A 112,976-nucleotide genomic window follows, 5' to 3' on the forward strand; every position below is an offset into this window, starting at 1 on the left:
AACCTGAAACTCCCAACCTAGCGGTGCGGTGCCGCGGGAATCCCACGCCTGAAGGCGTGGGAGGAGGTCAAATCTGCCGTCTTCCCAGCGCCTCGGAGCTTTCTGGCTGTTCGAAATCGCTTCCCAGTCTGTCTCTTCAATCAATCCAAGGCCGAATGTTGAAGGGGCGACCGGCCGACGACGCTAGTATGGAAGCACCGACCGGGGACGCAGGAATTTACGCCCGCGAGTCGTCGTATCTCGACCGATACGTCCAGCTCGGGGAGGCCGGCGACCGGATCATCTCGCTGTCGTTCCCCTCTCAGCCCGAGGACGATGTCAGCGAGAACCACGCCCTGCTTGACCGCATCGACGAGTATCTCCAGGGGGTCGAGGACGATTTCATGGATGTCACCGTCGGTCTCACTGTCCCGACGGACCAGCGCACAGTGCTCGAAGCCGTCCGAGAGATCCCCTACGGCGAGGACGCCACCGTTGCACAGGTCGCGCGGATGACGCCGGATCTGGACGACGACGACGAGGACGACCTTGCGCAGGTCCGGAAGGCACTGGCCGCGAACCCCGTGCCGCTGTTGATTCCGGACCATAGAGTCCGTGACGGACCGAGCGCCGCGCCGCCGCCCGTCGAGCAGAAACTCCGCGCTATCGAGGGCCTCTAGGCCCAGAGCCGGTCGACGCCCAGCCCCTCGTGGACAAGTAGTTCGAGGGCGTTGACGAGGTAGTGGGCGACGACGACGGCGAGTAAGCTGTTTGTCGCGATGAACAGGCCAGCGAGCGCCAACCCCAGCGTGCCGGTGACGACGATACCCACCCGGCCCTGTGCGCCGTGGCCCAGCGCGAAGGCGACAGAGGCGACGATAGCCATCGCCCACGCCGGCGCGTTGAGGCCGGCCACGGGGACGCCGATAGCCGCTGCCCGGAAGAGCAGTTCCTCGACGATAGCGATGACCGGCAAGACACCGCCCAGCAGGATGACCCAGCCGCCGGGCGAGTCCGGGGCGAGCAGTTCCCGTAGCGACTCATCGAAGGTGACGCCGAAGCCGTCTGCCAGCGCAGCGGCGCCCTCGTTCCCGACCCAGAAGCCGATTCCAGCGCCGATACCGATTGCCACTGCCGGCAACCCTGTCGAAAGTGCGTCACTGGTGACTCCAAACGCACTGGCGGGGATTTCGAAATAAAACGCGCCGGCGACTAGCAGCACGCCGAACAGCCCCTGTGTGAACGCGACGTTGGCAAGCAACGCCCCTGTCGAGACATCGCTCGGGGCGAGCGTGTCACGCATCTGTTGTCGCTGGGCCGCCGCCCGTTGCGTTTCGAACCGTGGGATGGTCGGGTCCCTGTCGGCCATTGAGACGCCGTCGACTGTGGATGAGACGCCGCCGTCGGACCGTACGGCTCCCTGCGAGAGCCGTGCGAGACCGAGAAGCGCGGTTAAAAGAAACCCCGTCAGGCCGACGAATGCGGCCCACTCGGGCATTTATTGGGGACTTGGACTGCCGCCCTGCCGGCCGACCTCGTGGTCGAGTGCCTTGCCCGTGATGGACTTGAGGCGGTCGACCAGCGAGTCCTTCTCGGCTTCGCCGGCGAGTGCGACCTCGAGGACTTCTGAGATGTGCGAGACGGGAATGATCTCGATCATGTCCTCGTACTCGTCCTCGATCATCACGTCCTGCGTGTTCGCCTCGGGGATGATGACCGTATCGAGGCCGGACTTGGCGGCCGCCTCGATCTTGTGCGTGACACCGCCGACCGGGAGTACGTCACCCCGGACCGACAGTGAGCCGGTCATGGCGAGGTTCTGCTTGATCGGAACGTCTTCTATCGCGGAGATAACCGCGGTAGCGACTGTGATAGAGGCGGAGTCGCCGTCGACGCCACCTTCACCGGCCTGGACGAACTGGATGTGAACGTCCTTCTCGGAGATGTCCTCGTCAGAAAACTTCTTGATGATCGCCGAGACGTTCTGGACAGCCTCTTCGGCCATCTCCTTGAGCTGTCCCGTGGCGATGACCTGACCGGGGCCCTGTGACGGGCTGACCTCGGCCATCACGGGGAGGACGATACCGCTGTCCTCACCCATGACGGCGAGCCCGTTGACGCGGCCGACCACGTCGCCCTGGTTGACGGTGAGCTCGTAGTCCTTGCGGCGCTCGATGTAGTTGTCCGCGAGCTGTTGCTCGATGGACCGGGAGCGGCGTTTGGCCTGTAGCACGTCCGCTCGCTCGGTGCGGTCGCGGTCCTCGGCGCGGGCGATGTCGCCGGCGACGCGGACCAGCCCACCGAGGTCACGGAACTTCAGGCTGAGGTGGCCTTTGCGGCCGGCGCGACGCCGGGCCTCCAGGATGAGTTCCTGGACGGCCTCCTCGGTGAAGTGCGGGAGCCGCCCGTCGTTCTCGACCTCCTGGGCGATGAACCGGGCGTACTTCCGTCGCATCTCGGGGTCGTCCTCGATGGTGTCGTCCATGTACACCTCGTACCCATACCCCTTGATACGGGAGCGCAGCGCGGGGTGCATGTTCTCCATCGCGTCGAGGTTCCCCGCCGCGATCATGATGAAGTCACAGGGAACGGGCTCGGTCTGGACCATCGCGCCCGAGGAGCGCTCGGACTGGCCTGTGATGGAGAACTCGCCCTCCTGGATGGCCGTCATCAGCTTCTGCTGGCTGCGGATGTCGAGCGTGTTGATCTCGTCGACGAACAGCACGCCCTTGTTGGCCTGGTGGATGGCACCGGGTTCGACGCGGTCGTGGCTCGGCGTCTCCATCCCGCCTGACTGGAACGGGTCGTGGCGAACGTCGCCCAGCAGTGCGCCGGCGTGAGCGCCCGTCGCGTCCTCGAACGGCGCAGTCTTCTGGTTGGCGTTGTTGACCAGCAGGTTCGGGATCATCGCGTCGCTACCGCGCGAACCGTAGCGGAACGCGAGATAGATGACACCGGCCGCGAGAATCCCCAGCAGGACTTGCTGGACGAGGATGAGGGCGTAGCCGATGACGATGGCGATGATGATCCACATGAGGAAGGTCCGCATCTGGTTTCGCTTGCGGGCCTCCTCCTTGTGGGCCTCGACGATCTGTTCCCCTTTGCCGCCGGGGACGGTGCGAACTTTCGGCTCGTTGCCGTCGTCGGGATTGTGATAGACGAGAACGTCCTGCAGCTCCTCCCGCGGAAGCAGTTGGGACATCGCTTTCGCCAGCATCGACTTCCCCGTCCCGGGGGAGCCGATCATCATGACGTGGCGGCGCTGTTTGGCCGCCTTCTTGATCACGTCACGGGCGTGGTCCTGCCCGATGACCTGGTCGACGAGTCGGTCTGGCACTTCGATGTCGGCGGTCGACTCGATTTCGAGACCGCCGAGGAGATTCTCCTCGTCTCCGTCCAGTTCGGACTCGCCGTCAACTTGGACATCGCTTCCGAGTGTCGTTTCGGACGTTTCTCCCTCGCCGCCCCATCGCTCCTCGGACGGGTCGGATGGCTCGTCGGCCGAGGGCTCAGAGGCGGGTTCGTCGGGGTCCTGTTTGGCCCCGTTGGTCGACGCCTCTTCCTCCCCAGCGTCGGATGCCTCCCGGTCAGGGTCGGGAGTCGCGTCGGTGTCGGTGTTGTCGCTCATACAAACGTTGCTAACATACTCACGGAAGGCCTGTCGACTGATATACTTTCTCCCCGTGTCGGTTGTTGCAACACCCCGGAAACCGCAGTACAGCGCCCGAATTGGGTGTGCTTGTATTCCGGCGGTACCGCGTCGTCGGGTTTATCAAACCACCACACCCACTGGGGAATATGCGTGGGTTCTACATCGGTCGCTTCCAGCCCTACCACAACGGCCATCACTCGATGGTCGAACGTATCGCCGATGAGGTGGACGAACTCGTCCTGGGCATCGGAAGCGCCGACGATTCACACACCACTCACGACCCCTTCACGGCCGGCGAGCGAATCATGATGATTACGAAGGCCGTCGCGGAGTACGACCTGACGACCTACGTCGTGCCCCTCGAAGACATCAACCGCAACGCCGTTTGGGTGAGCCACGTCGAAAGCATGTGTCCAGACTTCGATGTCGCCTACTCGAACAATCCGCTTGTCGTCCGCTTGTTCGAGGAGGCCGGTATCGAGGTCCGCCAGTCGCCGATGTTCGACCGCGACCGACTGGAGGGCAGCGAGATCCGCCAGCGGATGATCGACGACGAGTCCTGGCGTGACCGGGTCCCGGCATCTGTTGTGGAAGTCATCGAGGAGATCCACGGCATCAAGCGACTCCAGCACGTCTCAGACAGTGACTCGCTCGAACGATACACCGCCAGCGGCGAGTCCGTCACCGAATCCATCGATAACCTCGACGACTGATGATTACGCTCAGCTCTGATTTCGGATCACCGTATCCGGCGGCGATGAAGGGCGTCATCTGTCGGGCGACGGACGCGCGTATCGCGGATATCGCTCACGATTTCCCACGGCAGGACGTGCGGGCAGCGGCGTTCTGGCTCACGCAGACGCTCCCGTACTTTCCGCCGGCAGTCCACTGTGTCGTCGTCGACCCGGGCGTCGGAACCGACAGAGACGCCATCGTCGTCCGTGCGGGCGACCACGCGCTCGTGGGGCCTGACAACGGCGTCCTCCTGCCAGTCGCCCGCGAACTGGCTGAAACCGAGAACGACGCCCCGGACGCGTTCGAGGTGTTCACCTGGGCCTACGACGACCCGGCGAGTACGACGTTCCACGGGCGGGACGTGTTTGCGCCCGCCGCGGCGGCCGTCCACGACACCGGCGTCGATACCATTGAAACACGGCCCGAAATCGAGCCGACCGACGACTACGTCGACCTTCGGTTCCCGGCAGCCGCAGTCGAAGGTGACGGAGCGACCGGCGAGGTACTCGTCGTCGATGACTTCGGGAACGCCGTGACGAACATACCCGGTGCGGTACTTGCGGAGCGGTTCGGCGGGGTGGTCTCGGTCGACGGCGTTGAGGCTCCAGTCCGACGGGCCTACGCCGCCGTCGACCAGGGCCAGCGACTCGTCACTGTTGGCAGCCATGGGAACGTCGAACTCGCCGTCAACCGCGGCCGCGGCGACGAAGCGTTCGGTGTCAGTACCGGCGACACAGTTTCCGTATCACTGTGATGACGTGTAACTACGAAGGGTTTTAGGCTCGCCGAAAAATCGGTGCTGTTAAGTCTTTTAGGCCTGCCTAATCGACTGTATGCCACAGAGACGCGACTTGCTGAAGACGGTGGGGATCGCTGCGACGGGACTCCTTGCTGGCTGTCCAAGCCAGGGGTCGTCCGAACCGAACACGGCGTCAGCTGATACCGAAGCAGCGACAGAACAGGTAACGGGTGCGGAAACCGACGAGGGGGACGAAAGCGGCGTCTCGGTCGGGCCGATGACCGCTGTCGCGACTGAGTGGAACGTCTACCGGGCGCGGCTGTACGACGCCGTCGCGCTGGGCCGGGCCGGCGCACCCGGTGCCGGGGCGACTGTCGCCCAGAGCGTTTTCGCCCGCTTCGAGGGGGCGTCGGGCGAGTACGGAGCCCACGAACAGCTAGAAGCCACGTCCGAGTCGGCATACGAGGGGTTCGAGGACGCGCTCGGGTCCGTCCAGTCGTCGCTGTCCGAGGGCGACGTGTCCGGAGCCGCCTCGGCCGCAGACAAAGCGTCGGGCCACCTCCAGACAGCGCAGCAGGCCGCTGCCGGACAGCAGGCCACCAGAGTGCTGGACCTGCTCGTGCTGGGTAGTCGGGCGAGCAATGCCGCCATGGCCGGGACGCTGGGCGCTTTCGAAGCGGCCGCTACCATCGCGGAGGAGACGATGACCGCGTTCGAGGACGCGCTGGTGTACAGCAAAATAGAGACTGCGGACGCGGAGTCCTACGAAGCCTTCGAGAACGCACTGGCTGGCATCGGTTCCGCCGCGGGCAGTGAAGACGCGAGCGGTGTCACCGAACAGGCCCGCGCCGCGCTCGATGCGACTGTCACAGGTGCGTATGCGCTGGTCCAGCAAGAGGCGGTCGCTGGTGCAGGTCACCTCGCGACGATGCAGGCCCGCGGCTGGGACGCGGCCGCACTCGCGTCCGCCGGCGGTCCCGGGCAGGCGTACGCGCACACGGTCACGCTGAACAGCTACCGTGCCCGGGTTGCCGATGCGGACTGGCTCGCCGCCAACGACGCGGCCGATGCAGCGTCGACGGCCGTCGAGAACGTCTTCGCTCACTTCGAGGGAGCGAACGCGCACGACGCGCTGGAGGAGGCCGACGGCGAGGCCTACGAAGCCTTCGAGGGCGGACTGGAGGACCTTTCCAGTGCCATCGAGAACGGGAGCGCGGACGGCATCGACAGCGCCGTCGAAACGGTCGATACGAACCTCGTGACTGGTATCGAAGCGCTGGTCGGCGGCGAGGACGCCCGGGCGGCGCTGGAGTCCGCCTTCTTCCGTGCGCGCATTGCGGACGCTCGCGAACTGTATCGCCTCGGCGACGCCGACAGCGCGGCGACTATCGTCTCAGACGTGTTCGCCCGCTTCGAGGAGAACGAACTCGGCTTCCACGAGACGATGGAGCACGAGAGCGAGGACCTCTACCATCGCTTCGAAGAGGAACACCTCGTGGCACTCCAGTCGGCCTACGAGAACGACGACAGCGAAGCCGTGGCGACCCATCACGACGGGGTCCAGCAGGCCTTGCTTGACTTCGAAGCGGCCCTGTCGACGGCTGTCGCCAGCGGAGCGGAGGCGGACTACATGATCGGGCGGGCCTTCGACGCGGCCGGCCTCGCGGCGCTGTCGGAAACCGACCGCGCGGCGACCGTCATCCAGGATACCTTCGCCCACTTCGAGAGCGGCGCGGCGGGCTTCCACGAGGCGCTGGAAGAAACCGACGGGGAAATCTACGAGAGCTTCGAATCGACGCTTTCCGACGTTCGTGCTGCCGCTCAGGACGGTGGGGATGTCACCAGCGCGGCGACAGCGTTCAACGACGAGGCCATCGCGGCGGCGTATGCCATCGCCGGGAGCGCCGGCGGCAACGGGGAGGCCGCGACAGCCATCGTACAGGACGTCTTCGCGACCTTCGAGGAAGCACGGGTTCACGAGATGCTGGAGGAAGCGGACCACGACGCCTACGAGAACTTCGAGGCTGCGTTGAGCGACTACTCGCAAGGGCTGACGAACGGCGACGGCAACCCGACACGGATGGCGGATGCCACACGAACCGGGCAGTTCGCTGTCGTCGGCGCTGTCGACAGCGCCCCGAGCGGGTCCGGAGGCCACGGTAGCGAGGAGTCCGAGGAGACCGAGACGTCGCTGTCCGGCGGCCCGAACGTCGTCGAGGGCGTTCCCGACGACGCCGACCACGTCGTCGACATGGAAGCAGTGGCGTATGCGCCGGAAGAACTCACTGTCAGCGTCGGCGATAAAGTCGCCTGGGAACACGTCGGCGGCGAACCGCACTCGGTCACCGCTGTGGCGGACGAAATCCCGTCGGACGCGACCTACTGGGCCTCCGGCGGATTCGAGAGCGAGTCGGCCGCACGCGAGGGATGGGAGAACGGGGAAGGGGCAGTGCAGTCCGGCCAGAGTTACGTTCACACGTTCGAGACGGCTGGCGAGCACGGCTACGTCTGTATTCCGCACGAAGCCGCGGGGATGGTTGGCACCGTCATCGTCGAGGAGTAATCGACGCTCTACTTTTTGGCTCGCCTAGAAACCGATGGCTTTTTGTATTTTAGGGTAGCCTAAACAATTGTATGCCGGACGAACAGGCCACATCGAGACGGGATATCTGTCGCCGTAGCGAGTCGGGTACTGCCGTCCCTGTCGTCCGCGCAAACGCCGCCCTACAGGAGGTGAGAGTCAGGACGTGACCGGGTATTGACCTGTCAGTCTCGACCATCTTTCGCGGCGACGACCACCGTGGGCATAGCCCGTCGCCGCGCGCCACGAGTTTTTCGTGTCTGTCCCGTGGGCGTCTCGCCCCAAGGACGCCCCATTTCAGGTCCTTTGCTGTGGACCACACCGGAACTATCGGTCCGCCCAGCGGATGGTGTCTGGAGAGTACGAGAACCCATCTCACATCGTCTGTATCAGCACTTTTGTGATGACGCTCGGCCCGGATAGGTCCCGCCGCCAATCACTCCCGTTCATCATACCATTGACGACGATAGCGACGGCGAAGAAGTGATGCCGCCGTCATGCGAACGGTTCGGGGTAGGCGTTTTGAGTCCGCCGGCCCTGGCACTGGATATGAGCGACGAGGAACCAGCGGAGAACATCAGCGGCGGGACCGCTGGCGGCGGCCAGTCAGCCACGTTCGACCCGGAAACGGCTGGGACGCGGGCCGAAGCTATCGTGGACCGCCTCGGCGAAATGTACTGGACGAAGACCTACGGCGGCCGGGACGCCTTCGAGTGCCTGGTCCGGACGATTCTCAGCCAGAACACCTCCGACAAGGCGAGCCAGCCGGCCCACGACGAATTGATGGCGCGGTACGGGAGCGGCGGCGGGGCTGCGAGCGGTGGCGGCGCCGATGCTGACCTCGCCCGCGCGCTGGCCGACGCCGACCAGCCCGAACTCGCCGAGACAATCTCCTCAGCCGGGCTCTACAACCAGAAGTCCGAGCGCATCATCGCCCTCGCTCAGCGTATCTGCGAGGAGTACGGCGGCGAAGCGGGCTTCGACGAGTTCGTCCGCGACAGCGACCCCGAGAAGGTGCGGTCGACGCTGCTCGACATGAACGGCGTCGGCCCGAAGACCGCCGACTGCGTCCTGCTGTTCGCGGGCGGTCGCGGCGGTGTGTTCCCCGTCGATACACACGTCCACCGCATCGCCCGCCGGATGGGGCTGGCCCCGCCCGACGCCGACCACGAGACTGTCCGCGAGTATCTGGAACGCGACGTCCCTGGGGAGAAATGCGGCTTCGGACATACCGCGATGATTCAGTTCGGCCGGGAGTACTGTAGCGCCCGGAAGCCGGCCTGTTTGGACGACCCCGACGCCTGCCCGCTGGCGGGCCACTGCGACCAGGTCGGCGTGTATCCGGCCGCTGACGAGGTCACCGACCCATCGGAAACGGTCTAACGCTTCACAGTACCCTGCAATACTATCGTTGGGTGCTGATATCTGCACTCTCCTGTCAAAAATCGTACTGAATCACGTTTCAGGAAGTGCTTTAGTCCCCCGAAAGTGACAACGTCCGTATGTTCGGACCGGTATCCGACCGTGGGTTAGTGCGCCGGTACTACCTGTACCGTGCCACGATTTCGGTCGGATTCATAACTCCCATTTTCACCTTGTTTCTCCTGCGAACACTGACGTTCACACAGGTCGGTGTCCTCTCAGCGGTCTGTTCGGCGCTGTCAGTCGTCGGCGAGATACCAACAGGCTACGTCGGTGACAGGCTCGGGCGGCGTGCGAGCCTCCTTCTCAGCGTGCTGTTCACCGTTACCTCACTCGCAGGCTTCGTTCTCGCTTCGGGGTTTCTCTGGTACGGCTTCCTCTATGCGCTGTGGGCGCTGGCGCTGACGTTACGCTCGGGGAGTATGGATGCGTGGCTGTACGATACACTCTCTGAACGACTCGATAGCGGGCAGTTCAGCCATATCCGCGGCCGGGGTGACGCGATGCAGAACTGGACTGCGGCAGTCTCAATGGTTGTCGGTGGCCTGCTGTACGGGCTGGACCCGATCTATCCGTTCGTTGCTGCGGTCGGTTTCAATAGCCTCGGGTCCGTCGCACTGCTTTCATTGCCGAAGAACCGGCAGTACGCAGACCGGGGTGGTGACTCTGACTCCGGCGACCGTCTCGATCCGCTGGAAACCGTCGCCGTCATCCGCACGCATCTGGCTCGACCGCCGCTCCGAGCACTGATACTGTACATCGGACTGTTCTATGCCGTGTTGAGCGTTTCTCACACCTACGTCCAGCCGATGGCGGTCGAGACGCTGGGGCCGTACGTCGCCACTCTCGGCGTAGAGGTCCCCGCTGGTGGTCCGATCGCGGCGGCGCGAGCAGGTGAGGCCGGCGCGGCGCTCGCGCTCGGACTGGGTGTGCTGTACGCCGCCCTGACAGCAGTCTCGTCCGCTGGCGGCTACTACGCCGGCGCAATTGAGGCCCGTCTCGGCGTCCGCAAAGCCGTGATCGTCGTGCCAGCCCTGACGGCTGTCGCGCTCGTGGTACCGCTGTGGATTGCGCTGGTGGCACTACCGACGTTCGCGACAGTCCGAACCGCGAAGCCGCTGGTCCAGCCCATCGCAAACGGGTATATTAACGACCATGTCGAGGCGGTCGGGCGGGCGACGTTGCTCTCAGCGGTCTCGATGTCGTATATGGCTCTCCGGACGCCGCTGGCACTTGCTGCTGGGGTGGCGGCGGATGCAACCACGGCGACCACAGCAGTTGCGGCGCTTGGCGGCCTGTTTCTCGTCGCTGGCGGCGCAGTCTGGCTGTTCGGGGCGATTGCGCCTGAGGCAGTGACTGCGTCCGGTGACAGGGCCAGCAAATCGGCATCATAGAGCCGTCGGCAGTCGGCCGGGCGTTCCGACCGGGTCAGGAGTATCTCCCAGTCCCCTCCGAACGACAGCGGACTATCCCGACTACAACGCGGTTCGGTCAGTTTGTAGATTACGCCCGGTGGCCCCAGCGCTCGCCGTCCTCGGCGTAGCGGGCACTCACAATCCGGTTGAACTGGTCGTCGGACAGCGAGATGTCGGCCGCGCCGACGTTCTCGTCGAGCTGGTCGATGGTGCGGGCCCCGACGATGGGGACGCAGGTGATATCCGGCTGTTCGATGAGCCAGCGGAGCGCGACCTGGGCGGGGGTGGCGTCGAGTTCGTCCGCGACGGCGCGGAGTTCGTCGAGGACGTGCCAGCCGCGCTCCGAGAGGTAGAAGTCCTCGAAGCGGTCGGACAGCGAGCCGCGAGCGCCCGCCGGTCCCTCGAAGGCCGTCGGGTCGTCGTCGTCCGTGCGCTCGTACTTGCCTGTGAGGAAGCCGCCGGCCAGCGGCGAGTACGGACAGACAGCGATGTCCTGATCGGCACACACATCGAGGTAGTCTTTCACGTCATCGCGGTAGCCGGCGTGGAAGAGCGGCTGTGTCACCTCGAAGCGCTCGTAGTCCTCGACGTCGCTCTTCCAGAGGGCCTTGGTCAGTTGCCAGGCGGCCATCGTCGACGCGCCGAGGTGGTGGACCTTGCCCGCGCGGACGAGGTCGTCGAGCGTCGACAGCGTCTCCTCGATGTCGCTGTGCTCGTCCCAGCGGTGGATGTAGTAGAGGTCGAGATAGTCCGTGTCGAGTCGGTCCAGCGTCCCCTCGATCTGTGCGCGGATGTGCTTGCGGCCGAGACCAGAGTCGTTGGGGCCGGGCTCGCCGCGACCGTCGAAGGGGAAGTACACCTTCGAGGCGATGACAAAGTCCTCACGGTCGTAGTCGTCGAGCCACTCGCCGATGTATTCCTCGCTGGTCCCGTTGGGGTTACCGTAGACGTTGGCGGTGTCGATGAAGTTGATGCCCCGCTCCCACGCCGCGTCCAGCAGTTCGTGGGCCTCCTCGCGGTCGGTTTCGACGACGCCGCCGGTCTCCCGGCCGAAGCGCCAGGTGCCGAAACACAGCTGTGAAACCGTCGTTCCGGTCGAACCGAGTCTGGTGTATTCCATACCGGAGCCACGCGGGGCTACCCGAAAAAGGGGTTTGGTCGCGGCGAAGGCTGTCCGGTACCGGTCGGTAAGCCACGGTCGCGGAGGTATCGCGCCGCCGTGTTCGGTCAGGACAGACCGCCACGAGGCCTGGCAGCTGCGACGACCAGCCCGGTCACCAGGAGAAACGCCGTCAGCGAGAGGTTCGGCACGGTCAGGCCGAACACCCGGTACTGTATCTGCGCACAACTGACCGCCCCGATGCCGCAGGTCGTCTGGCTCACCTGCAGCCAGGAGTGGTAGGCCGCGATGGCGGCCCCCGGCACCGCCAGCGGCAGCGCCGTCCGGACGACACCGGGCCGGTTCTCGACGGCGGCGACGCCGAGGACGACCACCAGCGGATACATGAGGATTCGCTGATACCAGCAGAGCCGACAGGGGGTCAGCCCGAGGCCCAGCGAGAGATAGAGGCTGCCGGCCGTCGCAACGGTGGCGACGGTAGTCGCCGCGGCCAACAGGAACCGGGCTCGGTCGGAATCGGATCGAGAATCGCCCACAGGGAAGCCAGCGTTTGCTGGCGGAAAAAGCGTTCCGAGAGTCGCCCTCTTTCTCGGCTCCCGCTTGACCGGAGCGCCAGCGCTCGCTTTTTCAGGCCTGCCGCCGACAGCCAGCGTATGCCCGACGATTCGGACCCCGAGGCGAACCTCGAACAGTGGAAGTCCGCAATGCAGGAAGAGCACGCTGAGGCCATCGCAAACCCCGACCCCGACGAGTCCCACCAGATCGAGGGGGTGGCACAGGTCACATATCGGGTGACCTTCGACTACGACGCCGACGAGGGCGCGCTCGAACGGGCCAGCGCCGAGGAGGTCGACGATCTGACCGACCCCGAGCTGCTCTCCTGTACGTGTGGCGTTCGTGGGATGACGCCCGAGGAAGCCCGGGAGCACATGGCCGCCGCTGTCGAGCAGAAGTAAACAGGGACAGCAGGCCCTCTCAGTCGTGAATCGTCACGCCGTCCTGGTCGACCGAGATGTCGAGCAGGCTGGTGACCTCGTAATCGGTGTCGTCGAGCGCTGACTCGCCCTGCTTCCGGAAGACGACGACGATATCCGAGATGTCCGCCCCGATGTCGTCAAGCGCCTCGCAGATGGACGCCATCGTGCCGCCGGTCGAGAGCAAGTCGTCGACGATGAGCAGGTCGTCGCCCGCCTCGATGTCGTTGATGAACATCTCCGATTCTGAGTAACCGGTGGTCTTGTGCAGCGGGACCTCGTCGTCGAGGCCGTAGGAGCGCTTGCGGATGACCACGAGCGGAATGTCCGTCTGCAGCGAGAGTGCGGTCGCGATGTGAATACCCATCGCCTCCGGCGCGACGATCTTGTCCACGTCGAGGTCGGCCGCCCGCGTCACGCCGACGACGACCTCGCGGAGTAGTTCCGGCTCCAGCATCGGGACGCCGTTGCTGAGCGGGTGGACCAGGTAGGAGTATCCGTCCTTGTCGATGATCGGGGCTTCGTGCAGCGACTCGCGGAGCTTCTCCATGCCCCCGTTACCTGAAGCGGGACAATAAACCGTTCGAGGCTGGGCTGCGGTCTGTGCGTTACAGTATCATGTTGTGACTCGGACGGTCCACACAAACGACGAACCGAAAGCGACGGCGTCAGTCCGCCGTCGAGGCCGAACGGTCCTGTTTCGTCTCGAACGGGCTGTCCTCGATGATGTCGCGGGCGGTGTGTTCGCCGCTGATGAGACACATCGGCATCCCGATACCGGGGGTCGTGTAGGCCCCGGTGTAGTAGAGCCCCTCGAGGCCGGCGCGGTGGCCGGGGCGAAGCGGCCCGGTCTGGAACAGCGTGTGGGCCAGTCCGAGCGCCGTCCCCTGCGGGTCGCCGAAGCGCTCGGCGAATTCGCTCACGCAGGCCGACTCCTCGACGACGATGCGGTCGCGGAGGTCCACACCGGTCTGTTTGGCGAGGTCGTCTAGAACGAACTCCCGGTATTCCTTGCGGATGTCGGGGCCGTCGTTGAGCCCCGGCGCGATGGGGACGAGAACGACGACGGCGTGGTGGTCGTCCGGGGCGACCGTCTCGTCGGTCTTCGACGTAACCGACAGGTAGTAGGCGGGGTCGTCGGGCCACGCCGGGCGGTCGAATATCTGCTCGAAGTGGCCGTCCCAGTCCGTCGGCAGCACCAGCGAGTGATGCGCCAGCGGACCCACGTCGCCCTCAACACCGAGATACAACATGAATGCCGACGGCGCGTAGGTCTGGTCGTCCCAGTGGTCCGGGTCGTGGTCGCGGGCAGCGGGGTCAAGCAGATGCTGCTCGGTGTAGGCGGGGTTGGCGTTGCTGACCACGACATCGGAGGCGACGACGCCGTCCTCGGTGGTCAGTTCGAACGCCCCCGCCTCGCCGGCGATGTGCTGGACCTCGGTCCCGGTCTGGACGTCGACGCCGAGTTCGCGAGCCAGCGACCCGAGGCTGTCGACGACGCCGGCGATGCCGCCCTCCGGGTAGAACACGTTCATGTTCAGGTCGACGTGGCTCATGATGCTGTACAGCGCCGGGGTGTTGTGTGGCGCGCCGCCGAGAAACACCAGCGTGTATTCGAGCAGCTGCCGGAGCTTCGGGTGGTCGATGTAGCGGCCCACGTAGTCGTCCATCGAGCCGAACAGCCGCGCCCGCGGCGCAAGCGGGAGGAGGTCGGTGTCGACGTAGTCACGCAGTCGTTCGCGGCCCTCGTAGACGACCCGGTCCATCGCCAGGTCGTAGTTGCGCCCGGCCGTGTCGAGATAGTCAGCCAGTGCGTCGCCGGCCCCGTCCTCGTAGGATTCGAACACCTCGCGGGCGTTCTGGCGGTTCGGTTGCATCGTCACGCGGTCCCCGTCCTTCCAGAACACCCGGTACTGGGGGTCCAGTCGCTCCAGTTCGTAGTAGTCCGCGGGCTCGCGGTCGAAGTGGCCGAAGAAGCGCTCGAACACGTCGGGCATCAGGTACCACGACGGGCCGGTGTCGAACCGGAAGCCGTCCCGTTCGAGGACGCCCGCGTGGCCGCCGAGGCGGTCGTAGCGTTCGAGCAATTGCACGTCGGCCCCGGCGTCAGCGAGATAGCACGCAGCCGAGAGGCCGCCGAAGCCGCCACCGACGACGGTCACCGTCCGGTCGCTTGGGAGGCCATCACGCATAGCCGTTGCTAACGACTACGCCTGAAAAAGGGTTCCTCGGATTCCCAGCGCTTCACAACAGACAGCTCATGATTCAAACCAGCGGTCTGTTCCCAGTTCGCTGGAATCGCTTGCATCGTTTATTGTGAGTTTTTCCCTAGGCTCGCGATATGCCCACGACCAGCCTGGGGTCCGTCTGGCAGCGGCATCGGGACACCGACCGCCATCCGTCGCTCCTGCTTTCGCGGGCGAGCCTGCTGGTACTCGCCGTCACGTTCGGTCTCCTCGGCACCGTCGGCGTCAGGGTTCCGCTCCGGGCCCAGATGGTGGTGTATCTCGTCGGGATGGTCGCGCTCAATCTCCCCCACGGCGGGTACGAGCACTTCGAGAACCTCCGCCGCCGTCGCCCCTCGTTTCGCTGGCGCTACGTCGCGGTGTATCTGGCGGCTATCGGCGGGTTCGTCGGCCTGTTCCTCGTTGCGCCAGTCGCTGGCCTCGCGCTGGCGCTGACCGTCGCCATGGCGAAGGGCGGAATCGGCGGCCTACAGGTGCTGGAAGCCACGAGCGGGACCGAGCACCTCCAGACCCGGTTCCAGCGCGGTCTGGCGGCGACCGTCCGCGGCGGCGCGGTGATGCTCGTCCCCATCGTGTTCTGGCCGGAGACGTTCCACGCGTTCAGTTCGTTGATGGTCGGCCTCGTCGAACCCGGTGCCCTCTCGTCGTACGCAGGGTCATTCGACACAACCCGGCTCGTCATCGGGTCGGGGTACGGACTCGCTCTGACGACGCACATCCTGCTTGGCTACGCCCGCGGCGGCGGCCGCTCCTGGCTTGTCGATGCCGGAGAGTCGCTGCTGCTTGCGGTATACTTCGCGTTCGTTCCGGTCCTCGTCGCCGTCGGTCTGTACTTCCCGTTCTGGTACTCCGCCCGACAGGTGGCGCGGACGGCATCCGTGGAACAAGAGCCGGTCGGCGACGAGCGCTGGGACCTGCTCGGCGGCGCGGACGCCTCGACCGTTGCACTGCGCGCCTGGGTCGTCCTCGTCGTCGGGGCGCTGGCCACCTTCGGCGTCCTCGCCGCCGTCTACTGGGCGTTCCCGAACCCACTGGGGGCGAGCGACCTGCTCCCCGGCGCGGTGGCGTTTTGGAGCGTGTTCATCAGTATCGTCGCGCTCCCGCACATCGTCGTCGGGTCACTCCTCGACCGTGACCGGGGTATCTGGTACGTGCCGTGACGGCTCAGTATTCGGAGACAGCCACGGCGTCAGTCCACAGATGACTAGGTTTCTGTAGCTGGCGAACGCCTGCGTCGGTATGTCCGAGTTGCGCCCCGTCCCGGCGACTGACCGCGAAGCCTGTCAGCGGATGCTCCAGTACGCGTTTGCGCCCGAAACGGGCCCGGTGACGCCGGACCCCGATAGCGACTGGCCGCCGTCGCTGTTCGACCAGCGAGGCCTCTACGACGGTGACGGCCTTCGTGCGGTCTGCAAGCTCTACTATCTCGATACAACCGTTCGCGGCGAAGCGGCGACGGTCGGCGGCCTCGGCGCGGTTGCGACGCCGCCCGAACACCGCGGGCAGGGATACGCCGCCGACCTCTGTCGGCACGCCTTACACGAGTACCGCGAGGCCGATGTCGGGTTCGTCACCCTCTGGCCGTTCTCGACGCCGTTCTACCGCCGCCTGGGCTGGAGCACGGCGAACACATATCGCCGCTTCGATCTGCCGCCGTCGGCACTTCCAGACCACGACACCGCCGGACAAATGGTCCGCCTCGACGCCGACGACTGGGAGCGTCTCCGTCAGGTTGAGTCCGCTTCAGCCGCCGGGACGGCGCTCTCGCTCCGCCGCTCAGAAGCGTGGTGGCGCGAGCGGACGCTCGCCGACTGGGACGACGACGGCGTCCCGTACTGCTACGGTTACGAACGCAACGGTGACCTCCGTGGGTACGTCGTGTACACCGTCGCGGACGATGCCGACCGCACGCTCTCGGCCACACAGTTCGCGGCCGCCGACGAGGAGGCCCGCCGCGCGCTGTTCGCGTTCCTCGGGACCCACGGCGCACAGATAGAGCGCGTCACGCTCCAGTTGCCACCCGACGCCGACCTCCTCCATCGCGTCGACGACCCTGGCGCGGTCGACTGTACCGTCGAGCCCGGGCCGATGGTGCGGCTGACCGACATATCTCATCTTGAACGCCTCGACTGGCCCGATGGGGGCCTCGACTGCACGCTCTCGGTCAGCGACCCGCTGCTCGACCGCAATGACGGTCTGTTCGAACTGTCAGTGAGCGGCGGCACTGCGACAGTCGACCCGCGTCCAGCCAGCGATTCGGCGGCCGACGTGACCGTCGACATCGCGACCCTCTCCCAGCTAGCCGTCGGCACGCACGGCGTCGACGCCGCCGAGCGAGTGGCTGGCCTGGAGATACGCGACGACTCGGTTCGGGACCCGCTCGCTACCGTGTTCCAGTCCGAGCCGGTGTCTCTGGACGAGTTCTTCTGAGAGCGTTCCCCAAGACACCTCCTCCCAGTTGACGTTCACTGGCGAACTTGGGGGCGGAACCGCTAAGCGAACTCGCTGGGAAGGGGCCACTGAGTGTCACCACGATGCCACTAGACGAGATGCAGACAATCGGCGTCCTCGGCGGGATGAGTAGCGAGTCGACGCGGACCTACTATCGGCGTATCGACCGCAGAATCAACGACGCACTCGGCGGGCACAGTGCAGGCGATATCGTCATCCGGAGCGTCAACTTCGCCGCCATCGAGCAGTGTATCCGTGACCAGGCATGGGACAGCGCCGCGTCAATCCTCGTCGATGCGGCGCTGGACCTGGAGGCCGCCGGAGTCGACTTCGTGGTGATGGCGACGAACACGATGCACCGGGTCGCGCCCCAACTGGTCGAGGCACTCTCGGTGCCGTTCCTCCACATCGTCGACGTGGCGGCGGATGCAATCCGTGCTGCGGGCATCGAGACCGTCGGCGTTCTGGGGACGGACGCCGTGATGTCGGGGGCGTTCTACCACGACCGGTTCGCGTCACACGGCATCGAGACGGTCGTCCCCGACCCGAGCGCCCGTGAGGATGTCGACCGGATTATTTTCGATGAGCTGACCGCCGGCGAGGTGCGCCCCGACTCACGAGCGCGGTATCTCGACGTCATCAACGGGCTGGTGGAGGCGGGGGCACAAGGGATTGTCCTCGGCTGTACCGAAATCGAACTCCTCGTCGAACAGTCGGACTGCCCCGACACGCCGCTGTTCGACACGACGGCGCTGCACGTCGAGCGAGCCGTTGACCGAAGCCTGGCGGCCGTCGTGGACTGATTCCCTTGTAGACGGGCGGCACTCCGTGACTGGCCCTGTTCTCGTCACCCGGGTCTGGGACCGGCTCAGTCGGTGGTCGGGGTGTCGCCGTCGTTCGCTCGAATCCGAACCGTCGAGATACGGGTGCCGTCGACGCTTGTCACCTCGAACGCGTGTCCGGCCGCTTCGGCGGTATCACCGACTTCCGGCGCGCGGTCGAGATGACTCAGTACCAGCCCGCCGACGGTTTCGACTGCGTCGCTGTCGAGGTCGACACCGAGGGCCTCACTGACTGTCGACAGCGGGACGCCGCCGTCGGCGTCGTAGCTCCCGTCGCTTCGCTTGCGGATGGCGTGTTCGCGGCCGTCGACGTCGAACTCGTCGCGCAGGTCGCCGACGACGGCCTCGACCACGTCCTCGATGGTCGCGATGCCTTCGAGCGACCCCCATTCGTCGATGACCGCGGCCATCTGCCGCCGGTCTTGCCGGAACTGCAACAGGAGGTCGTTGATAGCGGTCGTCTCCGGGACGACCGGTATCTCGTGGGCGATATCGCCGGCAGTCGTGTTTTCGTTGCCTTCCTCGCCGGCCCGTAGCACGTCCTTGACGTCGATGAACCCGACGATCTGGTCGCTGTCGTCGGCATCGACCACCGGATAGCGGGTGTGTCCCTCGTCGAAAACGACTGCCCGGATATCCGACAGCGTGGCGTCGGCCGGCACGCTCACGACGTCGGGGCGCGGGACCATGACCTCCCGGACGACCGTATCGTCGAGGTCGAACACGCGCTCTATCATGTCGACCTCCGCCGCGTCGATGTTCCCCTCTTCGCCGGACCGAGCCAGCACCCGGCGTATCTCACGCTCGCCGAGCGTCTCGTCCGTTTCCGAGGCCGGCGGGACGCCGAGCAGTTGCGTAAAGGCGTTCGCCGAGCCGTTGAAGACGACGATACCAGGATAGAACAGGTAGTAAAACAGCTTCATCGGCGGTGCGAGCAACAGTGAGAGCCGCTCGGTCTGGGCAATCGCGAACGTCTTCGGTGCGAGTTCGCCGAAGACGACGTGGAGGAACGTGATGATTGTAAACCCAATCGCGAACGCCACGAGGTGGAGGAGGGTCTCCGGCAGTATCGGTGCCAGAACAGGTTCCAGCAGCGCCGCCACGGCGGGCTCACCGACCCACCCCAGCCCCAGCGAGGCGAGCGTAATCCCGAGCTGGGTCACCGCAAGGTAGTTGTCCAAGTCCGCCATCACTGCCTGGAGCGAGCCCGCACCGGCTTTCCCCTCGTCAGCGAGCTGTTCGACAGAGGTGCCGCGAACGCGAACGAAGGCGAACTCCGCGGCGACGAAAAAGCCGTTCAGTCCCACGAGTACCAGCGCCAAGACGAGCTGTGCCGCCGAGAGCGCGAGGTTTACCATCGCAGCCTCCGGACGGCGAGCGGCGGTGTGTTCATACACACCCATCTCTGTCACCGTACTAAAGTGCTGGAATGTCCGCGCCCGTACCGCCGTCGACTCTCTCAGCGGTACGCGGCGCGGACAGTGTCCGCGATGACACCGGGCTTCCGGTAGTGTTTGGTCACCGGGGGGACTTCCCGGTCGAGGTCGAGCATCTCGTAGACGGCGGTCATCGCCGACCGGACCGAGTACTCGACGGTGAACACCACGTCCCGCGGCTGTTCGGCGTACTGTCCGAGGAACGCCAGGTTGTTCGACCCGTCAGGAACGACTTCGGGTCGGTCACCGGGCTCCCGGGGCTGGAAGTGCGCCGTGATGAACGGCATCATCGCCGGGATGCAGGTCACGTCGTCGAGTAGCTCCGGGAGCCGTTCCTCACACTGCAGGTGGTAACACAGCTCTTGGAGGATCTCCCGGCCGGTACACTCGGACATCGGTTTCTCCACGTAGTTCCCCTCGCGGTCCGGGAACAGCGCGTAGCCCCAGAACACCTTCACGTCGTCCGGCTGGTTCGCGAAGTGGGGCTGTGCGGCGACGACTGTCGACAACAGCCAGTTCGACCCGAGGTAGGTGACGAGCCCGTTGCCCGGTTCCTCGTTCGTGAAGTCGACGATGTGGTCGAACAAGTCGGTGTTGTGCAGGGTGACGGTGAACGACTCCCACTTCGTCTCCGTGACGTTGTCCGCGAACACCGACGGGTTGCCGAACTGTGGGTTGTCCTCGGCGATGGACTTCCACAGCTCCCACGACGCCCCGGTTTCGTTCAGTTCGGGGGCCTCGTCCATCCCGCCGATGGACGAGCCGTCGGTCATCGACCCGTTTGTCACGAACACGAGGTCGGACGGCTCAACTGGGACCGACTCGGTGCCGCTGTCGGTTTCACAGTAGAGCCGCTCGACGGTGCGCCCTGTCCGCGACGGGACGATATCCATATCCGTCACTTCGTGGCCGTACTCGAAGGAGACGCCCCTGTCTTCGAGCCAGCGCCGGAGCGGGAGGATCATCGAGTCGTACTGGTTGTACTTCGTCCGGTCGATACCTTCCATGGTGTGCAGGCGCGGGAACTCGTGCAGGAACCGGTACATGTACCGCCGGACTTCGGCGACGCTGTGCCACGGCTGGAACGCGAAGATCGTCGCCCAGACGTACCAGAAGTTCGTCTCCAGGAACGACTCGTCGAACCACTCTTCGATGCGCGTGTCACCGAGTCGCGGTTCGGGCGTGAGGAGCAACCGAGCTATCGACTGTCGATGCTGGCTCGTCAGTCCGTACTCGCCCGCGTCGATCCGTTCGCCCTCGTGCATCAGCCGCGTTTTCGCGTACGAGGGGTGCGCTTCGTTGAACTCGTCCATCACGTCTTTGACCGACCGCGAGTCGTCTTCGAGCGACGGGATGGACTCGAAGAGGTCCCACGTACATTCGTACGCCGGATAGTTGAACATCCTGCCGCCCCGGATCAGGTAGGCCTCGTCCGGGTCGCCAGCGCCGTCCATCGCGCCACCGACGACGTCCAGCTTTTCGTAGACATGGATGTTTTCGCCGGGCATATTGCCGTCCCGTACGAGGAACGCCGCCCCAGCGAGGGAGGCAATACCGCCGCCGACGAAGTGTGCGTCGCGGTCAGTGACGTGTGGGTGCTGGTGGATGGTCATTTTGGGTCACCGTCATGTAGTACTACGCAACTCCCAGCCCTAACCGTTGCCAACATATGTACAGCAGTTTATAAGAGGGGACATCTCGCCGACATAGCCGCGCTCCGGGTAGCCCGCTGTCACTGTTCGGAGCTGGCAATCGTGTGGTCGATCAGCTGGTCCGTTCCACGTCGGAGACGCTCCGAGATCGCGGACGTGGTCGCGTCGAGTTCTGCCGAGAGTTCCGTCAGGTCTGCTCCGCGAGGGACGGCGAAATAGCCCAGTCGGTGGGCTGCCAGCAGCGCCTCTCGTTGCGGGGCGGTGAGTCCGTAGTCATCGCCGCCGTGTTCCGTCTCGCAGAGCCGATGCGGGCGGAACGTGACGCTGCTGGACTGACAGGCGTCCCGGAACGCTTCGAGGTCCGCTCTGTCGGCGAACTGCGTACTCACCTTCCACCCGTGTTCGGTCACGAGCGCACCCATCGGATACGTCTGCCGGTCGACGAGCTGGGTGTACATCTCGACGTAGTCCGTATCGAGGACGACCCGATAGCGGGACTCGACGATAGCCGAGTCCATGGCGACAAACTCCACGACGGACTCGTCGCCGAGCAACGCCGATTCGAGGGCATCCGGTTCGACGCCTGTCGCGGAGAACACGAGTGCCGGCTCCGCGGTCGTTCCGGAGACGACGGTGTCGACGATCAGCCGGGTGTCCAGTTCGGCAGCGACCGCACACAGCGGCATATCCGCGGACTGCAACTCGAACTCACAGATGACGCTCATATGTGTTGCTCGCCCGACCAAAATAAAGGCGTACTGGGGATTCCCACGCGCCGAAACCGACCGGCGAGGTCGGAGCCGCTCGACGAACATCCACAGGCGGAGCAGGCCGAGGCGGTTCACGCTGTCCCTGCAACGCGGATTGCGACTCCATCACTGCTCGTACTGGGACGCGTTGCGCGTTGTGGTGGATACACGCGGCGAAACGGTACAGGAAAACGCGTGTTCCGAACCGCTCCGAGCGTCAGTCTGTGCTCACGCTGTTGTCGATCAGCGGTCTCGGGATCGCTCGGTTTCGTCGACAGCGACGTCAAACTCCGACAGGAGCGCCTTGAGCTGCTCGGCCTGCCCGCTCAGCGATTTGATACTGTCGTTGATCTCCGACATCGAGGCCGCCTGCTCCTCTGCGGCGGCGGACACGCTCTGTACCTCATCGGCAGTGGATTCACTGAGGTCGGCGACTTCCTCGGTCATCGATACCGCTTCTTCAGTACTGGCGGCCTGATCGTCAGTGGTGTCGCTGATCCCCTGGACGCCGGCGTCCGTTTTGTCGGCGTACTCCGACACTTCTGTGAACGCTTCCATGACCTCTTCGACCGCACTGATGCCTGCTTCCATCGACTCCTCAGCGACTCTGGCCTCGTCGACAGTCGTCTCCGTCTGGGACTGGACATCGGTAATGAGTTGCTCTATTTCGGTCGCCGATACCTGCGTTTCCCCGGCGAGTTCCTTGACTTCGTCGGCCACGACGGCAAACCCTTCGCCGTCTTTGTCGGCACGAGCGGCTTCGATGTTCGCGTTCAGCGCGAGCATATTCGTCTGCTCGGCGATGTCGGCGATCAGCTCGACGATGGTGCTGATTTCCGCCATCTGCTCGTCTAACTGTTCGACGTTCTCGACAGTCGTGTCGATTGCCTCCTGTACTCTGCGTGAACTTTCGAGCGCGTCTCTGGCCGTGTCTTCGCCCTTTCGGGCGACGTCAGCGGTCTGATTCGAGTGCTCCGCAACCGAGTCAGCGGACGCAGCTACCTCTTCGATAGCTGCCGAAAGGTCAGTCATCTCTCCCGAGACTGTGTCCAGCATATCGCGTTGCTCGTCGGCGGCAGCCGCGATCTCCTGAACCGATTCGCTGACCTCGCCGCTCGCACGCTCGGCGTCAGTCGCCCCGACTTCGGCCTCCTCGCTGGCGGCTGTGACGGTCTCCGCGAACTCCTGAATGTCGACGATAGTGCGTTCCCACTGTGCGAGCATATCGTTGAACGACGACGCGATAGCCGCCATCGCCTCGTTGTCGGTCTCGCTTTCGGGGAGACGCCGGGTCAGGTCACCGTCCGCGCACGCTTCCATCACGTCACTGTATACCTCTGCTTGCTGTTCGAGTTCCGCCGCGAGCGTCTCAGCCTCTTCCTTTGCCTGCTCGGCGCGGGCTCGCTCTTCTTCCGCCTCCTCCTGGGCGTCTGTTGCTTGCTCACGGGCAGCCTCGGCTTCGTCGATTTTCGAGACGAGTGCGTCGCGCATGCTCCCGATAGACGTGAACAACTGACCGATTTCGTCCCGGCGAGAGCTCGAAACGTCGACATTGTACTCTCCCTGCTCGATGGCAGTAGCGGCCGCAGAGAGCTGTTGCACGGATGTCGCCGTGTTCCGTCCAATCGTTCCACCCACGACGACAACGCCACCGAGCGCGAGCAGGATGAACGCCAGGATATCGGTCCGAATCTGCTCGCTCAGCGCGAACGCGTTCGCCGCAGGCGTGTGCTTGATGACGACCCAGTTTGTGCCGGGGATGGTCGCGTACGCGGCGACGTGGTCGGTGTCAAGCACTGCGTCCTTCGCTGGCGTGTCGGTAAAGGTGCCCTGTTCGGTAGCCGTGCTGATCTCCGGGATGTCGGACTGTGACTGGTTCGGGATGTACGGCTGTCCGACGGCATCGGTGCCGGCGTCGGAGAACAACACCTCAGTCGAACTCGATGTCGGGCGGACCACCTGTGTGAACGTCCCGTCGATACCAGTGCTGAACTGCTTGCTCAGGTCGCTGGCGTCGTACTCGACTACGAGTACGTGTGTGAAGTCGGCGGCGACACTCATCGAACTGACCACTCGCTTGCCGTTCGCGTTCGTGTACGGGTTCGATGAAACTACTGTGTCGCGGCCGATAGACCGAGTCCGGTCGACCCACGGATGTGCGTCCGATGTGACACGCGTTCCGCGGAGCGTTTCGTCAGTACTCGCCACAATCCTTGCCTCCCCCGCTGTGCCGACAGTGGGGTCTGCAAGGTGGACGGCAGCGACGCGGTCGGACTGGAGCTCATCCGCGGCGAGCCGTTCCGTGTAGGCCTGCTGGTCTTCGCGCGTCGCGTTGAAACCGAGCAGCGGATTGTTTGACGCGACGAGCACCGGCCGTTCGTTGCGCTCAATCCACTCGTTCAACAGGCCGGACTCGGCGTTGACCTCCTGTACGAGCTGTTGTGCCGTGTCGTCTTCGAGTGTGGCAGTTGCGTTCCCCTGCACCCAGAACCCGCCGGCCGCGATGAGTACCACGATCACGAGCAACGCAACAGCGAACTTGACGAGGTACGACCGGACTGGCAGCAGCGCAACGGCTTTCACTCGCTCCAGCGCTGTCGTGTCCGAGGCCGCTGACGCTGTCGCGTCTGCTGATTCGTCGTCACCGTCGCCTGAATGTGCTGTAGATTCTTCCATACTGATTCAGATGAAGCCGTTGGCCGTGAGGTGGTCAACAACCGCCTGCTGGCTGCCGACCTCGGTTGCGTGACTGTTCAGCTCTTGCATCGTTTTCGCGTCCGGAATGGCGTCCGGCATCTTGTTCAGCGCCGACACCACGGCGTCCGTCGCGACGTCCTCGTGAACGACGCCGACCGGGTGGAAAAACGGCCAGAAGTTCCGGTCGTCATCGAGGTACACGATGTCTTCAACGGTTGTGAGCCACGCGCTGGTGCTGTACCCGAAGCTGAGATCGGCGTAGCCTTCGTCGACGGCCGTGCCAGCCGCCTGCGCCGACGCCGCCTCGATGAACTCCTGTTCTGCCTCCCAGCGCTCCACATGCTCGCCCTCAAACCCGTAGTATTCAAGCAAAGCATCGAAGCCGTCGCTACGAGTCCTGAATCCGTCGCCAAACGCCGGTCTAATGTCGTAGTTCCCGTCGTTGACGTAACCGGCGAGGTCACTGATTGTCTCGATACTGGTCCCTTCGATAGCGTCCTCGCGGATGAACACGGCCCATGTGTTCTGCCAGTCCGCGCGGTCGAGAATCCGTATCGGGTGTTCCGACTCCATCTCGGACTTCAGCGCTTCGTACTGCTCGTCAGGTGTCTCGAAGTCGGCTTCGTCGTGCTTGGGCGGGTGCGCAGCCCACAGTGACCCCATGTAATCGTAGTACGCGTGGATGTCGCCGGCCTGATACGCTTCGGCGTGTGCAGCGTTCCCGCCGAAGCCGGTTTCGTCCACAAGACTCACACCCGTGTTGTTGGCGAGCAATTCGTAGGCGATGTACCCGAGGTTCAACTGCTCTGTGTAGCCTTTCGAGCTGACAACGACTGACAGCGAGCCGTCGGTCGACCCGGCGGCTTCGCCCCCACTTTCGGCTGTACTTGATTCCGTCTCTCCGCCAGTCGAACAGCCGACCAGCGTGGCTGTTCCGCCAGTTGCGAGCATCCCGAGTAACCGTCGCCGGCTCCCAGTCCATGGCTCTCCTCTCTCATCTATCATTGCTCAACCTGAGCTAATGATAGTCAAAAAACCGTTGCCGAGAATATCAACATTGATAGCAAAACAATAAAACCGTGTACAATTTAGTCCCTAACTGTTGGGGATCTCCACAGAGGGACTCTCTGCAGGAGAGTCATCGCAGTCGCTGTCGTCCCAGATCCAGATCATGTCAGTTGCAACCGAACCACAGAGATACCCGTGGCAAACGGTCGTCAGCGACAGCTACCAGTTGGGGTAAGAGCCTCGGCACTCAAGACTCACAATCTATCCATAGTGAATGTGTTTACAGCGTCTATAGAGTCCACTCATCCCGTTACTGTTCGTCCAGCATCTGGATGCCGCGCTCCACAACCGCCTCGGTCACGAAAAGACTCGTCTCACGCTGGAGTGCTCGCATACGGGATGCCGCTTCGTCTCTGTCGAGCAATCCGCGACCATACCCGAGCGCGATAACGCCGATAGAACCGCGTACTTCGACGCCCGCGTCGGATGCTGTCTCTCGGGCGGCGAGATCGTCGGTTAGAAGAACAACGCCCCGCTCTATTGCGACCGCAATCGCGGCGCATTCTCCGGCGTCCAGTTCCTCAGTTCCGACTCGGCTTTCGTCGGCTTCGACGAGTTCGTACGAGAGGTCGACCACCCCGTCCGGAACACCACCGGCGTCGACCTCCTCGTAAACCGTCTCCGGGACAAGGCGCGTGTCAAACGTCGAGAGCAGTTCGAGTGAACCGCTTTCGGCGAGGTGAATGAGCGGTCCTGCGTCCGAAACGGCCGCAGGCGTCACGCGTTCAAGCCCCAGTCAACGTCTTCCTCGACGACCTCACGCTCTCGCTCCGCTCGCTCGACTTTCGTCCGCCCGACGTGCTCGATGGCTTCCTCGCGGTCGAGTTCCCCATCGAGGTACTGTGCGAGCACGAGGTCCTCCCACAGGTCTTCGAGCCCGCGTTCGAGTGCCCGCGCGAACACTTCGGACTCCGGAAGGCCGCGGGCCTCCGCGATTTCTCGAACACGGTCGGAAATTTCGGCGGCCATACTATACGTTTGCTCGGCACCGTTCATAAATCCGCGTCTGCCAGTCCGGCGCAGCCCTGACCGGGGCCTATGTCTACTGTGGCCACAACCAGACTGCCCCAGAGACAACTTCTACCGTCAAAAATAGCGGCCTCGGCACTCATAGGGCTCGTCACCACCGGGGAGTCACCCCGGTTCGGCCCCGTGAGTCGTCGTCATCGGCCGGCAGATGCTACCGCCGCTGGCGACAAGACGGTTACTCATCGTGGCCACATAGTGGAACAAACGCTAAACCAACGCGGGCCAACCAGTCGTATATGAACAGACGACGCTTTCTAGCACTTTCCGGGGTGGGTGTCGTCGGCGCAGTCGCTGGGTGCAGTAGCGAGGCGGACAGCGTCGAATCCGTCGACAGCCACCCGGCGGCCGCCGACCTCGACGCCCAGCCCCGCCGCGGCGAACTGGGCGGCCACGTCATCCTGGCGTTCGAAGACCCCTCCTGTCCTACGTGTCGCCGCTTCCACGAGAACACGCTGCCGGACATTCGGGAGAACATCGTGGACGCGGGCAAAGGCGCGTACGTCGTCCGGACCTACCCCGTGATCTATCCCTGGGGTGAGCCAGCGACGCAGGCGCTGGAATCGACGTTCGCCCGCGACAGCGAGGCGTACTGGTCGCTGTTCGATCACTACTTCGCCGAGCAGTCGTCGTTCGACCCGGACAACGTTCTGGCGCGGACGGCGACGTTTCTCACCGAGGAGACCGAGGTAGACGGCGAGGCGGTCGCAAGCGACGCCCGAAACCGTGCCCACGATGACGCCGTTCAGGCCGATATCCAGGCGGCCGAGGACGCCGGATTGGGTGAGACGACGCCGATTATCCTGCTGTTCGAGGACGGCGAGTTCGTGACGAAGGTCAACGGGAGCGTCAGCTACGAACTCATCGCGGAGGCGCTGGGAGAGCACGACGGATGAGCACCGCAGAGGGGCTCCGCCTGCCGACGACGCGCGGGGACTGGCGGCTCATGGGCCGGACGGTCAGGCTCGTGCTCACGCTGCCAGTCTACGCGGCAGTCGCCGTGATCGCCGCAATCGTCTCGCTGACCCTGTTTGTCGTCTCGTTGAACGTCCCGCTGGTGCTGGACCTCGTGGTCGGTGGGTCGCTCCCACTCGCCAGCCGACTGCGCGTGCTCGGGGAGCTGTACCCGTTCGTCGGTACGTCGTTCAACCCTGCACAGGGAATCCTGCTGGTCGTCGTCGCCGTCCTCACAGGCGTCGACATCGGGCTGGTGACCTACCACTTCCGCGAACATGGCCTCGACCTCCAGCAGGGCGGCGCGGGCGTCGCGGGTGTCGTCCTCGGAACGCTCGGCGCGGGCTGTGCGGCCTGTGGGTCGGCGGTCCTGCTGGGCCTGCTGTCACTACTCGGCGTCTCGACCTCGCTGCTGTTTCTGCCACTGGATGGGCTGGAATTCGCGCTGCTGGCGCTCGCGGTATTGACCCTCTCTATCTACTGGCTCGCCGAAGGGATGCGCGGCGGCGAAATAAACGGGTGTCCGGTGGATATCTGACTGTCTCGTTGGCAGGTCCTCGTTTCGCCCCGGTTACGGAGTTCCAACCGTTCAAGCGGGAGAAAACGTATAGTGTCGTCAGCCGAACACTCGTGTCGAGAAGGTATGCCCGAGACGGAGTCCCAGGTGACGGCCTCGATGGAGTCCCCCACCGAGTACGAGCACCTCCAGAAAAAGCGGAAAGAGACGGCCGGCACGGTCGAACTGGCCGAAATCGTCGACGTGTGGGTCGGCGAGAGCGAACTCGTCTGTCGGTTCCAGTTCGACTGGGCGACCGACCCGATACAGCGGCGGTACGACCTGAACAGCGACCGCGACATCGCCAAGGTCGAGCGCCTCTGTGAAGCCAACGGCCTGCAGTTCGAGCAGGCAAGTCATCTGGAGGGGTCGCTGGTCGAACTCGAATACACGGGGTCGCAGTGGCTGCCCCGGCCGGAAGCCGCCTACACTGACGGCGAGGGGTCGGCGGTCGAGACGTTCCGCGCGGAGGTACGGCTGCTGGTGCGTGAACTCGCCCAGTCGCCCGCGTTCCTCCGGCGGGGCATCGAGCGCGTCCGGGCGCTCTCGACGACGCAACTGATTATCGGTGTTATTCTCGTCAAGAAAGTTGCCATCATTGCCTTGCTGGCGCACCTCCTGCTGTAGAGTTCCAAACCGTTGGACGGCAGTGTTGGCTGGCGCGACTGGGATACGGGTACCCAATTCGTCTCAGTCACCCGTAGCGGAGCCGGGGCCGGCGGGCGTGTCCACGACGTCGGTCTCGGCGGTCTCGAACTGTGAGAGTTCGTCGTGGAGCGTGTCGGCGTCGTCGGCGAACCGCTCCACCGAGTCGACCATCCCGGCAACGGTCTGGCCCTGCTGATCGACCGTGGTGGCCATCTCACGGGCGTCAGTTGCGGTGTCACCGGCGATATCGTTGATGTCGTCGATTATCCGCACGACTTCCTGCGCGCTGGTCGCCTGCTGGTCGGTCGCCCGGTCGATCTCCTGAATGCCGCCGTTGACATCGACAGTGGCGTCGACCACGTCTTCAAGCGTCGTAATGGTCTCGGAGATAGTGTTGCTTCCGCGGTCGACAGCGTCTTCCATCGTCTCCATGGCGTCGACGGACGTCCCGACCTGGGACCGCAGCGAGCCGATGAGGTCCTCCACATCGGCGGTGGCGGCCTGTGTCTCGGTCGCAAGCTGTTTGATTTCGTCCGCGACGACGGCAAAGCCCGAGCCTGCCTGGCCGGCACGCGCAGCTTCGATGGAGGCGTTCAGCGCGAGCATGTTCGTCTCCTCGGCGATGCCGTCGATGACTTCGACGATCTCGGCCATGTCTTCGGCGATGTCGTCGAGTTGCTGGACCTCGCTCGCGGCGCTCGTCGAGTGGTGTCGGATCTCGTCGACGGCGCTCTGGGCTTCCGACGAGGACTGCTGTGCATCTCGGCCGAGGTCTGCGGCAGTGTTGCTCTGGTCGGCGATCTCGGCCACGGAGGAGGCCATTTCCTCGACGGTTGCCGAGAGGTCGCTGAGTTCGCTCGCCGCGTCGTCTAGCTGCTGGCGCTGGGTTTCTGCTCCGTCCGCGATGTCGGACGCGGTGTCGGCCACGGACTGCGTTTCGTCACGGACCTGCTGACCGTCAGTCAACACGGTTTCGCTCTCGGTTGCGATGTGTGTCGAGGTCGACTGGCCGCTGCCGATGGCAGTCTCGAGGGCAGCCAGCGTCTCGTTGATCGCGGTCCCGACGGCCGCCATGGCGTCACTGATGCTGTCGGTGTCGACGCGTGCGGTCAGGTCGCCGTCGGCCGCCTCGTCGAGCGTCGTCCGGTACTGGGTCGCTTTCAGTTCGAGGTGACTGCTCAGCGCCTCCATCTCACTGCGCTCGGACTCCGCGGTTTCACGGGCCGCTTCGGCTGCTTCGCGCGCTTCCTCGGCGCGTTCCTGGGCTTCGTTTGCCTCCTCGATGTTCCGGCCGAGCGAGGCCGCGGCCCGTTCGAGTTTCGTGTATGCGTCTCCGACCTCGTCGATCCGGTCGACACCGAAGTCGATGTCGTACTGGCCGTTGTCGACTGCCGTCGCCTTTCGGTTGATCTCGATTATCGCGCGGTACATCTCACAGTAGCCCAGAAACCCGGTCACGGCGACGACAAACCCGATGAACACCGCGGCGGCTGTCACGGAGGAAAACAGGACGATAGCCAGCGCCGGTGCGCCCACGATCGACATTGCTGCCAGCAGGAACACACGGACGCTGAACGTCCGACGGAGCGGCGTCGGCAGGTACGGCTCGATTGCCATCGGCACAGTACCGACCGCAAGCATGAGTCGGCCGAGCGGGCCCGTCGCATCATCTGCCGTCGTCATCGAAACCGCCTCGACATCGATTCCAAACAGACTACGGAACTGGACCTTTCGGGGTGCATGTGACACGTTCACTCCCGCCCCATGAAAAATCGCACCCCCGGAGTATCAGCGGTGAGTTTTGCAGTGTCAATTCGTTGTCGTAATTTCGACCACGTCGCGGTGGTCGAGTTCGGTGTCAGCACCGATCTGTCGCTCGGTGCGCACGTCGTGCGCGTGGAGGAACCCTTCGCCGATGTCGGTGTGCAGGAAGTACGCGAAGTCCTCGGCGGTCGACCCGTCGGGGAGGACGAAACAGTCCTGCAGGAAGGTGCCGTCCTCCTGTGGCTTGCGAGCGCCGGGGAACACCGCGATTGCGCCCAGTTCCTCGAACAGCGCGGTTTCCAGCGCCTGCTGGACGCCAGTGCCGCCGAACTCGGTAACGAACTCCCGGATCTGTTCCAGCCCCGCGGCCTTCTCCTCGGGCAGGTCCGCCGTCACGGTGAAATCTTCGTCGCCGGGCCGGTAGTCGAGTACGCCCTGCTCGTTGCCGTTTTTCAGCGCCTTCTCCGCGTGGGCCGAGACGGGGACGAACGTGAGGTGCTCGTACTCCGGGTCCTCGGTGATCGGTTCCCAGTTCGCCTGAGCCTCCGGGGTGTCCATCTTGTTCGCCGCGATGAGCATCGGCTTGGTCCGGATGCGGATCTCCCGAGCGAGTGCCTCTCTGTCTTCGTCGTCCCAGGTGTCGGGGTCGAGTTCCAGGTCCAGCGCGAGCACGACCTGTTTAATCTCGTCGGCGTTGATTTTGAACGCCGACATCTGCTCGGCGAGGTCGTCTTCGATGGCCTTGTCCTCGCCGTGATAGCCCGAGCGGTAGCGCTCGATACCCTTCTCTAAGATGTCGAGATACCACATATCCAGTTCGTCTTCGAGGAAGTCGATGTCCTCGCGCGGGTCGTGGTCCTCGGTGGGTTCACCCTCCAGATCAGTCTCACCGGTGAAGTCGACGACGTGGACGAGCACATCGGCCTCGTTGAGGTCCGTGAGGAACTGGTTTCCGAGCCCTTTCCCCTCGTGTGCGCCGGGGACGAGGCCGGCCACGTCGACGAGTTTCGTCGGGACGAACCGGACGCCCTCGGTACAGTAGCCGTGATTCGGGGTGCAGGTGTGATCGAATTCCGGGGCCGCGCAGTCGACGCGGACGTACGCCTCGCCCATCGACGGGTCGATTGTCGTGAACGGGTACGCGCCCTCGGGCACGTCGTTCATCGTCGCCGCATTGAAAAACGTGGACTTGCCGACAGAGGGCTTGCCGACGAGTCCGATCTTGTAGCTCATTGCACCGATGAAGCGGTTTCAGCGGCTTAAACGCTGTTACACGAGCTACGAGAGCGTGTGAGTCACACACGTACTGTGGGCTGCGAATGTGAGCCGGCGTTTACAATCGCCGCTCGTACACGTTGACGGGGTGTTCCTGTCCGCCGACCTCGGTCGTCCGCTCGCCGACCTTCTCGAAGTGTGCGCGGTAGAACGCGTTCCCGACCTCGTTCTCGGCCAGCACCTCGTCGCGGATTTTCCGCACGGAGAGCTCGTGCAAGTGCTGTTCCCCGCGATGCAGCAGCTTCGTCCCGATACCTTCCCCCCAGTAGTCCGGGTGGACGTACAGATCGAGGTCGCCGAAGCCGGTCGCGTCCGTCATCCCACAGCTCATGTACGCCACCACGTCGTCGTCGGCCGTCGAGACGAACAGGCCGACCTCTTCGAGTTCAATCATCTGCTCCAATAGCGGCGGCGCATACCCCTCTTTGAGGTGCTCTTCCACGGTTTCTGCTCCGAGGATGTCGTCGTACACGGTATGCCATGTGGTCCTGGCGATCCGCCGTATATCCGCGATGTCCACCGATTCGGCCGGCCGGATGGCTGTCTGGAACGACATATGTGAACATGCACCGCGGAACAATATAGAACTGTGGCCTGTTTGACAACGCGAGGAACTATTGCGTTCTGCGTCCCCTGAGATAATAGGGCAACTCTTATGTACACTTCTGTACGTTAGTGTTCAGTAATGGACTACAGTGAGGAGATTGCACCAGCGGTCCAATCAATTCTCGACGCGGCACGGGAGCGCGGTGGCGGCGGAGACCGGGTCTCGGTGACACCCCGGTCGCTGGCCGATGCCTTCGAAGCGGCCGAGAATGCCGGGCGGACGCCGGTCATCGCGGAGATCAAGCCTACGAGCCCGACCGCGGACGGTGAGCGGACCGACGACCCGGTCGACCTCGCTCGACAGATGGTTGCGGGCGGCGCAGCGGCGCTGTCCGTGCTGACCGAGCCGGACCACTTCGGCGGGTCGGCGGCGACGCTCGAACGGGTCCGCGACGCCGTCGACGTGCCCGTCCTGCGGAAAGACTTCGTCCTCCACGAGAGCCAGCTGGACGTCGTCGAAGCGGACGTCGTCCTGCTCATCGTCCGCTTTCTCGAAGCGGACGGGACCGACGACCTTGCTGATCTCCTCACGGCCGCGCGCGAGCGCGGTTTCCAGGTCCTCGTGGAGACCCACACCGCGGCAGAGGTCGAGAAAGCACTCGGCGCGGGCGCGGACATCATCGGCGTCAACAACCGCGACCTCGCGGAGCTGGAGGTCGACCTCGGAACGTTCGAAGCCGTCGCGCCCGAAGTCCCGGACGGCGTCACACTCATTGCGGAAAGCGGCATACAGACGCCGGACGACGTTACACGGATGCGCGACGCCGGTGCGGACGCGCTGCTGATCGGCTCGGCGATCATGGACCACGACGCGGCGACGGACGTGGAAGCGAACACGCGGCGACTAACAGATGCGGACACTGATGCGGTTGAAACGACGACTACAGACACATGAGTACTGACGACGCACACGACCCCAAGTTCGGCGAGTACGGTGGACAGTACGTGCCCGAGGCGCTGATGCCAGCTATCGAGGAGCTGACAGACGCCTACCAGCGGTACGTGCTCGAAAACGAGGACGGCTTCATGGACGAGTTCCGGGAGCGGCTGGCCGACTTCGGCGGCCGACCGACGCCGCTACAGTACGCGGACCAGCTCTCGGCCCGGTACGACACGGACGTGTATCTCAAGCGCGAGGATCTGCTGCATGGCGGCGCGCACAAGCTCAACAACGCGCTGGGCCAGGTGCTGCTGGCGAAGTACATGGGCAAGGAGCGCATCATCGCCGAGACGGGGGCCGGCCAGCACGGCACGGCGACGGCGATGGCGGCGGCCCATCTGGACATGCCCTGTGAGATCTACATGGGCGAGACTGACATCGCGCGCCAGCGCCCCAACGTGTTCCGGATGCGAATCAACGGGTCCGAAGTGAATCCGGTGACCGTCGGCCGCGGCACGCTGAAGGAGGCCATTTCCGAGACGATGCGGGACTGGGCGACCACCGTCGAGAACACCCACTACGTCATCGGGAGCATCGTCGGGCCGCACCCGTTCCCGAAGATGGTTCGGGACTTCCAGGCGGTAATCTCCGAGGAGGCCCGCGAGCAGGCCATCGAGAAGACCGGCGGGCTGCCCGATTCGGTCCTCGCCTGTGCCGGCGGCGGGTCGAACACGATGGGCACGTTTGCCCATTTCGTCGACGATGACGGGGAGCCACGCTCCCCGGAACAGTCGAGCGACGACGAGCCGCGAGACCGTGTCGACCTCTACGCCGTCGAGGCCGGCGGCTCCTCGCTCCAGGTCGACGAGGAGGAGGGCGTCGCGCCCAACTCCGCCACCCTCTCGACTGGCGACGAGGGCGTTCTTCACGGTGCGCGCACGAAGCTCCTGCAGGACTCGGACGGCCAGATCATGGAATCCCACTCCGTGTCCGCGGGGCTTGACTACGCCGGTGTCGGCCCGGAACTGGCCCACCTCGTCGACGAGGACCGCGTCATCCCCGTTAACGTCGACGATGATATCGCGCTGGAAGCGTTCCACCGGCTCTCCCAGGATGAGGGTATCATCCCGGCCCTGGAGACGGCCCACGCCTTCGGCTATCTCGAAGAGCACCACGACGAGGTCGGTGACACCGTCATCGTCAACGTCTCCGGCCGCGGCGACAAGGACCTCGAAACGGTCATCGAGGAGACGAGCAAGCGCGACCTCGACATCGCGCCGGACATGTCTATCTTCGAGCGGGTTGGCGGAGGTGGCCTCTGATGGGGCTCGAACGCGCCTTTGCCGACGAGCCCGCCTTCGTCCCGTACCTCGCGGCCGGCGATCCGAGCTACGAGGCCTCACTGGAGTACGTCGAGGCGCTGGCCCGCGGCGGGGCAGACGTCATCGAACTCGGCCTGCCGTTCTCCGAGCCAATCGCGGAGGGCAAGACCATCCAGAACGCTATCGTCCGCTCGCTGGAAGCCGGGATGACGCCCGACCGCTTCTTCGAGTTCGTCGAGGATCTCGACGTCGACGTGCCGCTGGTGTGTATGACATACTACAATCTCATCTATCAGTATGGTGAGGGAGATAGCGAGTCGCGAAGCGACTCGGAAAACGCGAGCGGTGAAACCGCGAGCCAGGGTCCCCGACCGTTCGTCGAGAAGGCCGCCGCGGTCGGCATCGAGGGCCTCGTCGTTCCGGACCTGCCCGCCGAGGAGGCTGCCCCGCTCCGCCAGGCCTGCGACGAGTTCGGTCTCGACCTGGTGTTCATCGTCGCGCCGACGACGAAAGGCGACCGACTCGAACGGATGCTCGAACAGGTGTCGGGCTACGTGTACGTCCAGGCGCGCCTGGGCGTCACCGGCGCGCGCGAGGACGTGGACGACGCCACCGAGGAATCGCTGGCCCGGCTCTCGGACTGGGACGTGCCCAAGGCCGTCGGGTTCGGCATCAAGACGGGCGACCACGCCGAGCGAATCGTTTCTGCCGGCGCTGACGGTGTTATCGTCGGCTCCGCGCTGGTCGATATCGTGGCCGAGGGTCACGAGAACGGCGACCCAGTCGACGAAGTGGCCGACCGGCTCGAAGCGAAGGCTCGTGAACTCAAAGACGGTGCGCTCCGGGGCGCGGCAGAACGACCGCAACCGGAACGCACATAATCGTACTTGCCACACTGTCTCATATCATGACTGCAGGAAAACGCGCACGACTCGAACGCATCGGGACAGACGACACATACGTCATCATCCCGATGGACCACGGCATCACAATGGGGGCCGTAAAGGGCCTCAAAGACATCGAATCGACTATCGACGCGGTCACTAGCGGCGGCGCGGACGCCGTCCTCACCCAGCGGGGTATCGCCGGGCGAGTCCACCCGAACAAGAACGACGCGGGCTACATCACGCATCTCAACGGCTCTACTACTATCGGCCCGGACGAACAGGACAAACGGGTGACCGGCACGGTCGAAGACGCCATCCGCGCCGGGGCCGACGCCGTCTCGTTCCACATCAACGTCGGCAGCCAGTACGAACCCGAACAGATCGAGGAACTCTCCGAACTGACGACTGAGGCCAGCCAGTACGGCCTGCCGGTGCTGGCGATGGCCTACGCCCGCGGCCCCGACATCGACTCCGAGAACGAGGACTACAACCAGTCCGTCGGCCACGCCGTCCGGCTGGCCGAGGAACTTGGCGCGGATATCGTCAAGACCGGCTACACCGGTTCCGCCGAGACCTTCCAGCACGTCGTCGAGTCCACGTCGCTGCCAGTGGTCATCGCCGGCGGCTCGAAAGGAACTGACGAAGACACCGTTCGTATGGTCCGGGGAACGATGGACGCCGGGGCGTCCGGCGTCTCGATGGGCCGCTCTATCTTCCAGCACGACGAACCGGAGAAAATCGCCCGTGCCGTCTCAGCCGTCGTCCACGACGACGCCACCACCGAGGAAGCGCTTCGCGAGGCCGGACTGGCCGTCGAGGCCTAGGGGCCAAATCAGGACAACTGGACACGGATACGGACCAATAGCCGTATTACGCAGTCTCGAACCACAGAACAGAGTGGGCTTTTCCCTCACCGGAGCCAGATCACGTTTCTCCCTTGCTTGTCTGGCATCCGACAGACCGACCCGGGTTCCGCCACGTTCAAGCCCCGCCGTTGCGGACGTGGGCGTATGACTCGAAGCGTCTGGCTCAAAGCCGACAGCGAGGTCGGCGATTGGGAGACACGGAAACGCCGGATAACCGCCGGTATCGAGGCCGGCGTCGACTGGGTACTGGTCGACGAGGAAGACGTCGACCGCGTCTCGGAACTCGGCGAGATTAACATCGCCGCGTTCACCAACGGCGACGTCCACGTCATGGAGGCCGAGGCGGAGGACTCAGAGGCCGATGCGACCATCGTCGGCAAAGACGGTGAGGGCGACGGCACGGTCGACCTCCCGTCTGATTTCTCCGGCTCCGCGGACCTCTCGACGCTCCGGCAGAACGGGGCCGCCCCCGACGGCGGCTACGTCCGCATCTTCGACGAGGACTACGAGGCCTTCGCCGAGGCGGTCGCCGCCGAAGCCGACTTCACTATCGTCATCGGCGAGAACTGGCAGATCATTCCGCTCGAAAACCTCATCGCCCGGGTCGGCGAGGAGACGGACCTCATCGCCGGTGTCCGGACCGCTGAGGACGCACGAACGGCCTACGAGACGCTGGAAATCGGGGCTGACGGCGTCCTGCTGGACACCGACGACCTCGACGAAATCCGCAAGACGGTGGAGGTCCGTGACGAGATGGGGCGGGAATCGCTCGACCTGGAGTACGCCGAGGTCACCGCCATTGAGCAGACCGGCTCCGCTGACCGCGTCTGCATCGACACGGGCAGCCTGATGGAACACGACGAAGGGATGCTCGTCGGCTCGATGGCCCGTGGGCTCTTTTTCGTCCACGCCGAGACGGCTGAATCCCCCTACGTCGCCAGCAGGCCGTTCCGCGTCAACGCTGGCGCGGTCCACGCCTACGTCCGGACCCCCGACGGCGGCACGAAGTACCTCTCGGAACTCCAGTCCGGCGACGAGGTACAGATCGTCGACGCAGACGGGCACACTCGCGAGGCCATCGTCGGCCGCGCGAAGATAGAGAAGCGTCCGATGTTCCGCGTGCAGGCCGAAACCGAGGACGGCGACCGCATCGAGACGCTGCTCCAGAACGCCGAGACCATCAAAGTCCACACCCGGGACGGGCGAACTGCCGTCACGAACCTCGAACCCGGTGACGAAATCCTCATCTACCACGAGGACACGGCGACGCACTTCGGCGAGCGGATCGAAGAAAGTATCATCGAGAAGTAAGCCGGCTTCGGCCCGGAACGGACCGCAAGCCGGAGGTTACTGCTGGTCCGCCTCGACCGGTTCCAGTTGCGTTGTACACCAGTGACAGAAATCGATGTCCTCGTCGAGTTCCTTGCCGCAGTTCGGACACGTCATACCGGCTTCGACCTCCTGTGTCTGGTTCTCGTTGACCGCGACCCAGTAGGCGTCGACGACGTTGAGCGTCGTGATCACGACCGAACCGATTGTCACCTCGGTGGGTCTGGACTGATACGACGACGAGATAGCCTCTAGGCTCAACTGGGTGACGGGGTCGATAGCGCCAGTGACGACGAACACCACCGACAGCATGAACAATAATCCGAGCCACAGCAGTCCCCGTCCCCACTTGCGGAGGTAGAAGTGTCCCAACCCAGGGAAGATGAACGCAAGCACCACGGCCAGTAACGGCCGCTTGCGTCCTGTGTCAGTCATACTCCGCGAATCCGTCTCGCATACCCCTATATCTTCCGAAGGATCACCGTCCGGAGGAAAACCCCGTGACCGGCGGCCACCGGTTCAGGTGTCGCTCTGTAGCTGTCCGACCAGCGTCCGGAGCGTCGCGAGGTCGTACTGCCCCGGCGCGGTTGCGTCAGCGGGGTCGACCGGTGCGTAGCCGATGCGGGAGCCATACACAGGGGCGACGGCTCTGGAGTGACGACCGGCTGCACCCATACACATCGTGGCGACCTGCTCGCCTCTGGCAGTCATTTCGCGGGTCGCCCCGAGCATCGCCAGTACGTCGTCCGGCGACTGGGCTGTGCTGGCCATTTTCCCCACGTCACCGTGAGCACAGGCCCGTTCGAGTCGACTCACGATGTTGTCGCGGTCCGGCGTCGACTCGAAGTTGTGCGTCGAGACGACGACAGACGCGCCGCGGTCGCGGGCAGCGTCGGCGACGCGGCCGGCATCGTGGTCGCCAGCCCCCGCAAGCGCCGCGAGTTCGAGGTCGACGGCCGTCACGGCGTCGTGTTCGAGCGCGGTTTCGAGCGCGTCGAGGCGGCCCGCGGTGTCGGCGGCCTCGCCACCCTCCCACGTCGGCCGGTTCGTGACGAGTATCGGGAGGTCGCCGTCGTAAGCGTCCAATTGTGCCAGCGGCTCGTCGGCGAAATCCATCCGTAGCTCCAGCCCGTCGGCGTCAGCGCGGGCGGCCGGCTCCACCCCGAGGTCGTCTGTGGCGGCGAGCAGGGTGAACGACTCGAAGTCCATAGGTCGGCTTCGACGGAGCCACACAAAAAGCCGCGCTTACTCGACCGGCTCGTGGGCGGCCCGGAAGCCGTCATCGGTCGTCGTGACGGAGTCGACCGCGTAGAACTGAATCCGTTGCTCCTGTTTCGTATTGACCGCGAAGTCGTACTGTTCGGCCTCGTAGCCCGGCTCTTTCCCGTCGGCACGCCGTTGCTCTACCCACGAGCGGTGGTCGGTGAGACGCTCCTGAGCGATGGTCCGAGAGCGTTCCGGGGCGGCCGCGACCCGGTCTTCGAGCGCCGACAGCAGGTCCGGGTCGCGGTCCACTCCGACCGAGTTCCGGCCAGCGACCATCGCCGCCAGCGTCGTCGTCCCGGTGCCGAGAAACGGGTCGAGTACGGTGTCACCGTACACCGAGAACATCGAGATGAGCCGGTATGGCACGGTCAGCGGGAAGGCACCCGAGCGGTCCCGGAGCCCGTCGTCGATGCCCTGCGTCTCGCCGGGCAGTTCCCAGAGGTCGGAGAACCACTCGTTGCGTTCCTCCCAGAAATAGGCGCTCTCGTAGCGACGGTCAGCGCCGGGTTCGAGGCGACGGCGCTCCCCGTTGCGGAACACGAGGATGTGCTCGTGTTCCAGGGTCGGATAGGCGTTCGGCGGCACCATCCCCGAGCCCATGAACTTCGCGCCGCTGTTGGTCGGTTTGCGCCACAGGATATCCGGCAGCGCGCGCAGGCCGTGGTCGGTCAGCCGGTTGGTTATTTCGGCGTGGTTGGGGTAGGAGCGGAAGCCGTCCTCCAGGGACCGCGTCGCGTCCCCGACGTTGATGCAGGCGATGCCGCCGGGAACCAGCACGCGTTTCAGCTCTGCCCAGACCGCATCGAGCACGTCGTGCATCAGTGTGAACGCTCGGTCACCGTCGCCGCGGTCCAGCGCCGCCCCGATGTCGGGGTCCAGGTCCGCGAAGATGTCGTCCCACATCTCGATCATCGGGTACGGAGGGGACGTGACCACCAATTCGACGCTGTCGTCGGGACACTCAAGCGTACGGGCGTCACCGGTTCGAACCCGGTGTGTCGTCTCCATACCGGTCCCAGCAGATGAGACGACTCTAGTCTTGCGGTTATCGGTCGGGGGAGTCGTTGATGTGTGTCGCTCTGTGGTGGCCGTGCCTTATTTTGAAATACCGTCCGAAAACAGCCAGAAAGCTCCCGACCCGCTTCGGTCCCCCGGCTCGTTGCGCTCCAGTAGGTGCTTACATCGCTGAGGTTCCCGGAGCGGGTCGGCCCCTTTCACTCCCACCCGTAGCTGATTGGCCATCTGACATCGGGTGGGACTGAAAGGGGCGGGCGGCTGAACGAAGGCGGACGAAGTAAGGACCGCAGTGAGCATGGCGAGCGAGGACCACAGCGAGTCCCCCGAGTTCAGCCGGCCGGGGCTTTCTGGCTGTTCAGACTGTCCGCTGCAGTAGCAAATACTCCGCTTGAAACATCAACCAAAAACTGATTCTCACAGCGATCCAACGCAAATACCGAGCTTACGCGACGGGGAGGTCCTGCTCGGCTTCCAGCAGTTCGTGGTAGCGGTTGCGGATGGTGACCTCGGAGATGTCGGCGACCTCGGAGACGGCAGCCTGGGTCGTCTTCTCGTTGGTCAGCAGGGCGGCCGCGTACACTGCGGCAGCGGCGAGGCCGACCGGGGACTTGCCGGAGTGGACGCCCTGTTCCTTGGCGTTCTGGAGGAGCTGGCGGGCGCGGTGTTCGGCCTCGTCAGACAGTTCCAGCGAGGAGGCAAACCGCGGGACGTAGCTCTCGGGGTCCGCGGGGCGGACTTCGAGCGAGAGTTCGCGGACGACGTAGCGGTAGGTCCGGGCGATTTCGCTCTTCTCGACGCGGGAGACCTCCGTAATCTCGTCGAGCGAGCGTGGGACGCCAGCCTGTCGGGCGGCGGCGTAGACGGAGGCCGTCGAGACGCCCTCGATGGAGCGGCCGGGGAGCAGGTCCTCGTCGAGCGCGCGGCGGTAGATGACGCTGGCCGTCTCGCGGACGTTTTCTGGCAGTCCGAGCGCGGAGGCCATCCGGTCGATTTCACCGAGGGCCTGCTTGAGGTTGCGCTCCTTGGAGTCGCGAGTGCGGAACCGCTCGTTCCACTTGCGGAGACGCTGCATCTTCTGGCGTTGTTTGCCAGAGAGGGAGTTGCCGTAGGCGTCCTTGTCGCGCCAGTCAATGTTCGTCGAGAGGCCCTTGTCGTGCATCATGTTCGTCGTCGGTGCGCCGACGCGGGACTTCTCGTCTTTCTCGCTGGAGTCGAATGCGCGCCACTCGGGGCCGCGGTCGATTTCGTCGGACTCGACGACGAGGCCACAGTCCTCACAGACCGTTTCGCCGTGTTCGTCGTCGATGACGAGCGAGCCACTGCACTCCGGGCACGCAGTGCTCTCCGATTCCGTCGACTCAGTCGTCTGTTCCTCGTGTTGCTGTCGCGTCCGTGTGTGTTCACTCATTGGTTGCGAAGGCGGGTGCTCACCGGGTGGGAGACATCACAGAACCCGGAGGCAGTCGGTAACACTGTATTCGAACGAAAGTCATTAAAACATTCCGGTATTGTCATGGAGACCACCGATACACGTCACGAAACCCACGTTTGTGCATTAGTCGCATGACCATTCATATAATAGCTGCCGGGTATTTTTGACTGATTTCCCACAACCCGGTTATAATCGTATACAACTGGTAGCGTCACCGCCGCCACGTCCCTCTCTACTCGAACGTCTCAACGACAGTGGGCAGACACCCTTCGCCAGGCTCGTAGTATGAATTGTGGTCCGCAACGGTTTCTGTTACATCGTGCTCGGTGTAGTTCTCGGGGGCGTCATCGGGACTCTGCACACCCGTTTCACCGACCGCTTCCGCCCACTCGGCAGCACTGAATGCAGTCCCCAGCACCGCGTCGTCGTCCTTGTGGAAGTTGTCGAAGGACGTGGTGGCGTACTCGATGGACTCGCCGTATGCCTCGTCGAGCTCAACGACGGATTCACCGATAGCGCCACCCAGTAACGTCACCGACTCGACTGCGTCTTCGCGTCCACGCTCGTGAAGCGACGCCATCGTTTCAACAGCCACCTTTGCGCCGAGCGAATGTCCGATTACCCGGACTGGAAGCCCACCGCTGTCGTTGTGGTCGGCAACCCACTGTGCGAGCTTCGGACCGTTCTGTTTGGCGATGGCGACACCCTCGCTCCAGCCGATGCCGTCGCCCTTATCGGCATCCCAGGTGAACCCCACGGTGAACTGGTCGTACTCGTTCTCTTCAAGCCCGATCTGGCAGGTGTAGGCGGCGTTTCTGGCATCCGTCTCTCCGAGACTCCAGCCGTGGACGAAGATGACGAGTTCCGTATCGTCGCTGGCCCGGGTCGACTCCCAATCCCCCACTGTTTCGTACTCTGTCTCTGTATACTCGGACTTCAGTTCAGCGTCGTCAGTGAACTGATCACGCGTCGAAACGAGTGGGAACTCCGCTGGAGCTGTGTACTCTCCGTCATCACCGCCGAACTTGCCGCCCCGTACAGCGCCACTCGTACCGAGTGCTGCTACCGATGCCACAGCACCGGTCGAGGCCTTGAGGAAACTGCGTCGCGTTTGCCTGCCCAGTTCGCTCGATTGTATGCTACGTTGAAACATAGCAGAACTGCGTAGTTTTCCGTATTATATAATATTAACTATTATAATTAACGTTGTTGGTAAAAGGGCCCTTATTTATAATATTAGTAAAGAAATACGCCGCTCTGGAGACTGGTAGCTACAGTAGCCACTGAAAATCAATGCACACCGGATCGCAGGACGGCAGTGTGATCAGTGTGGAAATCGTTTCAATTGTTACTCTAGAAGAGCAATCTCAGTAGAGTGCTGTTGTACTGTCCCGAGTATTACCAGCGCAATCCCAGTAGCGACGGAGTGCTATTTCGGGGCGCGTCAGAATGCGCTCAGTCGTTTGTTTCCGGTTCGATAGCGTCGGCGGACTGGGACTCCTCGACGGCCGTCGTCAGTGAGACGTTGAGCCAGGCCATCGATGCGACGCCGCCGATGATGGTGACGACGTTCTTGACCGCATGGTCGACGATAGCGACGCCGATAGCCGCGGCGACGCCGACCGGCGTCAGGGACGCGACGATGACGGTGAACGCACCCTCGTAGAGGCCGACACCGCCGGGCGTCAGCGGCAGGACCTTTGCGAGGTTCCCGACGCTGACCGCGAAGAAGCCAACGGCCACCAGCGACGGCGTCAGGCTGTATCCGAAGGCCGCGAAGACGATCAGGGCCGTTATCACGTCGAACGTCCAAATGAGGAGGCTTCCGATGCCGACACGGGTGAAGGCCGACCCGTCGGCAGCCACCGTCTGTACGTCGCCGACGAACCCTTCGATGACGCCGGCGACGTAGTCGGCGTAGGAGTCGCTGCTCAGCCGCCCGATGACCGCCCGGACGAAGTTCCGGTCGCTCCGGGCACTGGCGACGATAGCCACCACCGCCCCGATCGCCGCGAGGCCGACGCCGCTGGCCACGGCCACGGCAGTTCGCCCGCTGCTGGCCGCGTCGCCGCCGACGGTATCACCAGTCAGCGCGGTCAGCAACTGCTCGGCCGACCCCGTTACAGCCAGCCCGATCATGACGGCGCCGGCAAGCAGCGTGATCGTCAGCAGGTCGAACACGCGCTCGACGGCCAGCGACGCGAACCCGGAGGGGTACGGAATCGAACGCCGGGCCTTGATGACGTACGCCCGAACCGCATCACCGGCCCGCGCCGGAAACACGAGATTCCCGGTCTGGCTGATAAATATTGCACCCGTCAGGAAGCCCCACCGCTCCCGATACCCCATCGAGACGAGGATGTCCCGGTAGCGAATACCCCGGAGCGGCCACGAGACGGCATAGACGACGGCGCTCAGCGCGACGATTTCCGGCGCTGCGCCCGCCATCTCCGCGAGCACGCGGTCGGGGTCGAGATACTGCGTCATCAACAGGAGTGCGACGACGACCAGCATCGTCCCCGCGCCGAGCGACACCTCGCGTGTAATCCGGGGGCTAACCGACAGTTCCCAGAAGGTCCGGAGTATCTGACTGCCCATGCCAAACACGTCCCGGACGATGTCGACCTTCGAATCGCCCTTCGGCGTCCAGTCGACGGGGAACTCCTTCACCCGATAGCCGTTGCGCTGGGCCTTCACGAGCAGTTCCGTGTCCCAGAACCAGTGCTCGTCCTGAACGATGGGTAACAGCGTTTCCAGTGCCTGCCGGTCGAACGACTTGAACCCGCACTGATGGTCCTTAAGATCCGAGCGGAGGACCGTCCGAACGAGCGTGTTGTAGCCGAAGCTCGGAATCCCGCGCTTCGCGGGTCGATCGGCTCGGTTTTCGGGCATCCACCGTGACCCCGTCGCCACGTCGTAGCCGTCGACGCGGACGGCGTTGACCAGTTCTTCGAGATGCGACATATCCGTCGCCAGATCGGTATCGAAATACACCAGCGTCTCGCCGTCGGCCCGCTCGAAGGCGTACTCTAACGCGCCGCCACGGCCGAGGCGGTCGTCACTGTGGACGTGTCGGATCCGGCTGTCCTCGTTCGCGAGTCGCGTCGCGATTTCGGGTGTACGGTCCGAGCAGCCGTCCTCCGCGACGATGACTTCGTACGCGTCTTCGGGGAGAAACGAGGCGAGCGTCTCCAGCGTTATCGAGACCGTCTGCTCGATGGTGTCTGCCTCGTTGTAGGCAGGGAGAACAACGCTCACCTCGACCGCAGTCATACGCTCTTGGTCATCCCCGGAGTGAAAAGTACTTTCCGTTCGGTATGCTTTCGGGACCAAACCGGCTGTTAGTCAGCGCCTTCCTGCGACTGGGTGGTTGCGAACCGCTCGATTGACGCGACGTCGATATCTCCGACCGATTCGTAGGGTCTGTTTACCACCACATCGCCGGCGGTGCTCCGGCCGATACCGGGAATCTCGGTGAGTTCGTTCATCGACGCGCTGTTGAGGTCCAGCGGGTAGGGGACGCCGGTGACCGACCGGTAGCCGTGGTCGGTGACCGCGATGTCGACGACACTGCCGAGTTCGCGTTCGCCCGGAATGCCCACAAGGAGCGGGTAGGTCCCCAGCTGCCGGCCGAACGTCTTGCCGTCCTGATGGTACTCTAGATGGACATCGGGCAGCACCGTTCCCGGCGGCGCGACCCGCTGGAGCATCGGGTTATCGATGGTCTCACGGACCTCCTGTTTGTACTGCTTGAACAGTTGTTTGTGGTCCTTAGCGATTTCTGCGCCGGTGTCGGCCATGTCGGTCCCCTCGAAGGCCATCACCTGGCGGATGTTCACCCGCCGGAGCATCAGCCCCTCGTCGTAGACGCGCTGGAGGAACCGTTTGTTGTGCTCGAAGGTCTCCCGCGTCTCGCCTTTCAGCCCGTGGACGAGGTTGATGCCCGGCAGGAGCTTCGGGAGCCGGCGTGCGGCGTCGTCGCCGAAGTTGGGAGCAGTGTCTCTGTCCCCTCCCGGCCGCCAGCCGGCTACCTCGTTGACGATTTTCACCGCCTCGAAGCACTGGTCGGCGGTGACGTTGAGGTTGTTGTCGCTCATCACGTTCGGGTCGGCCGACTCCAGGCCGAACGCGGCGGTGTCGCCGGGCGTGTTGTGCTCGGCGATGATGCGGATGCCCTCGCGGGCTTTCTCCGGCCACTTGACGACCGTGATGGGGTTCATGTTGTCGAGGTGCAGCGTCTCCAGGTCCGGCGCGACCTCGCGGATGCCGCCGTAGAGCCGCCGCAGGGCGTCGGGATTGGGTGCCTCGCCGTCGCCGCCGTAGGCGAGGATGTCGGCCTGCCGCCCGAGTCGGAAGTGCTTCACGCCGCGGTCCGAGAGGGCGTCGACCTCGTCGACGACGCTCTCGGGCGGCCGGAAGTCCGGGTCGCCGTACATCGGTTCCGTGCAGAACGAGCAGCGGTACGGACAGCCCCGTGAGGTCTCCATCTCGCAGATGAGGTAGTCGGGGTGGTTCGGGTGCTGTTCGACGACGAACGCGCCGGCCCGGGCCCAGCGGGTCTCCTCCTCGACCGAGCGGTAGCGGTCGTTGAACCCCTCCAGCCCGGAGTCGACGAGGTCGTACACCGCGGCCTCCACGTCGGCCATCGCCAGGAAGTCGAAATCGAGGTCGTCGCGGGCCGTCTCGCTCGCGCCCTCGTTGGCCTCGCCGACGCCGAAGCGGACCGGGCCGCCCATCAGCGAGGTGCCGTCGGCCGTCCAGGCGAGTTCGCGCACTTCGTCGGGTTCCGCCGGCGTCCCGCCGACGTACTTGCCGGGGACGGTCATGCCGCCGACGTACACCATGAGGTCGGCGGCCTCCACGTCTCGCCAGACTGCGTTATCCTCCCGGAGTTCGTCGATAGTGTGATACGTTATCTGCTCGCGGGGGACGCCGGCGTCGACCAGCGCGCCGGCGGCGTACCGCGGGTACGTCGAGATGTACGGCGGCACCCCGAAGTGTGCGGGCTCGTCGACGTAGCCGTCGACGATGGTCACGTCGAGCGTCTCGGGGTCAGTCATACCCGCCGCTTGACGCTCGACACTCAAAACCGTGTCTGGTCAGCCGTGGCGACATACACGGCCAGGTGCGGGCTCAAGAAAACGTAGTCAGTACTATCGCTACCCCCGGTTGCAAATCACTTTCTCCCAGCCCGCGCCATGACCTCGTATGGAACGGGTCGAATTTACTGTCCGTGGCACGGACGCGAGCACGCTGCCCAGGGCGTTCCATGACATTGATGAGGAGAACCGCGAACTGTATGACGGCAACGGGTTCGTTGTGGCGGTTACGGAGAACCACTATCGCATGGAACTCACTGAGGTACAGGCGACGACCGTGCTGGAGCTAATAGATGAGACGACTTGCGAGGTGACGATCATCGCTGGCGGCGGCGGATACGGATTGACGGCCGATGCGGGTGGCCGTGAATCCGAGGAAGCTCGAAAGATCAGGCGGCGGCTCGAAACGTTCTGTGAGGATCGTGACCTCACTGTCGAACGGATGTAGGCCAGCAGCATTGCCGGAGGGGATGATGCAGTGACAGAATCACCCAGAGGTAGACGAACTCAGTCGTCGGCGACAGCGGACGACGCGACCGAATCAGCCTGCTCGGACCCGTCGTACCGTCCGCCGAACAGCGTTGTCGCAAACAGGAGCAACGGCGAGAGAAACGCGAAGAAGTAGTACGGGGCGTAGGCAAGCGTTCCAACCCCGAAGACCGCAGACATGTAGACGGCACCGGCGTGCCACGGGAAGAGTGCGCCGGTCGGGGTCCCGGCGGATTCGATAGCCTGCGAGAGATCGTCGCTTGTCAGGCCGTACTCGTCGTAGAGGTTCCGGAGCGTGAGCCCGGGCACGACGATGCTCATGTACTGCTGGGCCGAGAAGGCGTTGACAAAGATGGCCGAAATGCCGGTCCCGACGACTAGGCTGCGCTGGCCGCGGACAGCGGTTGCGAGGTGGTGTGCGAGCACAGCGAGGACACCGGTCCGTTCGAGGAGTCCGCCAAGACTGAGGGCCGCGACGACGACGGCAATCGTCCAGGCCGACCCTGAGATACCACCGCTTGCCAGTAGGTCGTTCACGAGGGCTGTCCCCGTCTCAGGGGCCGTCCCGTCGAGAAAGACGGTCCACGCGGCGGTGAACGACCGGCCCTGCACGAAGATGGTCGTGAAGGCCCCGGCGAAGACTCCGGCGACGAGCGTCGGGAGCGCCGGGATTCCGTACAGCGCCAGTCCGAAGGTGACAACGAGCGGGATAAGTACCAGCACTGAGAGGTCGTAGCTGCCAGCGAGTGCGCCCTGTATTTCGGCGACGCGCCCGTCCGGGATTTCACCGACAGTACGCAGCCCCAGCGCAGCGTAGAGCAGGACTGAGAGACCAAACGCCAGCACGGTCCCGTTGCGCATCGCCCGGATGTGGTCGTAGAGGTCGGTGTTCGTCACGGCGGCCGCGAGGTTCGTCGTATCCGAGAGGGGGGACTGTTTGTCGCCCGCGTAGGCACCCGAGAGGATGGCACCGGCAGTCATCGGTGTTGGCACGCCGAGACCGGAGCCGATGCCGATGAAGGCCACGCCAAGAGTGCCGGCTGTCGTCCACGACGACCCAATAGAAAAGGCGACGACCATCGCAAGCAGCGCCGTCGCCGGCAGGAACACGTCCGGCGTCAGTATCGAGAGGCCATAGTACATCAGCCCGGGGATAGTCCCCGCGCTGACCCACGTCGCGATGAGCCCGTAGATAACGAACAGAATGAGAATAGCCTGCAGTCCCATCAGCAGACTGTCCGCGAGCCCCTCGTAGAGGTCGTCCCACGAGTAGCCGAGCCAGTATTTCCCGACTGCGCCAGTCAGCACGATGCTCCAGAGCAACGGCCCGTGTGGGGCCAGCTTCAGATACCCGGACCCGATGCCGAGGAACAGAACGACACCGAGTACGGGGACCAACGCTTGGAGTACCCCGGGACGGCGCTCCGACGGGATGTCCTCGTACGTCAGCGGTTCGAGAGTGAGTGATGTCACGCTTACGCCGACCTAATAACTCATATGTATTAAAAAGAGCGATAATATCTCTGTAGTGCATATGAGAAAGTATCTCTTTCGAAGGCACTGTTATCAAGTACCACTATCACAGACGCAAAGCGGGACTAATGTGCACTTAGTATGCGTCCCTCCAGCGGCTCACGCTGGTTGGTGTGGACCGGGCTTAACGGGCTACTCAATGGGTTCTCGACGGTACTAGGGCATCTCGGCGCTGCTGACCCAGTACCGGCGGCGGCCGAACAGACGCAGTCTCAGTCGTCGGCGCTGACCGTTCGGTCGTCGGCCTGGGCGTGCCAGAGATCGGCGTAATCGCCGTCGGCCGCGAGCAGGTCAGCGTGGCTACCCCGTTCGACGATTTCCCCGTCGTCCATCACGACAATACGGTCCGCGTCCTGAATTGTCGAGAGGCGGTGGGCGATGACGAAGGCGGTCCGGTCCGCGACCAGTTGCTCGATGCTTTCCTGAATCCGGTCTTCCGTCTCCGTGTCCACGTCGCTGGTCGCCTCGTCGAAGATGATGATTTCGGGGTCGTTCAGCAGAGCGCGAGCGATGGCGACCCGCTGCCGCTGGCCGCCCGAGAGTTTGATGCCCCGCTCGCCGATCTGCGTGTCGTACCCATCCGGCAAGTCTTGAATGAATTCGTGGGCCTGTGCGGCCTTCGCCGCGTCGCGGACGCGGTCGCGTGCGGTCTCCCAGCCAACCTCTTCGGTCTCCTCGTCCAACTGTTCGGCGTCGAGTACCTCGCGGTCGCCGTAGGCGATGTTCTCGGCGACGGTCCCCGAGAACAGGTACGGCTGTTGTTCGACGATGGCGATTTCGCCCCTGAGGCTCTGGAGGCCGTACTCGCGCACGTCGACGCCATCCACCCGGACCGCACCAGCATCCACGTCGTGGAACCGCGGCACCAGTTTCAGCAAGGTCGATTTGCCGGCTCCGGTCGCCCCAGCAAGGCCGATTGTCGCGCCATCGGGCACGTCAAGCGACACGTCGCGGACGACCGGCGGTTCGTCACCGTAGCCGAACGTCACGTCGTCGAACTCGACCGACCCGTCGATGTTGTCGGGTTCGTACGGGTCTGCGGGGTCGGTGACTTCGGGGTCCTGACCCAGCAGCCCGAACACGCGCTCGGCGCTGGACTTGGCGAGCTGGTACTTGTTTGCGGAGCGCCCGATTCGGCGCATCGGCGAGTACAGCCGGCGGATATACAGGAAAAACAGGGCAAACGCCCCGGTCGACAGCGCCGCTTCGCTCTCGGGAGCCGTGATGAAGTCCATCCCGGCGACGTACAGAATCAGGACGAACGCGATACCAGTAAGCAGTCGCAGGCCGGCGAAAAAGGCCCGGCGGATACGCAGGGCGGCTACCTTCTGGTCGTGATACTCCTGGCTCTGGTCGGTCACCCGCTTGCGCTCGAAGTCGTAGCGGTCGAACGCTTTGATGACTGGCGCGCCGCTGAGGTTGTTCTCTAACCGGGTGTTGAGCCGGGACACTGTCTGGCGGATGGAGCGGTATTTCGGCTCGATCCAGGTGAGGAAGAAGCCGCTGGCGATGCCGATGAGTGGCACCGGGCCGAGCGCGATGAGCGCCAGTTTCGGAGAGTACCGATAGAGGATGACCGCGATACCGCCGACGGTCGCCACCACCCGAATCATCTGGCGGAACTCCGTGTTGAGGAACGATTCCAGCCGGTTGATGTCGCTGTTGAGTATCGACATCATCCCGCCGGTCTGGTGGTTCGCAAAGAAGGACAGCGAGAGGTGTTGCAGGTGGTCGTAGGTGTCGTTCCGGAGGTCCCGCTGTATCTTCTGGGCGCTCGACTGGAGGAGATATCTGGAGGCAAAGCGCGTCGCCGACCGAAGGAGATAGGCGATGGCTGCGATGGCGACCAGCCGCTGGAGGAACGCGATACGGGCGGCTTCGCCCGTGATTTGGCCGGGCGGCAACAGGCCGGCATCCGTCAGCAGCCCCGGCTCGCCGCTGCTGAGGACGACACGGTCGATGGCCGCGGCGACGATTATCGGCGGCACGAGGCGGGCGAACCGGGTACAGAACGCCGCCAGAATGCCGACGAGCAGACGGAGCCAGTAGGGGGTGGCGTAGCCGACGAGGTTGACCATCGGGTGGCCGTCGACGTTCTCGCGGACGCCCTCGAAGCCGCCCTGGTCGTCAGGCATAGACGCTAGTTGGTCCGGAAACTGATATATGCCGGGCTTCGACCCGGAGACGGTGACTTCACTGCGTCGTCAAACGTAGATACAGCCTTCACTGTCGGGACCCGAGACGGGCGGTCCGGCACCGTCGGCCAGCCGGCCCGCCGAAACCACGGCGGCCAGCGAGTCCAGCGCGTCGTGGTTCCCGAGGTAGGTGTCGCGGTGATCGCCGACCGTAACGCTACAGGCTTCGACCGCTGCGACGTTTGCCTCTCGGCGCTGCCGGGGGTCATCGACGTTCTTGTACCCCTCGCGGTAGCAGCCCAGCCAGCCGAACGTCGCCGCGGGGTACACCTCCGCGACCAGCGTGTCGGCATCCCAGCCCTGCATCGGCACGACGGCTGTCGTCTCGTCGTCTCGCAGTTTTCCGAGCACGTCCCGGACGCCGTAGAAGGTCATACTGCGCGTCCGATTCGTGTAGGGACACAGCGCGCCGCGTCGGAAGTCCGTCTCCCGGCGCAGGTCACGGCTGCCGGTCGCCATCTCGGCGGTGTGCCGACAGGCCTCTGAGAGTGACCCCGGGTCAGTCGGGCCGCTACCGCTCGCAAGCCAGTCGACGAAGCCGTCCCAGGTCCCCCCGCACTGCGCGTCAAGCAGCGCCTGTGGCAGACTGAACGGGAAATCCAGCCCGACAGCGCCCACATCATCGTCGGTGATGCGATCGAAAAGGCCAGCGTGAGCCGCTTCACGGTCCCGGCCCCATTCGTCCGTCCCGCGGTAGCACCGTTGAATCGTCAGCCCGTCTTCCGTCGGGATCGCCTCGGTGACCCAGAGCGCGTCGCCAGCGGTCGCTGCGCCGCTGAAATCCACCCCGAGGACGCGTTTACTCATACACCCGAGTACGCCGGTGACGGTATCAATGTTGGGACTGGCACGAACGGGGTGGCCCCTTCCCCGTCCGTAAGGGGTTTGTCCCCGACGGACCAACGGAATAGTATGCCAGCCACTATGGAGGTCGTCTGCACGGACGACAGCTGCGAACTCGACATGTTCGAGATGCACTACACGTACGATATGCCGGACGATGTCGAACTCGCGGCGTTCTCCTGCCCGTACTGTGGCGGGACGGACTGTCTCGACGAAGTGGAACTATGATGCGGGACATCGGCTCCTCGATCAGCGACGCGATCTTCGAGAACATCGGCCGGGCCGCCGGCCGGGTGCAGGAGAACAAGCCGCTGGCCTCGGACCTGCTGGAGTCGGACGACGCCTACCTCGTCGTCTTCGACGCGCCCGGCACGACGGCGTCGGACATTCAGGTCCGGTACGTCGACGACCGCGTGGAGGTCCGCATCGACCGCTTCCGTGACTTCTACGAGGGCTTCGAGATGCGCTACCCCGGCCGCGGGCTCGCGCTCGACGGAAGCGTCACCCTGCCGAGCGACGCCGCTGTCGACCCGGAGACGGCCCAGGCCACACTCAAGAGCAACGGCACGCTCCACGTCCGCGTCCCGAAGGCTGAGCCTGGGCACGACGAGGACGCGGCAACGGATGTGGGCGTTGAAACCGACGACAGCGGGACTGACGGGGGAACCGAAGCGGATGCAAATACCGATGTCGAAGGCGAAGCCGAATCAGCTGACGAGGGCGAAGACGACTCCTGATTGGAGCGTATACACTTTCTCACAGCGCATTCACTCGTCCCAGTCACGCGTCGGGTCGTCCAGCGCGGCGAACTCTTCGGAGCCGTCGAACCGCGTTGGGTCGACCCGGTCGGGCAAATGCTCGGAGAGCGGATTCGGGCGATTGAGAACGTCTGCGGCGAGATAGTCGCCCATCGCTGGCGCGCGCATGAGCCCGTGGCCCTGCCAGCCGGTCGCCACCCAGAGCCCGTCGGCGACCTGCCCGGCCAGCGGCGCGCCGTCTGGCGTCGCTGTACACAGACCAGACCAGGCTCGGTCACAAGCCGGCGAGAGCGCCGTTGACTGCTCGACACGGTCGAGGCTCCGAGTGACGAACTCGGCGTCAGCCTCCGGGTTCCACTCCGTCGGGTCGACCTCGTGTGCGCCGTCGCCGACCAGCAGCGCGTCGGCTTTCGGCCGCCAGTAGAACTCACGCGTCGCGTCGTAGAACGATGGCAACGCGGCGTCGACCGGCTCGGTCACGAGCGCCTGCGCCCGGTAAGCTTTCAGCGCAAGCGAGACGCCGATGTCGGCAACGAGTGGCTTCGTCTGTGGGCCGGCCGCGACCACTACCGCGTCGAACGTCCGCGTTTCGTCCGGCGTTTCGACGGTCGTCGGCGACGCGAGCGAGACCGGGGTTTCCGTTTCGATGGTCGAGCCCGCTTCGCGGGCTGTTTCGGCGAGCGTGGCTACCACAGCGTCCGGGTCGAGCACGCCGGCGTCGCTGGCGAGGCCGGCCACCTCGATGCCGCTCGTGTCCAGCGCCGGGTAGCGGTCGCCGAGTTCCGCCGGCGTGAGCGCTTCGACCGCGACGCCGTTTCGCTGCATCCCCGCGATCTGCTCGCGGACGGCCGCGGCGTCGCTCTCGTCTTGTGCGACCCAGACGTAGGGCTGGGGCTCGAACAGGTCCAGGTCGCGGTAGCGAGTGATCGCGTCCGCGGCGACGGCCGCGTCTACGTCGTCGGCGAAGGCGTCGTAGCAGAGGCCGGCGGCGCGGCCGCTCGCACCGCTGCCCAGTTCATCGCGTTCGAACACCGTGACCGACGCGCCGTGACGGCCCAGCGCCAGTGCGGTCGACAGACCGACGGCCCCGCCGCCGACGACGGCGACGTTCATTTACGAGAGGAAGGGGTCAAGCCCACGCGCCGGATAGCCGACAATTGTGTCGACGCCGATGTCGTGGAGTCGCTCGGTTCGCTCGGCGACTGTCTCGACGGAGCCGACGAGCGCGTAGTCGCGGATGGCCTGTTTGAGTACGTCTCTGGCCCGACCCGTCGCTCGGCTGTCCGTCGGCGCACCGTCAGGCAGCGCGTTCCGGACCGGACCGCGCCGGGCCGCGTAGTCGCCGACGGCGTCCAGCATCGCGTCCTCGCTGTTCGAGAGCACGAGCGGGGCGTAGACGGCAATCGATCCCTCGAAGCCGGCCGTCCGGAGCGTCCGCACGTCGCGGGCCGTCGTCCGGGAGAGGAGTTCGTACTGCGTGCCCCCGACCGCCAGCGCGAGGCGTTCGATGCCCTCGGTGCCGACCCAGGGGTCGCTGGCGTCGTCGACGGCCGCCCGCAACCGCGGTGCGACGGCCCGTTCGGCCTCGTCGTCCGAGAGATACGCGCTGTGGCCGGCGACCAGTACGTGTCCCGCACCGGCCGGCAGCGCGTCGAACCCGCTGTCGTCTCCCAGCGGATCGAAGCCGTCGGCCCGGACTGGCGTGGTGACGCGTACGTCGGCGGTCGACGCCAGTCGTTCGATAGTGTCTGTCTCCGGGACGTGAGACGCCCCCTCGTAATCGATTGCGAGCGTCTCGATGTCGAGCCCCGTCGCTCGGGACACGTCCACTTCTGTCGGCTTGAGCGCCACCGCGTCGATGCCGGCGGCCGCCAGTGTCGCACCGGTAAGCGTGGTCATCCAGTACGCGATCAACGTCTCGGGGTCGCAAAATCCTGTCGCTCTCGGCCCTACCACAACCCACTCTGTGTCACTCAGCTTCGTCGCGCACGCTCGGCGGGAGGTCGTCGTCCGGCTCCATGTAGCGGTCCGGTTCGGGCGGCATCCGCCAGTCGGTTGCGAGTTCGAGCAACTGGACGAGCATCCGCGCCGTCGCGCCCCAGACGGTGTAGCCGTCGACGTAGAAGAAGTGGAGCCGTATCTCGCCGTAGTGGGGATGGTCGCGGTGTTCGGACTCGTAGTTGTCCAGGTCCGTCAGCTCCGACACCGGCAGGGGGACGATCTCGGCGACTTCCTCGTCCGAGGGCAGATAGTCGCGGTCCGGGATCCGGCCGACGAACGGGCGCACGGAGTAGCGCGTGATGGTCCTGATGTCGTCCAGCCGGCCGACGACGTTGACTGCCAGCGGGTCGAGTCCGATCTCCTCGTTGGCCTCCCGGAGCGCCGTCCGCAGCAGGTCCTCGTCTTCGGGTTCGCGGCCGCCGCCGGGGAACGACATCTGCCCGGGGTGGTCAGACAGGTGGTCAGCGCGTTTCGTGAACAGTATCGCCTCGCCCTCGGGTCGCGTGACCACCGGGGCGATGACGGCGGCCTCCTGTGGCTCGTCGTCCACGACGACTGGCTCGTGGGCCGCGACCCGGTCGAACTGCATAGCACATCGTAGGTACCCGAGCGTCTTAATTCGGGTGGCTCACTCCTGCGAACTAGCCGATTTAATGGTGCAGAATACGGATGTCGGGCTCACACGTCGTCCAGACGGTCGCGGAGGCCGTCCATTTCAACGCTCTCCCAGGCTTCGATATCGTAGCTCACGTCGAGCAGTGTCTCGACGCGGTCCTCGTCGCTGTTCTTCACTGCCATTACCGCGTCTTCTCGGAAGCGGGACTTGACGGCCTCGATGACGGCGTCGCGCGCAAGGTCGCGGGACGGTACGTCCATGATGTGCGGGAGATCGGCCGCGCCGTCGGGCAGAGCCGGGAACGCGACGGGGCCGACTACCAGCAGCGTCTCGTCTGTATCGGCGGCGTGGTCGTCGACGGCGACGAGGTGATACGAGTCGATAGCGCCGTCGATGGCCGCCGCGACCGCGTCCGGGTCGGCGTCGACGCCCTGCTTGAAGGCGAGTTCGCCGCAGGCGTCGACGAGTTCCGCTCTGGTGAGCGAGCCGAAGAGGTCGACGACGCCAGCCAGCTCGTCCGGTTGCAGGTCCATACAGGTGACGCGGCACCGAGCGGCTTCAGCCTTTAGGCTCGGGCTGCGCTCGGCAGGCGACCGTCGAGGTGCAGCGACACCATCGCAACGAGGACGACGAGCAACGCGATTCCCATGCCGCGAAGCAGTGTCGGAAACGTGACGCCGGCATCAAGCAGTCGGCCGACGAGCGCGCTCCCGGGGGCCTGCATCACCATCATTCCCGCGCCGTAGGTGGCGTAGGCGCTCGCGCGGTGGCGGTCCGGGAGCGAGCCGAGCAGGTACGCGTCCACCGCCGGGAAGATGCTGTGGATGACGTAGCCGACGACGACGCTGAACGCGGCCAGCGACCAGAATCCGGTCAGTGACGGGAGCACCAGCACACAGCCGGTAAAGGCCGCCAGAATCGTCAGGAGATACGGAATCGACGGGAGACGGTCGGCCAGCCGACCGCTGACGTAGAAGGCCGGTACGCCGGCGCCGAACGCGAGCAACAGCAGCGTTCGACCTAACCCCGCGGACAGCCCAACGCTCGTGGCGTAGGTGACGTAGAAGTTGAACAGTCCGTTCCAGACCAGGCCCGCGACGCCGATGGTGGCGACGCTGGTGACGATGATGTGCCACTGGGCGCGCGCCGCGCCGAGGAGGTCGCGGTCTTCGCTCCCGGCGTCGGGGAGTTGCGAGCGTCTCGCAATGAGCGTGAACGCGATGGTCACCAGTCCCGCGGCGACCGCTATCCCCTGCAGCGCGGTCCGCCACGTTCCGACGATGAGTACGAACGAGATCAGCGCCGGCGCGCCGACGGCGGCGAGCTGGGAAGCGACCCCATGTTGCCCGAGGGCGCGGCCGGGCCGCTCCGGGTACAGTTCGCTGACCAGCGTGTTCGCCGCAGTCAGGTAGACGCCGCTGGCAAGCCCCATAGTGAACGCGCCGACGAGCAACAACGTCGGGTCGAACGCGAACGCGGTGAACGTCGTCCCGAGCGTCAACACGACACCGGAGCCGAAGATGACCTTCGCCCGCGATATCCGGGTCAGCAGGACGCCGGTGGGAAGCCTCGGGAGGGCGCTCCCGGCCCAGGCCATCGTTGCGAGCAGTCCGAGCGTCGCATCGGACGCACCCGTCGTCGCCCGGATCGGCTCGATAAGTGGTGCAAAGACGACTCTCGCGAGGTTGATGCAGAACACCATCCCCAACAGCGAGCCGAAGATACGGCGACGAGACACGACCGGTGATAGACCGGAAGCCATGAACAACGTTCCGGAACGCCGCCACGGGGTTTTTACACGCGGGTAGCACACTGGCAGGTATGGACTCAGTGAGGAAGGCCCTCCGGGCCGGCGACGTCGAGAAGGACAACTACGGACGGCTCTCCTGTACCAGCTGTGACGAGCCGCTCGCGACGGAGAACGACCCGGACGAGGTCGGGAAAGTGCGCGTCTGCCCCGAGTGCGACGGTAAGTGGAAGGAACTCAGCTAGCTACTCGAAGACGGCGTCGAACGCGTCCGCACCGAGCGGCTCGTACCGACCGGCATCGACGTTCTCCCGGGCGTGCTCGACCGAGCCCGTGCCGACCAGCGAGCAGGTCACGCCCGGCGCGCTGCGTGCGAAGTTGATGGCGCGCTGTGCGCTCGTCTCGCCCGAGAGCTTCGCCGCCACGTCGTCTGGGACCGCTGCGGCCAGCTTGCCCTGCATGATGGATGCGCTGGTGAACACGTCCAGCCCGGCCTCGTGAGCGAACCACAGCGCCGACTGCGCCCCCTCCGCGCCGTCGTGGGATTCGACGGTGAACGCGTCGGCCATCGAGACGTTGAACGGCAACTGAATCGCGCGGAGATGCGTCGCCGCGTTGCCGACCGTCTCTGCCGCGGCGCGTGCGCGCTCGACGACCTCGGGCAGCGAGAGATAGCTGTCGTGGGCAGCGGCCACGCGGAACGCCTCCCACGTCGCGACACCGTAGTGCTCGATGTCGCCGGCTGCAGCGCGCTCCTCCAGTCGCTCGAAGGTCGCCTCTAGCTGGTCGTACACCGCTTCACGGGACTTGGACTTCAGTTGTGTCTCCGGATTGTGGACGTAGTAGAGGTCGATGGTGTCCAGCCCCAGATTCGCGAGCGAGCGGTCGACCTGGTCGTCAATGTAGTCGGGCGCGATGCAATGCTGGCCCGCGACGAGGTCGTCGCGGTCCACGATGCCGGTGTCGAGGTACTCCGACCGGACGAACGCGCCGGGGTCCGCCGGGCGCTCTCCGTCGAACGGGATGAACCCTCCTTTCGTCGCAACGGCAATCGCATCGCGGTCCACCTCGGCGTCCGCGACGGCGTCGCCGACGACCCGCTCGGAGCGCTGGTGACGGTAGTTTATCGCCGTGTCGACGACGTTGATGCCGGATTCGAGTGCCGTCACGATAGCGTCGTGGTAACTCGCGTCCCGCTCGTCGGTCGGGTCGCCGAGGTACGTTCCGATGCCGATGCTGGAGACGACGCCGTCGCCGAACCGCCGGTAGAACGTGCGCGCGAACTCGTCGTGGTCGTCCCGGTACGCCCAGGTCGCCTCCCGTGTGGCCATACCGGGTGTTGGTCGGGCAGTGACAAAAGGACAGAGATTCACTGGAGTCGGCGACAGCGCAGGAGTCGCCTGTCACAGTTCGCCGCTCATCGCATCGAACACCCGCTCGCGGAAATCTTCCCGGGAAACGCCGTTACTGGGGCCGAGGCCGGCCATGTGCTCGACCGGGACCTTGCCGCCGCCCATCCGAGCGTGGCCGCCGCCCTCGGCCATCGGGATATCGTCGACGACGGCCTCTATCGCCCGGCCGATGTGGACCCGGTCGTCCCGCGAGCGCCCGGCGATGCGCATGGTCCCTTTCTTCTCGCCGACAACGACGACCGCTGAGACGCCCTCTAACGTCTCCAGTTCGTCCGCCGCCTGCGGAATCGCGTCCGTGTTCGACACCTCGCCCACATCACTGAACGCGTAGGGCGCTCGCACCTCTCGTTTCCCGATGGCTCGGGATTTCACGTCGAGGACTTCGGCGTCGACCTGCGGGTTCGCGATACGGTTGAGCAAATCGCTGTCCATCCCATCGTAGAGGAACGCAGCGGCCGCGAAGTCCTCGGACTCACACCCGTTTGTCAGCGACCGGGTATCTGACTGGATGCCGTACATCAGCCCCGTTGCCAGCGCACAGGGGATGGTTTCTGCCGGTGCCGCGTCGATATCGATACTCTCCCCCGTGTCGCTGAACTCGAACTCTAACTGATTGAAGTAGCTCGCGAAAATGGTCGCACAGGCCCCGTAGTCGGACCGGATGTCGGTGAACTCGTTGCCACTCCCGTTGCCGGGATGATGGTCGATGACGGCAACCGGCTCGACCTCCTCGGCCCCGGGGAAGCCGCGTGCCGTGTTGTGGTCGACGAGGACGACTGCCTCCCCGTTGATGTCGTTGACAGTCTCGATGTGGTCGAAGTCCAGATCCAACACCGTCTGGAAGGCCCGGTTCTCCGGACGGCGTATCTCCCCCGGGTACTGTAGCGACGCCGATGTCTCGGTGCCGGCGATGAGTTGGTTGACAGCCAGAGCAGAGGCCATCGCGTCTGGATCGGGATTCGGGTGCATCAACACCGTAATCCGGTCGTAGTGGGTCAACGTTCGACGCAGTCGTTCGCCGGGCGTTCGGTTGAGATACCGACGCAACCAGATGCCGGCACCGAGGAGGGCGAGAAGAACCACAGCGACACCAGCGACCAGCAGGGGGTTCTCGCTAGCGAACGCCGCGGCGGCGTCGATCTGGAGTCCGCCGGCGGCAACGCGTGTCATACCACGCTGTTCGCCAGCCTATCAGTAATAAAGTTCGCCCCCGATACAGCTAATTTTGCCGGTATTCCCGGACGGCGTCGCGGTACCCCTCCCGGAAGGTCGGGTACTCGAATTCGTAGCCCAGTTCCCGAAGCCGATTGTTCGAGCATCGCTTGCTCGTCTGGATACGGCGCTTCGCCGTCTCCGAGAGGCTGTCGTCGGCCAGTCGTTCCGCTGTCGTCTGTTTCGGCGGGAACGGGACGTCACACTGTTCGGCCAGCCAGTCGGCGAATGCCCACTTCTCGACGGGTTCGTCGTCGACGACCAGCACGACTTCCTCCCGGTGGTCTCCCGTCAGCAGGTGGCGCACGGCCCCGGCCGCGTCGGCCCGGTGGACCATGTTCAGGTAGCCGGCCGTCACCGGTCCCTCCAGGTACCGCTCCAGTCGGTAGCGGTCCGGGCCGTACAGGCCGGCGAAGCGAGCGACCGAGCCGTGGCCGCCGTGTTCCACGGGGCGCTCACGGGCTACGCGCTCTGCTTCGGCCAGTACCTCGGTCTTCTCGGTCTGTGGGTCCAGCCCCGTCTCTTCGTCGACCCACGCGCCGTCGTGGTCGCCGTAGACGCCGGTGCTGGAGGTGTACACCAGTCGCTCGGGCGGGTCCGCCCGCGACCAGAAGTGGTCGATAGCCGTCCGGAGTCCCTCAACGTACACTTCGCGGGCGGCCTCAGCTCCCCTGCCGCCGGAACTCGCGGCGAAGACGAGCCAGTCGGCGTCCGGCACCGCCGACAGCGACTCGGGGTCGGTCACGTCGGCGCGGACCGCTTCGAAGCCGGCGTCCTCTATAGCTGCGATGCCGTCGTCGGACCGGCGAACGCCCACGACCTCGTGGCTGCTCCGCAACTGCCGTCCGAGTTCCAAGCCGACGTAGCCACAGCCTAGAATGGCGACGCGTTCCGTCACCGCTTCTCCCCCTCGATGTAGCTGTGCAGGAGGGCGTACTCGGCCAGTGTCACCGGGTATCTACCCTCGATTTTCTGCTGGATCTCCTTCGGCTCCAGTTCGTCGTCGATGCCGGAGGCCAGCGATTCCACGTCCATTACGGCTGTCGTCATCCCCATCAGGAGGATGTCTTGCGCCTCGGCCTGCAGCGCGTCGGCGTCCGGCCGGTTCGGGTGGGTCGCCAGGACCGAGACCGCCTCATCGAGCGTTCGGTCGCCGATATCGCTGTCGGCGAACGCTGTCACTGTCGCTTGATCGAGATCGGTCTCGGCGACGATTTCCTCGATGCCGACTGTCTCGACTGTCTCGGCCAGCACAGTGCTGTAGGCCGCCAGTAACTCCTCGTGGGACTGCTCGCCCGCGTCCGGAAACTCGCCTCGAAGCATGGGTGTCGGTATGGCCCCGGGGTATTTCACTTCCGTTATGCGGCCCGGGGTCAGGTACCTGCGTGCGGCCACCCGCTCGATTCCTCCACGGCGGTCCCGCCCTTGTCACCGACCCCGCGCGGTTTGGGCGGTACCACGACGACAACGCCCGTATCGGCGCTGAACGAGACGCGGTCGGCGGTACCCAATCGCTCTGTCGATCCGTCGTCGTCCACGTCGAGCGTGACGTTGTGCCCGTCACGCGCATAGGTGGTCCGTGCGCCTGGCTCCCTCGGCGGGCCGTGACTCGCAGAGACGGCGAACCTGGCGTACTCGCCCTTGACGGTAACCCACCAGATGTTCGCCGTCGCGTACCAGGGGGTGACCGGCGGTGCCAGCGGGAGGCCAGCCGGCAGTTTGTCCGTTCCGAGACGCTTCTTCGCGAACTGCTGGACCTTCTGTTCCCCTGCGTTCGCCAGCGCTTTGCTCAGTTCGTCTTTCGCAACGGACCGTACCGCCGAGGCCGTCCCGTTTGTCGACTCCAGCGTCGGTCTGGTCGCTGGCGTGTCGACTGAGAGCAGCGTCAGGCGGAGACGGTCGCGTTCGACCCGCGTGAGGTTCAGCCGGGCACCGGCGACGTGGGCGACCCGTTCCTGCGCGGAGCCGTTGGTCAGCGCCAGCGCTCGGGCCGCCGGTGTGTCCCATGGCGACAGCGCTTCAGTGACAATGGCCTTGCTCTCGCCCTGTTCAGCTTCAGTGTGCTGGGAGACTGCCAGCCAGAGCGTCGTCGTCAGCTCCTCGTTGGCCGCTTCCACCTCCCGCTGGAGCGCATCACGTTCCGAAGCGAGCGTGGCGCTCGACTCGTCTTCGAGGGTTTCGTTCGCGGCTGCGAGTGCGTTCGCTGCCGTTGCAAGGCGCACCCTATCGCCACCCTCGAACGCACCGCCAACGACGGCGTCGGCGGCGTCGCCGTAGGGGACCGTGAACACGTTCGCGTTCCGCGCCACCAGCGGATGCTCGCTTCCGTCCAGCGCGCGATACCGACTCTCGTTCAGTTCGGCCAGCGTCAGATACGGCGTTTGCGTATCGACCCGCGTCCTGACGGGACCGGCCGGACCGACCGGGACCGGGCGTGACCGGGGGACGCGCGTCTCACGGGCCGTCAATCCTTTCCGGAGGGCACGCAGCGACCCCTCGGTGCGTTCCGTTAGCTGTGCGTCGACTCGCTTCCGGTTACTGTCCCGAACCGAGGCCTGCCTATCTAGCTCCGTCAACACTGCATTCAGATAGGTCAGCCGGGCCGCGGCGCGGGCCTTCTGGGCCGTACTGTCGTAGGTGTCCGGCACGGCCGCGAGGTCGGCACGGCGCTGTGCGACCCGCTCCCGAAGTTCCCGCGGGGGATTCGTCTCGAAGGTCCCTACACGTCCGCGCTCGACGGTGACGGTCGTGTTGCGGATTGGCTCCCGTAGAGCCATCAGGTCCCGATACACCCACTCGTGCAGTTCCGGTGGTCGGTCGGCCGTCACCGTCGCTTCCGTCCGGCCCAGGCTGTCGTCGACGACTCGCTCGGCGGTCTCGTCTCTCCCCCCGGCGTGGCCGACGAGCCTGTCCATCGCTTTCGGCTCCACATCGGCGAGGTTCGACCCGTTCAACGGGCTTGCGCTGGCGTCGTGTGCGGTCCGAATCGAGCGGTTCGGTGCCACTGAGCGGCCGTGATGGCGGCCGACGACGGCGACGGTCACGCGATAGCGCGCGGTGCTCGACACAGTCGTGCGCCGACGCACTGACCCGTTCTGCCAGACGGCGGTCCGCGTGTACTGTCGCTCGACGGTCCGGCTGAACGTCTCCAATCTGTGCCAGCCGTCCGGCGTCGCAACACCCCCGCTGGCGTTCCCGACCGCCTCAACGGATGTAGTCGTCCGGTCGGCGACTAGTGTCCACTCGCTGCCCGGCGAGGCCGGCTTCCCCGGCGGCCCCCCGCCCAGTCGGTGCTCGTCGACTTCCAGCGCTACCTCGACGGTGTACGCGTCTTCGAGCGTTTCGTTGAGCGCCGACGGCTCGGTGACGGACCGGAACGCGGTGTCGGCCGTCTCGTTGACGCCGATGGTCATCGAATCCCCCGGGCTCGGACTGGCCGTGGACTTCGGGCGCGGCGGCGTCTCGCTGACCGGTTTGTAGTCGGCCTGATCGAGCACGTCGCTGGAGACAGCGGAACCCCTGCTCCCCCGAACGACGTCTTCGATTCCCGTCATCGCTGTCGCCTCTGTCAGAGCACGACGACCGGCGGGGTCACTCCGCCCGAAGGTCGACCGCTGGACGCCGAGCAGTGCGCCGTTCGTCGCCAGCGAGACGTGCCGGTTCGCGACGACGTTCTCGACGCCTGCGCCGCCGTACTGGGCATATCCTCTCGCCCACGCCATCGGGTACAGCCGCGCTGTCATCCGCTGGCTCAGGCCCGGCTTGTCCAGACCGTTGTTCAACCGCGTCTGGTAGGTTGACACCTGGTCGTGGAGCATGAGCGCCTGGTTCGGAACGACGACGGTCGGCGAAACCCGCCGTGTCGAGACCACCGCTCCGTTGCGCCGAACCGTCAGAACGATATTCTCGACCGTCGCCCGCATCGCGGTCTCGTTCGGCCCGGCGCGTTCGACCGAGACGCGACGTTTCGCAGCCCGGAGGTCGCTCGCGTTAGAAACCGTCGGCAAACTGGCGGTCACGGTCACGTCACCGCTTCGGCCGGTGACGCGCTCCAGTCGGTCCGCAACCCGGAGATAGGCGCGGATTCTGAGCGAGTCCCGGAACGCCGTCGAGCCGTTCAGCACCCGGCCAGTGGGCGTATCGGCCGGCGTGACGACCGGGTTCGCGGCCGCCTGCCGGCCGGCCGTCGAGACGCCGTCCCGCACGGCGACCTGCGTCTCCGCCGTGGCCTGATTCAGCGCCCGCTCGACGGCTGTTTCGCTCGGGGCCGGCTCGCTAACGAACGTCGGGGCCAGCGTGAGGCTGCTTACCAGAAGGAGGACGCCGAGCAACGCGAACGGGATCCGGCCGCGGGTGTCGTCCCTCACGGAGACCACGTCCTGACAGTGACGCGGACACGGCTTAGTTGAACGGCGCTGGCGGCGTCCGCTGGCGAGTCGTACCGCGACCGCATGTCGGTCCGAAGCCGGGCGGCGAGCGCCGCGGTCAGGTCGCGGTTCATTTCTGTCGCCGACTGCTGCTCAACGGCAACGCTCGCCCCCGTCAGGTCGGCCATGCGCTCGTACCGCGCGGCCAGCAGCACGTCCGAGGGGTAGTCGCCACGGAGAGCGTACCGCGACTGTGTCGGCGGGAACAGCCCGTCGACGACGCTCCGAGCTACGACCGTCGCCACGCCGTCGTAGCCGCCTGTCTTTGCTGCTTCACGGGCCGGCTCCGAGACGGCCTCCATCCCGCTCGGAACTGTTACCGTCGCCGCCCGAACGTCCACGCTGTCAGGGGGCCGGTCGCCGACGCGGTACTCGCCGCTGACTGGCGCACTGGGATACGGTGCCCAGGTGACGCGGACGGACGTTCGATGCCCACGGCTGTGGAGTCTGTCACGCGTCGCCGCAGCGACTCGGGACTCGAAGTCCGTGCCGGCGCTCGATACCCGCTCGCCGTCCACGGTGACACCGCTCATCGCCGCCTCACCGAGCAGTTCCGCGACGGTCCCGTGGCTCGTCCGCTGCCGTCGCGTGGCGTGGTCGGGTGGCCTGTGGCGGTCGGACGGTGGGACGAGCAAATCGTACTCGACGCTCGTGGTGCTCGTCGCCAGCGCCGACGCTTGCTCGGCCGCAGGGTTTGGGGTTGCTACCGGCTTTTCCACCCCGACACCGCTCACGAGAGTCCCTGCGGCCGCACCGACGAGCAGAAGAAACACCGTCACGTCGGCGACGGCGCTCATGGCTCGGGTCATCGCCACACCCGAACGGTGAGCGTTCCCCGGCGGACTGCCCCCGGCCCGACCTGCACGCTCACTGTTCTGGTTTCGGTGTCGGCGCTGCTCGGTGGCTTCTGGCCACTGCTCCATCGCCCGCCAGCCGTCGCCGTGATGGTCGCGTTCCCGTGGTAATTCGCCGGCACTGCATCGAGCGCGGTGTCGAGCGCGCCGGGCTGAACGATGCCGGCCGACGAGAGCCGCTGTTCCACAGCATCGGCGGTCGGGGTGGCGATATTGCGGTCATCATCTAACGTTCCGAATGCTTCGTCTACTACGCCGGCGTACAGCGCCACGCCGAGCGTGACGGCGAAGACGGCGACGAGTGCGGCCAGCGGCTCCGTCGTCGCTCTATCCGACGATGGTGACATCGGTCCCTCCCCAGGCGACGTGCCTGACCGTCAGTCGGTCGGGGGCCGGTCGCCACCCGTCGTCACCGGCCCGAGTTTGGCGGGTGTCCCGACGGAAGGCGTCGGGCGAGTCGTACACCGCCTTCGGTCGCTCACCGTTCAACACAGCCTGTAGCCGGTCGGTCCGCGCCGGGACAGCCGCTCGGATCAGTCGTGCGGTGGCTGTCCCGCCGTCGTTGCGAAGGCGGAGGTCACGCCCGTTAAACCGCCACTCCGTAGCGACGACTCGTCGGTGTGCGACGGACCCGGGCGGGCTGGTGGTGACCTCATCGATAGTTGCGGCTGTCGCCGTCGCGTCCGGCGGTGCGGTCGTCGGCAGGCCGACGACGACGCCAAGAACGGCCACGCTCACCGTTCCCAGACCGACCCAGAGGTACAGCGTATCGACGTACGTCTCGAACATAGAACGGCCTGGCCGCGGCCTCCGATTTAAACACTCAGACCAGCAGCCCGGTAGCGACCACGGCGACGAGGAAGGTGGCCGTGGCCGACAGGAGCGCCAGACCGGTTCGGTAGCCGACGAGCGCCCGGTCGAGGCCCCGGTGCAGGCCCGTCGACAGCGCCGTCAACAGGACAGCCAGGACGAGAACGTACCAGCCGACGACCGGGCCCAGCAGCGCGCTCGAAATAGTGCTGAACTGCTCGCCGCCGCCCATCGACCCGGCCAGCGCAACCGTCGCACCGCCGATCAGCGGCCCGAACAGCGCGGCGGTGTTCGACAGCGTTTCGGTTATTTGCGAGAGGTCACGACGCGTCTCACGCTCGATGGTGCGGAGCGCATCCAGATGCTCACCCATCGTCGTCACGGACTCCCCTGCCGGTGGCCCGATTGTCGCGGCCGTATCCAGCAGCGTCGCCACCCGACGGGCCCGATGGCTCGGAACATCAGCGAGCGCGCCGCCGGGACCCAGAAACGCCCCCTCGACGCTGGTGCCGAGACGCTCCTGACGCGCGACGGCGGCTTCGATGACGGCGCTGGTCGGTTCGGGAGTCTCGTCGACAGCCTCGACGAGCGCGGCTTCGACTGACTGGCCGCGGTCCAGCCGTCGACCGACGGCAGACAGCGCGTCGGGGAGGCCCGCTTCGATGTCGGTGACGCGGTCCCGGACCTCGGCGACGGGTCGGTAGTAGCTGACGAGCGCGCTCCCGACGCCGGCCCCGAGTGCCCCGATAGGAGACGCCCACGCAGCGACGAGCGCGCCGGCAAGGAGCCACCCCCCGATTCCGGCGACGATGCCGACCACAACTGACGGGAGTGCCGATGCCGGCACGTCCGGGTGGCTTCGCGGGATTGTCGCCGGCGGGAACGCGACCGGTCGCCGGCCCAGGAGCCAGCAACAGGCGACCAACAGTGCGCCGGGCAAGACCACGACGTAGGTCCCGACCAGCACAGGGGCGGTCACTGGCACACCCGCGGCAGCGGCGGCGGGCAACAGCGACGCCATCGCCAGCGGTAGGAGCACACCGAACGCGTACAGGCCGGTCGCTGGGCCGCGGAGCGAGGCCGCGAAGGCCGCCATCTCGTCGCGCGTCCCGTCGAGGATGCATCGCCGCGCGCGTTCGAGGACCTCGGGCCGTTCCTCGGCTGGGGCCGCCGTCGCGTTCTCGACCAGTCCGACTGCGCGTTCGAGCGCCGGGAACCGGTCGCTCCAGGCCGCCGCGAACGTTCCCAGACCGCTCCGTGGCGTGCCCGCGGCTCGCTGTCGATGGTGTTGCAGCCGTGTGGCGAGCAGGCCGTTTCCGGCCCGTCCGGCGAACGCCGCCGCCCGCTCAGCACTGGGCCACAGCGTTGCGCCGAGCACCAGTGTCGTGACGAGCGACGGCGCGGTCCCCAGCGCTCGAATCCGCTTTGCTTCGGCGGCGAACGGCACGCCGTACCGTCCCAGCGCCGCGACGCTCAGGGACAGAGCGAGGAGTCCGAGGCTGACAGTCGTCGCCAGCAGTCCGGTCACCGTCACAGCGGCGAGCAGTGCGAGCAGGGAGCCACACACCGAAACGGCGTAGCTCGCCGTCAGCAGTGCTTCAGGCGGGGCCGAAACCGAGAGCAGCCGACACGCTCGCCGGTAGTCGTCTGGTACCTCGATAGTGTCAGGATAGGTCGCACCGACCGCGGTTGTGAGCGGTGCGGCTGGTGCCGTGCTCGCGCTGTCGCCGGAGTCGTCTGAACCGCTGGCGTGTCTCACGGCTGGGCCTCGTCTGTGGGCGGTTCGTTCCCGCGTGTCTCGACAGCCACTGACTCCTCGAATCGTTCGGTTCGCGCCTCGATAGTGTCGCGTACCTCAGCATAGGACTCGCCGGGTGCGGCGAGCGACTCCACCAGACGGCTGCTACCCCGCTCTAAGCGACCGGTGGCTGTCGCTGTCGGCCCATTGCGCTCATAGAGCATCTCGAAAGAAACGTCGTCGCCGTGGGAGACGATTTCCGCGACAGATGCGATGCCGCGGCCGTGCTCCGACGCGGGCGGAGCCAGCGTCACCACGAGGTCCGTCGCAGCGAACGACTGCACCGGGACGCTGAGGTCAGACACCAGCCGTTCCCGAACCGCTTTGGGGCCGTTGCCGTGAATCGTCCCGAGGACGGCCCCGTCGCCGCCACCGACACGCATCGCCTCGTAGAGAACGCTGGCCTCCTCGCCGCGGACCTCCCCAACGGCGAGCGCGCCCTCGCCGAGCCGGAGCGCGGTCCGCAGGGCTTCCGTGGCGTCGACCGACGGCCCCTCTCCGCTGGCGGTCCGAAGCGCCTGTACGTCCCGGCCGTCGGACTGCAGTGACGACGCCGGCAGTTCGGGCGTGTCCTCGATGAGTAGCGTCCGGACCTCGTGGGGGAGTTCCCAGAGCAACGCCCCGAGTGTCGTCGTCTTGCCCGCACCGCGGGGGCCGGCGACGAGGCAGGCCCCGCCGCGCTCCGCGGCGACGGAGAGCAGCCCGGCGACGGCTGTCGGCATCGTCCCGTTGTCGACGAAGTCGGCCAGTCGCCACACGTCGCTGTCGTGGGCGCGAAAGGCGAAGGCGAGGCCGTCGCTGACCGGTTCGCTCACGCCAGCGACGCGAATCTGTCGGTCAGCCACCGTCGCCGTTGCATCGAGCGTCGGGCTCGCTCGCGAGAACGCCCGGCCGCTCGACCGTCTGAACGTCGACGCCAGCGTGTTCGCGCCCGCCGGCGTCAGGCGGACATTCGTTCGCATCGTCTCGCCGTCACAACGCACTCGGAGCCGGGTATCACTCACTGGGGCTGTCGCGAACACGTCGGACACCCGCTGATCGGCGAAGATATCTTCCAGAATCCCGAGCCCGCCCGTGTGTTTCTCCAGCACGGCACCGACAGCGGTTGCCGTCGTACTGTCGCCGGCCACCGCGGTAGCTGCGTCGTACGGGTGACAGCCGCCGTCGGCGGCAGCGGTGGCGACTCGCTCGTACGCTTCGACGAGCGTCTCCATCGTGTCCGCGTCGAACCGCTGTTCGCGGGGCTCGATATGATACATCGGCAGGTGGTCGCTGCGCGTGTCGTATCGCCGAACGACGGCCTCTGTCGGGAGCGTCTGCTGGTCCCGAAGCGCTGCGTCCACTGGTGGCGCTGCCCCGACGCGGGTGTCGCTAATCGTTGGCCCAGTGTATGCAGTGAGCGCCTGCTCGCTGGTATCGAAGCTTTCTGTGGCGACCGCCAACCCGGTCTCCGCTGCCAGGTCAGCGACCGGCCCCGCTCGGCCGACTGCCTCCGCGGCGGCAGCGACGGGGTCCCGGCGAGCGCGGTCTGCGAGGCGGTCGTCCAGCGAGGCGACTCTGGTCGCGAACCGGCCAGCCGCGGTGAGTACCGCTGCCGCCCGGTCGACGTACACTCGCTCCTGTCCTGCTTGCTCCGTGACGACGGTATCGATACCGGTCGACGAGAGCGAATCGACGACCGTCGCCCGGCAGTCAGCCGACGCGGCGAGGTCACCACCGCCCGGACACTGGTCCGCCGTCACTACCAGCCGCTCACCCTCGATTGCCGTTTCACAGCGGCAGTCCGACGCCGATGACCCGAAGAGCCACTCACGCATGGCTCCCCCTCGCCGCGGCTTCGGACTTAAACCGATGGACCCGCAGCACCCGCTGGCCGTCCGACCGCGTCAAGACGAACACGAGTCGATGTGTACCGGGTTCGTCGAGCCGGTCGGTCGTCGCTGTCGTTCGGATCGGGATACCGACCAGCCGCTCGGTCTGTTTCCGAGACTCGACTGTCCATGTCACGACGCCGACACCAGCCCGCTCCGCGAACTGCAGGTGACTGACGCCGGCATTCGTGTAGGTCCGCGGGGGGAGTCGTATCTCCACCGCGCGCCGCGCGTCACCGTTCGCCGTCGCGTCGTCAGTCTCGACTAAAGTGGTCAATTCGGCCCCCAGTTCGTCCAGTTGACGCTCCATGGCACCACTGGCTGCGTCTGCTCGGGCCGTCGATAGCGCTGGCGCTGTTGCACCGACAAGTGCGGTCATGACCGCGACGGCGAGAACCAGCCGGTATATCACAGCAGCGCACGGATACGTCCGATAACGCCCGCGTCAGTGGTCTCGTCGTCGGGATCACCGCCGTCGGTGATGGCGGAGAAATCGGTCGGTTTCCCGGTCGTGGCGTTCGCTTCTGTGTGCTCGCCGCTATCCGACAAGCCTGGATGGCCTTGTACCGCCTCCGCCCGTAACTGGTCGGTCCCCGCCGCTGATGGGTCAGATGCCGACGGCGATGCCAGTTCCTCGTCGAGTCGGACTTCCAGTCGGTCGGTCGCCGCCAGCGCCGCGTCGGCGCGTTGCTCGACATCTTCGTTGACCGCGCGGATGTTCCCCACGTAGCCGCGGAGGGCCTGCGTGGCGGCTTCGAGCTCCGCCGTCCGCTCGTCGATGTCGTCGATACGCTGCTCGACGGTGGCCACGCGGCTCTCCAACTCAGCGAGTTCCGTCACCTCCGGGAACTCAGTCGTTCCGTCCGTGACCGCGCGTTCGACCGTGCGGAGCCGTTCGGCCAGCGTCTCGATATCTGTCATGCCCGGCCCTGGTCGCGTGCTGGTATTTGAACGCTCGGACGGGGGACTGCGGGAAGCGTACCGGCTGCTGCCAGCAAGTGCTCGTCCCGCCTCACCCGCCGAGGATGAACAGCGCGAGGACGACGGAAATGAGCAGGGTTGCCAGAATCAGTAGCGCGACGATTGTGACCGGGGAGAGCGCGTTGTCGTCGGAGCGGAGTGCGCGTAGAGACATTGTGGAGGCCATCCGACAGTGGATTTTCGTCCTGTACCACCGGGACTGGGCTGTTAATTCTATCGAACCAGTCACCTCGCCAAACTGTACGCTTTTTCAATCGGTTCGAGTTGAACGGGTTCTCGAACGCGCCATCAACTGACCCGGAGCCAGCAAACGTTTATTTCGGATGCCGTGGCCACGCCGTTCTATGGCCGATAGCGACCAGGTGAAAGCGGCACTCGCGGCACTAGCTGACGGGGAGGCCGACAACAGCGACGACGGAGGCGGGACGATGGGAATAGCCGACGGAGAGGGCGACTGTAGCGCAGGCCGGATTAGAACCCACGATACAGGCGGCAACGCCGACTATCGGACAGTCATTGAGCGAGCGACCCAGGCGACCGACGATTTAGACGAGGCGGTCGCCTTCGTCGAGACGTTCGGTGTCGGGCGACTCGAAGCGGCCGTCGCACAGGCCGAACACGAAGTGAGCGGGTTGGCCGACGAGGGCCGGGCGGCTCTGCGAGCGTTCCGGCGGTACCGGGACGCCGCGGCGGGGCCCAGCGATGGGTCGTAGCCACCGGGTCGACCACTCTCACTGCGGTCACGATACCCCTTTAGGTGGCGCTGGCTTACGGGTGGGCAAATGACACGGGTGATACACACCGGCGATACCCACGTCGGGTATCAGCAGTACAACGTCCCCGACCGACGGGACGACTTCCTCGATGCGTTCCGGCAGGTGGTCCGAGACGCCATCGCGGACGACGCCGACGCCGTCGTCCACGCCGGTGACCTGTTCCACGACCGCCGTCCGGCGCTGGCTGATATCATGGGCACGCTGACCGTTCTCGAAGAACTCTCCGAAGCCGATGTTCCGTTTCTCGCCGTCGTGGGTAACCATGAAGCCAAACGGGACGCCCAGTGGCTCGATTTGTACGAGTCGCTGGGCTTGGCGACGCGGCTCGACGACGAGCCGACGGTCGTCGGCGACACCGCCTTCTACGGCCTCGATTTCGTCCCGCGCTCGCAGCGCGACGACCTCGACTACGACTTCGCCGCCCACGACGCCGACAGCGCCGCGCTGGTCACTCACGGCCTGTTCCAGCCCTTCGACTACGGCGACTGGGACGCCGAAGAAATCCTGGCCGAGTCGTCGGTGACCTTCGACGCGATGTTGCTCGGCGACAACCACGACCCCGGCAAACAGCAGGTCGAGGACGCCTGGGTCACCTACTGCGGGTCGACCGAGCGCGCAAGTGCGAGCGAACGAGAGGACCGCGGCTACAATATCGTCACCTTCGACGATGAGGTCCGTATCACCCGCCGCGGCCTCGACACCCGCGAGTTCGTCTTCGTCGACGTTGACCTCGGCCCGGAAGAGGGTGTCGAACGGGTTCGGAGCCGCGTCGGCCAGCACGACCTGGAGGACGCCGTCGTCATTGTCTCTATCAGCGGCGACGGCGACCCAGTGACCCCAGCCAGCGTCGAATCGTTCGCGCTTGACCGAGGGGCGCTCGTGGCTCGCGTCACCGACCACCGGGAAATTACGGCCGAGGAGCAAGAAACGGATATCAGCTTCGCCGACCCCGACGACGCCGTCACCGAGCGCGTCCGCGACCTCGGACTGAGTGAGGCCGCCCACGACATCGACGAGACCATTCGCGCCTCGAAGGTCGCCGATGCGAGCGTCAAAGACGAGGTCGAACGGCACGTTCGTGAACTGCTCTCTAAGGGTTCAGACGCCCTCGCAGCCGACGCTGAGACGGCCGCGAGCGATGGAGCAGACGGCACAGATGCGGCCGCAAGCACGGACGAGGACGATACTGAAGACGGAGCGGCGGTGAACGAGGCCGACGGCACAGACGACGATGGCCAGGCGAGCGTCGAGGAGTTCCTGTAATGGAGGGTCGACAATGAAATTCGAACGCGTCAAACTATCCAACTTCAAGTGCTACGACGATGCTGACCTGCGACTGGACAACGGCGTGACCGTCATCCACGGGCTCAACGGGAGCGGGAAGTCCTCCCTGCTTGAGGCCTGTTTCTTCGCGCTGTACGGCTCGAAAGCGCTGGACGAAAACCTCGGTGACGTGGTCACCATCGGGGCCGACGACTGTACTGTCGAACTGTGGTTTTCCCACGCCGGCGGCGACTACCACCTCACGCGCCGGGTCCGCGCGACCGGAGCGCAGCCGACAACGGCGAAATGCGTTCTGGAGACGCCCGAAGGGAACTACGGAGGCGCGCGCGATGTGCGCCGACGCGTTACGGAACTCCTGCGGATGGACAGCGAGGCGTTCGTCAACTGCGCCTACGTCCGTCAGGGCGAGGTGAACAAACTCATCAACGCCTCCCCCGGCGACCGGCAGGATATGCTCGACGACCTCCTGCAACTCGGGAAACTGGAGGCGTACCGCGAGCGGGCCAGCGATGCCCGCGTCGGCGTCGGCCGCGTGCGCGATGACAAACAGGGGGCACTCTCACAACTCGACGAGCAGATTCAGGAGAAAGAGGAGAAAGAGCTTCACGAGCGCCTGAACAGTTTGGAAACGCAGGAATCCAATCTGCAGGACGAGATCGAGCACATCGAGGACCAGAAGGCCACCGCCGAGGAGACGCTCACCCAGGCCGAGTCCGTCCTCGAAGAGTACGAAGAGAAACGCGACGAACTGTCGACCCTCGAAGCCGACATCGAGGATCTGGAAGCGACTATCACCGAGACGGAGACGGAACGAACCGAGCTCAAAGAGCAGATCAGCGACCTGCAGGACCACCGGGAGTCGCTACGGGAGGAGCTCTCGGAAACGGTGGCCGAAACAGACCTCGACAGCGCAGAGCCGGACCCGGACACCGTCGACGCGCGACTCGACGAACTGCAGTCCCGCGACGACGACCTGCAGAGCCGAATCGAGGACCAGCGCGTGGACGCGAAGGAACACAGCAGCACCGCCGACGCGCTGGCCGAGAGCGCCACCGACCTCGAATCGCGGGCCGAGGACAAGCGCGAGGAGGCCGACGAACTGGAAGCCGATCTCGAAGCGGCGCGGGAGACCATCGCCGAGCGCCGCGAACAGATCAGCGACATCGATGACCAGACCGCTGACCTCGAAGCCGAGTTCGAGGATGGGCCGACCAGCCGCGAGGAGGCACAGTCGTACAAGGAATCCGTCGCCAGTGACCTCGAAGAGGCCCGGAAGCGGGTAACCGAACTGGAGACGAAGCTAAAGAACGAGCGGGAGTCACTCGAAGAAGCCGAGGCGCTGCTGGAGGCCGGCAAGTGCCCCGAATGCGGGCAGGACGTGGCCGAGTCGCCCCACGTCGACTCCATCGAGGACGACCGCGAGCGGATATCGGAGCTGGAGGCCACGCTTACCGACGCCCGCGAGGACGTCGAAGCCCTAGAGTCGAAACACGAGACGGCGAAAGCGCTGGTCGAGACTGCCGACGAGCTATCGACGCTCGAAAACAACCGCTCGAATATCGTCCAACTCGTCGAGGAGAAGGAGAACGGGCTGGACGCGGATCAGGAGCGCATCGAGACGCTCCGCAAGGAAGCAGCGGACCACGAGTCCGAGGCCGAGACGAAACGCGAGAAGGCGGCCGAGGCCCGCGAACAGGCCGAGGACTGCCGTTCGGTCGTCGCCGAATGCAACCAGGAGCGCCAGCAGGTCAAGCAGTCAATCGAGCATCTGGAGCGGGTCGAAGACCTCCTTGGGAACATCGACGACTGCGACGACGACATCGAGCGCCTGCGCGAGAAGCGCAGTCAGCAAGCCGAACTGAACGACCAGCGCCGCGAACAGCTCGCGGAGAAACGCGAGCGCAAGCAGGACCTGGCTGAGTCGTTCGACGAGGACCGTATCGAAGAAGCGAGAAGTGAGAAGCAGCGCGCGAAAAAGTACATCGAGCAGGCCGAGGAAGCACTGGCGGAGAAACGCGAAAAGCGCGACGAACTCCAGAACGCCATCGGCGGCGTCACAAACGAGATCGAGGAGCTGGAGTCGCTACGGGAGCGCCGCGAGGACCTCGAAGCGACCCTAGAGAAACTCGAAACGCTGTACGAGGAGACAGAGGAACTACAGGAAATGTACGGCACACTTCGGGCGGAACTGCGCCAGCGCAACGTCGAAACGCTCGAACGGATGCTCAATCAGACGTTCGATCTGGTGTATCAGAACGATTCCTATTCCCACATCGAACTCGACGGGCAGTACCAGCTGACGGTGTATCAAAAGGACGGCGAGCCGCTGGAGCCCGAACAGCTCTCCGGCGGCGAGCGGGCGCTGTTCAACCTCAGCCTGCGGTGTGCCATCTACCGGTTGCTCGCGGAGGGTATCGAAGGCGCAGCGCCGATGCCGCCGCTCATCCTCGACGAGCCGACGGTGTTTCTGGACTCGGGCCACGTCACGCAACTGCTTGACCTCGTGGAGTACATGCGCGACGAGGTCGGCGTCGAGCAGATTCTGGTGGTCAGCCACGACGAAGAACTGGTCGGTGCGGCGGACGACCTCGTCCGCGTTGAGAAAGACGCCACGACCAACCGCTCACGGGTCGAGCAGGTCGAAGCAACGGTCGCAGAACTGGCCTGAGCCTGGTGCGGTAGTGACTTGCCCTCAGTCCCGAAGCTGAGCGAGCCCGTCGCTGGCAGTCTCAGTTGTGTCGTACCCTCGCTGGCCGTGGACCGTCGCCTCTGTAAGCAGGCCGGCGGCGCGGAACTCGGCCAGCAGGCCATGCAGGTCACTCTCACAGAGGTCGTAGGCCGAAAGCAGCTCTGCCACGGAGACCGGCCCACGCTCGTCGAGTTCCACGAGCAGGCCAAGTGCCTGGTCGTCGTGGGCCGCTGTGAGGACGCGACGAGCGGCGTCGGGAACCGCTGCGGCGGCCGTGGCCAGCGGTGACTCACCCTCGATGGGTTCGAGATCGGCGTTCGGGACGTGGCGCTGTTCGCCGGTTTCGGGGTCCCGGACCAGACTCGACTCGGTGGACTCCTTCAGCAGTAAGTAACGCGTGCCGTCGTTGTCCCGCACAGTACGCATATGGCCGTCCGTAGCTGATCGGGCCGGTTAGCCGTTGTGGTCGCCTGACTCCGCGCTGTCAGGCTGGGTATCCGTTGTCTCGGCTGTTTCGCCCTCGTCGTCGTCCGATTTGCGCTCCCGCTCGAACTTCACGTACCGAAACGTTCCGTAGCCGAAGGCGATGACACCGACGAGGAAGATCCGTATCCCGAGGTCGACCTGCCCCTCGAAGTAGGCCAGCATCGGCCCGAGCGAGAGGGCCAGCAGCGCGACGTTGAACACGATAACGAGCCTGACGAACAGGCCCGTGGCCTCGCCATCGTAATCGCTGTCTGACGGCGAGGGTACGTCCGGGCCGAGGCTCTCCGGATCGAACTCAGCGGGTTCGTGCTCGCTCTTTTCGGAGAGAACCCCCGGGCTCTGGTTGGGGTCGTCCTCGCCGGGGATATCCATCACAGGCGCATTACGTCGTCCGGCAAATAAAAGGACTCTGTGTCAGGCGATCTCCTGTAAGGTGAGCGCCGTATCGGTCTGCAGCCACGCGAGAGGGTTCTCGGCGTCGTAGAAACGACTGCTTGTTGGCGGTTCGGACCAACGATGAAAGCAAACACCAATCCGACCGACCTGCAAGCTATCACCCCCGTAGAGGCACTACGACTGTATCTCGAAAGCAAGGTAGACGAATGGGCTACAGCGACTAAAGAACTACAACAGTTCCATCTCAATGAATTTGTTGAGTGGTTGGCTGAAGAAGATATAGACGATATGCGGAATATCTCTGCTCGCACCGTTCACAGATTCCGCTTGAACATTAAAGGTGAGATAGCACAATCAACACTTGCGCAGCGGGTTAGCTCGGTTCGGCGGTTCTTACAGTTCTGTACGACGATAGACGCAGTGAGTCCGTCTGTACCTGAGCGGGTAGAAATTCCGAACCGAGATACGGAGGCTCGAACAGAGACGCTTGAAGCCGACCATGCAGAAGCAGCATTAGACTATCTGGAACGGTTCGCCTATGCATCAAGAGAACACGCCCTATTGGCGCTCACATGGCATACAGGGATTCGAACGGGCACGTTAGTCGCCTTGGATGTAGACGACGTGGAACCCGCCCAGAACCGCCTACGGATTCGACATCGGCCCGATAGTGATACCCCGCTAAAGAATGGTGAGAAAGCGGAACGGTACTGTGCGCTCTCAGAAGATGTAGCCGAGGTGTTAGAAGACTACATCAATCACAAGCGTATGGATATTGAAGACGACTACGAGAGAGTGCCATTATTCGCTACTGAAAACGGTCGGGCACCAGTGAAAACACTACGGCGGTGGTTTCAGGCAATTACTCGACCGTGTATCTACGATGATGGGTGTCCGCATGGTCGTGACCCAAACGAGTGTGCGGCTGCCCAATCAATGTCTAATGCGAGTGACTGCCCATCAAGTGTGAGCGGGCATCCTATTCGACGTGGTGCTATCACGCACTTCCTCCGCAAAGACGTGCCTGAGAAAGTCGTCTCAGATAGAATGAACGTCTCAACTGATGTGCTGGAACAACACTACGACCGTCGTACTGAAGACGAGAAGGCGGAACAAAGGCGCGAATACTTAGACGGCGTGTAGACGCACCACACAGCACCGCTGGGGAGAGCCAAAGACCGCCCCCTCCCCCAACTACCGCCCCACTCCGCACCCCACTTTCGTGCGCACACACAACGCGTCTAATCTGAATTGTGGCCTGTAGGAAAACATCTCCTACATGGCCATGCAAGACTCGTCTTGCGGGCTATTCTCAGTGAGTGGTTGAATGGGTGTTTCTATACCCCTATATTTGCTGTAGAACGTTCCTATCACAGATGTAACGTACAGAGACGGAATATTGTACGTAGCAACCTGCTACCACGAACATACCACCAGTAGCGACGTTCGGGTATTGCTGTAGGGCCGTGCAACCCGTTTGCACCACTCCAACCCCACAGTCTATGGGGTGCAAACAGTACTCCACGGGGTTGTTCGGATAGCACGAAACCTGCAGTACGAATGTATAAGCCGCACAACCGCTACCGCTGTGGAGAGCAGAGAACCGCCCCAACTACCGCCACCACAATTCTCTGTGATTCAGCGGTGGTGGTGGGGTGGTAGTGCTTCTATATTACTTAAGTAAGTAAGCACAGATAAATTAGTAAGAAGGGTGGTGTGTGGTGGCTACTGTTGTTGAATTGCTGTGCGGTGACTCAGTGCTGTGTTCCGAAGGGAGTTTTTGTGGTTTCCATCAGCGTGCCAACAGTTCTACACTCCTGCTGTAGATGAGCGTTGGTAATACTCATGCTGATTCAATACTCTACGATTCAGATTAGTGTTGGTGCTATGGTCGTTGCATTTAATTAGCTGTAGAACGTATACCAATATACACCCTATCCCACCGCAGTGGGGCGGACTACTCACGTTTCTTGCTGGCTGAGGCGGTTACTAAGACCGTGTTCTAAAGGGCGGTTTGCTGTGGTTTCCATCAGCGTGCCAACATACCACACACACACTCTTTTGTAGATGAGTGTGGGTAATATCCACGCTGGTTATATCGGTTCGGCTACAGTTTCGAGAGATAGGTCTATTTCATCCAGCAGATTCATCGCATCGTAGTGTTCTAAAACCAACACATCGTCTGAATAATGGTAGCGGTGCGTGTGGTTATCAGATGCATAGCCGTCACCGTCGTAGGAAACTGTATCGTACCCTATCTCAGCCAGCATATCAGCGAATCTATCGCTATCTGCGTCCCAGCCCCGTAGGTCGATTTGTAGACTACCAAATAAGTTACCTACAAAAGTGCCAGCAGTTATGATTGTGGCCTTCAGACAGTCGTTGCTGAGGGATTCCACGGACGTGCTACCTTCGGTATAATTCTCAAATTCAGGATGTGGGACCGTAGAGATAGCATACACGTCGTTCAATCTCTTTGTGGTAGTATCAGAGTCCCTATACAATCGAATCCCATTACTCAGCCACCCCAATAGGTCATCGTAGGCCCGTAAAAGCTCTCTATCCGTACTGAATACGTCGATAGAAGGGTAGTTTCCCCCATCACGGATTGTGGTTCCCCGTAGTATCAAATACTCTATAACTCCCAACTGTAACTCGCTCAATTCTGACCGATGAGAAGGGACATGGCTAAAGTGCATTCCGAGTCTCTGATATTCGTTACTACATTCTGGACACTCCGAACTATCCTTACCCTTTCCACAACTATTAGAGGAAATTACCACGATATATCACCACAATTGGAGGCTATTTTCATCTTTTCAGTCTTGCACATACCCATTTGCTTATTCCGACCGAAGTGCCACGATATAGACGGACACATGATTTCAAGTTTAAACATTATTGAATAATCTACCAGCGTACCAATAATTCTACACTCGTTTGCTGTAGATGAGTATGAGTCACAGCCACACGCTGATGAAACCTACAGCAAACCGCACAACAGAACACAGCACTGAGTCACCGCACTCCCTCTATGTATGTTTCTGTGCTTATCTACTTAAGTAATACACAAACCTAACACGCCTCACTATTGTTCCGTACAGCAGCAGTGAGGCGGCCCTTTGGCTCTCCCGCAGCGGTAGCGGTACTCGAATCACACACCGTATTCTATGACTTCTGAGAGTGATTGTAATACTCAGCGTTACGCAAATATCTAAAAACGAATATTGGTAATAGAACGTCTCTACCTTTGAGATTTATTCGTCAGTACGTATTAAACGAGGCGAAGTGGGACGCTATGTTTCACTTCAAATATTTTCAACAATGACTACAGATAAGCGAACTGATAGAATTCGAGTGAACAGTCGAGATAAAGAACTTCTGCGCGAAGCCAAGTCTTGCTTCGATGTCCCTGTGCCTCTTGGATTTGTTGCACGAAAAGGCGCGCTAAAACTGATTGAAGAATCTGAAGACGATTCGGAGGTTGGCTTTTAATGGTAGTCGATGAAACATGCGCTGAAGATGGATGCAGGACTGTTTTGCCTGATTTTCCTGATGAGGATGGATATTACTGGTGCAAATCGCATTATCCAGAGCCAAACAACGGTACATTCACCCATATTCCCGACGAATTTGCTGATTACCGTGATGAGCGGAGGGAAATGTATGACTGAGGTTTTTAGTACCGTAATTTCTCCATCTGCTGGGGCGACTATAGAGCTACCAGCGGATATGAGCGAATCTCGGAAAGAGTCGAATTACGTCGGTGGCGGTGAGCGGGGTGATGGGCAATTCTCTATTACCGTCGTCGCCCCGCATACTGAGACTGAGGATTACGTCCTTCTAAACACCGATACGGGGGTTAGCGACGTTCCGAGTGGTTCTGAAATCCTCGCTGTAGAAGCGGCTACAACCAACCTTTGGTATGCGGTACCGCGGTCGGCCTACGGGGGTGGCGAGTAATGTTGGATAGCGAACAACTCGAAGAAGCACAAGAGCGAGATGGGGAACGTGCTGATGAACGTCCAGATGAAGCCGATGCAGCATTTGAACGAGATTATCCCGCTGTTGGCTTCGGTAATGGTGACCCACTCTTAAATCGGGATTACAGCGAATATCCCCGCAGTGATGATATTCTCTCACCAGACGCCAACGGGGTTCTGGAAACTCTCGCAGAACACCCGCTTATCGGGAGCGTCCGTGATATCGCAGATGAGCTTAGGGCCGATGTAACGGTTGTGAGCAAGGCGCTTGAACTGCATGATGTAGACCGCCCAGAATCAGTTGAAGACGATGCACAGCCATCTGAGAGCGAAATTGAGCTTCCTGATGGCACGGTCGTGGCTACAGAACAGTTCCGTACCCCCATCTACAGAGACGGGCGTTTACTCGAATATCTCTATTGTGATTTCGGACTTAGCATTAGCGAGATGCGGGAGTTTCTGGAATCCGAACGAAATCACGGGCGTGATAGTTCTAAGCCGCGCTGGAACGTGGAAACATCAGATATTCGAGAGGAGCTAAAGCGTATTGGACTTCTTAAAGGCGATGCAGACGACGGTGAGAGAGACGATATCCGTCTTGGTGGGCCTACACTCAGCGAATCTGAGACTCGTTCGGGTACAGATGGGCTAACAGTTAGCACATCTGATTTCTGAATAGTTAGCAAACTGAAACAGACGGCAGCAATAATTATCAATATGACTATACAGACAGCAGCAACAGGTAACTGTAGTAGCGTTAGATGGGACAACAGTAGAGATAATCTTAGCAGAGGATTAGGCGATACTGCGCACAACCCCGAAACAGTAGTCCGAGAGCGTGACGCTTTTGAGCTATCTGAGTTTGGTGGTGAGCGAGAGTATGATGGGGATGCTTCTCACGGCAGCAGATTCGACCGTGGCGATATTCCACAAGGCCAGCAAGACCGCTGGGAACGTCTCTGGCTTATAAACGAAGGGGCGTCACCGAGCTACGAAGACGGTGATGGCCTTGAGTCACAGATTTCTAATCCATCTGATACGACGGGCCGTAGAGCGCATCAGGATAAACTCGAGGCAGTCGATAGAATTGCGGCTGAGTTTTCTATTCCGTCAGCTACGCGGAATGAAGCACGGACCTTAGCCTCTGCTGTTGATGGGACTGGCCACAGCTTGCAGAAGGTCGCACTCGGAGCTATTCTCGTCGCCAATGATAAGCATATAGCTGAGAAAGCACAGCGAGCGGAGATAGATAGCACCGTCGCAGATGTGTTTGAGGGCAGTTTAAGCAATGCAGAAACAAACACCGCCCTCAATCTACTCGAAGACGCTGAGACGCTACCTAAACTATTTCAGCGACGGCTGAAAGGTAGGGGCGACGTCCAATCCTACGTTGAAGACTGCGATTTTACTGTTCAATCAGCGATGGGAGTGTTCTACGATGACTGAATATCCCTACGATGTTTCCATCGGTAATGAAGAAGTTTCCAGACTTCTATCCGAGAAACGAAAGCCGTGGTGGGATGCAAGAGTGTTAGATTGCCTACATAACGAATTACATCTTAGCTTAGCTGAAATTGGCCAGTTATTCAATATAAGCCGCCAATCTATTCGGCATGCTGCGAAGGAGCTTGATGTGTCTATAAAACGGAAAAAAGGGTAGTTACTCGAAGATTATCGATGAGGAACAAAAACGTCTCAGCGAGTATGAATCATCAGGCATGGCAAAATTCATGTAGACGAATCTATCAGCGATAGTGATAGTAAGTCGTGGCCGAAAATAGTAGCCACGATAGAAATAGACAGCAGCAGGCGGGTGACCAACCCGCCACATGGACAAAGACTTCAAACTTCCACAGGTAGCAGCAAGCTTGAAGTTGAAACGGAATCCCACCGCTTCAGGAATCTTTCTGAGCGCATGGTATAAAAAGGGATTTAAAAAGGCAGTATATTGGATTATTTTCTATCTGATTAAAATAATTAAGTTTAAATCATATTATTGATTTTGCTATATATGCGCCGTAAGGAATCGAAGATTCCGTTACATCTGTGATAGCGAACTGATGCAGAGTGGCCATTCATGCACCCCGCACCCCGATAAAAAAGATGTTACCTACTTGACCAATTTCGACGGGTAGGGTTGCACGGTTCACACCGTGCGTACCCACGACCTAAGAGCTTAGGTAGGGGTAACAGCAGTGTTGTCCCCTTTGGCTCTCCCGCGCTGTGCTGAAATCACACCGACTTTGAATCACTTAGCCCCATAAGATGAGAACGACTTTGTGCGAATTATCGAATTCGCACTCTTTAGGGCGACTGCTTCAGTCGCACGACTGTAGAAAGGCGGCAAGTATTGCTGTTCCGTATCTCTCTCCATAGGGTAGAGCGATACACTCATTGAGGAATTGGCGTCTTATCCCGCGTGCGACGCGTCTAATCGGAATTGTGGCCTTGAACGGTCGAAAGAACTAGGTGTATTGGCACCTACTATACACTCGAACCGCCAGCAGGCAAGAGCATACCCTACTGCGTGGGGCTATACAAAGCGGCAAGTTGCGTAACCCCTGAAAACAGGCTTATGCAATCTCCTGTAAGGTGAGCGCCGTATCGGTCTGCAGCCACGCGAGAGGGTTCTCGGCGTCGTAAAACACTGTCCCCTCCTCGGTCTCGTAGGTCTCGGTCGTCTGGATGGCGTCCGGGAGCGCCGGCTCCGACCGCAGTTCTTCGGACCTATCCGCCTCGCCGTGGGGGGATGCGTGGTGCGACATTGGCCGTCAAACTTGGGTATGGTACTCGATGTCATATACTTTCTGCCTGTGGCAATACCCCGTCGACCGCCGGTGTTTTTATGCGGCATCTCGAAACAAGGCCAAGAATGAGTGACGGGACCCAGGGCACGCTGGGGGATTTCGAGCAAGACGCGGATGAGGACCGCCCGGTCGCCGACGAAGCGGCGGCCATCGCGGGCAACGGTGGGAGTGACACCGGCGGGACGAGCGTCGTCGACATCGACGAGCGCCAGTTCCCGCCGGTCGAGGAGACCGTCGAGTTCGTCGTCACGCAGGTCGATTACACCATCGAAGGGCAGGGCGACGACGAGTTCCCGGTCGTCCACGTCTTCGGGCGTACCGACGACAACGAACCGATCCACGCGCGGGTCTTCGATTTCAAGCCGTACTTCTACGCGCCGACCGACAGCGTCACTGAGGACGAACTCCGCCAGTACGACAGCATCACCGACTGGAAAGCGGCCGACGAGGACGGCGAGCCCTACGAGTCGATTCGCGGTGAGCGCCTGACGAAGATATTCGGACGGACGCCCCGCGACGTGGGGCAAATCCGCGACGACTTCGACCACTACGAGGCGGACATCCTCTTTCCGAACCGCCTGCTCATCGACAAAGACATCACGAGCGGCGTTCGCGTCCCCGCCCGCGAACTCGACGACGGCAGCCTGAAAGTCCATCACGAGGAGATAACGCCGGTCGAAGCCCACGCCGACCCGCGGGTCAACACCTTCGACATCGAGGTCGACGATCGCCACGGCTTCCCCGAGGACGGCGAGGAGCCCATCATCTGTCTCACTTCTCACGACTCCTACCGCGACGAGTATGTCGTCTGGCTGTACGAGTCCCCCGACGGCATCGACGGCCCCGAGGCGCTGGCCGGCTACGAGCCGATTCGGGAAGATTTCGAGGCCGACGTTCGGGTTTTCGACGAGGAGGAGGCCATGCTGGAGGCCTTTGTCGACTACATCGTCGACACGGACCCTGACGTGCTGACTGGCTGGAACTTCGACGACTTCGACGCGCCGTACTTCCTCGACCGGCTGGAGGAACTCCAGAGCTACAACCACGACTTCGACCTCCAGATAGACCGACTCTCGCGGGTCGACGAGGTCTGGCGTTCGGGCTGGGGTGGCCCCGATATCAAAGGCCGTGTCGTCTTCGACCTCCTCTATGCCTACAAGCGAACGCAGTTCACTGAACTCGAATCCTACCGGCTTGACGCCGTCGGCGAGCAGGAACTCGGCGTCGGCAAGGAACGCTACACTGGCGACATCGGTGACCTCTGGGAGCAGGACCCCGAGCAGTTGCTGGAGTACAACCTCCGGGACGTGGAGCTCTGTGTCGAACTCGACCGCGAGCAGGACATCATCGACTTCTGGGACGAGGTCCGCACCTTCGTCGGCTGCAAACTGGAGGACGCGACGACGCCCGGCGACGCAGTGGATATGTACGTCCTCCACAAGCTCCACGGCGAGTTCGCGCTCCCCTCGAAAGGCCAACAGGAGAGCGAGGACTACGAGGGCGGGGCCGTGTTCGACCCCATCACCGGCGTTCGTGAAAATGTCACGGTTCTAGACTTGAAATCATTGTACCCGATGTGCATGGTGACGACTAACGCCAGCCCGGAGACAAAGGTCGACCCCGATGCCTACGACGGCGACACCTACCGCGCGCCCAACGGCACCCACTTCCGGAAAGAACCGGACGGCGTCATCCGGGAGATGGTCGACGAACTCCTGTCAGAACGAGAGGAAAAGAAGACCAAGCGAAATGAATTCGATCCCGAAAACCCGGAGTATGGGCGCTTAGACCGCCAGCAAGCGGCAGTTAAGGTGATAATGAACTCGTTATACGGCGTTTTGGGATGGGATCGCTTCCGCCTCTACGACAAGGAGATGGGAGCCGCCGTTACCGCCACCGGTCGCGAGGTCATCGACTACACCGACGAAGTCGTTGCCGACGAGGGGTACGAGGTCGTCTACGGCGACACCGACTCCGTCATGCTCCAGCTTGGCGATGTGGGTCCCAACGACGTAGAAGGCGACGTCGAAATCACCGACGAGATGCGCGAGAAGCACCCCGAAATGGGTGACGACGAACTCGAACTCATCGCCACGACCATTCAGAAAGGGTTCGAGCTGGAGGAGACGATCAACGCCTCCTACGACGAGTTCGCGATTGAGCAGCTCAACGCCGAGTTCCACCGCTTCGAGATCGAGTTCGAGAAGCTCTACCGGCGGTTCTTCCAGGCGGGGAAAAAGAAGCGCTACGCGGGCAACATCGTCTGGAAGGAGGGCAAGCACGTCGACGACATCGACATCACCGGCTTCGAGTACCAGCGCTCGGATATCGCCCCCATCACCAAACGGGTCCAGAAAGAGGTCATCGACCGCATCGTCCGCGGTGAGGATGCCGAGTCCATCAAGCAGTATGTCAGCGACGTCATCGAGGATTATCAGGACGGCAACGTCAACTACGACGACGTGGGCATTCCCGGCGGCATCGGGAAGAAACTCGACAACTACGACACCGACACCGCGCAGGTCCGGGGCGCGAAGTACGCCAACCTCCTGCTGGGGACGAATTTCCAGAGCGGCTCCAAGCCCAAGCGGCTGTACCTCGACCGCGTCCACTCGGACTTCTTCCAGCGCATCGAGGAAGAAGAGGGACTGGACCCACAGCGGGACCCGCTGTACGGCGAATTCCGACGGGACCCCGACGTCATCTGCTTCGAGTACGCGGACCAGATCCCGGAAGAGTTCGAAATCGACTGGGACAAGATGCTCGATAAGACGCTGAAAGGCCCGATTGCTCGGATTCTGGAAGCCATGGATATCTCTTGGGAGGAGGTCAAGTCCGGTCAGGAACAGACGGGACTCGGGAGCTTCATGTAACCCACAGAATACGGGCAATTACCTCTACGGGAAATATTGTTTCCATATGCAGAAGTTGAGTTCACAGCAATGCGAAAGCTTCATGGGTGAAACGTACCTTCTTTCGGTTGACCTAAGAGATACCTATGGCTAAACTCGAAATCAACAATCTCCACGCAGAAGTCGCAGAAGAGGACGGTGAGACGATTCTCCGCGGTGTCGACCTCGAAGTCGAGTCCGGTGAGATCCACGCGCTGATGGGTCCCAACGGCTCGGGGAAGTCGACGACGGCGAAGATCATCGCCGGCCACCCCGCCTACGAGGTAACCGACGGGGAAGTGCTCATCCACCTCGACGAGAACGAGTTCGGTGACGAGGCAATCCCGGAGGACCTCCGCACCTGGAACCTGCTCGACCTCGAACCGAACGAGCGCGCCGCGCTCGGCATCTTCCTCGGCTTCCAGTACCCGGCCGAGATCGAGGGCGTCACGATGGTGAACTTCCTCCGCACCGCGCTCAACGCCAAGCTCGAAGAGCGCGAGGAACTCTTCGAGGATGACGACGAAGAAGCGGAAGCCGACGCAGAGGGCGGCGACACCAACGAGGACGCCGCCGGCTACGACACCTCCCCGATGGAAGGCAACGTCGAAGAGGGCGAAATCGGCGTCGCCGAGTTCCAGGAGATCCTCCAGGAGAAGATGGAGCAGCTAGATATGGACGAGAAGTTCGCGTCCCGGTATCTCAACGCCGGCTTCTCGGGCGGCGAGAAGAAGCAAAACGAAGTCCTTCAGGCCGCAATCCTCGAGCCCTCCGTTGCCGTGCTCGACGAGATCGACTCCGGGCTGGACATCGACCGACTGCAGGACGTCTCCAACGGCATCAACGCGCTCCGTGACGAGCAGGGCGCGGGCATCCTCCAGATCACCCACTACCAGCGCATTCTCGACTACGTCGAACCCGACCACGTCCACGTAATGCTCGACGGCCAGATCGCCACCTCCGGCGGTGCCGAACTCGCCGAAAAGCTCGAAGACGAAGGGTACGACTGGGTCCGAGAGGAAGCCTACGAGGCCGCGTAACGCCCTTCCGTACACAGCGATAACATTACACACACTATGAGTTCAGATCAAGACCACCTCAAAGAGACCGACACCGAGAAGCGCTTCGAGTTCAAGAAAGAGGAGAAGTCCGCCTTCGAAGCCGAGAAGGGCCTCACGGAGGAGACCATCCGGGTCATCTCCGAAGACAAGGACGAGCCCGAATGGATGCTCGAACGCCGCCTTCGCGCACTCGAGCAGTACCAGGAAATGCCGATGCCGACCGGCTGGCCGGGCGCACCCGACCTCTCCGAGGTCGACGTCGACGAGATCGTCCCGTACATTCGCCCCGACATCGAGACACGCGGCGGCGTCGACGACTGGAACGATCTCCCCGAAGAGATTCAGGACACCTTCGACAAACTGGGCATCCCGGAAGCCGAGAAGAACGCCCTCTCGGGCGTCGGCGCGCAGTACGAGTCCGAGATCGTCTACCAGAACATGCAGGAGCGCTGGGAGGACAAGGGCGTCATCTTCTGTGACATGGACAAGGCCGTCCAGGAGCACGAAGACATCCTCAAAGAGTACTTCATGACCAAGGCCGTGCCGCCGAGCGACAACAAGTTCGCGGCGCTGCACGGTGCCATCTGGTCCGGCGGGTCGTTCGTCTACGTCCCCGAGGACACCACGGTCGACATGCCGGTCCAGGCGTACTTCCGCATGAACTCCGACGGCATGGGCCAGTTCGAGCACACGCTCATCATCGCCGAGGAGAACTCCGAGGTCCACTACATCGAGGGCTGTTCCGCCCCGAAGTACTCCGAGTTCAACCTCCACTCCGGCGGCGTCGAAGTGTTCGTCAAGGAGAACGCGCACGTCCAGTACTCGACGGTGCAGAACTGGTCGAAGAACACGTACAACCTCAACACCAAGCGCGCCATCTGCGAGGCCGACGGCACGATGGAGTGGGTCTCGGGCAGCATGGGCTCGAAGGCCACGATGCTGTACCCCTCCACCGTTCTCAAGGGTCCCGGCGCGACGGACAACCACATCACCATCGCCTTCGCCGGCGAGGGCCAGGACATCGACACGGGCGCGAAGGTCTACCACAACGCGCCTGATACGAAATCCACCATCGAGTCCAAGTCCATCAGCAAGGACGGCGGCCGCACGAACTACCGTGGCCTCGTCCACATCGCCGACGGAGCCGAGGACTCCTCGACCTCCGTCGAGTGTGACGCCCTGATGTTCGACAACGAGTCCACGTCGGACACGATGCCGTACATGGAGATCAAGGAGTCCAAAGTCGACGTCGCCCACGAGGCGACCGTCGGCAAGATCGGCGACGAGGACGTCTTCTACCTCCAGTCCCGCGGACTGGACGACGACGACGCGAAGCAGATGATCGTCGCCGGCTTCATCGAGCCGATCACGGAGGAACTGCCGATTGAGTACGCCGTTGAGCTGAACCGCCTCATTGAGCTTGAGATGGAGGGGTCGCTCGGATAACCATGAGTACGCAGGTACACGCCAATCTCACAGAGACCCAGGTGGAACAGATTTCAGACGACCTCGGCGAGCCCGAGTGGCTGCTCGAGACGCGAAAGGACGCGCTCGCAGCGCTCGAAGAGCTCGACATGCCGGACGTCATCCGGACGCCGGGTCGCACCTGGACGAACCTCGACGCGCTCGAATATGAGTCGCTGGTCGACCCGCTCGACTACGCCCAGGACAAGGACCGCGTCGACGCAGAGGGCGTCGAAGTGCTGTCCTGGAGCGAGGCGCTCGACGAGCACGCGGACCTCGTCAAGGAACACTTCGGCAGCGTTGTCGACCCGCAGCGGGACTACCTCACTGCGCTGTCGACGGCCCTGTTCTCGGCCGGGACAGTCGTCTACGTCCCCGAGGGCGTCGACGCCGAGGACGTGAAGATCCGGACAACGATGAACAGCCAGTCGCTGTTCAACTACACGCTCGTCCTCGCCGAGGAGTCCTCCTCGGTCACGATTCTGGAGCGCCAGCAGACGGGCGAGACGACCGACGCTGACCAGTACTACTCCGGTATCGTCGAGGTCGTCGCCGAGGAGAACGCCTACGTCCAGTACGGCGCGCTCCAGAACCTCTCGGAAGAGACCTACAACTTCCAGGTCAAGCGCGGCCACGCCGACACCTACGCCACGGTCAACTGGATCGACGGCAACATCGGCTCCCGCCTGACCAAGTCCAACGTCGAGACCCGACTGCTCGGCGACTCCTCGGAGTCCCAGATTCTCGGGGCCTTCTTCGGCCACGAGGACCAGCACTTCGACATCGCGTCGCGTGTCTGGCACGAGGCCGAACACACCATCGCCGACCTCGTCACCCGCGGCGTCCTCGACGACGACGCCCGTTCGGTGTACGAGGGCGTTCAGGACGTCGGTCGCGAGGCCTGGGACACGTCGTCGTACCAGCGTGAGAACACGCTCATGCTCTCTGACGACTCCGAGGCCGACGCGTCGCCGAAGCTCATCATCAACAACCACGACACCGAGGCCTCCCACTCCGCGACGGTCGGGCAGGTCGACGAAGAGGACATGTTCTACATGACCTCCCGCGGTGTCGACCCTGAGCGAGCGAAGAACATGCTCGTCGAAGGGTTCTACGTCCCCGTGCTCGAAGAAGTGCAGGTCGACGAACTCCGCGAGGACCTCGACCAGCTGATTTACGAGCGTCTTCGTGAGTAGCCGGTAGGCTACGAACGAAGTCTCGGGAGAGCTTTGCTCACCCGGTGTCTGCACGAGTAACGCGAGCACAGGCTCGCGGGAACTCTGTTCCCGCGGCGTCTTCGTGAATAGCCCGTAGGGCTGTAAACGCGGGCTCATCAGAGCGTTGCTTGATGTCGTCTACGCTCATTTCATTCGCGCCGGTATCGTGGCGGTCCGCCTGATACGAGTGCTCGGCAGGCGGAGATTGAGAACGTCCCCTACCGGAGTGAAACGCGGGCTCGACGACAGGGAACCGCTTAAGTCCGGGCCTCCCCGAACTACGTGTATGACTGCAGCACAGTGCCGAGTGGGGGTGTTGCCGTGAGTCTCACACAGCCGGTCGCATCCGACCATCAGCTCGCCCGGTTGCTACAGATCGGTATCGTCCTCGAAGAGGTCGTCGAGGCACGGTCGGCCAAGCATGCCGAGGAAACGAGCGGAGAGCACGAACAGGCGGTGCTCGACCTCCTCGCGCACGCCGAGACGGAGTCGGCCGAGCACCGCCGGCAACTGGAGGCGCTCATCGACGACCTCGAAGCGGACACCGTCCCGTTCGAGGAAATCGAGATGCTAGTCGAGGCCCAGTACGAGGCCGACAAGGACTTCGACGGCGTGCTGTACGACCAACTCTGTAACGAGGAGACGGCGTACAAGTTCTACGACGACCTCATCGAAGCCATCGAGGCGTCCGACGTGACATTCACCATCGACCGCGAGCGGCTGCTTGCCGTGCTGTCGGATATCCGCGAGGACGAAGCAGAGGGTGTCGAAGACGTGACCGACCTGATGGAGGACTATCAATGAACACGCAGGCCCAGTATCTGAAAGCGATCTATCTCACGCAACAGCAAGAAGACGGTCCGGCATCCACCGGCGACGTGGCCGACATGCTCGATGTCAGTCCGGCCAGCGCCAACGAGATGATCGGCAAACTCGAAAACCGAGGGCTGCTGAACCACGAGAAGTACAAGGGCGTCGACCTCACCGACGACGGCATCGCACAGGCTCGCGAGGCGCTCCAGAACTACTGCATCATCGAGCGGTTCCTCATCGAAGTGCTAGAGGTCGAGGAGTTCCAGGCCGAGGCAAAACAACTGGAGGGCGTCATCGACGAAACGGTCGCTGATCGCCTCGATACGATTATCGACCGCGAACCGCAGTGTCCGGACTGTTTCGACCCCGAGGGTGACGTCTGTGGCCTGCTCGAAGTCGAGGCCGAAGTCACCAGCGACTGACCGCCCGCTCTCGAAGCGTTCAAGTGCGTTCCGTCGATTACACCGAATACGGTTAGCTTGCTCACAGCGAGCGCAGTCCCGTGGCGGTGAGCAGAACCGGACGGTTCTGCGAGGTACGCGGGACGAGCGAAGCGAAGTCCCGTGGTGTAGTGGCCAATCATAAGGGCCTTTGGAGCCCTTGACGGCGGTTCGAATCCGCCCGGGACTACTTTTGTCGCGAGCAACACCGCGAGCGACAAATATGTTCAGCGGATTCAAAGCAGGGAGTGGAGCAACGCGGAGCGACCGCGGTTCGAATCCGCCCGAAGTACCCTACGACATGAGCACGAACAGCGCCCGCATTCCTGTCCGACGCGCAAGCGAGTGGACAGGATAGCTACAGGCCGGTCGAGGTCACAATTCGCGGTGTCCTCGCATGAATAGCCCAACGGGTGTCACAAATTCTGACACTGAACTGTAGATTTATGATGTTCCGTGCCAACTAGTGGCATATGAAAATCAGGGAGGCAGTGCCGTCGGATCGGCCGGCTATCCGTGACGTGGCGCGTCGCTCACTAGAGGCGTCGTATTCGCTGGGGCCGAAGGCGATTACGAGCGCTATCGAGGAGTGGTACGACGAAGCGCGCATCGAGGAAGTGCTGGACGACGATAGTAATCGGTTGATTCTCGTCGGTGAGCAGGACGGGCAGGTGGTCGGCCTCTCCGAGAGCGTCCTGTCGGGCGACAGTATCGGGACGATTCTCTGGCTGCACGTCGACCCGGCATACCGCGGCGAGGGGATTGGGTCAGCGTTGTTCGACGAGACCCACGGGGAACTCCATGACCGGGGTGCCGAGACACTCCAGGGGCGCGTGCTGGCCGACAACGTCGAGGGCAACAGCTTCTACGAGGACCGCGGCTTCGAACGCGCCGGCACGGGTGAAGTCGACATCGCCGGACGAACCTACGTCGAGAACCTCTACACCGACGCCGACGAACTCGGTCGCGAACCCGTAACTGACGACGGTCGGACGGTCTACGTCGACCACAACAACCACGAGTCAGGGTCGATGGCGCCGTTCCATGTGGTCCACGTCACAGAGGAGGGCAGCGACCGCTACGGCTACTACTGCAGTAACTGCGAGACGCTGGCGAACGCGATGGACTCGATGGGGCGCATCGAATGTGACAACTGCGGGAACGTTCGCAAGCCGATGCGCTGGGACGCCGCCTACCTGTAATTACGGGGGCGACTGGTCTCCCGAGCGCTGTGACGATTCCTGCCTGTTCGCCGGGACCAGTATCAGCTTGTAGTACAGTCCGAACAGACACAGGGCGATACCGACGCCGACGAGTACGTCAGTCACTGCGTGTTCGTTTATCGCGTGGGTAACGATCGACACATCGCCGACGGGCGTGTGGAGTGGCTGGAGAGGCATATGTACTGATTTATCTATTAGCTGTAAAAAGCCGGACTAATGTTCTCAGCCGTTGAGAACCAGTCGTCGGCAGTCACCCGACAGCGACCCAACTCGACACGGAGTCGGGGCCAGGGATGGTGGCTGTCCGGCGTCCGGACAACCGCTCCGAAGGCCGGTTCTGTGACGCTGTTTGCAGACAGAAATACCGGGTGTGGCAGCCGTTCTCCCTGTCGTAACGCTAAAGAGTCGAACGTACGTCTATATGTGTAAGATGACTATCGAAATCCGTCTCCGGAGGTGGTGCTGTGGGCGTCGAGATTAGGGAGTCACCTGTCTCAGCCGACGCGTTCGAGGATATGAAGGAGTTCGTCCACGACTACCTTGCGGCGAGCGTCGAAAACGAAGAAGAGGGCGGCCGCATGCGCTGGTACCCGTGGCACTCCGCGGAATACCGCTTCAACCACATCCTCAACGTCGTCGACATCGCGACAAAAATCGCCCGCAAGGAAGGGGCGAACGTGGACGTGACTCGCGTGGCAGCGTTGTTTCACGACATCGCGAAACTGGAAGCCGAGCAGGACCTCCACGCGGAAGCCGGCGCTCGGATCGCACGCGAGTACCTGAAGGCACACGGTGACTACCCCGAATCGTTTATCGAACAGGTCTGCTCCGCCGTCGATGCCCACTCGTATCAGGGGCCGCTGGACGACCTACCCCTGGAAGTACAGTGTCTCATCGAGGCGGACATTCTGGATAAGGTGGGCGCGAACGGGACCGCCCTGATGCTGTTGCGGATGGGCTATGAGTCCCGGACGCACATGGACGCGGCCGAGATGGTCGACCGGGTCATCGAGCGCGGCGAGGATGCCCGCGAGCGTGTTCAGAGCGACACCGCTGAGTCCATCGTCCACCAGCGGCTCAAGCGGACCCGCTGGTTCCAGGAGTGGCTGACGATGGAGGTCGCCGAAATGGCCGTCGAAGAAGACCTCGATGACGTGGCGACCGGGATGGGCGACTCATAGCGCTCGCAGCAGGAACAGGACGCCGGTCCCGGCGAGAACAGCAGCGCTGACCCACGCGATTAGCGGTGCGAGCCGCTCGATACGCGTTCTCGCGGCGACAATCGCCGCCGGAAACCCCGTGATCCAGAGGCCGATACCGCCGAAAAACCCACCCAGCAGCACCGGATGTCCGGTCTGGACGGTTAGCGCATCAGTCCCGACCGCAGGCACGTACGACGCCACGTCGACCACACCGGGTTCGAGGAGGCCGACGCCGACGGTGAGCCAGAAGGCGACCTGATAGGGGTTGGTCAGCGCCAGCACGAGTGCCTTGCGAAAGCCGCGACTGTCCCCAGACGTGACCGACGAGTCCCCCTCGGTAACTGTTGTATTCGCTTCTTTGACTGCACCGTAGGCGAACCAGAGCATCAGGAGCCCGCCGGCCCCGACCATCACGCGCCGAACGCCTGGCGTCTCGGTGATGACTGTCGCAGCGCCGAGCACGGCGAGCACGAGGAAACAGGCGTCAGCGGTCATCGCGCCGAGGCCGGCGAAAAAGCCGGCCCGCCAGCCCCGCAGTGCGCTCTCCTCAGCAATGACGGCGTTCATCGGACCCGGTGGCGCGGCGAGTGCGAGGCCGAACAGGACTCCACCGAGAGCTGTCGGGACGAGCGAGAGCGCGCCGAGCTGGAGCAGGCCGAGTGAGTGATGCATCTACAATCGGTGAAAACAGAGAGAAAATCCTACAGACTTACAGCTTGCCGGCCTTCTGGAGCTTCATCAGGTCCTCGGTGTCGAGGGTCTCGCCCTCCTTGAACTTCTGATAAATCTCCTCGGCTTCCTCGCGCGCGGCTTCCTGCTTCTCCTCGCGCTGGGAGCGCTCCTGCTCCTCTTCCTTCTTGTCGAGTTCGCGCAGGCGCTTCTGGACGCGGACGAAGTCTTCGTGGTGCTGGTCGGCCGCTTCCTGCGCTTCGACGAACTCCTCGTGCTTCTCGTCGGCCTCGTCACGGATCTCGTCGGCCTCGCGGTAGGCCTCGATCATCTCGTTGTGGTGCTTCTGGGCCTCGTCGGCCAGTTCCGTGACCTTCTGGTGGTGCTTTGAGGCTTCCGAGCGGACCTCTTCCGCTTCCTCTTTGAGCTCTTCGAGGTCGCCGCCCTGGTCGAGCTTCTCCTGTTTCTCCTGGAGCTTCTCGCGCTTGGTCTCGATCTTCTCGATGAGCTCCTTCTCGTCCTCCGAGGAGAGCACTTCGGTCTGTTGCTTGAACTCGAGGTCTTCGATCTCCTCTTTGAGTTGTTCGACCGACGTGCCCTCGTCGAGTTCGAGGTCGTTTTTCAGGTTGTCGACCTTGTCGAACAGCTCGTTTGCTTCCGCATTGAGCTCGTTGCGCTGGTCCTTGTGCTCCTGGACCTGCTCGTTGAGCTCGTCGCGCTTCTCGCGGTGTTCCTGGGCCTCATCGACCTTCTCGCGAGTCTTCGCGTTCAGGTCGTCACGGGCGGAGGCCCGCTCGGACGCCATCTGGTTCAGCTCGTTCCGTCGGTCGCGGAGCTGGCCGGCGAGTTTGATGAGCTCGCCTTTCGATTTGTTTTCGAGATCCTCTTCGGTTACTGTAACGTTCTTTGATTCGTCTATCGAGTCTGCCATTGTTGAATCCTCTATGCCATCACCGCTTCAGCACAGACAGTCGGCCCACTACTGAGGGGCTGACACCAATAACAAGGGTTCCCTCTCATGTTGGGCTGAAAGCGATACTGCCTGAACGCGGAAGCGTTCTGGTGTCTACGAATAGAGGTGGATATTGTTTAAACATTCCGGTGCACTGAATACCGCGTCAACGTCTCACACGCCCTATTTCGGGGGCGAGACGGTCACTATCGTCTGTGGTTCCCTTGTATATCACGGGCATATATCACTCGCTAATACGGTACTCGTTCTTGACGACAGTCTGGCCGTCGGTGGCGGCGAGCGTCACGTCGTCACCGGCTGAAAGAGTAAGCGTGTCGACGGTGACGCGGGCGAACGGACCGACAGTGTGTTCGGCCTGTTCGCGGTCCCCGTTGCAGTCCCATTCCACGGTGAGGTCCGCTTTTTCTGGACGGTCGTGGAGGACGACGACATCCCGCTCGCCGGGCGCTGGGTCCGAGAGTATCACCTGCGTGGGCTCGTAACAGTCGGCAAGAACACTGAACGCCGTCTTCTCGGTGCCATCCGTGGTGAGCAGACCCATACCGGCGTCACCGACATCTCGGAGGCTATCCACGATCATGAGTGGCGTGGCGCGGCGCCGGAGCGACTCGGCAACCTCGCGGACGACGCTGGCCTGATACGCCTGTGACGCGTCGAGGCCGCCGTCGACGTGTCGGTCGTGGCAGGCGCGATCGAACCCGGGACTGTCGCCCGGGTCCGGCCGCCCAAGCGCACCGGCACCAAAACCGGCGACGACATCGCCAACGCCGAACGTGGAACAGAGCCACGGGAGGTCGGCCGTGTCGGCATACTGCCACCCCGGGTACAGCGTGGCCGCGTCGGGACCGATTCCGGGCGGACCGACCACCGGAAACGTCGGAACGGCGTCGACGCTCCCGGCCACTGACTTGGCGTCCGTGCTGTCGTAGCCGGCTCGCCAAGCGCGCCATCGGACGCGAAGTCTGTCGAGGAACCCAGAGCCCAGCCCGTCAGCGTACGGAGATACTGGCTCGTCGTGAACACCGACCGCCGCGAAACTGGGATGCTGTGCGTAGGTCGTATCGAGCCGCGTTGCGAGGGCAATTCCTCGTTCGCGGTCGAATGAACCAGGGCCCGACAGCGGGAGGTCCTGCCAGAGCAGGACGCCGTGGTCGTCACAGGCGCGGGCCACTTCGGGCGGCGTTCCCTGTGCCCGAATCCGAACCAGATTTGCATTGGCGTCGACAGCCCGTGCGACATCTTCAACAGTTGGGTCCAGCAGCGTTACGCCGCGAACGGGCACGGCCTCGCCGTTGACCCGCAGGCCGTCGTCGTAGGAGACGGTGCGCAGTCCCGTCGTCACCGAGTGCTCGTCGTCGCCGAGCTTCGCCCTGAGAACGTAGCGGGACTGCGCGCCGCGGTCGTGGGGCCACCACAGTGACGGGTCGCGCACGTCCATCGTGTAGGCCACCGTTGTCCGCTCGTCACTGGTCGAGACGCGGGCCCGATCCATCATTCCGCCGCCACGCACGTCGCCTTCCGGCCGCAGAGAGAGGGTTATCCGGTCGTCGAGGGGCTCTTCGGTCAGGACGGTCGCCGACACCTCGACCGTCGCGTCGGACACGTCTTCTTCCGACACCTGTGGCTGGACTGAAAGCTCGCTCACGCAGGGGTCCGGTCTGGTTTCGATGCTCGCATCCCACCAGATGCCCGGGACGCAGCGCTCCGGCGGAAGCTGGTCGGTCGCGTGCAGGCCGCCAAAGCGGTCCTCTGGCGTGCGACACTCCACGACGATCCTGTACTCCTCGCTCTCGGGGAGGCGAATCCGGAGCGGTTCGAAGTAGGCATCGTGGCTGCTGAGTAAATCGCCGTTGCACCACACGCGTGTGTGCGCGTATGTTCCGTTCAGTACGAGCAGGGCGTGTGCGTCGCTCTCGTCCCGCGGGTCCGAGAACGTCGTTTCGTAGGCCACGGCCTCGGCGCCGGCGAACTGTTCTGGCCGGCCGGGTACCGACACCGGTTCCCACGCCTCCGGGGACGGCATCTCGTCGTCCGGCGCAACCGCCGCGCCGCGCCACTCCAGCGACATACCTTGTGGCCCGTTCCGCGGGGGCATATCCTTTGCCCCACGGCTTCACTTTCACTTTCACTACGGGGATGGCTCGCCTTGACATAGGTAGCCATCTACTATCCAGATATGCTCACCGAACTACACGAGGCGGCGACACCGACCTGCGAGGCCCAGCACTGCGAGCGCCCGCTCGGCGAGCCAGCGCTGGTGTTCGAGACCGAGGCCGGCCGCCGCGAGGCCCACGAGTGCGCCTGCGGTGCGGTGACGGTTACCGTCGTCAGGTCGGAGTCGTCCCGCTGAAGTACGCCCGGCAGTGACCGGGAGGTATGACACTCGAGGAAGTGGTCCGTGCACAGGGCCACGAGAACGTCTCCGGCGAGCACGCCAGCACGCTGGAAGTGACGAGCGACGACTTTCTGACTCCTGCAGGTGACTGCATCCTCGCTATCGAAGCCGACCGTGTTCCTGCCGACTTCGACAGCGAGTTCGTAACGGCCTGCCAAGACGCCGACGCGACGATTACAGCGACTATCGAAGCCGGCGAGCAGACCGTTACTGTGACCGGAACCGGCCATCCGGACCTCTCCTTCGAGAACGACCGGAGCCACGTCCTGCGGACGAGCGACTACGTCGATGACCGGACCGTGATGGTGAACGCCGACGCGGCAGCCGGCGACGTGGACCGGGACCTCGTCGAAGTGCTCGCTGACGGGGCCGATGCGACGCTGACGCTTTCTGTCGAGCCCAGCGGCGACTGAGCGGTGGTTTCTACAGCGGTCGCGCCGCTCTCTGGCGCGGTCAAAAGAAAACAGGTTTGACGTCTAAACCAGCTTAGCTCGACGAAATAACGTCGTCGATGCGGACGATCATCGTCGCCGCCTCGGTGGCGGAGTCGACCGCTTCGCGCTTGACAGCGGCGGGGTCGAGGATGCCGTAGTCGACGGGGTCACCGACGACGCCGGTCTGGCCTTCGCTGATGATGCCGGCGATGCCCTCGCTCTCGTGTTCGGCACGGAGGTCGACGAGCGCGTCGATTGCGTCGAGGCCCGTGTTCTCCGCGAGCGTGCGGGGCAGCACGTCGACGGCGTCGGCGAACGCTTCGACGGCGAGCTGCTTGCGGCCCTCGATGGACGCCGCTTCGGAGCGGATGTGGTCGGCGATGGCGATCTCGGTTGCGCCTGCGCCGGGGACCACACCGCCGGCGTCGAGCGCGGCGATGACGGTGTCGAGCGCGTCGTTGAGCGCACGTTCGAGTTCGTCGACGACGTGTTCGGTGGAGCCGCGAGCGATGACCGTGACGGACTCGGCGGTCGCACCGCCGGTGATGAACGTCACGTCGTCGTCGCCCTGCTTCTCGACGTCGACGCTGTCGGCGTGGCCGAGCGAGTCCTCGTCGAGGGCTTCCAGCGAGCCGACGCGCTTCGCGCCGGTGGCCTCGACGATGTCCTTGGCGGTCGAGGAGCCGATGCTGTCGGCGACGAAGACGCCTTCCTTGGCGAGCTGGGAGGCGACGCGGTCGGCGACGTCTTCGGTGACGAAGGCCACGTCAGCGCCGCTTTCGACGACTTCCTCGGCGTAGCCGCTGAGTTCCTGCTCCTCGGCGTCGAGCGCGGCGTTGAGCTGGTCGACGCTGGAGACGTTGTACTCGGCGTCGATGTTGCTCTCGCGGACGTCGAGTTCGGTGTCGATGACCGCGATGGACGCGTCCTCGACCGAGGTCGGCATGTTGTCGTGGACGGCCGTCTCGTCGACGATGACGCCCTCGACGAGCTTGGTCGCGGAGGAAGCCGCACCCGTCTGGGTGTGGACTTCGATGTTGTCCCGGCGGACGCCGTTGTCGCTCTTGGCGTGGCGGACGGCGTCGACGACGACTTCGGCGAGTTTCTCGGCCTCGACGTCACCGGTGCCCTTACCGGTCATCGAGGACTCGGCGACTTCGACGAGTGTCTCGTCGTCGAGGTCGACGTCGAGGACGAGCTCGTTGATAGCGTCCTGTGCGAGTTCGGCCGCGGCGGAGTACCCCTCGACGATTGTTGTCGGGTGGACGTCGTCGTCGAGCAGGTCCTCGCCTTTCGTCAGCAGTTCCCCGGCCAGCACGGACGCCGTCGTCGTGCCGTCGCCCACTTCGTCCTCCTGGGTCTGGGCGACTTCGACGATCATCTGGGCCGCGGGGTGTTCGATGTCCATCTCGGAGAGGATGGTCGCCCCGTCGTTGGTGATGACCACATCACCGTCGTCGGAGACGAGCATCTTGTCCATGCCGCGGGGACCGAGCGTGGTCCGTACGGACTCGCTTACGGCCTTTCCGGCGGAGATGTTCGATGACTGTGCGTCCTTCCCGTGTGTGCGCTGGGCGTCCTCATCAAGGATGAAAAGAGGCTGGCCGCCCATGCGTCGCTGGCCAGATGACATATGTGTTGAACCTCACTTAAGACAAGGCAAGCGGTTCTATATAAAACTTTCTAACGGCGTAGACCGCTCGTCGGGTGACAGCGCCGTGCTGTCCCTGTAATCCCGGCTGGACCTACACACCTTTTAATATGGGTGTATACACACCGTATAGTAGATGCTGGAGTTGGAGCACGGCTTTCGGGTGGTCGACGTGCACGCGCGACTGGAACCCGACGAGCAGCGCCGACCCCGAGACGGTATGGGTGACCCGGAGCAACTGGAACGGGAGATGCACCAGGCCGGTGTCGTCCGCTCCGTCGTCTTTCCCGGCGAGCGAGACGGCTCGTATCTGAAAGCGAACAACGCCGTCGCCCGGATGACTGTCGAGCGGCCGATGGTCGCCTTCGCCAGAGTCAACGGCGCTCGGGACCCGGGGACCGGTCCCGGGTCGACCCTCCGCAACCTCGCGAGCAGTCGCACGGAGGAACACACCTCGCCCGAGGACATCGAGCAGTACGCCTACGACGACCGGTTCTATGGCTTCAAGATCCATCCACCGACTGACGGACTACCCGACGAAGAAGTCCTCGCAGAACTGGCGTCCGTATCACTGCCCGTCATCGTCCACGGCGGCGAAGGGTTTCCGCCCGAAACTGTCGCCGAATCGCTGTTAGCGTACGATTTCCCGGTCATCCTTTCGCATTTCGGTGCCCACCCGCTCCGGCGGGACCTGATGGAACGAGCTATCGACCTGCTGGAGACCCACGACAATCTGTATCTCGACACCAGTGCGGTCCGCTACCGGCGGCCGATGGAGCGGGCGATTCTGGAACACCCTGACCGCGTTCTCTTCGGGAGCGGCGTCCCGAGCGTCCACCCGAACGTGGCCGTGATGGAGATTCTGACACTGGACGTTCCCGAAGACGCGATGCGAAAGGTGTTCTCGAACAATCCCAACCGCGTCATCGAGGCGCTGGCCCCCTGACCGCCGACAACTCCTATTCCGGTCGAACGGTTGCGGCCAGTACCGGTTACCGCTACTACCGCCAGTCGTACACAGTCACCGCGCGGTCCGCGCGCGCGGAGCGGCCGTTCGGGTTCCGACAGGGTGTCCGGTCGGTCACGCGTGCGCGGAGGCCGTCGACGATGCCGGACCCGACGCCGCCGAACACGTCCTGCCCGTTGCCGAGCCACTGCGACGGCGTCGTCTCCCCGCGCACGACATCGATCAGCGCGTCCGTCGCGTCACTCACCGCGTGGCTGAGGAGTCGCCGCAACACGGTTGGGCGGACGTTGTAGTTCTTCACCAGCCGGTAGGCGAGCGAGCGGTACTTCCAGTTCCAGTCGGTCTCCGTGGTGCCGCCGTCGGCCTCGAACTCGCGGCTGACGCACATCGCCGTGCTCCAGTCGACGCCGTAATCACTGGCGGCCATCCGGTGCGCGAAGTCCCGGGCGCTGCCAACGTTCAGGTACTCGTCGAACCCGTCGAGCGCTTCCAGCACCTCCGCGTCGAACGCGACGTTTCCGGGATTGAAATACGTCACGTCGCGGCCGGCTATCGTCCGCGTCTCCTCGGTTTCGGTCGTCATTCCGGCCCAGAGTTGCTGGTGTGTCGGCCCGGTGATGGCCTGGGTTGCCCCCGAGAGCCCGTTTTTCACCGCGTCAGCCCAGCCGGACTCGACCGAGAGAGCCTGGTGGACGAGCGCGATAACGTCTCCCGTTGCCCGGTCGATCCCTGCGTTGCGGGCGACCGTGACCGAGCGGTCGGCGATCTCGACGAGGATCGACACGTCGTCCCGGTCGCGGACCATGCCCGTCGTGCCGTCGGCCGACGGGCCGTTGACCACAATCACTTCGGCATCGGGAACCTGCTCGGTGAGTGCGTCCAGACAGCCGGACAGCTCCTCCCGGCCGTTCAACGTCGGGACCACTACCGAGATATCCATACCTCTGGGTACGGCGGCGAAGGCGCTTAAAAGTCGCGGGAGACGGACGGCGACATCCATTCAGGGAAAACGGGCTGTCCGAGCGGCGGCGAGCTACACATGGGTGTTCCAGTACGACACCGATGCCAGCTTTTCGCCGAGTGGCGTGCCGCCGAGCGCCGTATCGAGCGAGCGGAACGAGGCGGCCAGTTCGTTCGGAATCTTCCGGTAGAATCCGTAGGGAAGCAGCCAGTCGTGGTTCGCCTCGGTCAGTTCCAGTCCGGCTCCGTCCAGCAGCCGGTCGATCTCCCAGCGGGAGTAGAGCCGCGACCCCATCGGGAGCGCCCAGTTGTATATCGACCGGGTCGAAAACCGGTTGAACGTATCGAAGAAGACCTGTTCCTTCGAGACGCGGCGCATCTCAGCGAGGAACGCCGCCGGCGTGTCCGCCAGATGGAAAAAGCGCATCGCAAACACGGTGTCGAAGTGGTCGTCCGGGAACGGGAGCCGGGCCGCATCACCCCGCATGAACTCGACACGGTCGTCGACACCAGTCGCCTGTGCTTTCTCACGGCCCTGCTGGAGCATCGGTCCTGAGATGTCCAGTCCGGTGATGTTCGCGCCGCGCTCGGCCAGCATCACAGTGAACCGTCCGGTTCCGCAAGCTACCTCTAACACGTCCTTGTCGGCCACGGGGCCGATTGCGTCGAGGACGGCCTGTTTCTCGCGTCGGTCGATAAGCCGACCGCCACGGGAGAACCGCTTGGCCTCGTACTCTTCGGCCACGGTGTCGGCCTGATACCACTCCTGCCCTTTCACGGTGTATTGCTCACCCCGCGGGGGATAAAACGATACTGGAATCCCCTTTCATCGGTTTGGCTGTTTTCCAGTCAGGTCAGATCCGCTCGCGCTCTCGGCCCTGATAGTTCTGGTCGTACTTTCCGGATAGCGACGAGAACCGCACGATGGCGGTTCTGTATAAGGACACATTAAACACTTCATAGAATCTGTATTGTTTGGTCATGCATATAGCCAAGTTTTACCAGTAAGTCTGGAATATCAGCCACTATGAGCGCATTAACTGAAAACGCTGCACCAGCACCTTTCACCGACGAGGAGTTCCGCGACACCCTGCGTGAACTCCCGCCGAGCGCGAAGCTCGTCGCGAAGGTGCTGGAGGACGACGCCCCGCTGTCACAGGGCGAACTAGCCGAGAACTCGCTGCTCCCGGACCGGACTGTCAGGTACGCCCTGAACCGACTGGAGGAGTCAGAGCTGGTCGACTCGCGGTACAGCTTCACTGACGCACGCAAACAGGTTTATTTCCTCACAGTCTGACCCGTCGGTATGGACTGGCAGCGGGCCGACGTGCCCGTCCCGACGCGGGCACCGACCGGCACCACGGCGGTATACGTTTGCGGCGACGAGGCGGCTCTTCTCGTGGACCCCGCGGATACGGATGATGCGCTCGATTCGCTTCTCAGTGACCGCACCCTCGCTCACATTGCGCTCACACACTACCACCCTGACCACGCCGGTGCCGTCGCACACTACGCCAGAGAGACGAACGCGACGGTCTGGGCGCGGCGTGGCCGGGCGACCGCATTCGAGGCTGCGACCGGCGTTACCCCTGACAAACTGTTCAGCGACGGGACGACGATTCCGACCGACGCCGGCCCGGTGACCGTCCTCGACACGCCGGGCCACGCGCCGGAGCACGTCGCCTTCGCAACTGACGGGACCGTCGTCTCCGGCGACCTCGCCGTGGCCGAGGGCAGCGTCGTCGTCGGCGCACCAGAGGGCGACGTTCGGGCCTATCTCGCGTCACTGCGGCGACTCCACGCCAGAAACCCCGACGTGCTGTTACCGGGCCATGGCCCGCGTATCGAGACGCCGCGGGAGACCTGTGCGCGCCTCATCAGCCACCGACTGGAGCGCGAGCAACGTGTTCGGGCGGCTGTCAACGACGACGGGGCCGACACACTCGACGAAATCCTCGACGCCGCCTACGAAAAGGACCTTACCGGGGTGCGCGACCTGGCCCGCGCGACAGTGCTGGCTCACCTCGAAAAGCTCGCCGTCGAGGGCACTGTTTCGTGGGACGGTGCCCGGGCTATACCGAACCCGGCGGAGTGACGCCTTTTTGCCCGTCGGCCCGCTACCACGGCTGTGGACTCCCTGGAAACCGAACTCGAACGGGCCCGCGCGCTCGACGAGTCGGAACTGGCCGACGCTATCGAGACCATCGGGTTCGAATGCACCCGCTGTGGGGCCTGCTGCAAGGCCGAGTCGGCGTGTGGCGAGAGGGGAGAGGGTGCCGACGAGACGGACAGAGTCGCCGGTGGTGCCGGTGAGAATGAGAACGACGGCTCTGGAGAAACCGACGCCGAACCCCACACGGCGACGGTGTTTCCCGACGAGATCAGGCAGCTACAGTCCGCCGGGGAGTACGACTTCCGTGACGTCGCCCGCCCGATGCCGTACGGACTGGCCGACGGCCCGGACGGCCCCGAGGGTGAGACGTTCGAGTGGGCGCTCCAGACTGACGACTGCGGCGACTGCACGTTCTACGCTGAAGACGACGATGGCACGGGTGCCTGTACGGTCCACGGCGACCGCCCGCTCATCTGCCGGACCTACCCGTTCAGCGTCGCGCTGGGCGGGACGAGCCAGCCGATGGGCGAAGCCGTCGACGAGGAGGGGATGGTCCGGGCTCACGAATGTGAGGGACTCGGCCGGGATATCTCCAGAGCCGACGCCGAGGAGTTGGCGGCGGCGCTCAAGGAACGCGCCGTTCGGGAACTCGAAGAAGCCATCGGCGTCCGCGACAACTACCGGCCCGTCGACCCGTCAGCCGGACAGGTCGTCGTCCACGACTCCGAAGGGGCAAAGCGCCCCGACGGCAGTGCCTACGAGTAGTTTCAGACGTCGTCGATGATCTCGCCGACCGCGAAGTTCGACTTGACTTCGGTAACTTCGATCTTGACTCGTTCGTCGATTTCAGCCCCCGGAACGATGATGACGTAGCCGCGTTCGACGCGGGCGATGCCGTCGCCCTGCTTCCCGATGTCTTCGATCTCGACGTAGCGCGTTTCGCCCGGTTCGACCGGCGGCTGTGGCTGGTCCGGTGGCGTGTCTGACACCGTCTCCTCCTCCGTCTCTGTCCCCTCGTCTGCGGAGATGAGCGCAACACGATAGGTACTGCCCGAGTCGACTGCGCCCGTCTCGATCTCTCGACGCGGGACCTCCACGACGTACCGGTCCCCCTCGTCGCGGATATCGGCACTGAACAGACACAGCAGTTGATCCGAGATTTCCAATGTGATAGACCTCCGTTCGGCCACAAAACGGGCCATTACTAAAGAACTGCCGGAGCGAACGACTGTGACCGTCTCAACTGCGGAGCGACGACGGGCGCTCACGGTGTTTCCCGCCTGTACCAACTACCTGTCGCGTGGCCCAACTCGCGGCAGTATCCCCGCTTGGAGCGAGTGAAAACCGCAAGACTGCGAGCCGTTAACCGTCTGTACCAAATCCCATAAGGGTGTCTCGGTACTGCTAGTACCTGTACTAATGAGCGCCACCGCACAAACCCCCGACAGTCCGCTCTCGGACAAGCAGCGACGTATTCTGGAGTATCTCCGTTCCAATGCTGACGACCAGACGTATTTCAAATCGCGGCTTATCGGCGACGAACTCGACCTTTCGGCCAAGGAGGTCGGGACCAATATGACCGCCATCGCCGACGGCGACCACGATCTGGCCGTCGAGAAGTGGGGCTACTCCTCCTCGACGACGTGGATGGTCGAGACCTGAACCGGTGCCGGTTCGACCGCGGATACATCCCCACTCTCACTCGGTCGTCCGAGTGAGTGCAAACTGTATCTTACTCTAGAGAAGGCTCGGTGCCGTCGCTCATTCATCGTTTCAGACGATTTATCCCTGATATATCCAGACATATTGTAAGTGGTGAATGTCTATATTGATAACCATTGAAGCCATAGTTGTACACATCAATGGGCGAGGCTGGCTCCGCTATCCGGGTGCTTCACGTCGACGACGACCGGCAGTACGCAGAGACGACAGCGGCATTCCTCACGCGAGAGCGTCCTGCGTTCGACATCGAGACCGCAACGAGTGCAGCAGCGGGCCTGCGTCTGCTCGAAACAGAGCCGGTCGACTGTATCGTTTCCGACTACGAAATGCCCGGCGAGAACGGCATCGACTTCCTCGAATCTGTCCGCGAGGACTACCCTGACCTCCCGTTTATCCTGTACACAGGTCGCGGCAGCGAGGCAGTCGCCGGTGACGCTATCTCCGCGGGCGTCACAGACTATCTACAGAAGACGTCAGACACCAGCCACTACGCCCTTCTCGCGAACCGCATCGTCAACGCCGTCGAACAGTACCGGTCACAGCGCGCCCTCGAAGCGAGTAAAGACAGGCTCTCGCTGTTTATCGACCAGTCGCCGCTCGGGTTCGTCGAGTATAACCAAGACTTCGAAATCGTCCGCGTCAACGACACTCTCACAGAGATATTCGGCTACACCGAGGAGGAACTGGTCGGCGAGACGTGGGAGGTGTTCGTCAGCGAGGAAAGCTACGACCACGTCGACGCGGTCACGTCCGCACTTAGCGAGGCCAGCGGTGGCTACCACAGCGTCAACGAGAACGTCCGGAAGGGCGGGGAGCGTATCATGGTCGAGTGGCACAATCGCCTCGTCACTGACGACTCGGGCGATGTCGTTACCATCTTCTCGCACTGCCAGGACGTCACGGAGCGCATCGAGCACGAACAGAACCTCGCCCAGTTACGGGACTTCTTCGCCGAGGCGGAGGAACTCGGCGACCTCGGTGCCTGGGAGTTCGACGAAACCGGGACGTTGACCTGGACAGCGGGCACTCGCCGTATCCACGGAGTCGACGACGACTTCGATCCGACAATCGAAGAGGGACTGTCCTTCTATCATCCCGAAGACAGGGAGATGGTTTCGGACGCCGTCGATGCGGCCCTCGAAGACGGGGAACCGTACGATATCGAGACCAGGCTCATCACCGCAACAGGCGACTGTCGGTGGGTCCGGACCCACGGCAAACGCGTCGAAGGCGCGGAGAAGCGGACAGTTCGGGGGTTCATCCAGGATATCACCGAACAGAAGGAGCGCGAACGCAGACTCCGCGTTCAGAACGATCGACTGGAGTCCTTCGCCAGCGTCGTCAGCCACGACCTTCAGGGGCCACTGACAGTCGCACAGGGCCACTTGGAGTTGGCCCAACAGGCAGTGACCAACGACCACCTCGACAGTATCGACGACGCCCACGAGCGGATGCAGACGCTCATTGACGATATCCTGACGCTGGCACGGGACGGACGCGAGGCGACGACCACCGAGCCCGTCAGTTTACAGACCGCCGCAAGCGCGTGCTGGGAGACTATCGGGACAGAGAACGGGACTCTGGTGACCGGTACGGACAGTGTCGTCGTTGCTGACCCCCGCCGATTGCAGCGCCTGCTGGAAAACCTGTTTCGGAACTGCGTGGCACACGGGTCGGAACCCTCGCTCTCGCAGATGCACGAAAACAGCATGGAGCAGGGCTCTGTGGGCAGTCCGGGACAGTCCGACGAGATCGTCGAAAGCGATACCGGAGTGACGGTTACTGTCGGTGACATCGACGACGCCAGCGGTTTCTACGTCGCTGATGACGGTCCGGGGGTTCCAGAAGACGAGCGAGACACGGTGTTCGAAGCGGGCTACTCGACCGCGCCCGAAGGCACCGGCTTCGGCCTCGCAATCGTGGCCGATATCGCCGCCGTCCACGGCTGGGATGTCAGTGTGACCGACAGCGAGTCGGGCGGAGCCAGGTTCGAAATTACCGGTGTTGACCGAGAGACGTAACTCGGCGGAAAGAATCAGCTCAGGGATCGTACCGCAGCAGTGAGTCGGCCTCGCCCGCTAGCTCGGCAACATCGTCATCGAACGAATCGGCGTACCGGATAAGCAGTGTCAACACTGTCTCTGGCTCGGTCACCGCGTACCCGTCTTCTCGGGACAGCAGTCCGGCGGACTCCAGGTCGCCGGCGTAGTTGCTCACCGTCGGCCGCGAAACGTCCAGTTCGGTGGCCAGTTCAGAGGCCGTCACGTCCGGACGGCGAAGGAGCGTGACGAGCATCCCGCGGGCTGTCGAGCGTCGCAGGTAGCCAAGCGCCACCTGTTCGAACTCGGAGAACTGGCCAGCCGGGAAGTACCGCCGGTAGTCGCCGTCCTTCTGTGAGGCGACGACGTCCTCGTTTTCCAGCCGGTGGAGGTGATGCTGGGCCTCGCCGGTCCCGAGTTTGAGGTCGTCGCGAAGCTTCGAGAAGTGCGTCCCGGGATGTGCGGAGACGTACCCGGCGATGGCGTCGGGCGCGTCGCTCTCGCTCCCGCTATCGCCGAAGCGGGCAAACGGGCTCGCTGCACCGAGGGCGGCAAAGCGACGGAGCGTCGCCCGCTTGTCCTCGTCCACGTCGCCCTCACGCGTCATTGCTACCGAAAAGGTGGGTCGGTAATAAAACGTCTTCGCCTGGTTATCAGGACTAGTCGTCCTTGTCGACTTCCGACGTTCGCGTCGTGTCGTCGGGGCCGCCGGCCACGTCAGTCGTGCCCGAGTCGTCGTCGATTTCGGCGTCCATCTCCTGAATCATCTCGTCGGCGCTGTCGAGGCCACTGTCCTGGCCCTCCTTGATCTTCTGGGCTTCCTCTTCCATCGCTTCGACGTCGACCTGCGCTTCCTCGTCGATCTGGCCGAGGATTTCCTCGATGTCGTCCAGACCGAGCATCTCGCGGGTCTCGTCGTCGAAGTCGAGCGCTTCCAGCGCGTGCCCGTTCTCCTTCACGTCCGAGCCCTGGAGGTGCTTGCCGTAGCGGCCCACCAGCGAGGTGAGCTCCTGCGGGAGGATGAACTTCGTCGACTCGCCCTGGCCGATCTCGGCGAGCGTCTCCATCCCCTTGTCGATGACGGCGCGCTCGCCCATCGATTCGGCGGATTTCGCGCGGAGGACGGTCGAGATTGCGTCACCCTGGGCTTCCAGAATCTGGCTCTGCTTCTCACCCTGCGCGCGGATGATGTTGGACTGCTTGTCACCTTCCGCCGTCTCGATGGCGGAGCGCCGTTCACCCTGGGCTTCCAGAATCATGGCACGGCGTTTCCGCTCGGCGGAGGTCTGTTGCTCCATGGCCTGCTGGACGTCCTTGGACGGGTTGACCTCGCGGACCTCCACGCTCTCGACGCGGACACCCCACTCGTCGGTGGGTTCGTCGAGTTCTTTCCGGATTCGGGCGTTGATTTCGCCCCGCTTGTTCAGCGTGTCGTCCAGCTCCATGTCACCCAGCACGGCACGGAGGGTCGTCTGGGCGAGGTTGGAGACGGCACGCTCGTAGTTATCGACTTCGAGGAACGCCTTCTTCGGGTCCATCACCTTGATGTAGACGACGGCGTCGGCGGTCACCGGCGAGTTGTCGCGGGTGATTGCCTCCTGCCGTGGCACGTCGAGCGTCTGGGTACGCATGTCGAACCGCGTCACGTCTGAGACGAAGGGGTAGATGAAGTGAATCCCCTGGTCGAGGACGCCGCGATAGGTGCCGAGGACCGTGTAGGCACCTTTCTGGTACGGGCGGATGATCACGACGCTGGAGTACACCAGCGCGATGGCGATCAGGAGGAAGATTACGGTAACGAAACCGATGAGTCCTCCGGGTTGTAGCGGTGCTGTCGCGGGGAACATGACAGTCAAACCTCCGGAGCGCTCAAGGAAAAGGCTTCGGTGTCCCTGTCACAAACTACCGAATTACACACCTACGCCCGCTCCGACTCTCGCTCCGGTTCGGTGTCGTCGCTCTCGTTGCCCCGGTTTCGATCACGTTCGAGTGCGCGGTCGATTTCGTCGCTCGCCGACTCTACCGGCTCGACATCCAGCACGTTCCCGCCGCCGGGGTCGATGACGATGACCTCCGTTCCCTCCTCTATCGGGTCGCCGGAACTGCGGGCCTGATAGTACGGATTGAAGCCGCCGTCTTCCAGTTTGACCTCGCCGTCACTTCGGGTCACGCGCTCGGTCACAGTCCCGAACTGGCCAGTAAGCGAGTCGGAACTGAGCGTTTGGCCGCGGCCCGGCGCGGCGAAATCGAGCTTTCGATACCCCCAGAGCGTGACCGCCGTGGTCGCCAGGACGATGACTGTGAGGATGAGCGGCGCGAAGATACCCAGGCTCGCTGGGATGAACAGCCCGACCAGCCCCGCCGTCAGCAGGGCCACGCCGAGGACGAAAAAGTGGGTCCCAGGGGCGAGCGCTTCGCCCACGATGAGGCCCGCGCCGGCCAGAAACAGCAGAATGGAGAGCGACATACCTAACAGTGGTTCGGCCTGCAGTGGGGCAACTGCCGCCAGCGGGTTCACCATGCCCCGACTTAGTGTCGGAGCAGGATTAAGTGTCGGGGTAGAGAGCGCGACTCTGAAGGCACCGGTGCAGGTCTTACGCGTCGCTCGTCCGGACAAAGAACCCGTACAGTACAGCGGTTCCGAGCGCGACAGACAGGACCACGCCGCCGAGTATGGACGGCGCGTACATCTCCGCCCCGAGGAACATCCGTCCGAGGGCGAGAATCGCGATGCAGACCCCTAGCGCGACGAAGACAACGTTCTCAGGCTTCGGCGCATCGGGAGTCACTTCCAGGTCCGGGGCGAACGAGCCGGCGACCGCGCCCTCCTCCTCGTCGGCTGCGTCCGTATCGGCCGCGTCACCGTCGACCTGAATCATGTCGGCTTCCGTCGCCAGTTCGTACTCCTCGGTGAACGTGTCACCCGTAGCGGCCGCATCGTCTCGTGCGGCCCCGTCGTCATCCATGGTCCGCGGTACGTGCCGTGACTACAAAAGCGCTGGCGACTGGGCTTACTTGATGCGGGTCCCCAGCGGCGCGTCCTCGTGAGTCGTCAGCAGGTCCGCCTCGTCGCCGGCGGCCAGCACCATCCCGTTGGATTCGATGCCGAACAGCTCGGCTTTCTCCATGTTCGCAAGCAGGATGACGCGCGTCCCGGGGAGGGCCTCGGCGTCGTGGAGCTGTCGGAGGCCGGCGACGACCTGCCGGACCTCGTGGCCGATATCGACTTCCAGCCGCAGGAGCTTGTCCGCGCCCTCGACCGGCTCGGCGCTGCGGATCTCGCCGACGCGCATGTCGACGCCCTCGAAGTCCTCGAAGCTGATGCGGTCCTCGACGAGGGGCTGGAGGTCGGCGGTGTCCACGTCGCCGTCGTCCACTTCGTCTCCGGCGGCTTCGCCGCCTTCATTCGAGGCTTCTGCCGAAGCCTCGCTGGCCTCCTCGACCCGTTCCTGCAGTTCCTCGTTCAGCGCCTCGATGTGGTCGTCCTCGACCTGTTCGAATAGCTCCGCGGGCTCGCCGAACTCGGCCGGCGGCGCTTCGAGCGCGCTGTCGAGGGTCACGTCGGCGACGGAGCCCTGCTCGCCGAGCTGGCCCCAGAGGCGCTCGGCCTTGCCTGGCAGAACGGGCTGCATGAGCACCGCGACAGCCTTCGTTAGCTGGACGCAGTCACGGATGACCTGCTCGGCGCGCTCGGGGTCGTCGTCGACGAGGTTCCAGGGCTCGTTGCGCTGGATGTACTCGTTGCCGTAGTTCGAGAGTTCGATGGCGATTTCGGCGAGTTCGCGCACGTCGTACTCCCGAACGGCGGCCTCGAAGTCCTCGATGGCCGACTCGATTCGGTCGCGCACGTCGTCGCTGACGGGCGCGTCGGGCGTCCCGTCGTAGTTGCGCTCGGCGAACAGCAGCGAGCGGTAGATGAAGTTGCCGACGTTGCCGACGAGTTCGCCGTTGACCCGCTCCTGGAAGCGGTCCCAGGAGAAGTCCACGTCGGTGTCGATCTGTGCGCCAGTGGCGATGTAGTACCGGAACAGGTCGGGGTGGAAGCCGGCATCGAGGTACTCGTCGGCCCAGACAGCGCGGTTGCGCGAGGTCGAGAGCGCCTTGCCGTCGATGCCGACGAACCCGGTCGCCAGAATCGACCGGGGCTCGTTGTAGCCCGCCCCGCGAAGCATCGCCGGCCAGAACACCGCGTGGTGCTGGATGATGTCGCGCCCGATGACGTGGATGATTTCGCCGTTGTCGTCGGACCACTCGTCGTCCCACTCGGTGCCGTGGTGCTCCTCGCCGTCGACCTTCCAGACCTGCTCCCAGTCGTACTCGTCGTCGCCGACGCGCTCGGCGTACTGCTTCGTCGAGGCCACGTATTCGATTGGTGCATCGACCCAGACGTACAGCACCAGTTCGTCGCCGCCATCGACGTCCTCCGGATAATCGACGCCCCAGTCCATGTCCCGCGTGATACAGAGGTCCTGCAGTTCGCCCTCGATCCACTCGCGGGGCTGGTTCTGGGCGTTGTCGGTGCCTTCCAGGCGGTCGAGGAAGCCCTGGAGGTACTCCTGGAAGTCTGCAAGCCGGAGGAACTTGTGTTCGCGGGTGCGGTACTCGGCGGGGTTGCCGGTCAGCGTCGACACCGGGTCCTCGATCTCGCCGGGCTCGAGGTGGCGCTGGCACCCCTCGTCGCACTCGTCGCCGCGGGCCTGTTCCCCGCAGTAGGGACAGGTCCCTTCGACGTAGCGGTCGGGGAGGGGCTGGTCCTCCTCGGTGTCCCAGGCGACCTCGATCTCCTTCTCGTGGACGTGGTCGTTTTCGACCCACGAGCGGACGAACTCCTGGGTGAGTTCGACGTTGGTCTCGTCGTCGGTGTGCCCGTAGTTGTCGAACTCGATGTTGAACTGCGGGAACGTCTCGGCGTAGGTCTCGTGGAAGTCAAGCGCGAACTCCCGCGGCTCGACACCCTCCTCGGCGGCGTTGACCGCTACCGGTGTACCGTGCATGTCCGACCCCGAAACGAACGCTGTCTGCTGGCCGATTCGCCGGAGGGAGCGCGACAGCGCGTCCCCGTCGACGTACGTCCGGAGGTGGCCGACGTGCAAGTCACCGTTCGCGTAGGGCAACCCACAGGTCACGACCGCCGGCTGGTCCGTCGGAAACTCGTCGTTGCTCATACCTGTTCGTGTGCCACCGACGGGTCAAAAGGGGGTTGGTTTCGGCGTGGTGGCCGCGCTCCGGGTCACAGCAGCACGAGTGTGCCGCCGGCAAGCCCGAGCGTCACGACGAGCCGCCCGGCACTGCCGAAGAACGTCGCCGCGCCGAACCGATAGTAGTCGCGTTCGAGGACGGTAAACGCGTAGATAGAGATCGTATCGGGGAAGAAGGGAACACAGAGCGCGAGCGCCAGGCCGACGTAGCCGTACTTCTGTGCGAGCTGTACCGTCTTCTTCTCCGACCATTCGATGATATTGAACCGTGAGCGCTTGATCCAGCGCACGAGTGGGCCGTACTCCTTTGCCTCCTGACCGATGTGGAAGGCGACGAGACTGCCGAACGCCTTCCCGAGACCACTGACGAGGATAATCGCCACCAGATTCCCGTTCGTAGAGAGTCCAAGCCGAAGCGTTTCGGCCGGAACTAGTACAACTTCGCTCGGGAGTGGGAGAATGAACGCGATCAGAAACGAGTACACCGCGATGATACCCAGTCCGGTTGGACCGGTGGCCGTACAGACGGCCTCTTCCAGCGGCGACAGTGGAGTGCCGGCGGTCGTACAGTCACCGATGAAGGCAATGAACGCTGTGGTCGGTACTACCAGGTCCACGACCCTCTGTAGCAAACAGGCACTTCTAAACCTTCGTATGTCTTCTCGGGAGTAGTCAATACCAGTATGTTCGGGACCGAGGGCGGCGACGCAGTACCAGTCGAGGTCCGCGATTCAGTACCAGTCGAGGTCCGCCACGAACGACCGCAGCATCGACCGCGTAACGTGGGGCATACACACGACACGCATCTCGCCAGCCCCGGTCTTTGAGACCCGCCAGCCGCGGTCCCGGAGTTCGTCGGTCATCGGCATCGAGAGATCGGCCGCGACAAGC

General features: G+C 63.7%; 109 protein-coding genes and 1 tRNA gene (1 of these 110 cut by a window edge). 47 read left to right on the forward strand and 63 right to left on the reverse strand.

Annotated features, from left to right (window positions below):
* Positions 1–155: 155 nt before the first annotated feature.
* Complete coding sequence (locus AV929_RS17215) at positions 156–659, forward strand: MGMT family protein (protein ID WP_080510095.1); 504 nt, start codon at positions 156–158, stop codon at positions 657–659.
* On the opposite strand, the gene AV929_RS17220 is transcribed toward AV929_RS17215, so the two are convergent.
* Entirely contained in the window at positions 656–1,477 is an 822-nt protein-coding gene (locus AV929_RS17220) for a CPBP family intramembrane glutamic endopeptidase (protein ID WP_007188757.1), read from the reverse strand. The two genes, AV929_RS17215 and AV929_RS17220, sit on opposite strands and share 4 nt — an antisense overlap.
* Positions 1,478–3,607 (reverse strand): ATP-dependent protease LonB, encoded by a 2,130-nt coding sequence (gene lonB / locus AV929_RS17225; protein WP_064288828.1) that lies wholly within the window; start codon positions 3,605–3,607, stop codon positions 1,478–1,480. It abuts the gene before it with no gap.
* Between the two features lie 170 nt (positions 3,608–3,777).
* On the opposite strand from lonB, the gene AV929_RS17230 reads away from it, so the two are divergent.
* The 5 genes from AV929_RS17230 (at position 3,778) to AV929_RS17250 (ending at position 10,502) form a co-directional block, all read left to right on the forward strand.
* Entirely contained in the window at positions 3,778–4,344 is a 567-nt protein-coding gene (locus AV929_RS17230; RefSeq protein ID WP_064288829.1) for a nicotinamide-nucleotide adenylyltransferase, read from the forward strand.
* Positions 4,344–5,120, forward strand: coding sequence for an S-adenosyl-l-methionine hydroxide adenosyltransferase family protein (locus AV929_RS17235; RefSeq protein WP_050036966.1), 777 nt, complete (start codon positions 4,344–4,346; stop codon positions 5,118–5,120). Before AV929_RS17230 ends, AV929_RS17235 begins: the two co-directional genes overlap by 1 nt.
* Positions 5,121–5,199: 79 nt before the next feature.
* A complete protein-coding gene (locus AV929_RS17240; RefSeq protein ID WP_064288830.1) occupies positions 5,200–7,668 on the forward strand; it encodes a DUF5059 domain-containing protein in 2,469 nt (822 codons plus the stop codon).
* A gap of 567 nt (positions 7,669–8,235) precedes the next feature.
* Positions 8,236–9,069 carry an endonuclease III gene (gene nth, locus AV929_RS17245; protein WP_064288831.1) on the forward strand — a complete coding sequence of 278 codons (834 nt, stop codon included), beginning with the start codon at positions 8,236–8,238 and terminating at the stop codon, positions 9,067–9,069.
* Positions 9,070–9,188: 119 nt separating this feature from the next.
* A complete protein-coding gene (locus AV929_RS17250; RefSeq protein WP_064288832.1) occupies positions 9,189–10,502 on the forward strand; it encodes an MFS transporter in 1,314 nt (437 codons plus the stop codon).
* 109 nt (positions 10,503–10,611) lie between these two features.
* On the opposite strand, the gene AV929_RS17255 is transcribed toward AV929_RS17250, so the two are convergent.
* Both AV929_RS17255 and AV929_RS17260 read right to left on the reverse strand, forming a co-directional pair.
* On the reverse strand, positions 10,612–11,643 hold the full coding sequence (locus AV929_RS17255; protein WP_064288833.1) for an aldo/keto reductase: 1,032 nt from the start codon (positions 11,641–11,643) through the stop codon (positions 10,612–10,614).
* Positions 11,644–11,750: 107 nt separating this feature from the next.
* Positions 11,751–12,179 carry a disulfide bond formation protein B gene (locus AV929_RS17260; RefSeq protein WP_064288834.1) on the reverse strand — a complete coding sequence of 143 codons (429 nt, stop codon included), beginning with the start codon at positions 12,177–12,179 and terminating at the stop codon, positions 11,751–11,753.
* A gap of 117 nt (positions 12,180–12,296) precedes the next feature.
* Here AV929_RS17260 and AV929_RS17265 point away from each other — a divergent pair, with 117 nt between their 5' ends.
* The gene (locus AV929_RS17265; protein WP_064288835.1) at positions 12,297–12,599 is read left to right on the forward strand and encodes a hypothetical protein; all 303 of its coding nucleotides are present in this window, start codon (positions 12,297–12,299) and stop codon (positions 12,597–12,599) included.
* A gap of 19 nt (positions 12,600–12,618) precedes the next feature.
* Here AV929_RS17265 and hpt read toward each other — a convergent pair whose 3' ends face one another.
* The gene (gene hpt, locus AV929_RS17270; protein ID WP_064288836.1) at positions 12,619–13,167 is read right to left on the reverse strand and encodes a hypoxanthine/guanine phosphoribosyltransferase; all 549 of its coding nucleotides are present in this window, start codon (positions 13,165–13,167) and stop codon (positions 12,619–12,621) included.
* A gap of 118 nt (positions 13,168–13,285) precedes the next feature.
* Positions 13,286–14,809, reverse strand: coding sequence for an NAD(P)/FAD-dependent oxidoreductase (locus AV929_RS17275; protein ID WP_064288837.1), 1,524 nt, complete (start codon positions 14,807–14,809; stop codon positions 13,286–13,288).
* Between the two features lie 149 nt (positions 14,810–14,958).
* Between AV929_RS17275 and AV929_RS17280 the strand changes: the two genes are divergently transcribed.
* The 3 genes from AV929_RS17280 to AV929_RS17290 all read left to right on the forward strand — a co-directional run bounded on the left by AV929_RS17280 (position 14,959) and on the right by AV929_RS17290 (position 18,117).
* Complete coding sequence (locus tag AV929_RS17280) at positions 14,959–16,023, forward strand: Brp/Blh family beta-carotene 15,15'-dioxygenase (RefSeq protein ID WP_064288838.1); 1,065 nt, start codon at positions 14,959–14,961, stop codon at positions 16,021–16,023.
* Between the two features lie 79 nt (positions 16,024–16,102).
* On the forward strand, positions 16,103–17,293 hold the full coding sequence (gene eis / locus AV929_RS17285; RefSeq protein ID WP_064288839.1) for an enhanced intracellular survival protein Eis: 1,191 nt from the start codon (positions 16,103–16,105) through the stop codon (positions 17,291–17,293).
* Between the two features lie 104 nt (positions 17,294–17,397).
* Positions 17,398–18,117, forward strand: a complete 720-nt coding sequence (locus AV929_RS17290) for an aspartate/glutamate racemase family protein (protein WP_064288840.1) — start codon at positions 17,398–17,400, stop codon at positions 18,115–18,117.
* Between the two features lie 65 nt (positions 18,118–18,182).
* Here the strand turns inward: AV929_RS17290 and AV929_RS17295 are convergent, their stop codons facing one another.
* The 7 genes from AV929_RS17295 to AV929_RS17325 all read right to left on the reverse strand — a co-directional run bounded on the left by AV929_RS17295 (position 18,183) and on the right by AV929_RS17325 (position 26,727).
* Positions 18,183–19,559, reverse strand: coding sequence for a hemolysin family protein (locus tag AV929_RS17295; protein WP_050036958.1), 1,377 nt, complete (start codon positions 19,557–19,559; stop codon positions 18,183–18,185).
* Positions 19,560–19,615: 56 nt separating this feature from the next.
* Positions 19,616–21,205, reverse strand: a complete 1,590-nt coding sequence (locus AV929_RS17300; protein ID WP_064288841.1) for an oleate hydratase — start codon at positions 21,203–21,205, stop codon at positions 19,616–19,618.
* A 119-nt stretch (positions 21,206–21,324) separates the two neighbouring features.
* Positions 21,325–21,969, reverse strand: a complete 645-nt coding sequence (locus AV929_RS17305; RefSeq protein ID WP_050036956.1) for a helix-turn-helix domain-containing protein — start codon at positions 21,967–21,969, stop codon at positions 21,325–21,327.
* Positions 21,970–22,236: 267 nt separating this feature from the next.
* A complete protein-coding gene (locus tag AV929_RS17310; protein ID WP_050036955.1) occupies positions 22,237–24,669 on the reverse strand; it encodes a methyl-accepting chemotaxis protein in 2,433 nt (810 codons plus the stop codon).
* 6 nt (positions 24,670–24,675) lie between these two features.
* A complete protein-coding gene (locus AV929_RS17315) occupies positions 24,676–25,695 on the reverse strand; it encodes a glycine betaine ABC transporter substrate-binding protein (protein WP_044951992.1) in 1,020 nt (339 codons plus the stop codon).
* A 313-nt stretch (positions 25,696–26,008) separates the two neighbouring features.
* Positions 26,009–26,479 carry a hypothetical protein gene (locus tag AV929_RS17320; RefSeq protein WP_064288842.1) on the reverse strand — a complete coding sequence of 157 codons (471 nt, stop codon included), beginning with the start codon at positions 26,477–26,479 and terminating at the stop codon, positions 26,009–26,011.
* Positions 26,476–26,727 (reverse strand): hypothetical protein, encoded by a 252-nt coding sequence (locus tag AV929_RS17325; RefSeq protein WP_014041097.1) that lies wholly within the window; start codon positions 26,725–26,727, stop codon positions 26,476–26,478. Before AV929_RS17325 ends, AV929_RS17320 begins: the two co-directional genes overlap by 4 nt.
* Positions 26,728–27,023: 296 nt before the next feature.
* Here AV929_RS17325 and AV929_RS17330 point away from each other — a divergent pair, with 296 nt between their 5' ends.
* From AV929_RS17330 to AV929_RS17340, 3 genes are all read left to right on the forward strand, one after another.
* Positions 27,024–27,680 (forward strand): thioredoxin domain-containing protein, encoded by a 657-nt coding sequence (locus tag AV929_RS17330; protein ID WP_014041096.1) that lies wholly within the window; start codon positions 27,024–27,026, stop codon positions 27,678–27,680.
* The gene (locus tag AV929_RS17335) at positions 27,677–28,276 is read left to right on the forward strand and encodes a hypothetical protein (RefSeq protein WP_064288843.1); all 600 of its coding nucleotides are present in this window, start codon (positions 27,677–27,679) and stop codon (positions 28,274–28,276) included. Before AV929_RS17330 ends, AV929_RS17335 begins: the two co-directional genes overlap by 4 nt.
* 105 nt (positions 28,277–28,381) lie before the next feature.
* Positions 28,382–28,921 (forward strand): hypothetical protein, encoded by a 540-nt coding sequence (locus AV929_RS17340; protein WP_050036954.1) that lies wholly within the window; start codon positions 28,382–28,384, stop codon positions 28,919–28,921.
* Positions 28,922–28,984: 63 nt separating this feature from the next.
* On the opposite strand, the gene AV929_RS17345 is transcribed toward AV929_RS17340, so the two are convergent.
* The 3 genes from AV929_RS17345 to AV929_RS17355 form a co-directional block, all read right to left on the reverse strand.
* On the reverse strand, positions 28,985–30,625 hold the full coding sequence (locus AV929_RS17345; protein ID WP_064288934.1) for a methyl-accepting chemotaxis protein: 1,641 nt from the start codon (positions 30,623–30,625) through the stop codon (positions 28,985–28,987).
* A 126-nt stretch (positions 30,626–30,751) separates the two neighbouring features.
* A complete protein-coding gene (locus AV929_RS17350) occupies positions 30,752–31,939 on the reverse strand; it encodes a redox-regulated ATPase YchF (RefSeq protein ID WP_004591222.1) in 1,188 nt (395 codons plus the stop codon).
* 100 nt (positions 31,940–32,039) lie between these two features.
* The gene (locus AV929_RS17355; RefSeq protein WP_044951990.1) at positions 32,040–32,537 is read right to left on the reverse strand and encodes a GNAT family N-acetyltransferase; all 498 of its coding nucleotides are present in this window, start codon (positions 32,535–32,537) and stop codon (positions 32,040–32,042) included.
* A gap of 129 nt (positions 32,538–32,666) precedes the next feature.
* Here AV929_RS17355 and trpC point away from each other — a divergent pair, with 129 nt between their 5' ends.
* The 5 genes from trpC (at position 32,667) to AV929_RS17380 (ending at position 37,853) form a co-directional block, all read left to right on the forward strand.
* Positions 32,667–33,482: an indole-3-glycerol phosphate synthase gene (gene trpC, locus AV929_RS17360; RefSeq protein WP_014041090.1), complete on the forward strand. Its 816-nt coding sequence runs from the start codon at positions 32,667–32,669 to the stop codon at positions 33,480–33,482.
* The gene (trpB, locus tag AV929_RS17365) at positions 33,479–34,789 is read left to right on the forward strand and encodes a tryptophan synthase subunit beta (RefSeq protein WP_050036952.1); all 1,311 of its coding nucleotides are present in this window, start codon (positions 33,479–33,481) and stop codon (positions 34,787–34,789) included. Before trpC ends, trpB begins: the two co-directional genes overlap by 4 nt.
* Positions 34,789–35,670, forward strand: coding sequence for a tryptophan synthase subunit alpha (gene trpA, locus AV929_RS17370; RefSeq protein WP_014041088.1), 882 nt, complete (start codon positions 34,789–34,791; stop codon positions 35,668–35,670). The genes trpB and trpA overlap by 1 nt, the downstream gene beginning before the upstream one ends.
* Before the next feature lie 26 nt (positions 35,671–35,696).
* The gene (locus AV929_RS17375; protein WP_014041087.1) at positions 35,697–36,500 is read left to right on the forward strand and encodes a 2-amino-3,7-dideoxy-D-threo-hept-6-ulosonate synthase; all 804 of its coding nucleotides are present in this window, start codon (positions 35,697–35,699) and stop codon (positions 36,498–36,500) included.
* Between the two features lie 186 nt (positions 36,501–36,686).
* Positions 36,687–37,853, forward strand: coding sequence for a 3-dehydroquinate synthase II (locus AV929_RS17380; RefSeq protein ID WP_008312369.1), 1,167 nt, complete (start codon positions 36,687–36,689; stop codon positions 37,851–37,853).
* A 36-nt stretch (positions 37,854–37,889) separates the two neighbouring features.
* On the opposite strand, the gene AV929_RS17385 is transcribed toward AV929_RS17380, so the two are convergent.
* From AV929_RS17385 to AV929_RS17415, 7 genes are all read right to left on the reverse strand, one after another.
* On the reverse strand, positions 37,890–38,306 hold the full coding sequence (locus AV929_RS17385; RefSeq protein ID WP_014041085.1) for a zinc ribbon domain-containing protein: 417 nt from the start codon (positions 38,304–38,306) through the stop codon (positions 37,890–37,892).
* A gap of 84 nt (positions 38,307–38,390) precedes the next feature.
* Positions 38,391–39,080 (reverse strand): type I 3-dehydroquinate dehydratase, encoded by a 690-nt coding sequence (locus tag AV929_RS17390; protein ID WP_064288844.1) that lies wholly within the window; start codon positions 39,078–39,080, stop codon positions 38,391–38,393.
* Positions 39,081–39,116: 36 nt separating this feature from the next.
* Positions 39,117–40,145, reverse strand: coding sequence for a site-specific DNA-methyltransferase (locus tag AV929_RS17395; RefSeq protein WP_050036949.1), 1,029 nt, complete (start codon positions 40,143–40,145; stop codon positions 39,117–39,119).
* 451 nt (positions 40,146–40,596) lie between these two features.
* A complete protein-coding gene (locus tag AV929_RS17400; RefSeq protein WP_004517203.1) occupies positions 40,597–41,562 on the reverse strand; it encodes a transcription initiation factor IIB family protein in 966 nt (321 codons plus the stop codon).
* 256 nt (positions 41,563–41,818) lie between these two features.
* Positions 41,819–42,661, reverse strand: coding sequence for a DUF726 domain-containing protein (locus tag AV929_RS17405; protein ID WP_014041082.1), 843 nt, complete (start codon positions 42,659–42,661; stop codon positions 41,819–41,821).
* Positions 42,662–43,041: 380 nt separating this feature from the next.
* On the reverse strand, positions 43,042–44,859 hold the full coding sequence (locus AV929_RS17410) for a flippase-like domain-containing protein (RefSeq protein WP_064288845.1): 1,818 nt from the start codon (positions 44,857–44,859) through the stop codon (positions 43,042–43,044).
* A 68-nt stretch (positions 44,860–44,927) separates the two neighbouring features.
* Positions 44,928–46,646, reverse strand: coding sequence for a radical SAM protein (locus AV929_RS17415; protein WP_064288846.1), 1,719 nt, complete (start codon positions 46,644–46,646; stop codon positions 44,928–44,930).
* Between the two features lie 148 nt (positions 46,647–46,794).
* Between AV929_RS17415 and AV929_RS17420 the strand changes: the two genes are divergently transcribed.
* Positions 46,795–47,133, forward strand: a complete 339-nt coding sequence (locus AV929_RS17420) for a hypothetical protein (protein WP_064288847.1) — start codon at positions 46,795–46,797, stop codon at positions 47,131–47,133.
* A 59-nt stretch (positions 47,134–47,192) separates the two neighbouring features.
* Here the strand turns inward: AV929_RS17420 and nhaC are convergent, their stop codons facing one another.
* The 3 genes from nhaC to AV929_RS17435 form a co-directional block, all read right to left on the reverse strand.
* Entirely contained in the window at positions 47,193–48,647 is a 1,455-nt protein-coding gene (gene nhaC, locus AV929_RS17425) for a Na+/H+ antiporter NhaC (protein WP_064288848.1), read from the reverse strand.
* A 272-nt stretch (positions 48,648–48,919) separates the two neighbouring features.
* On the reverse strand, positions 48,920–50,842 hold the full coding sequence (locus AV929_RS17430; RefSeq protein WP_050036947.1) for an ABC transporter ATP-binding protein: 1,923 nt from the start codon (positions 50,840–50,842) through the stop codon (positions 48,920–48,922).
* Positions 50,843–50,911: 69 nt separating this feature from the next.
* Complete coding sequence (locus tag AV929_RS17435; RefSeq protein ID WP_064288849.1) at positions 50,912–51,709, reverse strand: DUF429 domain-containing protein; 798 nt, start codon at positions 51,707–51,709, stop codon at positions 50,912–50,914.
* Between the two features lie 105 nt (positions 51,710–51,814).
* Between AV929_RS17435 and AV929_RS22460 the strand changes: the two genes are divergently transcribed.
* Together AV929_RS22460 and AV929_RS17440 are read left to right on the forward strand one after the other, a co-directional pair.
* Entirely contained in the window at positions 51,815–51,973 is a 159-nt protein-coding gene (locus AV929_RS22460) for a hypothetical protein (RefSeq protein WP_004517194.1), read from the forward strand.
* Positions 51,970–52,482 (forward strand): Hsp20/alpha crystallin family protein, encoded by a 513-nt coding sequence (locus tag AV929_RS17440; protein ID WP_014041074.1) that lies wholly within the window; start codon positions 51,970–51,972, stop codon positions 52,480–52,482. The genes AV929_RS22460 and AV929_RS17440 overlap by 4 nt, the downstream gene beginning before the upstream one ends.
* A 30-nt stretch (positions 52,483–52,512) precedes the next feature.
* On the opposite strand, the gene AV929_RS17445 is transcribed toward AV929_RS17440, so the two are convergent.
* The 5 genes from AV929_RS17445 to AV929_RS17465 all read right to left on the reverse strand — a co-directional run bounded on the left by AV929_RS17445 (position 52,513) and on the right by AV929_RS17465 (position 56,822).
* Positions 52,513–53,616 carry an FAD-binding oxidoreductase gene (locus tag AV929_RS17445; protein ID WP_064288850.1) on the reverse strand — a complete coding sequence of 368 codons (1,104 nt, stop codon included), beginning with the start codon at positions 53,614–53,616 and terminating at the stop codon, positions 52,513–52,515.
* On the reverse strand, positions 53,617–54,402 hold the full coding sequence (locus tag AV929_RS17450; protein ID WP_064288851.1) for a hypothetical protein: 786 nt from the start codon (positions 54,400–54,402) through the stop codon (positions 53,617–53,619).
* 70 nt (positions 54,403–54,472) lie between these two features.
* Positions 54,473–55,093 carry a CoA pyrophosphatase gene (locus AV929_RS17455; RefSeq protein ID WP_014041071.1) on the reverse strand — a complete coding sequence of 207 codons (621 nt, stop codon included), beginning with the start codon at positions 55,091–55,093 and terminating at the stop codon, positions 54,473–54,475.
* Positions 55,094–55,182: 89 nt separating this feature from the next.
* Positions 55,183–55,653, reverse strand: coding sequence for a hypothetical protein (locus tag AV929_RS17460; protein WP_064288852.1), 471 nt, complete (start codon positions 55,651–55,653; stop codon positions 55,183–55,185).
* A 32-nt stretch (positions 55,654–55,685) separates the two neighbouring features.
* Positions 55,686–56,822, reverse strand: a complete 1,137-nt coding sequence (locus tag AV929_RS17465; RefSeq protein ID WP_044951980.1) for an MFS transporter — start codon at positions 56,820–56,822, stop codon at positions 55,686–55,688.
* A 119-nt stretch (positions 56,823–56,941) separates the two neighbouring features.
* Here AV929_RS17465 and AV929_RS22465 point away from each other — a divergent pair, with 119 nt between their 5' ends.
* Positions 56,942–57,112 (forward strand): HVO_0758 family zinc finger protein, encoded by a 171-nt coding sequence (locus AV929_RS22465; protein WP_004517187.1) that lies wholly within the window; start codon positions 56,942–56,944, stop codon positions 57,110–57,112.
* On the opposite strand, the gene AV929_RS17470 is transcribed toward AV929_RS22465, so the two are convergent.
* The 13 genes from AV929_RS17470 to AV929_RS22830 form a co-directional block, all read right to left on the reverse strand.
* A complete protein-coding gene (locus AV929_RS17470) occupies positions 57,113–58,198 on the reverse strand; it encodes an aldo/keto reductase (protein WP_014041068.1) in 1,086 nt (361 codons plus the stop codon).
* A gap of 72 nt (positions 58,199–58,270) precedes the next feature.
* A complete protein-coding gene (locus AV929_RS17475) occupies positions 58,271–59,449 on the reverse strand; it encodes a bifunctional oligoribonuclease/PAP phosphatase NrnA (RefSeq protein ID WP_064288853.1) in 1,179 nt (392 codons plus the stop codon).
* Positions 59,450–59,498: 49 nt separating this feature from the next.
* Positions 59,499–60,389 carry an SDR family oxidoreductase gene (locus tag AV929_RS17480; protein ID WP_064288854.1) on the reverse strand — a complete coding sequence of 297 codons (891 nt, stop codon included), beginning with the start codon at positions 60,387–60,389 and terminating at the stop codon, positions 59,499–59,501.
* Positions 60,386–60,814, reverse strand: coding sequence for a DUF5791 family protein (locus tag AV929_RS17485; RefSeq protein ID WP_050036942.1), 429 nt, complete (start codon positions 60,812–60,814; stop codon positions 60,386–60,388). The genes AV929_RS17480 and AV929_RS17485 overlap by 4 nt, the downstream gene beginning before the upstream one ends.
* A gap of 50 nt (positions 60,815–60,864) precedes the next feature.
* A complete protein-coding gene (locus tag AV929_RS17490; protein ID WP_064288855.1) occupies positions 60,865–63,867 on the reverse strand; it encodes a hypothetical protein in 3,003 nt (1,000 codons plus the stop codon).
* Positions 63,855–64,715: a hypothetical protein gene (locus tag AV929_RS17495; RefSeq protein WP_064288856.1), complete on the reverse strand. Its 861-nt coding sequence runs from the start codon at positions 64,713–64,715 to the stop codon at positions 63,855–63,857. The genes AV929_RS17490 and AV929_RS17495 overlap by 13 nt, the downstream gene beginning before the upstream one ends.
* A gap of 8 nt (positions 64,716–64,723) precedes the next feature.
* Entirely contained in the window at positions 64,724–65,119 is a 396-nt protein-coding gene (locus AV929_RS17500; protein ID WP_014041062.1) for a hypothetical protein, read from the reverse strand.
* Entirely contained in the window at positions 65,100–65,561 is a 462-nt protein-coding gene (locus tag AV929_RS17505; protein ID WP_014041061.1) for a hypothetical protein, read from the reverse strand. The genes AV929_RS17500 and AV929_RS17505 overlap by 20 nt, the downstream gene beginning before the upstream one ends.
* Positions 65,562–65,595: 34 nt before the next feature.
* Positions 65,596–67,341 (reverse strand): type II secretion system F family protein, encoded by a 1,746-nt coding sequence (locus AV929_RS17510; RefSeq protein ID WP_064288857.1) that lies wholly within the window; start codon positions 67,339–67,341, stop codon positions 65,596–65,598.
* The gene (locus tag AV929_RS17515; RefSeq protein ID WP_064288858.1) at positions 67,338–69,197 is read right to left on the reverse strand and encodes an ATPase, T2SS/T4P/T4SS family; all 1,860 of its coding nucleotides are present in this window, start codon (positions 69,195–69,197) and stop codon (positions 67,338–67,340) included. The genes AV929_RS17510 and AV929_RS17515 overlap by 4 nt, the downstream gene beginning before the upstream one ends.
* Positions 69,190–69,663, reverse strand: a complete 474-nt coding sequence (locus AV929_RS17520; protein WP_050007875.1) for a hypothetical protein — start codon at positions 69,661–69,663, stop codon at positions 69,190–69,192. The genes AV929_RS17515 and AV929_RS17520 overlap by 8 nt, the downstream gene beginning before the upstream one ends.
* Entirely contained in the window at positions 69,660–70,172 is a 513-nt protein-coding gene (locus AV929_RS17525) for a hypothetical protein (RefSeq protein ID WP_064288859.1), read from the reverse strand. Before AV929_RS17525 ends, AV929_RS17520 begins: the two co-directional genes overlap by 4 nt.
* A 91-nt stretch (positions 70,173–70,263) precedes the next feature.
* Complete coding sequence (locus AV929_RS22830) at positions 70,264–70,386, reverse strand: hypothetical protein (RefSeq protein ID WP_023843382.1); 123 nt, start codon at positions 70,384–70,386, stop codon at positions 70,264–70,266.
* Between the two features lie 190 nt (positions 70,387–70,576).
* On the opposite strand from AV929_RS22830, the gene AV929_RS17530 reads away from it, so the two are divergent.
* The 3 genes from AV929_RS17530 to rad50 all read left to right on the forward strand — a co-directional run bounded on the left by AV929_RS17530 (position 70,577) and on the right by rad50 (position 74,960).
* Positions 70,577–70,945, forward strand: coding sequence for a hypothetical protein (locus tag AV929_RS17530; RefSeq protein WP_064288860.1), 369 nt, complete (start codon positions 70,577–70,579; stop codon positions 70,943–70,945).
* 69 nt (positions 70,946–71,014) lie between these two features.
* Entirely contained in the window at positions 71,015–72,271 is a 1,257-nt protein-coding gene (gene mre11 / locus AV929_RS17535) for a DNA double-strand break repair protein Mre11 (RefSeq protein ID WP_064288861.1), read from the forward strand.
* A gap of 13 nt (positions 72,272–72,284) precedes the next feature.
* Positions 72,285–74,960, forward strand: coding sequence for a DNA double-strand break repair ATPase Rad50 (rad50, locus tag AV929_RS17540; RefSeq protein ID WP_064288862.1), 2,676 nt, complete (start codon positions 72,285–72,287; stop codon positions 74,958–74,960).
* 24 nt (positions 74,961–74,984) lie between these two features.
* Here rad50 and AV929_RS17545 read toward each other — a convergent pair whose 3' ends face one another.
* Both AV929_RS17545 and AV929_RS17550 read right to left on the reverse strand, forming a co-directional pair.
* Positions 74,985–75,407, reverse strand: a complete 423-nt coding sequence (locus AV929_RS17545; protein ID WP_064288863.1) for a hypothetical protein — start codon at positions 75,405–75,407, stop codon at positions 74,985–74,987.
* Positions 75,408–75,434: 27 nt separating this feature from the next.
* Positions 75,435–75,839 carry a hypothetical protein gene (locus tag AV929_RS17550; protein WP_044951976.1) on the reverse strand — a complete coding sequence of 135 codons (405 nt, stop codon included), beginning with the start codon at positions 75,837–75,839 and terminating at the stop codon, positions 75,435–75,437.
* Between the two features lie 144 nt (positions 75,840–75,983).
* Here AV929_RS17550 and AV929_RS21510 point away from each other — a divergent pair, with 144 nt between their 5' ends.
* Positions 75,984–77,006 (forward strand): site-specific integrase, encoded by a 1,023-nt coding sequence (locus AV929_RS21510; RefSeq protein WP_080510096.1) that lies wholly within the window; start codon positions 75,984–75,986, stop codon positions 77,004–77,006.
* A 950-nt stretch (positions 77,007–77,956) separates the two neighbouring features.
* On the opposite strand, the gene AV929_RS17555 is transcribed toward AV929_RS21510, so the two are convergent.
* Positions 77,957–78,526, reverse strand: a complete 570-nt coding sequence (locus AV929_RS17555) for a hypothetical protein (RefSeq protein ID WP_064288864.1) — start codon at positions 78,524–78,526, stop codon at positions 77,957–77,959.
* Between the two features lie 831 nt (positions 78,527–79,357).
* Here AV929_RS17555 and AV929_RS21975 point away from each other — a divergent pair.
* Genes AV929_RS21975 through AV929_RS21990 form a run of 4 tightly spaced genes read left to right on the forward strand, consistent with a single transcriptional unit; the run spans position 79,358 to position 81,292 of the window.
* Positions 79,358–79,537 carry a hypothetical protein gene (locus AV929_RS21975; RefSeq protein ID WP_155120761.1) on the forward strand — a complete coding sequence of 60 codons (180 nt, stop codon included), beginning with the start codon at positions 79,358–79,360 and terminating at the stop codon, positions 79,535–79,537.
* The gene (locus AV929_RS21980; RefSeq protein WP_155120762.1) at positions 79,530–79,826 is read left to right on the forward strand and encodes a hypothetical protein; all 297 of its coding nucleotides are present in this window, start codon (positions 79,530–79,532) and stop codon (positions 79,824–79,826) included. Before AV929_RS21975 ends, AV929_RS21980 begins: the two co-directional genes overlap by 8 nt.
* The gene (locus AV929_RS21985; RefSeq protein ID WP_155120763.1) at positions 79,826–80,521 is read left to right on the forward strand and encodes a hypothetical protein; all 696 of its coding nucleotides are present in this window, start codon (positions 79,826–79,828) and stop codon (positions 80,519–80,521) included. The genes AV929_RS21980 and AV929_RS21985 overlap by 1 nt, the downstream gene beginning before the upstream one ends.
* 42 nt (positions 80,522–80,563) lie before the next feature.
* The gene (locus AV929_RS21990) at positions 80,564–81,292 is read left to right on the forward strand and encodes a hypothetical protein (RefSeq protein WP_155120764.1); all 729 of its coding nucleotides are present in this window, start codon (positions 80,564–80,566) and stop codon (positions 81,290–81,292) included.
* Positions 81,293–82,419: 1,127 nt separating this feature from the next.
* Here AV929_RS21990 and AV929_RS17570 read toward each other — a convergent pair.
* Positions 82,420–82,611, reverse strand: coding sequence for a hypothetical protein (locus tag AV929_RS17570; RefSeq protein WP_004517169.1), 192 nt, complete (start codon positions 82,609–82,611; stop codon positions 82,420–82,422).
* A 107-nt stretch (positions 82,612–82,718) separates the two neighbouring features.
* On the opposite strand from AV929_RS17570, the gene AV929_RS17575 reads away from it, so the two are divergent.
* From AV929_RS17575 to AV929_RS17610, 8 genes are all read left to right on the forward strand, one after another.
* A complete protein-coding gene (locus AV929_RS17575) occupies positions 82,719–85,526 on the forward strand; it encodes a DNA-directed DNA polymerase (protein ID WP_064288867.1) in 2,808 nt (935 codons plus the stop codon).
* 125 nt (positions 85,527–85,651) lie between these two features.
* Entirely contained in the window at positions 85,652–86,584 is a 933-nt protein-coding gene (locus AV929_RS17580; RefSeq protein WP_014041049.1) for an ABC transporter ATP-binding protein, read from the forward strand.
* 36 nt (positions 86,585–86,620) lie between these two features.
* Positions 86,621–88,051, forward strand: coding sequence for a Fe-S cluster assembly protein SufB (gene sufB, locus AV929_RS17585; protein WP_064288868.1), 1,431 nt, complete (start codon positions 86,621–86,623; stop codon positions 88,049–88,051).
* 2 nt (positions 88,052–88,053) lie between these two features.
* Positions 88,054–89,265 carry a Fe-S cluster assembly protein SufD gene (gene sufD, locus AV929_RS17590; RefSeq protein WP_050036930.1) on the forward strand — a complete coding sequence of 404 codons (1,212 nt, stop codon included), beginning with the start codon at positions 88,054–88,056 and terminating at the stop codon, positions 89,263–89,265.
* Between the two features lie 342 nt (positions 89,266–89,607).
* A complete protein-coding gene (locus AV929_RS17595) occupies positions 89,608–90,090 on the forward strand; it encodes a hypothetical protein (protein WP_008312442.1) in 483 nt (160 codons plus the stop codon).
* Positions 90,087–90,521 (forward strand): metal-dependent transcriptional regulator, encoded by a 435-nt coding sequence (locus tag AV929_RS17600; RefSeq protein WP_014041045.1) that lies wholly within the window; start codon positions 90,087–90,089, stop codon positions 90,519–90,521. Before AV929_RS17595 ends, AV929_RS17600 begins: the two co-directional genes overlap by 4 nt.
* A gap of 135 nt (positions 90,522–90,656) precedes the next feature.
* A tRNA-Gln gene (locus tag AV929_RS17605) sits at positions 90,657–90,729 on the forward strand.
* 283 nt (positions 90,730–91,012) lie between these two features.
* Positions 91,013–91,741: a GNAT family N-acetyltransferase gene (locus AV929_RS17610; RefSeq protein ID WP_014041044.1), complete on the forward strand. Its 729-nt coding sequence runs from the start codon at positions 91,013–91,015 to the stop codon at positions 91,739–91,741.
* Here the strand turns inward: AV929_RS17610 and AV929_RS17615 are convergent, their stop codons facing one another.
* Positions 91,742–91,939 carry a hypothetical protein gene (locus tag AV929_RS17615; RefSeq protein ID WP_008312456.1) on the reverse strand — a complete coding sequence of 66 codons (198 nt, stop codon included), beginning with the start codon at positions 91,937–91,939 and terminating at the stop codon, positions 91,742–91,744. It lies immediately after the preceding gene.
* A 287-nt stretch (positions 91,940–92,226) separates the two neighbouring features.
* Here AV929_RS17615 and AV929_RS17620 point away from each other — a divergent pair, with 287 nt between their 5' ends.
* Positions 92,227–92,943 (forward strand): HD domain-containing protein, encoded by a 717-nt coding sequence (locus tag AV929_RS17620; protein ID WP_064288869.1) that lies wholly within the window; start codon positions 92,227–92,229, stop codon positions 92,941–92,943.
* Here the strand turns inward: AV929_RS17620 and AV929_RS17625 are convergent.
* The 3 genes from AV929_RS17625 to AV929_RS17635 all read right to left on the reverse strand — a co-directional run bounded on the left by AV929_RS17625 (position 92,938) and on the right by AV929_RS17635 (position 96,674).
* On the reverse strand, positions 92,938–93,636 hold the full coding sequence (locus tag AV929_RS17625) for a LysE family translocator (RefSeq protein WP_014041043.1): 699 nt from the start codon (positions 93,634–93,636) through the stop codon (positions 92,938–92,940). The two genes, AV929_RS17620 and AV929_RS17625, sit on opposite strands and share 6 nt — an antisense overlap.
* 37 nt (positions 93,637–93,673) lie before the next feature.
* Positions 93,674–94,564 carry a coiled-coil protein gene (locus AV929_RS17630; protein WP_014041042.1) on the reverse strand — a complete coding sequence of 297 codons (891 nt, stop codon included), beginning with the start codon at positions 94,562–94,564 and terminating at the stop codon, positions 93,674–93,676.
* A gap of 265 nt (positions 94,565–94,829) precedes the next feature.
* Positions 94,830–96,674 carry a hydrolase gene (locus tag AV929_RS17635; RefSeq protein ID WP_064288870.1) on the reverse strand — a complete coding sequence of 615 codons (1,845 nt, stop codon included), beginning with the start codon at positions 96,672–96,674 and terminating at the stop codon, positions 94,830–94,832.
* A 108-nt stretch (positions 96,675–96,782) separates the two neighbouring features.
* Here AV929_RS17635 and AV929_RS22470 point away from each other — a divergent pair, with 108 nt between their 5' ends.
* Complete coding sequence (locus AV929_RS22470; RefSeq protein WP_014041040.1) at positions 96,783–96,956, forward strand: hypothetical protein; 174 nt, start codon at positions 96,783–96,785, stop codon at positions 96,954–96,956.
* Between the two features lie 26 nt (positions 96,957–96,982).
* On the forward strand, positions 96,983–97,414 hold the full coding sequence (locus tag AV929_RS17640; RefSeq protein ID WP_064288871.1) for a DUF371 domain-containing protein: 432 nt from the start codon (positions 96,983–96,985) through the stop codon (positions 97,412–97,414).
* Between the two features lie 73 nt (positions 97,415–97,487).
* Here AV929_RS17640 and thsA read toward each other — a convergent pair whose 3' ends face one another.
* Positions 97,488–99,047, reverse strand: coding sequence for a thermosome subunit alpha (gene thsA / locus AV929_RS17645; RefSeq protein ID WP_014041038.1), 1,560 nt, complete (start codon positions 99,045–99,047; stop codon positions 97,488–97,490).
* Positions 99,048–99,222: 175 nt separating this feature from the next.
* On the opposite strand from thsA, the gene AV929_RS17650 reads away from it, so the two are divergent.
* Complete coding sequence (locus AV929_RS17650) at positions 99,223–100,032, forward strand: amidohydrolase family protein (protein ID WP_014041037.1); 810 nt, start codon at positions 99,223–99,225, stop codon at positions 100,030–100,032.
* Positions 100,033–100,087: 55 nt separating this feature from the next.
* On the opposite strand, the gene AV929_RS17655 is transcribed toward AV929_RS17650, so the two are convergent.
* Positions 100,088–100,993: a glycosyltransferase family 2 protein gene (locus tag AV929_RS17655; protein ID WP_014041036.1), complete on the reverse strand. Its 906-nt coding sequence runs from the start codon at positions 100,991–100,993 to the stop codon at positions 100,088–100,090.
* A gap of 93 nt (positions 100,994–101,086) precedes the next feature.
* Positions 101,087–101,791, reverse strand: coding sequence for a class I SAM-dependent methyltransferase (locus AV929_RS17660; protein WP_014041035.1), 705 nt, complete (start codon positions 101,789–101,791; stop codon positions 101,087–101,089).
* 249 nt (positions 101,792–102,040) lie between these two features.
* On the opposite strand from AV929_RS17660, the gene AV929_RS17665 reads away from it, so the two are divergent.
* From AV929_RS17665 to AV929_RS17675, 3 genes are read left to right on the forward strand one after another with little or no spacing between them, the layout of a single operon-like run.
* Positions 102,041–102,310 carry a helix-turn-helix domain-containing protein gene (locus AV929_RS17665; RefSeq protein ID WP_004591318.1) on the forward strand — a complete coding sequence of 90 codons (270 nt, stop codon included), beginning with the start codon at positions 102,041–102,043 and terminating at the stop codon, positions 102,308–102,310.
* A gap of 9 nt (positions 102,311–102,319) precedes the next feature.
* Positions 102,320–103,108 carry an MBL fold metallo-hydrolase gene (locus tag AV929_RS17670; RefSeq protein WP_050036927.1) on the forward strand — a complete coding sequence of 263 codons (789 nt, stop codon included), beginning with the start codon at positions 102,320–102,322 and terminating at the stop codon, positions 103,106–103,108.
* A gap of 33 nt (positions 103,109–103,141) precedes the next feature.
* Positions 103,142–103,891 (forward strand): YkgJ family cysteine cluster protein, encoded by a 750-nt coding sequence (locus AV929_RS17675; RefSeq protein ID WP_050007046.1) that lies wholly within the window; start codon positions 103,142–103,144, stop codon positions 103,889–103,891.
* Positions 103,892–103,893: 2 nt separating this feature from the next.
* Here AV929_RS17675 and AV929_RS17680 read toward each other — a convergent pair whose 3' ends face one another.
* Positions 103,894–104,292, reverse strand: coding sequence for a TRAM domain-containing protein (locus AV929_RS17680; RefSeq protein WP_050007045.1), 399 nt, complete (start codon positions 104,290–104,292; stop codon positions 103,894–103,896).
* Between the two features lie 253 nt (positions 104,293–104,545).
* On the opposite strand from AV929_RS17680, the gene AV929_RS17685 reads away from it, so the two are divergent.
* Positions 104,546–104,788 (forward strand): hypothetical protein, encoded by a 243-nt coding sequence (locus tag AV929_RS17685; protein WP_050007044.1) that lies wholly within the window; start codon positions 104,546–104,548, stop codon positions 104,786–104,788.
* Positions 104,789–104,988: 200 nt separating this feature from the next.
* On the forward strand, positions 104,989–106,869 hold the full coding sequence (locus tag AV929_RS17690; protein WP_064288872.1) for a PAS domain S-box protein: 1,881 nt from the start codon (positions 104,989–104,991) through the stop codon (positions 106,867–106,869).
* Positions 106,870–106,888: 19 nt separating this feature from the next.
* Here the strand turns inward: AV929_RS17690 and AV929_RS17695 are convergent, their stop codons facing one another.
* The 7 genes from AV929_RS17695 to mfnA form a co-directional block, all read right to left on the reverse strand.
* Entirely contained in the window at positions 106,889–107,494 is a 606-nt protein-coding gene (locus AV929_RS17695) for a MarR family transcriptional regulator (protein WP_050036925.1), read from the reverse strand.
* Between the two features lie 52 nt (positions 107,495–107,546).
* Positions 107,547–108,734 carry an SPFH domain-containing protein gene (locus tag AV929_RS17700; protein WP_050036924.1) on the reverse strand — a complete coding sequence of 396 codons (1,188 nt, stop codon included), beginning with the start codon at positions 108,732–108,734 and terminating at the stop codon, positions 107,547–107,549.
* A 71-nt stretch (positions 108,735–108,805) separates the two neighbouring features.
* Positions 108,806–109,408, reverse strand: coding sequence for an NfeD family protein (locus tag AV929_RS17705; protein ID WP_064288873.1), 603 nt, complete (start codon positions 109,406–109,408; stop codon positions 108,806–108,808).
* Positions 109,409–109,481: 73 nt separating this feature from the next.
* Positions 109,482–109,853, reverse strand: coding sequence for a hypothetical protein (locus tag AV929_RS17710; RefSeq protein ID WP_064288874.1), 372 nt, complete (start codon positions 109,851–109,853; stop codon positions 109,482–109,484).
* Positions 109,854–109,898: 45 nt separating this feature from the next.
* Entirely contained in the window at positions 109,899–112,052 is a 2,154-nt protein-coding gene (gene metG, locus AV929_RS17715; protein ID WP_014041026.1) for a methionine--tRNA ligase, read from the reverse strand.
* A 65-nt stretch (positions 112,053–112,117) separates the two neighbouring features.
* The gene (locus AV929_RS17720) at positions 112,118–112,702 is read right to left on the reverse strand and encodes a YqaA family protein (RefSeq protein ID WP_064288875.1); all 585 of its coding nucleotides are present in this window, start codon (positions 112,700–112,702) and stop codon (positions 112,118–112,120) included.
* A 114-nt stretch (positions 112,703–112,816) separates the two neighbouring features.
* A protein-coding gene (gene mfnA, locus AV929_RS17725) for a tyrosine decarboxylase MfnA (RefSeq protein ID WP_064288876.1) crosses the window boundary here: on the reverse strand, positions 112,817–112,976 show its 3' portion. Its footprint extends 893 nt past the window's final position; only the last 160 of its 1,053 coding nucleotides appear in the window; its start codon lies off the right edge, out of view; it ends in the stop codon at positions 112,817–112,819.

Source organism: Haloarcula sp. K1 (assembly GCF_001647155.1).
Taxonomy (GTDB): domain Archaea; phylum Halobacteriota; class Halobacteria; order Halobacteriales; family Haloarculaceae; genus Haloarcula; species Haloarcula hispanica.

What these genes read in the sequence shown, in the direction of transcription:
- AV929_RS17215 (WP_080510095.1), top strand. Translation starts at nt 156, where the DNA reads ATGTTGAAGGGGCGACCGGCCGACGACGCTAGTATGGAAGCACCGACC.
- AV929_RS17220 (WP_007188757.1), bottom strand. Translation starts at nt 1,477, where the DNA reads ATGCCCGAGTGGGCCGCATTCGTCGGCCTGACGGGGTTTCTTTTAACC.
- lonB (WP_064288828.1), bottom strand. Translation starts at nt 3,607, where the DNA reads ATGAGCGACAACACCGACACCGACGCGACTCCCGACCCTGACCGGGAG.
- AV929_RS17230 (WP_064288829.1), top strand. Translation starts at nt 3,778, where the DNA reads ATGCGTGGGTTCTACATCGGTCGCTTCCAGCCCTACCACAACGGCCAT.
- AV929_RS17235 (WP_050036966.1), top strand. Translation starts at nt 4,344, where the DNA reads ATGATTACGCTCAGCTCTGATTTCGGATCACCGTATCCGGCGGCGATG.
- AV929_RS17240 (WP_064288830.1), top strand. Translation starts at nt 5,200, where the DNA reads ATGCCACAGAGACGCGACTTGCTGAAGACGGTGGGGATCGCTGCGACG.
- nth (WP_064288831.1), top strand. Translation starts at nt 8,236, where the DNA reads ATGAGCGACGAGGAACCAGCGGAGAACATCAGCGGCGGGACCGCTGGC.
- AV929_RS17250 (WP_064288832.1), top strand. Translation starts at nt 9,189, where the DNA reads ATGTTCGGACCGGTATCCGACCGTGGGTTAGTGCGCCGGTACTACCTG.
- AV929_RS17255 (WP_064288833.1), bottom strand. Translation starts at nt 11,643, where the DNA reads ATGGAATACACCAGACTCGGTTCGACCGGAACGACGGTTTCACAGCTG.
- AV929_RS17265 (WP_064288835.1), top strand. Translation starts at nt 12,297, where the DNA reads ATGCCCGACGATTCGGACCCCGAGGCGAACCTCGAACAGTGGAAGTCC.
- hpt (WP_064288836.1), bottom strand. Translation starts at nt 13,167, where the DNA reads ATGGAGAAGCTCCGCGAGTCGCTGCACGAAGCCCCGATCATCGACAAG.
- AV929_RS17275 (WP_064288837.1), bottom strand. Translation starts at nt 14,809, where the DNA reads ATGCGTGATGGCCTCCCAAGCGACCGGACGGTGACCGTCGTCGGTGGC.
- AV929_RS17280 (WP_064288838.1), top strand. Translation starts at nt 14,959, where the DNA reads ATGCCCACGACCAGCCTGGGGTCCGTCTGGCAGCGGCATCGGGACACC.
- eis (WP_064288839.1), top strand. Translation starts at nt 16,103, where the DNA reads ATGTCCGAGTTGCGCCCCGTCCCGGCGACTGACCGCGAAGCCTGTCAG.
- AV929_RS17290 (WP_064288840.1), top strand. Translation starts at nt 17,398, where the DNA reads ATGCCACTAGACGAGATGCAGACAATCGGCGTCCTCGGCGGGATGAGT.
- AV929_RS17295 (WP_050036958.1), bottom strand. Translation starts at nt 19,559, where the DNA reads ATGGGTGTGTATGAACACACCGCCGCTCGCCGTCCGGAGGCTGCGATG.
- AV929_RS17300 (WP_064288841.1), bottom strand. Translation starts at nt 21,205, where the DNA reads ATGACCATCCACCAGCACCCACACGTCACTGACCGCGACGCACACTTC.
- AV929_RS17305 (WP_050036956.1), bottom strand. Translation starts at nt 21,969, where the DNA reads ATGAGCGTCATCTGTGAGTTCGAGTTGCAGTCCGCGGATATGCCGCTG.
- AV929_RS17310 (WP_050036955.1), bottom strand. Translation starts at nt 24,669, where the DNA reads ATGGAAGAATCTACAGCACATTCAGGCGACGGTGACGACGAATCAGCA.
- AV929_RS17315 (WP_044951992.1), bottom strand. Translation starts at nt 25,695, where the DNA reads ATGATAGATGAGAGAGGAGAGCCATGGACTGGGAGCCGGCGACGGTTA.
- AV929_RS17325 (WP_014041097.1), bottom strand. Translation starts at nt 26,727, where the DNA reads ATGGCCGCCGAAATTTCCGACCGTGTTCGAGAAATCGCGGAGGCCCGC.
- AV929_RS17330 (WP_014041096.1), top strand. Translation starts at nt 27,024, where the DNA reads ATGAACAGACGACGCTTTCTAGCACTTTCCGGGGTGGGTGTCGTCGGC.
- AV929_RS17335 (WP_064288843.1), top strand. Translation starts at nt 27,677, where the DNA reads ATGAGCACCGCAGAGGGGCTCCGCCTGCCGACGACGCGCGGGGACTGG.
- AV929_RS17340 (WP_050036954.1), top strand. Translation starts at nt 28,382, where the DNA reads ATGCCCGAGACGGAGTCCCAGGTGACGGCCTCGATGGAGTCCCCCACC.
- AV929_RS17345 (WP_064288934.1), bottom strand. Translation starts at nt 30,625, where the DNA reads ATGACGACGGCAGATGATGCGACGGGCCCGCTCGGCCGACTCATGCTT.
- AV929_RS17350 (WP_004591222.1), bottom strand. Translation starts at nt 31,939, where the DNA reads ATGAGCTACAAGATCGGACTCGTCGGCAAGCCCTCTGTCGGCAAGTCC.
- AV929_RS17355 (WP_044951990.1), bottom strand. Translation starts at nt 32,537, where the DNA reads ATGTCGTTCCAGACAGCCATCCGGCCGGCCGAATCGGTGGACATCGCG.
- trpC (WP_014041090.1), top strand. Translation starts at nt 32,667, where the DNA reads ATGGACTACAGTGAGGAGATTGCACCAGCGGTCCAATCAATTCTCGAC.
- trpB (WP_050036952.1), top strand. Translation starts at nt 33,479, where the DNA reads ATGAGTACTGACGACGCACACGACCCCAAGTTCGGCGAGTACGGTGGA.
- trpA (WP_014041088.1), top strand. Translation starts at nt 34,789, where the DNA reads ATGGGGCTCGAACGCGCCTTTGCCGACGAGCCCGCCTTCGTCCCGTAC.
- AV929_RS17375 (WP_014041087.1), top strand. Translation starts at nt 35,697, where the DNA reads ATGACTGCAGGAAAACGCGCACGACTCGAACGCATCGGGACAGACGAC.
- AV929_RS17380 (WP_008312369.1), top strand. Translation starts at nt 36,687, where the DNA reads ATGACTCGAAGCGTCTGGCTCAAAGCCGACAGCGAGGTCGGCGATTGG.
- AV929_RS17385 (WP_014041085.1), bottom strand. Translation starts at nt 38,306, where the DNA reads ATGACTGACACAGGACGCAAGCGGCCGTTACTGGCCGTGGTGCTTGCG.
- AV929_RS17390 (WP_064288844.1), bottom strand. Translation starts at nt 39,080, where the DNA reads ATGGACTTCGAGTCGTTCACCCTGCTCGCCGCCACAGACGACCTCGGG.
- AV929_RS17395 (WP_050036949.1), bottom strand. Translation starts at nt 40,145, where the DNA reads ATGGAGACGACACACCGGGTTCGAACCGGTGACGCCCGTACGCTTGAG.
- AV929_RS17400 (WP_004517203.1), bottom strand. Translation starts at nt 41,562, where the DNA reads ATGAGTGAACACACACGGACGCGACAGCAACACGAGGAACAGACGACT.
- AV929_RS17410 (WP_064288845.1), bottom strand. Translation starts at nt 44,859, where the DNA reads ATGACTGCGGTCGAGGTGAGCGTTGTTCTCCCTGCCTACAACGAGGCA.
- AV929_RS17415 (WP_064288846.1), bottom strand. Translation starts at nt 46,646, where the DNA reads ATGACTGACCCCGAGACGCTCGACGTGACCATCGTCGACGGCTACGTC.
- AV929_RS17420 (WP_064288847.1), top strand. Translation starts at nt 46,795, where the DNA reads ATGGAACGGGTCGAATTTACTGTCCGTGGCACGGACGCGAGCACGCTG.
- AV929_RS17430 (WP_050036947.1), bottom strand. Translation starts at nt 50,842, where the DNA reads ATGCCTGACGACCAGGGCGGCTTCGAGGGCGTCCGCGAGAACGTCGAC.
- AV929_RS17435 (WP_064288849.1), bottom strand. Translation starts at nt 51,709, where the DNA reads ATGAGTAAACGCGTCCTCGGGGTGGATTTCAGCGGCGCAGCGACCGCT.
- AV929_RS22460 (WP_004517194.1), top strand. Translation starts at nt 51,815, where the DNA reads ATGCCAGCCACTATGGAGGTCGTCTGCACGGACGACAGCTGCGAACTC.
- AV929_RS17440 (WP_014041074.1), top strand. Translation starts at nt 51,970, where the DNA reads ATGATGCGGGACATCGGCTCCTCGATCAGCGACGCGATCTTCGAGAAC.
- AV929_RS17445 (WP_064288850.1), bottom strand. Translation starts at nt 53,616, where the DNA reads ATGAACGTCGCCGTCGTCGGCGGCGGGGCCGTCGGTCTGTCGACCGCA.
- AV929_RS17450 (WP_064288851.1), bottom strand. Translation starts at nt 54,402, where the DNA reads ATGACCACGCTTACCGGTGCGACACTGGCGGCCGCCGGCATCGACGCG.
- AV929_RS17455 (WP_014041071.1), bottom strand. Translation starts at nt 55,093, where the DNA reads ATGCAGTTCGACCGGGTCGCGGCCCACGAGCCAGTCGTCGTGGACGAC.
- AV929_RS17460 (WP_064288852.1), bottom strand. Translation starts at nt 55,653, where the DNA reads ATGGACCTGCAACCGGACGAGCTGGCTGGCGTCGTCGACCTCTTCGGC.
- AV929_RS17465 (WP_044951980.1), bottom strand. Translation starts at nt 56,822, where the DNA reads ATGGTGTTCTGCATCAACCTCGCGAGAGTCGTCTTTGCACCACTTATC.
- AV929_RS22465 (WP_004517187.1), top strand. Translation starts at nt 56,942, where the DNA reads ATGGACTCAGTGAGGAAGGCCCTCCGGGCCGGCGACGTCGAGAAGGAC.
- AV929_RS17470 (WP_014041068.1), bottom strand. Translation starts at nt 58,198, where the DNA reads ATGGCCACACGGGAGGCGACCTGGGCGTACCGGGACGACCACGACGAG.
- AV929_RS17475 (WP_064288853.1), bottom strand. Translation starts at nt 59,449, where the DNA reads ATGACACGCGTTGCCGCCGGCGGACTCCAGATCGACGCCGCCGCGGCG.
- AV929_RS17485 (WP_050036942.1), bottom strand. Translation starts at nt 60,814, where the DNA reads ATGCTTCGAGGCGAGTTTCCGGACGCGGGCGAGCAGTCCCACGAGGAG.
- AV929_RS17495 (WP_064288856.1), bottom strand. Translation starts at nt 64,715, where the DNA reads ATGAGCGCCGTCGCCGACGTGACGGTGTTTCTTCTGCTCGTCGGTGCG.
- AV929_RS17500 (WP_014041062.1), bottom strand. Translation starts at nt 65,119, where the DNA reads ATGTCACCATCGTCGGATAGAGCGACGACGGAGCCGCTGGCCGCACTC.
- AV929_RS17505 (WP_014041061.1), bottom strand. Translation starts at nt 65,561, where the DNA reads ATGTTCGAGACGTACGTCGATACGCTGTACCTCTGGGTCGGTCTGGGA.
- AV929_RS17515 (WP_064288858.1), bottom strand. Translation starts at nt 69,197, where the DNA reads ATGCGTGAGTGGCTCTTCGGGTCATCGGCGTCGGACTGCCGCTGTGAA.
- AV929_RS17525 (WP_064288859.1), bottom strand. Translation starts at nt 70,172, where the DNA reads ATGACAGATATCGAGACGCTGGCCGAACGGCTCCGCACGGTCGAACGC.
- AV929_RS22830 (WP_023843382.1), bottom strand. Translation starts at nt 70,386, where the DNA reads ATGTCTCTACGCGCACTCCGCTCCGACGACAACGCGCTCTCCCCGGTC.
- AV929_RS17530 (WP_064288860.1), top strand. Translation starts at nt 70,577, where the DNA reads ATGGCCGATAGCGACCAGGTGAAAGCGGCACTCGCGGCACTAGCTGAC.
- mre11 (WP_064288861.1), top strand. Translation starts at nt 71,015, where the DNA reads ATGACACGGGTGATACACACCGGCGATACCCACGTCGGGTATCAGCAG.
- rad50 (WP_064288862.1), top strand. Translation starts at nt 72,285, where the DNA reads ATGAAATTCGAACGCGTCAAACTATCCAACTTCAAGTGCTACGACGAT.
- AV929_RS17545 (WP_064288863.1), bottom strand. Translation starts at nt 75,407, where the DNA reads ATGCGTACTGTGCGGGACAACGACGGCACGCGTTACTTACTGCTGAAG.
- AV929_RS17550 (WP_044951976.1), bottom strand. Translation starts at nt 75,839, where the DNA reads ATGGATATCCCCGGCGAGGACGACCCCAACCAGAGCCCGGGGGTTCTC.
- AV929_RS21510 (WP_080510096.1), top strand. Translation starts at nt 75,984, where the DNA reads ATGAAAGCAAACACCAATCCGACCGACCTGCAAGCTATCACCCCCGTA.
- AV929_RS21975 (WP_155120761.1), top strand. Translation starts at nt 79,358, where the DNA reads ATGGTAGTCGATGAAACATGCGCTGAAGATGGATGCAGGACTGTTTTG.
- AV929_RS21980 (WP_155120762.1), top strand. Translation starts at nt 79,530, where the DNA reads ATGACTGAGGTTTTTAGTACCGTAATTTCTCCATCTGCTGGGGCGACT.
- AV929_RS21985 (WP_155120763.1), top strand. Translation starts at nt 79,826, where the DNA reads ATGTTGGATAGCGAACAACTCGAAGAAGCACAAGAGCGAGATGGGGAA.
- AV929_RS21990 (WP_155120764.1), top strand. Translation starts at nt 80,564, where the DNA reads ATGACTATACAGACAGCAGCAACAGGTAACTGTAGTAGCGTTAGATGG.
- AV929_RS17570 (WP_004517169.1), bottom strand. Translation starts at nt 82,611, where the DNA reads ATGTCGCACCACGCATCCCCCCACGGCGAGGCGGATAGGTCCGAAGAA.
- AV929_RS17575 (WP_064288867.1), top strand. Translation starts at nt 82,719, where the DNA reads ATGAGTGACGGGACCCAGGGCACGCTGGGGGATTTCGAGCAAGACGCG.
- AV929_RS17580 (WP_014041049.1), top strand. Translation starts at nt 85,652, where the DNA reads ATGGCTAAACTCGAAATCAACAATCTCCACGCAGAAGTCGCAGAAGAG.
- sufB (WP_064288868.1), top strand. Translation starts at nt 86,621, where the DNA reads ATGAGTTCAGATCAAGACCACCTCAAAGAGACCGACACCGAGAAGCGC.
- sufD (WP_050036930.1), top strand. Translation starts at nt 88,054, where the DNA reads ATGAGTACGCAGGTACACGCCAATCTCACAGAGACCCAGGTGGAACAG.
- AV929_RS17600 (WP_014041045.1), top strand. Translation starts at nt 90,087, where the DNA reads ATGAACACGCAGGCCCAGTATCTGAAAGCGATCTATCTCACGCAACAG.
- AV929_RS17610 (WP_014041044.1), top strand. Translation starts at nt 91,013, where the DNA reads ATGAAAATCAGGGAGGCAGTGCCGTCGGATCGGCCGGCTATCCGTGAC.
- AV929_RS17615 (WP_008312456.1), bottom strand. Translation starts at nt 91,939, where the DNA reads ATGCCTCTCCAGCCACTCCACACGCCCGTCGGCGATGTGTCGATCGTT.
- AV929_RS17625 (WP_014041043.1), bottom strand. Translation starts at nt 93,636, where the DNA reads ATGCATCACTCACTCGGCCTGCTCCAGCTCGGCGCGCTCTCGCTCGTC.
- AV929_RS17630 (WP_014041042.1), bottom strand. Translation starts at nt 94,564, where the DNA reads ATGGCAGACTCGATAGACGAATCAAAGAACGTTACAGTAACCGAAGAG.
- AV929_RS17635 (WP_064288870.1), bottom strand. Translation starts at nt 96,674, where the DNA reads ATGTCGCTGGAGTGGCGCGGCGCGGCGGTTGCGCCGGACGACGAGATG.
- AV929_RS22470 (WP_014041040.1), top strand. Translation starts at nt 96,783, where the DNA reads ATGCTCACCGAACTACACGAGGCGGCGACACCGACCTGCGAGGCCCAG.
- AV929_RS17640 (WP_064288871.1), top strand. Translation starts at nt 96,983, where the DNA reads ATGACACTCGAGGAAGTGGTCCGTGCACAGGGCCACGAGAACGTCTCC.
- thsA (WP_014041038.1), bottom strand. Translation starts at nt 99,047, where the DNA reads ATGGGCGGCCAGCCTCTTTTCATCCTTGATGAGGACGCCCAGCGCACA.
- AV929_RS17650 (WP_014041037.1), top strand. Translation starts at nt 99,223, where the DNA reads ATGCTGGAGTTGGAGCACGGCTTTCGGGTGGTCGACGTGCACGCGCGA.
- AV929_RS17655 (WP_014041036.1), bottom strand. Translation starts at nt 100,993, where the DNA reads ATGGATATCTCGGTAGTGGTCCCGACGTTGAACGGCCGGGAGGAGCTG.
- AV929_RS17665 (WP_004591318.1), top strand. Translation starts at nt 102,041, where the DNA reads ATGAGCGCATTAACTGAAAACGCTGCACCAGCACCTTTCACCGACGAG.
- AV929_RS17670 (WP_050036927.1), top strand. Translation starts at nt 102,320, where the DNA reads ATGGACTGGCAGCGGGCCGACGTGCCCGTCCCGACGCGGGCACCGACC.
- AV929_RS17685 (WP_050007044.1), top strand. Translation starts at nt 104,546, where the DNA reads ATGAGCGCCACCGCACAAACCCCCGACAGTCCGCTCTCGGACAAGCAG.
- AV929_RS17690 (WP_064288872.1), top strand. Translation starts at nt 104,989, where the DNA reads ATGGGCGAGGCTGGCTCCGCTATCCGGGTGCTTCACGTCGACGACGAC.
- AV929_RS17695 (WP_050036925.1), bottom strand. Translation starts at nt 107,494, where the DNA reads ATGACGCGTGAGGGCGACGTGGACGAGGACAAGCGGGCGACGCTCCGT.
- AV929_RS17700 (WP_050036924.1), bottom strand. Translation starts at nt 108,734, where the DNA reads ATGTTCCCCGCGACAGCACCGCTACAACCCGGAGGACTCATCGGTTTC.
- AV929_RS17705 (WP_064288873.1), bottom strand. Translation starts at nt 109,408, where the DNA reads ATGGTGAACCCGCTGGCGGCAGTTGCCCCACTGCAGGCCGAACCACTG.
- AV929_RS17710 (WP_064288874.1), bottom strand. Translation starts at nt 109,853, where the DNA reads ATGGATGACGACGGGGCCGCACGAGACGATGCGGCCGCTACGGGTGAC.
- metG (WP_014041026.1), bottom strand. Translation starts at nt 112,052, where the DNA reads ATGAGCAACGACGAGTTTCCGACGGACCAGCCGGCGGTCGTGACCTGT.